Raw genomic sequence first — 114,404 nt, forward strand, 5'->3', positions numbered from 1 at the left:
AGCAGGACTTTCGATCTCGCTCTCGGGCATACTGCCACCATAGGCGCGGTTGTGGGAGTCGGCTGGCAACCAATCGCGCTCAGTGCTCCGCGGCCGGCGCCGGGCGCTGGATGGAGCGCAGCAGCCGGTAGCGGGTGAACCCGCGGAAGGTCACGCCGCCGAACTGCCGGACCCGCTCCCACTGCTCGGTGGTGCGGGTGGACAGGTTGCCCTCGGCGAGGGCCTGCTCGTGGGCGGCGGCCGACTCCCATTCGGCGTAGTTGACCAGCGCGGTGCCGTCGAGGTTCCGGTGGAAATGTGCCGAGATGTTCTGCGAACCGGCACCGTCGGAGCCGAACGCGTCGAAAACCTGGTCTACCCAACGTTTTCCGGACTCGGCCGTCTCCGGCTCGATGTCGACGAGCACCATGCAGCCGGGCGTGCGGGTCTCGCCGGGCCGCACCCCGCTGCGCAGCAGCCGGAACCAGTCGTGGTGGAACTCGACGTCCGGGTTGGCCTCCCGGAACGCGTGCGCGCCGCCGAAACCCCGCACGGCGAGGTAGGCATCGTAGGCGTCCTTGGAGGTCCACTGCTTGTAGGCCATCAGGCTCCGGCCGTCCTCGCTCTCGTACAGGCTGAACGACAGTTCGCCGTCGGTGAGCTCGGCGGGCCACACCCCGTCGACCATGTCGTCGGTGAATCGCCGCATGCGCTCCGGGGTGGCGCCACGCCAGACGTTGATCAGCACCGCCCCGGCGTCCGTGCGATCGGGTGCGGGCCACTGTCCGAAGAGGTATTCGCTGCTCATGGCGCTCACGCTAGGGCGGGCGGAGATGCCGTCGCCTCTGTCGAACGACCGGGTTTCCGGCCGGGGGTCAGCCGTGTCCGGCTCCGATGCTGTGCAGCACCTCGTGGATGATCGGATCGTCGAGCTGGTTGGCGACCGCGCGGCCGACGCGCGTCGAGGTGACGTACTGCCCCTGGCGCAGCACCCGCAGCGCCTGGGACACGGAGTTCTCGGTGCGGCCGGTGGCGGCGGCGAGCTCGCTCACGGTGATGCCGGGGGAGCAGTGCAGGCAGAGCAGGATCTCCAGGCGGTTCGGGTCGGAGAGCAGGTCGAAACGCCGCGCCCAGGCGCCGATATCGACGTCGCGGAGTGCGGACCGACCGCGCCCGACCGGTGACCCCTCCGTGGACTTAGGTTCACCCATGGTCAACAAGTTAGCCGGATCCCGTCCCCGGCTCTATGATCTGTCCACCTGAACAGATGAACAGTTAGAAGGCTTTCGATGAGGGGTAGTTCCCGGCCGCTGCGGGTCGCCGGTGTCCTGGTCGCGCTCGCCGCGGCCGTGTCGGCGTGCGGCGCCCCGAGCACGACCACGGACGGGTCGCTGGTACTGGCCGACGGCTTCGAACTCGGCGGATACAACCCGATCGCCGGATACGGCGCCGCCGGCGAGGCGAAGATGTACGACGGGCTGCTGAAACTGCACGGTGGTGCCGGATTGCCCACCTTCGATCCCGCGCTCGCCGCCGCGGCCCCGGCCGCCGACCCCGAGGCCACCGAGTGGACGGTCCCGCTGCGTGCGGGCGTGAAGTTCAGCGACGGTTCGGATTTCGACGCCGCCGACGTGGTGGCGACCTATCGGGCGATACTCGATCCCGTCTCGGCGTCGGAGGTGCGCTCGTCCTACGAGATGATCGACCGCGTGGAGGCCGTCGATCCGGCCACGGTGAAATTCACCCTGCGGTATCCGTATGCGGCGTTCCCGACCAAACTGCTGATCGGCATCGTGCCGTCGGAGGCGGTCGCGACGCCGGGCCGCGCCGCCGAATCTCCGCTCAACTCCGCGCCGATCGGTACCGGGCCGTACCGGCTGACCCGGCTGACCCCCGACCGGGCGATCTTCGAGGCGAACGAGAACTACTGGGGCGGCGCGCCTGCGGTGAAGAAGATGACCCTGGTCTACGTTCCCGACGACAACACCCGCGCGCAGCGCATGGCCGCGGGCGAGCTCGACGGCACCACCCTGCCGCCGCTGCTGGCGCGCACCTTCGCCGCCACCGAGGGAATGACGGTGTCGTCCAACACGTCCGCGGACTGGCGCGGGGTGTCGCTGCCGTCCGGACATCCGGTGACCGGTGACGCCGCGGTGCGGCGAGCGCTCAATCTCGCGGTCGATCGACGCGCGACCATCGACAACGTCCTCGGCGGCTACGGGCGGCCCGCGTACACGCCGGTGCCGGAGGTGTACGGGGCCGCATACGATCCGCGGGCCGTATTCGCCTTCGACCGCACCCAGGCCCTGCGGATCCTGGACGAGGCGGGGTGGCGCGAGGGCACGGACGGGATCCGGGCCAGGAACGGACAGCGCGCGACGTTCACGATCGTGTACAAGTCGACCGATACGCTGCGCCGGGATCTGGCGCAGGCCTTCGCCTCCGACGCCCGGCGCATCGGCATCGAGGTGAACCTCGAGGCGCTGTCCTCGGACCGGATCGCACCGCGCGTGGACCACGACGCCGTCCTGCTCGGCGGCGGTGACGAACCCTACGATCCGGACACCCAGACCTACAAGACCCTGCACTCGTCGTATCTGGATCCGGCCGTCGGCAGCGCGTACGACAATGCCAGCCGCTACGCGAATCCGGCCTTCGACGCGGCCCTCGATCGCGGCCGCCGGGGCACCGATCCGGCCGCCCGCGCGGCCGCGTACCGCGATCTGCAGACGGCCTACATCGGCGATCCGAGCTATGTGTTCCTGGCCTTCCTCGACCACACCTATGTCACCCGGAACTCCGGCTGGCAGATGTCGGGCCCCGTGCTGGAACCCCATACGCACGGCGTGGCCTGGGGTCCGTGGTGGTCGCTGCAGACCTGGACCCGCAAGCCGTGACCGCGCCGGTCACCCTGCGACGCAGCCGGTTCCGCGACCGCGGCCTGCCGGGCATGGTCGGCTTCCGGCTGCTCACCCTGATCCCGGTGCTCGGTCTGGTGTCCGCGGGCCTGTTCGCGGCCGCCGCGGTGTCGCCGTTCGATCCGCTGGTGGGCTACCTCGGCAATCGGTACGAGACCACCAGCCAGGCCGACAAGGCGTTGCTGGCCGAGCAATTGGGCTTCGACAGCCCGTGGTACCGGCTGCTGGGCCGGTGGCTGCGCGGGTTGTTCACCGGTGACCTCGGAATGTCGCGCACCTACGGCCAGCCCGTGAGTCAGGTGGTGGCCGAACGGATTCCGTGGACCGTGCTGCTGGTCGGGGTCTCGCTCGCGGCGGCCGTGCTGATCGCGGTGGCGCTGGGCGCGTGGACCGGGATGCGGCGCGGGGGAGTGGTGGATCGGCTGGTGTCCACGGCCTGCGTCGTGGTGCAGGGGCTGCCGCCGTTCGTGCTGGCGCTGGCGACCATCGCGGTCTTCGCGGTGGGCCTGCGCTGGCTGCCCCCGGCCGGGCTCACCGACGCCGGAGCCGATCCCGATGCCGCCCAGGTGCTCCGGCATCTGGTGCTGCCCGCGGCGGCCCTGGCGCTGTCGCAGCTGCCCTGGCTGTTGCTGGCGGTGCGGGAATCGGTGTCGCAGAACAGAAGCGAGGATTTCGTCGCCGGGGCCCTGGCTCGCGGCATCGACACCGGGACCATCGCCCGCCGCCACATCCTGCCCATGTCCCTCGCGCCGTTCGTGACCATCCTGGGTGTGCGGCTGCCGGAGATCGTGGTCGGCGCGGTCCTGGTCGAGGAGATCTTCTCCTGGCCCGGTATCGCCGGTGCCTTCGTACGATCGGCGACCGATCTGGATATGCCGCTGCTGGCGCTGCTGACCGTCGGCACGACCTGCGCGGTGATGTTCGGCTCCCTGATCGCCGATATCGCCTGTGTGCTCCTGGATCCGAGGGTGCGTGCCGATGGCTGAGCGGCGATGGTGGATCGCGGTCGCGGTCCTCGCGGTGGTGGCGGCGTACGCGCTGTTCGTGCCGTGGTTCACCGATATCGACGACCGCCTCACCGATTTCGCGGTGGCCCGGCAGGCGCCGTCGGGGCAGCACTGGTTCGGCACCGATGCCGCGGGCCGGGACCTGTTCGTGCGCATCGCCGCGGCCATCCGCGTCTCGCTGCTGGTCGCGATCGGATCCGCGCTGCTGGCAACGGTTCTCGGCACCCTGGTCGGCACGCTCGCCGCGCTGGCCGGTGGCTGGACGGACCGGCTGGTCATGCGGGTGGCCGACACCACCAATGCCCTCCCGCACCTGCTGCTGGGGATCGTCATCGTGGCCCTGTTCCGCGGCAGCGTCCCCGCCGTGGTGTTGTCCATCGGGCTCACCCACTGGGTGCAGGTGGCGCGGGTCGTGCGCGCGGAGGCGCTGAGCCTGCGCGAACGCGAATACCTCAGTGCCGCAAGGCTGGCCGGTGCGAGTCGGGGTCATCTGCTGCTGCGTCACCTGCTGCCCGCCGTCGCTCCGCAGGCCGTCATCGCGGTGGTGCTGCTGCTCCCGCACGCCGTGTGGCACGAATCGACGCTGTCGTTCCTCGGATTCGGCCTGCCGCCGCACGCTCCGAGCCTGGGCACCCTGCTCGCGGAGGCGCGCGGATCGCTGCTGCTCGGCGGCTGGTGGACGCTGGCGTTCCCCGCGGGAGTCCTCGTCGTCGCCACGGTGGCCGTGGCGGTCGCCGGATCGGCGTTGCGCGCCTTGCTGATACCGCCGAAACCGACGAAGGTGGTCTCGTGACCGTCACCGATGCGACCACCCGCAGCGGCCTCGGCATCGAGTCGCTGACGGTCCGAATTCCGGTGCATCGCAACAGGATCGTGCACGCCGCGACCGAGGTGGCGCTCGCGGCGCCGCGCGGCCGCGTGACCGCCCTGGTCGGCGAGTCCGGCTGCGGCAAGTCGATCGTCGCGAGTGCCGTGATGGGGTTGCTGCCACCCGGCGCGCTGGTCACCGGCTCGGTGGCGGTGTCCACCGGCGACGGCGCCGTCGATGCGCGCACCGCGGGCGAAGCCTATCGCGGTCGGCACGTGGGCCTCGTACCCCAGTCTCCGGCAACGTCTTTCACCCCGGTGCGCACCGTCGGCTCCCAGCTCGCCGAGACGATCGCGGCCCTGGGCTCGCCGCACTCCTGCGCCGAACTGGCAGAGTGCGCCGGATTTCCCGTCGAGGCACTGGACCGGTATCCGCACGAGCTGTCCGGCGGTATGGCGCAGCGCGCCGCCATCGCCGCGGCCCTGGCCGGTGACCCGGACACCCTGGTGGCCGACGAACCCACCTCCGGGCTCGACCGGGACCGCACCGACCGGGTGCTGCGGCTGCTGCGCGAGCGTGCCGATGCCGGGGCCGCCGTTCTGCTCATCACCCACGACCTGGCCGCGTTGATCCGCACCCGGATCGCCGACACCGTCGCCGTCATGTACGCCTCGTACATCATGGAGTGCGGTCCCGCGGACCAGGTGCTCGACGACCCCTGGCACGAGTACACGCGCGATCTGCTGGCGGCGCTGCCCGGCCGGGGGCTGCGACCGCTGCCGCATCCGACGCCGGAGCTGACCGATCTCGCGCCGGAGCGGTGTCCCTACCTCGGCGGACCCACGACCTCGGTGACACGGGGAGCCCGCACGATTCGCGAACGGAGCCGGTGATGCTCGCGGCGGAGGCGGTGACGGTCGGCTACGGACGCGGCGAAACCGTCATCGACACGGTCGATTTCGCGGTCGAGCCGGGCCGGCTGATCGGGCTGTCCGGTGAATCCGGTTCCGGGAAAACCACTCTCGTGCGGACCCTGGCGGGCCTGGTGACGCCGCGCGCGGGCACGGTCACCCTGGACGGTGCGCCGCTGGCACGCGCGCCGCGCGGCGCCGTGGCCGTGGTCTTCCAGTCGCCGCGGGCCGCCACCAATCCGCGCTTCACCCTGGCGCGGATCATCGGCGAGCCCGCCCGCATTCGCGGCGAGCGCGAGCCCGATATCGGATCCCTCTGTGCCGCAGTCGGTGTGACACCGGACCTGCTGGACCGCCGTCCGCACGAAGTGAGCGACGGGCAGCTGCAGCGGGCCTGCGTCGCCCGCGCGCTGGCGCAGCGCCCCCGCTATCTGCTGTGCGACGAGGCGACCGCCATGCTGGACGCGGCGACCACGGCGGCGATCATGCGGCTGATCATGAATCGCGCGGCCGACGAGGGGATCGGCGTCCTGGTCGTGGCCCACGATCAGGACCTGCTCGATGCCTGCTGTGACCGTGTCGTGCCCATGGTGCCGAACGCTTCCTGAAGCCGTCTTCAGGCTGGTTCAGGTTGGCTTCAGCCGCTTCTTGCGACCGTATCGGATGTCCGAGGCGTCACAGCCGACAACGAGAGGTGCGGTCAGGTTCATGTACCAGACAGTGCGTATCGATGGACATCCCTATCAAGTACTCGGCAGCGCTCGGCTATCGCTGATGTCGCGCGCCTGCTACGGCAAGTATCGCTTCACGCTCCGACGGGTATCGGACGGTTCGCTGTGGACGGCCTTCGGGGCCTGGGTCACCCCGGCATCCGAACTGGTGCGGTCCGGTAGCCCCGCCCGGTGATCCGGAGGGCGCCGGGCATTGACCTGTGAATCCGGATTCACGTAGGCTGTGAATCCGGATTCACAGCCTCGGCAGAGGAGATAACGATGCCCGTCACCACCGCCCTTCCGCCCGGACCGCGCCTGCCCGCCGCACTGCAATCCGCGCAGTGGCTGCTCGGCTCGACATCGCTGCTGGACCGATGTCACCGGCGGTACGGCGACATGTTCACGCTGAACCTGATCGCGAAGACGGCCGCCGGTCCCGGCGCCGACCCGAGCCACGGGCGGTGGGTCTTCCTCGCGAGGCCGGAGCACGTCAAGCAGGTGTTCACGGCCGATCCGGACGTGGTGCGGACCGGCGACACGAATCGGTTCCTGGAGCAGCTGGTCGGGCCGCGCTCGATCCTGGTGTCGGACGAGCCGGAGCATATGAGCGAGCGCAAGCTCCTGCTGCCGCCGTTGCACGGCGCCCACATCGACGGCTACGGTGCGCTGATGTCGGATATCGCCGCGGCGCAGATGCGGCGGTGGCCGACGGGGGAGCCCTTCGCGCTGTGGCCGCGCATGCAGGAGATCACGCTCGAGGTGATCGTCCGGGCCGTGTTCGGTATCTCGGAGCCGCGGCGACTCGACCACGTGACGCGCCTGCTGGCGCGGATGCTCAATCGCATGACGAATCCGCTCTGGCTCGCCCCGCACGCGGTGTTGGCGGCGTTGGTCGGCGGCCGTGGCCAGCAGCTGCCCGGATCGGCCCGGTCCCTCATCGACCCGGTCGACGACGTCATCCGGGAGGAGATCACCCACCGGCGCGGGGTCCGGGATATCGACCGCCGCAACGACATTCTGTCCCTGCTCATCCGATCCGAGTACTCCGACGGGACCCGGATGAGCGACGATCGACTGCGCGACGAGCTGATGACACTGCTCGTCGCCGGTCACGAGTCGACCGCCACCGCCCTGGCCTGGGCGTTCCAGCTGCTGCTGCACCATCCGGACAAGATCGCCCGCCTGCGTGCCGAATTCGACAGCGGTGCGGAGCAATACGCCGATGCCGTGGTCAAGGAGACGCTGCGCCTGCGGCCCGTGGTCCCGTTCGTGCTGCGCAATCTCGTCCGCCCGCTACAGATCGGCGATCGGGTATTGCCGGAGGGCACGTGGATCGCGCCGTGCGCCTACCTGATTCACCGGCGCGCCGACGTCTACCCGCAGCCGCTGAGCTTCCGCCCCGAGCGGTTCGAGGACCGGCCCGCCGGCGCCTACACCTGGACCCCGTTCGGCGGCGGCGTGCGCCGCTGCCTGGGGGCGAGTTTCGCCCAGCTCGAGATGCGCCGGGTGCTGCAGACCGTGCTGTCGCAGGCCGAACTCGAACCGGCGCGGCCCGATCCGGAGACGATCCGGGCGCGCTTCATCACCCTGGCACCCTCGCGCGGCGCGCGGGTGGTGCTGCGTCATCGCCGAACGACAGGAGTCGGAGCGAAGTGAATACCCGTGAGCGACTGTTGCGGTCGGCGGAGGAACTCATCGCCGAGGGCGGATACGCGACCGCGTCGGTCGGGGCGATAGCCGCGCGTTCGGGGTTGGCCGCCGGCGCGCTCTATCGCCACTTCCCTTCCAAGGCGGAGCTTTTCGTCGAGGTATTCCGCGGCATCGCCGAGCGCGAGCTGGCCGAGATGGAGTCCGCGGCACAACGGCATTCGGACTTCGGAGACCGCCTCGAGGCCGTCATACGCACCTATGCGACGAGCGCGTTCGATAATCGGCCGCTCGCGTGGGCGCTGGTCTACGAGCCGGTGGATCCCCTGGTCGACGCCGAACGGCTCGCCTACCGCCGCCGCTACCGCGACGGCATGGCCGAACTCCTGCGCGAGGGCATCGGCACCGGCGCGATTCGAGAACAGAACGCCGATCTCGCCGCGGCGGCTGTCGTCGGCGCGATCGCGGAGGCGCTGGTCGGGCCGCTCTCACCGATCTCCGGCGGCACCCCGGCGCAGGACGAGGTCGTGGCGGCGATTGTCGACATCTGCCGCGGCTCAGTCGGATTGGCGCCCAGCGTCGATGGCTCGCTCACAGTGGCGCGGCCCGATCGATGATCGCCTTCGCCGCGATGCCCTTCGGGAGTGTCCCGTAGGCGAGTCCGCGGTCCGCGCCCAGCCGCCCCGCGCAGTAGGCGTCGGCGACGGCGGGCACCGAAAAACGCACCAGCAGGGAGGCACTGAAGGCCGTGGCCAGATCCTCCACAACCTTTCTCGACGAGAACGCGGCGTCCTCGACCGACATCGATATCACCGCGCGGAGAAGGCTTTTCGTGCGGTCGAGGTGAGCGTCGAGGCGCGCGTCGCCGCCCCGGGCCAGTTCGCATTCGGCCAGGAACGCCTCGACCGCCTCCGGCTCGTCGGCCAGCACCCGGAGGATGTCCAGCGCGATGACGTTGCCCGAGCCCTCCCAGATCGGGTGCACCGCGGCATCGCGAACCAACCGTGGGAGGCCGGAGGATTCGCTGTAGCCGTTGCCGCCGAGGCACTGCATGGCCTCGGCGACGTGGCCGGTGACGCGCCCGCATCCGGCATATTCCTGGACCGTGGTGGCGAGGCGGCGCAGCGGCGAATCGTAGTCCTCGTAGGCCGCCGCCAGCCGCAGCGAAGTCGCTGTGGCGGACTCGGATTCGATCGCGAGGTCGGCCAGGACATTTTTCATCAGCGGCTGGTCGGCCAGCCGCGCACCGAACGCGCGGCGGTGCCGACAGTGGTGAATCGCGGCCACCACGGCGGCGCGCATCTCCGGCGCGACGGCCGGGCCGAGCCGGGCGTGACCGACATTGCGGACGAGCGCCGCCATGCCACGGCCGGGGCTGCCGACGAGTCGCCCACGGACACCGTGGAATTCGACCTCGGCGGTCGGCAGGGCGCGGGTGCCGAGCTTGTCCTTGAGGCGGAGTATCCGGAAGCCCGGCCCGCGTTCGACGAGGAAGCACGACAGCCCCGCATCGGTCCGGGCGAGGGTGAGGAACACGTCGGCCATGGGTGCGGAGACGAACCACTTGTGGCCCCACAGCTCATGGGTGCCGTCACCGGCGTCGACGGCACGCGTGGTCGTGCCGCGCAGATCGGAGCCGCCCTGCTTTTCGGTGAATGCCTGCCCGGCTACCGCGCCGCCCACGGGAGCGGTCAACCGCGGCACCCATTCGGCGGCCAGCTCGGGCGCGTAGGTCCGCAGCACGGGCACGGCGGCGAAGGTCATGATGAGCGGGCACATCACGCCCGTGTTCAGCTGCCCCCAGAGGTAGCCGAGCGCGTATCGCTCGGCGTGCGCCCCCGGGCCGGGATCGCGCCAGGCCAGCGATGAGACCCCGTGCGCCAGACCGGTTCTCAGCAGCCAGTGGAACGAGGGATCGCATTCGACCTCGTCGATACGCCGGCCGGAACCGTCGTGGGTGTGCAGGCGGGGCAAGTTCTGCTCGGCGCGGCGCGCATGCTGGCGGGCCTCGCCGGAACCCGCGATCCGCCCCAGTTCCGACACGCGCCCCGGATCCCGGCCGGGGGCGTGGCGCGCCAGGCCTTCCTGGAGCGCGAGGTCGGCCTCGAAGAGGTTGAACTCGGGCAGCGGCGGCGCCTGATTGCGCACCTCGTCGCCGGCGGGGTTCCTGATGATCATCGTCATGGTGGTCGCCACCTCGTCCCGTCACACCTGGTGAACTCAGCGTAGAAACCCACAGAAGTGATGTCAATTCAATTTTACTGCCAGTACTCGAGCTACTGGCAGATGGAATCCCTTTAGCTCCAGCGCTAGTTGCCTCCAAGTGGTGCAAAAAGTGAAGTAGGGTCAATTATTGCTATCCTTGCCGCATGACAGCACCGGCTCCCCCGAGCACCGCCAAGGGCAAGGCCACCTGGGCGCGTCTGGTCGCCTGCGCCCGCGCCGAGGCGATCAGAACCGGCGGCACCGTGGAGATCGCCCCCGTCGCCGAGGCCGCCGGTGTGGTGCCGAGCCTGGTCAACCGCTACTTCGGCAGCAAGGCGGGATTGGTGAGCGCCGTCGTCGACGACTTCTTCGACCGCCTGCACGCGCAGGTGCTGAACATCGACCTGGACAGCGCGGGCGACTGGGCCACCCACGAACGCCTGCGCCTGGAACAGGGCGTGCAGTTCCACTACGCGGACCCCTTCGCCGTGGTGCTCTACACGCAGCTGAGCCGCGACCCGCTGGTCGCCCGCACCGAGACCGAGCGCATCGAGATCGTCATCCAGCATGCCGCGCACAACATCCGGCGCGGCCAGCAACGTGGCGAGCTTCCGGCGCACATCGATCCGGAGTTCGCCGGTGCGGCGATGTTCGGAGCGATGCGCCAGGTCATGGTGGCCGCCATGCGCCGCCGGCGCCGCCCCCGCCCCGAACAACTGGTCGGCATGCTGTGGCCGCAGGTCGCCGCCGCGGTGGGGCTGAAACCCGAGATATGAACGGAGAGAACAGATGCCGGATCCGAACTACCGAGACCTGCGCTACGAACGCCGGGGCCCGGTCACGATCATCACCATCGACCGCCCGGAACGGATGAACGCCATCGGCCCGGACACCCACCGCGAGCTGATCGACGCCTGGACGCGATTCCGATTCGACGACGAGGCGCTCGTGGGCGTCCTCACGGGCGCGGGCGACCGGGCCTTCTGTGCGGGCGGCGACCTCCGGGCGGCGTATTCGGGGGAGCTGCTGGACACCTCGGATGCCGAACTGGCCGCGCACGACCGGGGCGAACGCCCGGGCGTGCTGGGCCCCAGCCGCTGGACCGATCTCTACAAGCCGACCATCGCCGCGATCAACGGCGTCGCCTACGCGGGCGGGCTGGAGTGGGCCTGCTGGACGGATCTGGCGATCGCCGACGCGCACGCGAGCTTCGGCGTCACCTGCCGCCGCTGGAACGTGGGCCTGGCCGACGGGGGCACCCAGCGCCTGACCCGGATCATCGGGTATCGGCGGGCCATGGACATGATCATCACCGGGCGCGTCGTCGACGCCCGGGAGGCGCTGAATTTCGGCCTCGTCAACGAGGTCGTCCCCACCGGAACCTGCCTGGAGCGGGCCGTCGAACTCGCCCACCGCATCGCCGAACTTCCGCAGCCCGCCCTGCGCAGCGACAAGGAGGCGGCCGCCCGCGGCTACGGCCGCCCCTTGGACGAGGGGCTGCGGATCGAAGCCCAATGCTTCAACCGCTCCCTGCGCTCCCCGGAAACCGAAGAGGGACTTCGCCGTTTCACCGAGCGCGACCACCCCGACCGGATTCCCGGAGCCCGCCCGCGCACGCCCGGCCTCGTCCGCTCCGCGGACTAGATCCCGCGCGGTCGGAACTGCTGCCGAAGACCCACGATCAGCGGGTTGTCGAGATACGGTCGGCTTATTCGTCATTCTCTACAGCCGACGGGTGAGTGGAGGACCTTGTGCAGTACATGTTGCTGATCTACAACTGCGAGCGGCCCGAACCGGACGATCCGGGTTTCGCCGAGGCGCTGGCGCGGGTGAACGCGTTCGCCGACGAGTGCCGTCGCCGCGGCGTCTTCGTCTCCGGGCACCCGCTGCAGGGGGAGCACACGGCCACGACGGTCAGCGTCCGGGGCGGCCGGACGCTGATCACCGACGGACCGTTCGCCGAGACGCACGAACATCTCGGCGGCGCCTACGTCCTCGACTGCCGCAGCCTGGACGAGGCGTTGGAGCTGGCCGCGCTGTGCCCGCTGGCGGAGGTGGGGTCGATCGAGGTGCGGCCCGTCGCCGGGGTGCCCGGGCTGGACCACCGTCCGGCGGATGTGGCGGCCGAGGGCGAATGACCGTCGCGCCGGTGCTGCAGCGGGTGTACGGCGAGCATCGGGTGCGGATGCTCGCCGCCCTGATCCGCGCGCTCGGTGACTTCGAACTCGCCGAGGATGCGCTGCAGGACGCCTGCGCGCTCGCGCTGCGCAAATGGGACACGGTGCCGGACGATCCGGTGGCGTGGCTGCTCACCGCGGCCCGCAGCAGCGCGATCGACCGGCTGCGGCGGGCCCGGCGCGGCCGGGAGAAACTGGTCGCGGCCGGTGACCGGTCCGAGGCGGTGACGACGATGGCCGACGTCGAGGACGACAGCCTGCTCCGTGCGGGTGACGAGCGGTTGAGCCTGATCTTCACCTGCTGCCATCCCGCGCTGTCCGAGGACGCCCGGATCGCCCTGACCCTGCAGGCGGTGGCCGGTCTGACCGCCGCGCAGATCGCCCGCATGTTCCTGGTCGGCGAACCGGCCCTGGCGCAGCGCCTGGTCCGCGCGAAACGCAAGATCCGCGACGCGGGCATCAGCCTGGAAGTCCCCGCCGACCACCTGCTGCCCGATCGGCTGTCCGGGGTGCTCACGGTCGTGTATCTGATCTTCACGCAGGGCTACACCTCCGCCCCCGAGCACGGTGCGCTGTGCGGCGAGGCGATCCGGCTCGCCGAACTGATCGCCACGCTGATGCCCGACGAACCCGAGACACTCGGACTGGTCGCACTGCTGCTGTTGCACGATTCGCGCCGGGCCGCCCGCTTCGATTCCGCCGGAGACGTTGTGCTGCTGGAGGATCAGGATCGCTCGCGCTGGGACGGCGCCGAGATCGCCGAGGCGGTCGGGGTGCTGGACCGGGCGCTGCGGCTGGGCCGGCCGGGGCCGTATCAGCTGCAGGCGGCGATCGCCGTCCTGCACGCGCAGGCGCCCGCGGCGGATCGGACGGACTGGGCGGGCATCGCCGCCCTCTACGCCCAGTTGCTCACGCTCGATCCTTCGCCCGTCGTGGCTCTGAATCACGCTGTGGCCGTGGCGATGTCGACCACTCCGGAGGAGGGGCTGGCACTGATCGACGGCATCGACGGCCTGGATCGCTACCACCTGCTGCACGCGGCGCGTGCCGACCTCCTGCGCCGTCTCGGCCGCACCGCGGCGGCGGCGACCGAATACCGGCGGGCGCACGAACTCGCCGCCGGTCCGGCGGACCGGCGGTTTCTCGCCCGGCGCCTGCTCGAACTCGACAGCGTGGAGAAGTACCGCGATCACGACGACCTTGTTTGAAGGTTTTCGACGGTAGTTCTCGGATACAGCGGTCGAAGTCTCACTCGAATCTTCAAGGATACGATTCAGGTACATGAGCCGAGATATTCGAGACTTCGCGACCCCTCCCTGCGCGCTGCTGGCACTGGGTGAGCCAGCGCACCCGACACAGGAACCGGCCTTCGGGCCGATACGAAACGAACTGTTCGCATCGCTTGCGGGACAAGGCTTTCGGTCCATCGCGCTGGAGACCGATCGGATCGCGGCGCTCGCGGTGAACGACTTCGTCCAGGGCGGCGCGGGCACCCTCGACGCGGCGATGAGCGAGGGTTTCTCGCACGGTTTCGGGGACCTGGAGGCCAACCGGGGGCTGGTCGCCTGGATGCGTGAGCACAACGAGGGCCGCCCCGCCGCGGAACGGCTGGCATTCCACGGCTTCGACGCTCCGACCGAGAACACCAGCGCGCCCAGCCCGCGGCGCTACCTCGAATTCGCCTGCGGCTACCTGGAACTCGGCCTCGATCTGGAGAGCCTGCTCGGCAGCGACGAACGGTGGAGCCGCGACGAGGCGATCCTGAATCCGGCGATGTCGATCGGCGACAGCCCCGAGGCGGCGCAACTGCGGGCGATCGCCGACGATCTGCTGACCTCGCTCTACATGCGCGCCCCCGAACTGATCGCGGCGACCTCGCGCGCCGACTGGCACCGGGCTCGCACCCATCTCACCGCCGCTCTCGGCCTGCTCGGGTACCACAGGCAGGCCGCCCAGCCGATCGAGGAGAGCGCCCGGGTATCCGGCCTCATGGGCACCCGGGACGCGCTGATGGCCCGGAACCTGCTGGACATCCGGGCCATCGAGGAGTGCCGCGGCCCGACGCTGGCCTTCGCGAATATCGCTCACCTGCACCGCAATCCGAGCAGTATGCGGATGGCGGGAATGGACGTCCGCTGGACGTCCGCGGGCGCCATCCTCGGCGCCCTGCTGGGTCGGCGATACACCGTCGTCGTGGGCAGCCTGGGCCGCAGCGAAGCCCTCGGACTCGGCGAGCCGGAACCCGGCACCTACGAGGGTTTCCTGCAGCGTCGCGGCGGCGCTTGGGGTCTGACGACAACCGCCGCGATCCCCGATGCGCGCACGCGAACCGACACCGGCCCGGGGCGGCCCTACGCCCCGCTGACCCCGGAAATCATCGGCGCTGCCGACGCCGTGCTGCACCTCCCCACGGCGGGGTGACGTTGCCGCGGAGTCGGTCCCGCTAGCTGATCGGCAGTGCGCCGAGGATCGGGCCGTAGCCCCAGTCCAGCAGGCGTCGGGCGTCGGCCGCGGTCGCGGTGTCGTCGTCCGGCGAGCTGTGCAGGACGACCCCGATCAGCGGGACCCCCGCGCGGACCGCCGCGAACAGCAGGCAGGTCCCCGCGGCGTCGGTGGATCCGGTCTTGATGCCCGTGGTGCCCCGGTAGTCCTGCAGCAGCAGGTTCGTCGTCTCCCAGACGTGGTCCCGATTGCCCGCGCCCGCGGGCACGTGGTAGCTCGGCAGCTTCACGATGTCGCGGAACACCGGATGGCTCATCGCGCGCATGCCGAGGGTCACCAGATCTGCCGCGGTGGAGTACGTGGAATGGCCGGTCGGGTAGGGCAGCCCACTGGCATCGCTGAAATGCGTTCCCGCCATACCCAACCGGCGCGCGGTGTCGTTCATCTTGGCGATGAACCCGTCCTGCCCGGGACCGTACGACTCGGCGAGAGCGTAGGCGGCATCGCAGCCGGACGGGAGCAGCATCGCATACAGCAACTGCCGCGCGGTGAGCACTTCGCCGGGGACCAGATCCGCCGTGCTGGCCCCGAATTTGTTGTCGTAGGCGATGATTCCCTGCGGCACCGTGACGGGCCGTTCGAGGTCCCCGGCGTCGAGCACGACCAGCGCCGTCATCACCTTCGCGATGCTCGCTATCGGCACCGGTGTATTCAACTCCCGCGACCACCGCACCGTCCCGGTGACCCCGTCCGCCAGGGCCGCGGCCGTCGCCTGCACCCCCTCCGGCTCGGAGAACGGCCACGGGGCCGACTGGCTGTGCGAGCCGACCGGTGCGGGGGCGGCCACGGCGGCATGACCGGCCGTCACTGTCAGCACCCCGGCAATAACCGATTGCAACAATCGGGCAAATGTCCGCATCGCCACATTGTGCCGCTATATCCGGCATATCAGCCGGATTTCGACGCCGCAAAACTGGCGATCGGCTATTACTGGGCGTATTGGGCGGGTGAAATGCTACCCACCCCTCGCCGGGGCGGGGGCTGCGCCGTCGGTCGGCAGCCGGGGTCGTGTGGCGGTGGCCAGTTGAAAGCCCTTGCCGGAGCGCGTGACCCGGGTGCCGGTGAAGCCGGCCGCGTCGAGGAGGGACCGGAGTTCTTCGTCGGTGTGCAGGTGCATGCGACGGGCTACCGGAGGTGGGGCGAGGGATGCGGGCGGGTTCGGGGCGAGGGTGTGGACGACGAGGCGACCGGACGGGGCCAGCACGCGGTGCAGTTCGGCGAGGGCTGCCCCCGCGTCGAGGAAGAACAGCGCGTTCATCAGCGCCGCCGCGGTGAAGGTGCCGTCGGGCAGCGGCAGGTGTTCGGCAGGGGACCGCACCACGGTCAGGGTGCCGGTGCGCACCGCGTCGGCGTTGTTGCGTTCGGTCAAGGTGACCATGTCGGCACTGTGGTCCACGGCGGTCGCGCGGCAGCCGGAGGCGAGCGCCCAGTTGACGAAAGTGCCGCCTCCGCAGCCTATTTCGAGCAGGTTGTCTTCGGGTCGCAGCTCCAGTGCCCCGAGTGTCTCGCGGAAGATGTCGTGGTGGGCCTTCATATCGCGCCACCAGAACCGGGCGATGGGCCCGCGAGGCTGCTTCAGCAGATGTTCGGTGAACAGGTCGGCGATGCCTGTCATCGCCCACTTCCTTTCTGTCATGGCTCAGCGCAGGATCCGGGTATCGCCGAATACCGCGCTGCGGGCCGCCGGGCGGTCGAGGAAGTCGTGCGGGTAGCCGAGGTCCACCGCCGAGGCGTCGTGCAGCCGGCGCAGGTGGTCGTCGTCGAATTCCAGGTCGAGGGCGCCCAGGTTGTCCTCGAGTTGCCCGAGTGTCCGGGCGCCGAGAAGCGGGGCGGTCACCGCCGGATTCCGGAGCGTCCACGCGAGCGCGACCTGCGCCGGGGTGCGGCCGAGTTGGTCGGCGACATCGGTCACCACGTCGGCGATGGCGAGGCCGCGGTCGGTCAGCGAATCGTTGGCGATGGCGAGGTTGCGCCGCGACCCGACCCGGCAGGCATCGGTGTCGCCGGTGAGGTCGGCACGACCGTACTTGCCGGTGAGTACGCCGCTCGCGAGTGGTGACCAGGGGATCACGCCGAGGCCGAGTTCGCTTGCCATGGGGACGAGTTCGCGCTCGGCGGTGCGTTCCAGCAGGTTGTATTCGATCTGCAGGGCCACCAGGGGAGACCAGCCGCGCAGGTCGGCGATCGTCTGCATGCGGGCGATCTGCCAGGCGGGGGTGTTCGAGATCCCCACGTACAGCACCTTGCCCGCGCGCACCAGGTCGTCGAGGCCCCGCAGGATCTCCTCGACCGGGGTCAGGCCGTCCCACATGTGCACGTAGAGCAGATCCAGATAGTCGGTGCGCAGCCGACGCAGGCTCGATTCGACCGATGCGACCAGGCTCTTGCGGTGGTTGCCTCCGGAGTTCGGATCGGTCAGGCGCTGTGTTCCGGTGTATTTCGTTGCCAGGACCAGGCTTTCGCGGATCGGCGCCGCGAACTCACCCAGCCATTCCTCGGAGGTGCCCGCTGTGTAGCGGTTCGCGGTGTCGAAGAAGTTGCCGCCGCGGGTGACGTAGGCATCGAAGACCGCCCGCGCCTCCTCCTTGTCCGAACCCCAGCCCCATTCGGTGCCGAAGGTCATCGTGCCCAGCGCCAGCGGCGATACCCGCAGCCCGGACCGGCCGAGCAGCCGGTAGCTGTCGAGCGCGCCCCCTTGCCACGTCGACGGCCGTGATCGCTGTTCTGCCAACATCTTTCGCCCTCTCCGGCAGTGCGTCAGGTGGCTCGCATCGCCACCCGTGGGAAATTGCTAATGAAAGTCGTTTTCATTAATGTAGCCGTGTCGGTTTCCCCTAGCAAGGGCTGGAGATAGTGGCAGCAACGGCAGACGAGGTGCGTCGATGTATCGGGACGGTCCTCGGTGTACAGGCAGACGATATCGATCCCGATCGCCGCTTACAGGAAATGGGAATGGACTCGTTCCTCGCGGTGCGGCTGCATCTGCGGCTGGCCGAGCGCACCGGGGTGCGAGTGCCGCTGGAGGCATTCGTGGGCGCCACTCTCGACTCGCTGATCGCCGAGGTCGACGAGCGTGCCGAGGGTCGTGCCGACGAGAAGCCGACCGGTACGGCAGCGGTCACCTCGGACGCGGCCGTGGTCGTCGAGGCGGAGCTGACGCCCATCCAGGCCTCGTACTGGGTCGGGCGTGATCCGGACCTGCCGCTGGGTGGCGTCTCGACCCACTACTACTTCGAATTCGACCGCGGCCCAGCGGTATTCGTGACCGATGATCCGGTGGCGGAGGTGGCCGCGCTGGAGACGGCATGGAACCGGCTGGTCGACCACCACGACATGCTGCGCGCGACCATCACCGCGGACGGCAGACAGCGGGTCGAACCGCCGGGCCCGCGTTACCGTCTCGGCGTCACGGACCTGCGCGACCGGCCCGCGGATGTCGAACCGGTACTGGGGGAATTGCGCGGGGAGAAGTCGCATCAGGTGCGCGACACCACGGTCTGGCCGCTGTTCGATATCCACGTCGCGCTGCTGCCGTCCGGCGACCTGCGGGTGTTCGTGGGATTCGACATCATCGTGCTGGACATGGCGGGCTGGATCCTGTTGATGCGGCAGTGGGGCGCGCTCGTCGCCGATCCGGGTCGGCAGCTGCCTCCGGTGACGTCGTCTTTCCTGCGAATTCTCGACGAGCGCAGGGACTCGGACTCCCGGCGGCGCGACCGCGACTACTGGCGGAGCCGGGCCGCCGCCCTGCCACCCGGGCCCGCCCTTCCCTACGCCGTGGCGCCGGAACGGGTGCACCGCCCGCACTTCCGCAGGCATTCGGCGCGGCTCGAGCCCGCCGAGTGGGCGGCGCTCACCGGCCGGGCCGCGGAGCGCGGCCTGAGCCCGACGGCGGTCCTGCTGGCCGCGTTCTCGCTGACCCTGAACCGGTGGGGCGCGACCGCACCGTTCTGCCTGAACACGACGCTGTTCGATCGTCCCGGCGCCGGTGAGAACGACGGTGTCGTAGGCGATTTCAGCACCACGGCACTGGTGGAGCTGCCCGTCGTGGACCTGCGGTCATGGCAGGGATTCACCGATTTCGCGACGCGGGTCAACGCCCGGTTCTGGGCCGATCTCGAGCATCGCTCCTACAGCGGTGTGGAGGTGCAGCGGATGCAGACCGCCGATCTGACGCCGCGGTATCCGGTGGTGTTCACCAGCGGAGTGGGCCTGGGTCAGGCCGCGGGCGCGGCGGCGGGCTGGCTGGGCGACGAGGTGTTCGGTGTATCGCAGACCCCGCAGGTGGTGCTCGACCACATCGTGTGGGACGAGGACGGCGCCCTGCGGATCGCCTGGGACGCGGTCGAGGAGGTGCTCCCGGATGCGCTGGTCGAGGAGATGCTGACGGCCTATGCGCGGGTCTTGCGGCGTCTCGCGGCGAGCGATACCGCCTGGGAGGCTGTCGATCTCGGGTGGAACCCGGCATTCGAGGAAGTGTCGCAGCTAGCGGGGGACACCGCGTGCGGGCCTTTGCTCACCGATCCGCAGCGGCGGGCCGCGCGGTCGTTTCCGGACCGGCAGGCCGTATTCGGGACCGCGGGCGGTTACACCCATGCGGAGTTGCTGACTCGATCGAGAGCGGTTGCCGCGCAGCTGGTCTCGGCTGGTGTGGCCGCCGGGGACCGGGTGGCGGTGGTGGCGCCGAAGTCGCCGGAGCAGATAGCCGCCGTCTACGCCGTGATCTGTGCGGGTGCGTCGTTCGTGCCGATCGAGCCGGACTGGCCGCCGCAGCGAATCGCGTCGGTGTGTGCCCGCGCGGAGATCACGCATGCGCTCGTCTCGCGTGACGTTCCGGATCGGTTGCCGCACAGCGTCGCCGCACTTCCTCTCGACGACGACTCGACCGGTTCCGCCGCAGCGGACGCGGTCACCGATCCGGCGGCCGACGATCTGGCCTACATAATCTTCACCTCCGGCTCGACGGGGGAGCCGAAAGGCGTGGCCATAGAACACCGCGCCGCGCGCACCACGATCGACGACATCAACGATCGGTTCGGCATCGGTCCGGACGACCGGGTGCTGGCATTGTCGGCGCTGAGCTTCGACCTGTCGGTGTACGACATCTTCGGCGTTCTCGGTGTCGGGGGTGCGCTGGTACTGCCCGATGCCGAGCGACTGCGCGATCCGGGACACTGGTGCGAGCTGATCGCCGAACACGGTGTGACGGTGTGGAATACGGCGCCCGCGGTGGCGGAAATGCTGGTCGAATACGCCGAGGCCGACCCCGCCGCCGCGGCCGGGCTGCGATCGCTGCGGGTGATGCTGCTGTCCGGGGACTGGATTCCGATCTCCCTGCCGGGCCGCCTGCGCGCCGTAATCGGCGACGACGTCCGGGTGATCAGCCTCGGCGGTGCGACCGAGGCGGCCATCTGGTCGATCTGCCATCCGATCGATCGGGTGCCGCCGGACTGGACGAGCATTCCGTACGGGCGGGCGCTGCGTGACCAGTTCTTCCTGATCCTCGATGACGACGGGCGACCGTGCCCGGTCGGGACCCCCGGCGAACTGCATATCGGTGGCGCGGGGCTGGCCCGCGGCTACGTCGGCGACGCGGCGCAGACCGCGCAGCGGTTCGTGCACGACGACGTGATCGGCGAACGGCTGTATCGCACGGGCGATCTGGGCCGGTGGCGGCCCGATGGAACCATCGAGTTCCTCGGCCGAGTCGACCGTCAGGTGAAGATCCGAGGGCACCGGATCGAACTCGGCGAGATCGACGCGGTGATGACCCGGCTGCCGGGCGTGCGCCGGTGCGTGGCCGCCGCGGTACCCGGTGCCGACGACCGTCCGCAGCTGGTCGCGTACCTCGTTTCGGACGCCGACGAGCCGGATCCGAACACCTTGGCGGCCCACGCGGCCCGGCATCTCCCGCACTACATGGTGCCCGCGCACTGGGTCGGAATGGACGCCATACCGCTGACCGCCAATGGCAAGGTGAACCTGTCCGAATTGCCGAACCCGCTGCGCCGCAGTGGGATCGGGCGGTCGACGCCTGTAGCGCCCGCGACAATCGAGGCCGAGAAGGTCGCCGATGCGCCGACCGTCGACGATGTGGAACCACCGGCCGACCTCGAGCAGGCCGTCGCCGCGGTCTTCACCGAACTGCTCGGCCCCGGCGCGGATCCGGCCACACCCTTTCACGACCTGGGCGCGACCTCGCTGACGCTGGTTCGTGCGCACCGCCGGCTGCGGCACCTGGCGCCGGACCTCACCGTCCCGGATATGTTCCGGCACGGGTCGATTCGCCGGGTGGCCGCCTGGATAGCGGTGCAGACCGGCCGATCCCGCCCCATGGACGCGGCTGTGATGCGGCATCGGATCGATCTCGCCGCGGCCACCGAGCGCGGCCGGCAGCGCCGCATGCAGAAGGCGGGGCAGCATGTCGTTCGGTGACATCGTGCAGCAGATCGCGGCGACGCTGCGGCGCCGGACCGACAGCACGCAGCGCTTCGCGGCGCATGCCGAGCACCGTGCGGGAACGCCCACCGAGATGACGGTTCGGATCAACGGGCACACCCTGGTGGTCGACGAGCCGGTCACGGCGGGCGGCGGTGATGGCGGACCGGACCCGATCGGGCTCGCCCTCGCGGCCCTCGGCGCCTGTCAACTGGCGACGTATCGGTTCCACGCCGCCCGGCTGGGTGTCGAGATGACCTCTCTGACAGTGGATGTCGAAGCGTCGTTGGATATGGGCCCGGTCTTCGGCATCGATCGACCGGCACAGCCGGGCGCGGTCCGCATGCGTGTGCGCGTGGGTGGCCCGCAGGATCCGGACCGCTATCGGGAACTGCAGCGGCTGGTCGAGTCCTCGTGTCCCGTGCTGGGGCTCATGCAGGAAAAGACCTCGGTAGCAACAGAATTGGAGATCACCGCATGAGTCGGCAGCCTGAGGACGAGAACGCCGTCGCGATCGTGGGCATGGCATGCCGGTTTCCGGGGGCGCCGGACCTGGCCGCGTTCTGGGAACTGGTCGCCTCCGGCCGTGAGGGACTGACCCGGTTCACCGACGACGAGCTTGCCGCGCGCGGCGTTCCGGAGTCGTTGCGCCGCAAGCGCAACTACGTGCCCGTCGGCGCATTCATCGACGGTCAGGATCGCTTCGACCCCGGCCATTTCGGGATCACCCCGCAGGACGCGGCGCTGCTCGATCCGCAGCTGCGACTGCTGCTGGAATGCGCGTGGAACGCTCTGGGCGATTCCGGACACGGCGGCGGCGCCGAGCTGGGCCAGGTCGGTGTGTTCACCGGGGCGTCGCACAGCGGGTACTACGACACCAATCTCGCGGCATATCGGCAAGCCGCCGACCGCGATCCGATGGGCCTGCTCCAGGCACAGCTGGGCGCGTTCACCGACTACTTCCCCCAGCAACTCGCCTACCGGCTCGACCTCACCGGCCCGGCGGTGGCCGTGCAGGCCACGTGTGCCACCTCGCTGGTCGCCGTGCACACCGCCGCGCAGTCGCTGCTGTCGGGCGAATGCGATGCGGCGCTCGCGGGCGGGGTGTCGCTGATCGTGCCGCAGGGCCGTGGCTACCTGCATATTCCCGACTCGATCTTTTCCGCAGACGGGCACACCCGCGCATTCGGTGCGCACGCCTCGGGCATGGTGCACAGCCAGGGCGTGGGGGTGGTGGTGCTGCGCCGCCTGGCGGAGGCCGTCGCCGACGGCGACCCGATCTACGCGGTCGTACGAGGCAGCGCCGTGAACCACGACGGCGCCGGGAAGGCCGGATTCACCGCGCCGTCGGCAACGGGGCAGGCGCGGGTCGTCGCCGAGGCCCTGGCCGCCGCCGGTGTGGATGCCGACGCGGTCGATCTGGTCGAGGCACACGGCACCGCGACGGCCCTGGGCGATCAGATCGAACTGTCCGCGCTGGCTGCGGTATTCGCCGATCGGACGGTCGCGGAACCGATCGCGATCGGTTCGGTGAAGAGCAATATCGGCCACACCAATTCCGCCGCCGGTATCGCCGCCTTGATCAAAACCGCGCTGGCACTGCATCATCGGCGAATTCCCGCGACGCTGCACGCCGACCCCTTGCACCCCGAACTGGCCGACTACAGCGGCCTTTTCGAGATCTCGGGCAGGACACGGAGCTGGCCCGAGCGCGGGGGAGCGCGTATCGCCGGGGTCAGCTCGTTCGGAATCGGCGGAACGAACTGCCATGTGGTCGTTCAGCAGGCGCCCGACGCCGTGCCGCCCGGCGAGCCTGACGGTCGCGCACAATTGCTGCTGGTCTCCGGGGCCGCCGAGCGCAGCTGTAAGGCGCAGCTCGATCACCTGACGATCGACGACCGCACGCGCGCCGACCACGCCGCCACGGTGTTGCGCGGCAGACATCGTGAGTCCGGCTGGCGGAGCGCGGCGGTGCTTGCGGAGAACTCCGCGTCGCCGCGCCCGGTGGCGTCGCGGCAGGTGCCCTCGCGTCGCCCGGATATCGTCTTCGCGTTTCCCGGTGCGGGCGCGCAGTATTCGCGCATGGGCGCCGGTCTGTACCGCGACGAACCGCGGTTCACCGCCGTGGTCGACGACTGCGCAACGGCGCTGAAACCCCTGCTGAACTACGACATTCGTGACATCGTCACCGGCGCGGCGGCGGACCGCGACGCCGACGACGTGCGCTTCGGCCAACCGGCCCTGTTCGCGGTGTCGGTGGCCACCGCGATGACCCTGCGCCACATGGGAATCGAGCCGGACGGGGTGCTGGGGCACAGTCTCGGTGAGTACGGCGCCGCCGTACTCGCGGGCATGCTGAGCCTCGGCGACGCGGCGCGACTGGTCGCCGTGCGCTCCCTCGCGCTCGCCGAGGCGGCACCCGGCGCCATGCTCGCCGTGGCGCTCGGCGAGCCCGAACTCACCGACCTGCTGTCCGCTCACCCGGAGGTGACGATCGCCGCGGTGAACGCGCCCGATGCCTGCGTCGCCTCCGGTCCCGCGCCGGCCATCGGCGACCTCGCGGCCACCCTCGCCCGCACGGGAATTCACGCCACGCGATTGCGAATCGAAGCGGCCCTGCATTCTCCGGCCGTCGAGACAGCCGCGCCGCATCTGGTCGAGGCCACCGCGGGGGTGACGCACGGACCGGCCACGATGCCGCTGTTCAGCACGCTCACCGGCCGGGAGACACGGTCGCTCGAACCGGATCACTGGGTGCGGCACCTGCGCGAGCCCGTGCGGTACGCCGCCGCGGTCCGCGCCGCCGCCGGGTCTCGCCCGACCATCATCGTGCAGGTAGGGCCCGGCACCGAGCTTGCGGCGCTGGCTCGCCGCAACGCACCGGCGGGACTGACCGCCGCGTTGACCACCCTGCCCGAGGCCGACGAGATCATGGCGCTGCCCATCGAGTCGCCGGTGCCCGACCGGGCCGTCCTGCTGACGGCCGTGGGCGAACTGTGGTGCGCGGGTGCGACCGTGGACCCCACGGCGTTGCACCGCGCCCGCCGCCGGGTCCGGCTGCCGAACTATCCCTTCCAGCGACGTCGCCTGTGGATCGATCCGCCGATCGGCTCGGACACGGAAAGCCCTGCGCCCCAGCGCTTCGCATCCGGGACGTCGCCGGACGACCGTGCGGCCGATGGACAGCTCGGTGACGAGCAGATCGTGGCGAGGTTGTGGACGGACCTGCTGGGGCTCGAGGTGGCCGACGGCGAGGCGGACTTCTTCGCGCTCGGCGGCAATTCGATGCTCGCGACGCGGATGCTGGATCTGCTCAACGACCGGTACGGCGCCGAGATCCGGCTGCGGGAGCTGCTGGCCGACTCCACGGTGTCGGCCTTCGCCCGGCTGCTGTCGGAACGCCGCGGCCCGGCACCGGGTCCGTCGACAGTCGCGATCGAACCGGCTGCCGCGACCCGCGATCCCTCGGACACGGCGCGATCCGACAACGCCGCCGCCGACCCGTTCCCGCTGACCCGCGTGCAGCACGCGTATTGGGTGGGGCGCTCCGGTGCGTTCGGGCTCAGCGACGTGTCGTGCCATATCTATCTCGAATACGACTGCGACAGTCTCGATCTCGACCGCTACCAGAACGCGTGGAATCGGGTGATCGATCGGCACGACATGCTGCGGGCGGTGATCACCGACGACGGCCGCAACCAGGTTCTGGCCGAGGTGCCGGAGTATCGGATCCGCCGTCACGATCTGGCGGGGATCCCGGAACAGGAACGGGAGGAGAAGCTGACCGACCTGCGCCGCCGGCTTTCCCACCGGGTGCACCGGCCGGATCGGTGGCCGCTGTTCGATGTGCGCGTCGCGACGCTCGACGACACGACCACCCGGGTGTTCTTCGGCATCGATGCGCTGATCTGCGACGCCGCCAGCTTCCTGATCCTCGACCGCGATCTGCGCCGGTTCTACCGCGACCCCGGCGCCGAGCTCCCGCGGATCGACACGGGATTCGCCGACTATGTCGGCCACCTCGCCACCCGTGCCGACACACCGGAAAGGCAACGGGCCGTCGACTATTGGCGGCAGCGCCTCGACACCATCCCCGGTCCTCCGGCCCTGCCGACGCGCACCCGCACCCAGACGCGCCCGTGGTTCGGCCGCCGCAGCGACCGCCTGTCGCCCGAGGAGTGGTCGGCACTTCGGCGCGCGTGCGCCGCGCACGGGGTGACGCCCTCGGCGGTACTGCTGACCGCCTATGCCGACGTGCTCGCGGCCTGGTCGGGGGACGAGCGATTCTCGGTCATGCTCACCCTGGTCGACAGGCCGGTCGCCCTGCCCGGAATATCGGACGTGGTCGGGGATTTCACCACCCTGCTGGCTCATGAGGTGGACCAGGCCGGAGGCTCCTTCGCCGAGCGCGTGGTCCGAACGCAGCAGCGACTGTTCGACGACATCGATCACCGCGGCTACTCGGCGCTGGAGATGCTGGCCGAGAAGTCCACCGAAACCGGTGAGCGGCAACTGCTTCCGGTGGTGTTCACCAGCGCGCTCGACGTCGGTGGGCTGGTAGCCGACGATACCGACCTGGAGTGGGCGGGCCCGATCGTGCACGGCGTCAGCCAGACCCCGCAGGTCTGGCTGGACCACCAGGCGTTCGTGCACGCCGGAGCGCTGCAATTGCAGTGGGACGTACTGGAAACCGTGCTCGATCCCGACGACGCCGATACGGCCTTCGCCGCCTACCTGTCGTGGCTGCGTCTGCTCGTCGACGATCCGGAGGTCTGGACGGCGCCGGAGGCCCGGCCGCGCCTGGCGGACGGCGGCGCGGATATCGCCGCGACGGTGACCGCGATCTGGACTCAGGTCCTCGGCGTCGAATCGAGGGCCGTGCGGGGGGATTCGACATTCGTCGGGCTCGGCGGCGACTCGGTGCTGGCCGTCCGGATGGCGACCATGGTGCGCGGGCGGCTCGGCGTCGCGGTGCCCGTGGTCGACCTGGTCGGCGACCAGACCCTGGCGCAGCTGGTGGCGTTCATCACCGAGCGACGGTCCGAAGGCGCCACGGCCGGAATCGAACTCGCGCACCAGGACGATCCGGCGGCGCCGTTCGCGCTCACGCCGCTACAGCAGGCGTACTGGGTCGGACAGCAGCACGGCTGGGCGCTGAGCTACGACTCCGCCCACATGTATGTCGATTTCCGGCTGGCCGGGGTCGATCCGGAGGATGTCGCGGACGCGATCCGCTGGCAGGTGCGGCGGCAGCCCATGCTGCGCGCGATCTTCCTGCCCGACGGCTCCCAGCAGGTCCTGCCGGACGACGATCCGCGCCTGGCCACGCTGCCGCTGACCGAAATCGACCTGCGCGCCGCGAGTGTCGACGAGATCGCGGCGGCGCGTGCCGAAACCCGCACGCGGATGCAGCATTCCGGGCCCGACATGAATCCGTGGCCGTTCCGAATCACCGCCCTGCGCCTGCCGGGCGACGAACTGAGCCTGCACATCGTCAGCAGCCTGCTGGTCGCCGACGGCTGGTCGGTGCAGCTGATGTTCACCGAGCTGTTCACCCGGCTCGACGACCCGAACGTCGTCTTACCGCCGCTCACGGCGCATTTCGGCGACTACGTCGAAACCGTGCAGCGGCAACGGCGGGAACCGGAGTGGCAGGCTCAGCGCGACTGGTGGTGGGAGCGGCTCGACGAGCTGCCCACCGCCCCCAGGCTGCCGTTCACCATGCCGGTCGAACAGGCCCGCCCGGACGACCTGGAGCGACGAGAACTGTGGGTCACGGGCGAGCAGATGGCGGTGCTGCGCGAGCGCTGCACCCAGTACGGCATCACGCCGACGACCGCCTTCGCCACGTGCTATGCCATCGCCTTGGCGAGGCTGGCCGGGCACCGCCGATTCCTGCTGAATGTGCTGTATCTCAACCGATTGCACCTGCCCCGCGACCTGGACCACGCGATCGGCCCCTACGCCGGAACGGTGTTGCTCGACGTCGACCTGCCCGCCGGGGCGAGTTTCGCCGCGGCGGCTCGGCAGATGCAGGACGCCACCGCCCGCATGCTCGACCACGGGCAGGTCACGGGCGTGGAGATCGTGCGAGAGCTCGGGCGTCGGCGCCGCGACACCGCGCCGCAGGCGCCGGTCGTCTTCCACAGCACCCTGGGGCTGCACCCGCCGGGCGGTACCCCCGAATCGGTGCGGGTGCGCGACTTCTATCAGCGCGTGCGCACGCCGCAGGTGGCGCTGGATATGCAGGTGTTCCAATGGGATTGGGACGACGCGGTCGTGGTGAACCTGGACGCGGTGGCGGAGCTGTTCGCTACCGGTGTTCTCGACGAACTGTTCGGCGCCATCGGCGCCGAGATCACCGCGCTCGTCGAACATGCCGAAGCCTGGTCGGCCACAGTGGAACTGCCGTCCGCGGGACGAGCGGCCGCGGACCCGGGGGAACGGCGGGCCGAGTCGGTGCCCAGCGGGCCACCGGCAGACGACACCGAGCTCGGTATTGCCGAGATGTGGGTGCGACTGCTCGACTTGGATTGTGACGCAGCGGGTATCGACCGCGCTGCCGACTTCTTCGCCCTCGGCGGTGATTCGGTGCTGGCCATCCGCATGCTCAACCGGCTGCGCGCGGATCTCGGGCTGGCCGTCACGCCGCGCGACTTCCTGGCCGACCCGACGCTCGCGGCCACCGCCGCGGTCGCGCGCACGGTCGCCGCGCCGCCACCCGCGGACTGCGCGGTGCCCCTGCGCGACGGCACCGGGCTGCCACTGTTCCTGGTGCATCCCACCGGCGGCGACGTGCTCTGCTACGTCGATCTGGCCAGGAAGCTGGATACGGGGCGCCCGGTGATCGGCCTGCAGGACCCTGCCCTGGCCGGCGCGGCCGGACCGGAGACCGTCGCGGAGCTGGCGCGGACCTACGAGGCCGTGCTGCGGGCGCACCAGCCCGCGGGTCCGTATCTGCTGGGCGGCTGGTCGATGGGCGGCATCATCGCCCACGAGCTGGCCCGTCGGCTCCGCGCGGCTGGAGACGTGGTGTCGCTGCTCGTCCTCGTCGACGCCAATATCGCGGACCGGATTCGGCACTCCGAGACGGGCTTCTGGTCGCGGTATCTCGGTTCGCTGGAGGCATTTCTCGACATCGATCTCGCGTCCACGAGCCTGGCCGAGGGCCTCGAGCAGCGATCCGAGTCCGAGCAGCACGCCGAGATCGACCGCCGCCTCGCCACGGCGGGACTGGCGGGCCGCGACGGCACGGCACAGCGGTTGCGGGAGAGCATCTTCCGGCGTCACCTGCGGGCGCTCGGCGACCACGTCACCGGCGTCCTCGACGGGGACGGGCTCGAAACCCTCGTCGTGCGCGCCGAATTCCCCGCGCCACGGAACTCCGGTGTCGGGATGGGCGTCGACGACTGCGCCGATCTGCCGGATCTCGGCTGGGGCACCCACACCAAAGGCCACCTCGACCTGCATACCGCCGCGGGCCACCATTACGCGCTGCTCCGGGAACCGGCCGTCGACACCGTCGCCGATCTGGTGTCACAGGCACTGGCGCGCGCGGAGAACGGGGGGCGCGATGACTGACGGTTCCGGTGCGGATTCCTACGCGGCGGCCGCGGAATTCTACGATCTGATGGCGACACCCTATGTGGCGCAGCTCGATCCGATCCTGTCGGCGATGCTGGCCCAGACCGACACCACCGCCGGTCCCGTTGTCGACATCGGCGCGGGTACCGGGTTGTCGACCATGCTGATCGCCGACGCCCTCCCGGACGCGGAGATCGTCGCGGTCGAACCGGCCCCGGCCATGCGCGCGGTGCTGGTCTCGCGGCTCGCCGCGCGCCGCGATCTGCGGGATCGAATCACCGTGCTGCCCACCGGATTTCTCGACACCGAGCTGCCGTCGCGGTGTGCGTCGGTGGTGGCGCTGGGCGTGATCGGGCATTTCGATCCGCGCTCGCGGCCGCGCGTGTGGACGACCATCGCGGGCGCGCTCGCGCCCGGGGCCGATGCCGTCGTCGAGGTCCAGCGACCCGGACGGGTCACCGCGGACCCCGAGCGCCGCTACACCCGCACCCGGGCGGGGGCACTGCAGTACGAGGGCTGGAGCCGCGCGGACCCGGTCGACGACGAGTCGCTGGTGTGGCGGATGACCTATCGCAGCTATCGAGACGATCGGCTGCTGCAGGAGGCGATCACCGAGCACCGCGTCTGGCCCGTCGGCGCCGATCGGCTCGACGCCGAAGCACGGGCCGCCGGTCTGCGATTGGCCGCCACGGACGCCGGGACGGGCCTGCTGCGGTTCACCAAACAAGAGCTCCGACGATGACCGCGATGCACCGCAAGGAAACGGGGATTGAGATGAGCGACACCAACACCGCCGATGCCGTGCTGCCGGCGATCGCCGATCTGCGGCCCGCCCTGCGGGAGCGGGCCGCGGATGCCGAACTCGCACGAAGGATTCCGGTCGAGTCGATCAAGGCGCTGCAGGAGATCGGATTCTTCAAACTGTTGCAGCCCAGGCGTTTCGGTGGTTTCGAGGCGGATCCGGCCATCTTCTACACCGCCGCGCGGGAGCTGGCGGCGGCCTGCGGTTCCACCGGGTGGGTGGCGTCGACGCTCGGCGTCCCGCCGTGGAACGTCGCACTGTTCGACGCGCGCGCCCAGGACGACGTGTGGGGCGGCGATCCCGACACCCGGATCTGCTCGTCCTATGCCCTCACCGGGACGGCGACCCCGGTCGACGGCGGCTATCGGCTGACCGGGCGGTGGGGTTTCGCCTCCGGCTGCGACCATGCCGCCTGGGCGTTGCTCGGCGCCCGCGTGGTCGTGGACGGCGAGGCCGTCGAATCCGCCACCTTCCTGGTGCCGCTCGGCGAGTACACGATCGAGGACGTGTGGGACGCCATGGGTCTGCGCGGCACCGGGAGCAACGATCTCGTAGTCGACGACGCCTTCGTGCCCGCGCACCGCGTGCTCGGGGCCGAAGCCGTCGGCAAGTGTGTTGCGCCGGGGCAGGAGGTCAATGATGCTGCGCTGTACCGGATTCCGTTCGGCGCGATCCATCCCAGCGCGATCACCGCCCCGATCATCGGCATGGCACAGGGGGCCTACGACGCCCATCTCGCTCATCAGCGGAAACGAGTGCGGGTGGCACTTCCGGGCGATGCCCGCAAGGAGACCGGCTTCACCGGTACGCCGTTCGCCGAGGATCCGGCCACCCTGGTGCGTATCGCCGAGGCCGCCAGCGAGATCGACGCCGCCTGGCTGCAGCTGACCCGCAACATCACCACACTGCGCGCACTCGCCGAGGCGCGCCGCCCGATCCCGATGATCGAACGGCTGCGCACCCGCCGCGACCAGGTACGCGGCACCGAACGCGCGATCAACGCGGTGGACCGGCTGTTCGAGAACTCCGGCGGCCGCGCACTCGGCGCCGGATCGGTGATCCAGCGGTTCTGGCGCGACGCCCATGCCGGTCGCGCCCATGCCGCCAACGATCCCGAGCGTGCCTACCGCCTGTTCGGATCGGCCGAATTATCAACGGGTTCCGCGCCTCTCGAAGGACAGCGTTCGTGAGCGCTGTGCTCGGGACGCGGGGGCCATTCGAGCACGCACATGCCCGGGAGGTGCGGCCGTGACATCGGTAGTGGATGCCCTGCGACAACACCCGTGGGTGGGCTCTGCGAGCTGGAACACGGACCGGACCGCGATCGTCGTGCGCCCGGACGCGGCCGCGACCGCCGTGCGGCCCGTGCCGGGGGCGCTGCTGCGCGAGCATCTGGCGCACTGGCAGCATGTCTACGAGTTCGTGTACGCCGCCGCGGCCGACCGGCACGGTGACGATCTGGATCTGTCCGGGTGGCGGGCCTCCGACACGGGGGCGCCGTTCCCCCGGGAGCACATGCTCGAGTGGATCGAGCACGCGGTCGGCCTGGTGCTCCGGTCGGATCCGGGCATCGTGCTCGAAATCGGCTGCGGCAGTGGCCTACTCGCACACCGCGTGCACACTCGCACGCGCGGTTACGTGGGCCTCGATGTCGCCGAGCCGGTGGTTGCCCGCCTGCGTGAGCAGCGGCTGCCCGGAGTGCGGGTCCTGCGCGCGGCGGCGCACGAGATCACCTCCGAGGCGGTCGCGGCGGCGGTGCGCGATATCGACGCGGGCCCGGCGGCGCCGGACTGCGTGGTGTTGAACAGCGTCACCCAGTGCTTTCCCGATGAGCGGTACCTGTCCGCCGTGATATCCGACGCGCTGGATCTGGTCGCCGCCGGTGGCACCGTCGTGGTGGGTGATATCCGGAACCTCGGCACCGCACCGGATTACGCGCGATGGCTGGAGTCGGCTCGTGCGCCCGGCCGCACCGACGCCGAGGTGGCACGCCGGGCGCACGACCGCCTGGCCGCGGAGGAGGAACTGCTCTGCGATCCGAGGGTCTTCGCGCGGATCGCCCGGCAGCATCGCCGCGAAGTCCGAACGACCGCTTACGCCAAGCCGTTCCGCGCCGACACCGAACTCACCCGATATCGCTACGACATCGTGTACACCGTCGACACACCCGCGCCGCCCCCGGCCGAGGCCGTGGACTGGGCGGACCTGTCCGGCCCTCCCGCCGAGCGGCTGCGCGAACTGGGCGACGAACGCCACACGCTCGTCACCGGCATCCCGAATGCGCTGCTGGACGGGCAGGCACGCGGTGCCGTGACCCCGGCGGACCTTGCCGCCGCGGCGCCTCGGGGCTGGGCGGTACTGCTCGACTCGGCGGACGCCCGACGCCTGGCGGTGGGCCTACCGGACCGGCAGGCGAATTCGGCGGCACTGGACGGCAGCACATCGCGCCCGGTCTGCAACGACCCGTTCGACCGCTTCGTACGGCAGCGGCTGCCCGAGGTGCTCATCGACCACCTCGACACGCGCGCCGCGACACCGATTCCCCGCATCGTGGTAGTAGAGGAGCCCACAACCCCATGACGACAACTCCGGCACCCGCCCATCTGGACGAGCTCGCCGCGGCATGCCGCGGCACCGTATTGCGGCCCGCCGACGACGGCTACGACCAGGCCCGGCACTCCTGGAACGCGGCCGTCGACAACCGCCCGGCCGTGCTCGTCCGCTGCGCCGACACCGCCGATATAGCCACCGGGGTGGACTTCGCGCGACGGCACGGCCTCGCGGTGTCGGTGCGGGCGGGCGGTCACGATGTCGCCGGGCATCCGGAAGTCGCCGATTCGCTCATGCTCGACCTGTCCCGCTTGCAGGGCCTCACCGTCGACGCCACGGCACGTCGGGCCACCGTCGGCCCCGGCGTGACCTGGGTTCAGTTCGACCGTGCCTGCGTGGCAAAGGGTTTGGCCGTCACCGGTGCCGACGTCTCGACCGTCGGCGTGGTCGGCACCGCGCTGTCCGGCGGCACCGGCTGGCTGCAACGCGCTTTCGGATTCACCTGCGACAACGTGCGCTCCGCACAGGTGGTCCTGGCCGACGGCCGCACCGTGACCGCCGATGCCGAGCGGCACCCCGAACTGCTCTGGGCGCTGCGCGGCGGTGGCGGAAACTTCGGCGTCGTCACCGCGCTCGAGCTGGAATTGCATCCCGTCCCCACCGTGTACGCGGGGACCCTGCTCTACCCCTACCGCAAGGCCCGCGACGTGCTCGCAGGGTTCCGGGAATTCGCCGACTCCGCCCCGCCGGAACTGTCGTTGCGCGCCACCCTCATTCATTGGCCGCCCGGGGCGCCCGAAGGCCCACCGCGGGCCGCCGTCACCGCGTCCTACCTGGGTTCCGCCGATCGCGCCCGCACGGTGCTCGAGCAGTTGCGTCGTATCGGCGAACCCGAGCTCGACCTGATGCGGCCCGTCACCTACCCGGAGCTGCAACGCAATACCGAGCAGGCGTTCGCCACCGGTCACGCCACCGCCACCGGCACCGAATGGCTGCGCACCCTCGACGATGTCACCCTCGACTCCCTCGTCGACCTCGGGGCCCGGATGCCCACCCGGCATTCGCTGCTCTCGATCCACCAGCTCGGCGGCGCGATACGCAGGATGCCCAGTGCGGCAACGTCGTTCGGCTTCCATGAGGCGGCCTACCATCTGGTGGCGTTTTCCGGTGGCCCGGCGGGTATCGACCTCGGCCGGTCGCGCGAGTGGATCGCCGAGACCACCACCGCGGTCGCCGCCTGCTCGGCGGGCGGTCCCTACATCGGGATACTCGACGGCACAGCCACATCCGACCGGGTGCGCAGCGCGTACAATCCCGACACCTACCGGCGGCTCGCCCGGATCAAGGCCACCTACGACGCGGACAACCTCTTCCGCTGCAATCACAATATTCCGCCCGAGCACGACGACACCCCGGCGGAGCGGTGATGACGACCGTGACTGCGGATGTGGCCCGGCGCGCGGACGAGGCGGTCACCGACGTGGATACCCGGCACTGCCGTTCCGCACTCGACGACCTCGACCTGTTCGGCCTGCACGCCATGCTCGGCGTGCTTCGAAAAGCATTGCCGGACAACGTCACTCGCAACGAGGAGCAGATCGCCACGCGACTGGGCGTCGCGGCCCGGCATCGCTGGCTGCTGCGTCGCTGGCTGCGTGAACTCACCGACCGCGGCCAACTGTCGCACTGCACCGGCCGCGGCTACGATCTCGCCCGCCCGGCGGCCGCGCCGCAGCGAACGCACCTGCGCCAGGCATGCGCGGATCTGGGGCTCGCACCGGAACTCGCCCAGTTCTTCGACCGCGCGAACCGGCAACTGGCCGCGCTGCTTCAGGAGCGCGTCCTCCCGCAGGAGCTGCTGTTTCCCGACGGGGACTTTCTGACCGCCGAGGCGGCATATCGCACCAACCCGGTCAACCGCTATCTGAATGTCGCTGCCCGCGAGGTGGTTTCGCGTGTCGTCGCTGAGCTGCGGCAACGGCGATCACCGGTGCGGATCCTGGAGCTGGGGGCGGGCGTGGGTGGTACGACCGCCGATATCGTCGGCGCACTGGGTGATTCGCCCGTCGACTACCACTTCACCGACCTGTCCGCCTTCTTCCTGACGGCCGCGCGCGCACGGTTCGCCGACCACCCGTGGATGCGCTACGGCATTCTCGACCTGAACGCCGACCTGCCCGGCCAGCCGCCGTGCGACATCGTGCTGGCGGCCAACGTGCTGCACAACGCCCGGCACACCGGGCAGACCCTGCGGCACCTCGCACGTCTGCTGGCCCCCGGCGGGCAACTGGTCTTCGTCGAATCCTGCCGCGAGCATTGCCAATTGCTCACGTCCATGCATTTCCTGATGTCCCCCCGGACGGGCGGCGTCCCGCCCGGGCAGGACGATGTCCGTGCCGGGACCGATCGCATCTTCCTGCGCGTCGACGAGTGGCTGGACGCTCTCACCGCCGTCGGGCTGGAGCCGTGGCTGGTGCTTCCCGAGGCCGACCACCCCCTGGCCGCGCACGGTCAGCGCATCTTCGTCGCCCGCAAGCCGGGCTCCGCCGACGGCGAGCGGTCATGAACCCTCCGCACCGTTTGCAGAGCGTCGACCACTACGAGGTCGGCCGCGAGAAGATCCGCGAATTCGCCCGTGCCGTCCAGGATCTCCACCCCGCGCACTGGAACGACGACGCGGCCCGCGCCCTCGGCCATCCCGCCCTGGCGGCACCGGCGACCTTCCTGTCCTCGATCGCCATGCCCGGTCAGCGCGCCATGTTCGACCGCGCCCTGGCCGCCTACCCGCACAGCAGACTCCTGCACCTGGAACAGGAGATACACCTGCATCGGCCGGTCTACGCCGGGGACCGGCTCACCTGTGAACTCGCCGTCGATTCCGTACACCCCACCGCGAACGGCGATCTCATCACCGTCACCACGGCCGTCCGCGATTCCGGCGACAGCCTGGTCCAGGCCGTGCACACCACCCTGCTCGGTGTCGACGGCACGAGCCCGGCCGCCGAATCGGTTGGCATGCAGAACCTTTCGATTCCGCTTCCGCAACCTCGCGAGGTGCCGGGTGCGCCGAACCTGTTCCCGGCGACCGGAAGGCGTGGTATCGCCGGTCCGGAACTGGCTGCCGGGCAGCGATTTCCGCCTCGCACCTACCGGCTGTCACGGGGCGATCTGGTCAACTACGCCGGTGTCTGCGGCGACAACAACCCGATCCATTGGAACGATACCGTGGCCCGCGACGCGGGGCTGTCCACCGTCGTCGCGCACGGCATGCTCACCATGGGCCTCGGCGCCGCTTACCTCACCGAATGCCTCGGTGTCCCGGTCGACCTGGCCGACTACGCGGTGAACTTCGCCAATCCGGTCTACATCGGCCCCGATCGTCCGGCCGAAGTGGAATTCACCGCCGCCGTCCGGTGCGTCGACGAACGCGACCGCCATGCCACGCTGGCGCTCACGGCCCGGTCCGCCGGGCAGCCGGTGTTCAGCCGGGCCACGGCGAGGATTCCCCTGGGATCGCGGCCGGAGGCGGAGGCGAAGCGATGAACGGCCGTTTCGAGACCTGTTCGCCGCCAACGCTGTTCTGCGCGTCGGCGGCGAACTCGACCGGCTGACCGCTACTTTCCGGTGATCAGGTTGAAGAAGGTCGCGTTGATCTCGGCGCCGTTGGGGCTGCCGACCGCCCCGCCGATGGCCGCGCCGATGATGCAGCCGGGGATGACGAAGAGCCACGCACCGAGCAGGCACCCGATCACGGCACCCACGGCGCCGCCGTTCTGCACACCCCAAACCCACTGGTTGACAAGGAGGTTGGCGGTGTCGGTGAACGCGACCTGCTTCAGGGTCAGCTCGCGTCCGTCCTCGCTGACGGTGCTCGCGACCGGCACGGCGGTGCCGTCCACGGCGAGCGGAATGGATCCGATGCTCTCCCCCTCGGCGCCGCGCACATCGATGACCTGGGCGACGGGGTCGACCGCGAAGTTGCCCGAGGCGAGCGTGAAGGTCGCCGTGTGCGCGGCCTGGTCGACCGTGGAGGAGGCGAGCTGCTGCATCGCCGGAGCGGGCTGAGCGGCAGACGGCGCATCGGCACCCGCGGTGCTGGCACCGACTGCCACCGCGGCCGCGGTAAGGACGGCAACGGTCGTACTCCGGAAGACCGAGCGTTTCGAGACGGACATGAAGACCTCGCGTTCATCAACAATAAGTTGGATAGATCGCCGCGAAAATACGCCTATTTCGGACCCGATGCCAACCGAGTTACGAATCACCCCACTGAAAGTGTGTGTTCCCGGTCACACTGCCGCGCCGGGATCGAACTCGTCCTGCCGTCGGCCACCGAGGGTGTCGGCGAGGCACTGCCCCCGCCGGTGCGCACCACATCGCTGTCGCTGGAATCGGCGGTGAAATCGGCCGACCCGCACCGGCGCGACGCCGAACGGTCCGGTCTGGAGGCGATGCCCTCCGGTCCCGGCCCGTCCCTGGTGCTGACAAATTGCCGATATGTCGGAGCTTGTCCGGATCGTCACGGAGTACGAATTGCCTTGCGGCGGTGATGGTTTCGGATTGCTGTGTGAATTAGAATTTCCTTTGCGAAGAGTTCCCGCGGGTCTGCGGATTTATGCTGCAACCCAGCGGGGGACATCCGTGTGATTTAAATCGATTTAACTTCGAGTTGTATCACGTTAAGGTCATCCTATTATCACGTTTAGATAACGCCGGTAGGAGTGGTGGGGCGGCGCGCAGGGCGTCGCAGGTTCGAACACGAATGGAGTGACAATGGGTTCAGTGGACCTGGGCAGCCTCGGAGACCTTCTGAGTGCATTCGGTGACATCTTCAGCGGCTTCGGTGGGCTCTCGAGCTTCTCCGCTGAGTAACGCGCAGGTCCGATGAGGGGCCATTCTGTCGACAGCCCGCCGGGTCTCCCCGGCGGGCTGTCTTCATATGTCCCCGGTGCGACGAGGGTCGTGTGTAAACCTTCAGCGCGGGCTCTGCCGACTCCGGTAAGCCGCGACGCTGGCCCGGTGCGCGCAGGTTCGGGTGCAGTACTGTTTCGAGCCGTTGCGCGAGAGGTCCACGTAGGTGGCCCGGCAGTGCGGCCCGGCGCATGCGCCGAGGCGGGCCGGGCCGAGCGTGGCGATCACGGCGGCCAGTGCGCTGAGCGTGGTCGCGGCCAGGTGTGCCGAGCAGCGATCGGTGTCGGAGGTGACCTCGGTCCACCAGCGATCCCTGTCGTGACACAGCACGGGCCTGGCGCGGCTGTCGCGTAGACCGTTATTGATCAGGGCCGCGGCTGCTTCCGCGTCGGTGCTCGCTCGTTCGAGGACGGCGCGCACCGTCTCGCGCACCGCGCGGACCTCGGCCAGGTCGGTACGAGTGAGACGCTGCGGGACGGTCCTTCGGCCCGCGTCCGGCGAATGGTCGTCGAGGAAGTTCCGGAGCTGCTCCACGGTCTCGAGCGCGTCCTCACCCCTGATCGGCTTCAGGGTGTTGGCGAGATCGACGGCCGTCGCGACCGCCGATGAGCTGTAACACGCATCGAGCATTTGACGTGTCTCCTCACGGTTCCGTAGCGTGACACCCATAGTAGCTTTTACGTGTCACATCAAGCTGAGGGGAAGGCGACGATGGTCGCAGAGCCGTTCGAGGTCAGCATCACCGAAGCCGAGATCGCGGATCTGCGGGAACGGTTGCGACGGACGCGGTGGCCCGAGCCCGAGCCGGTGGACGACTGGTCGCAGGGGTTGCCGCTGGCGTATGCGCAGGAGCTGTGCCGCAGCTGGGCCGAGGACTACGACTTCGGGTTCGCCGCGCGGCTGAACGCCTTCCCGCAGTACCGCGACACAATCGACGGGCTGGGCATCCACTTCCTGCACGTCCGCTCGCCGGAGCCGGATGCGTTCCCGCTGGTGCTCACGCACGGGTGGCCGGGGTCGGTGCTCGAGTTCCTGGAGGTCCTCGGTCCGCTGACCGACCCGCGCGCCCACGGCGGGGACCCGGCGGACGCGTTCCACGTGGTCGCGCCGTCGTTGCCCGGGTACGGCTGGAGTGACAAGCCGTCGACGACCGGGTGGGGCGTCACTCGCATCGCGCGCGCCTGGGACACGTTGATGGTTTCGCTGGGGTACGAGCGATACGGCGCGCAGGGCGGTGACTGGGGTTCGGCGGTGTCCGGCGCGCTGGGCGAGGTGGCACCCGAGCGGGTCGCCGGTGTGCACCTGAACATGGGGTCCGTGGCGGCGGGCACGTTCGACGACCCGACGCCCGCCGAGCTGGCGAACCTCGAGGTCGCAAAGGAGTTCCAGCGGACCGGCCGAGGGTACTCGGCGATCCAGGCGACCCGGCCGCAGACGCTCGGCTACGGCCTCACCGACTCCCCGGCGGGCCAGGCCGCCTGGATCGCCGAGAAGTTCTGGGCCTGGACGGACAACGACGGCCGTCCCGAGGACGCCGTGTCGCGGCAGCAGATCCTCGATGAGATCTCGGTCTATTGGTTCACCGCGTCGGCCACGTCGTCGGCGCGCCTGTACCGGGAGAGCTTCGCCGGCTTCCGGGACAAGGTCACCGCGCCGTCCGGACTGTCGGTCTACCCGCGCGACATCACCCGCCCATCGCGGCGGGAGGCCGAGTTGCGGTTCACCGATCTGCGCTGGTTCGAGGAAATGCCGCGGGGCGGCCACTTCGCCGCGCTGGAGCAGCCGCAGTCGCTGGTCGAGCAGGTCCGCGGGTTCTTCCGCCTCGTCCGCTGACTGCCGCTCGAGCAGCTATATGGTCGGCGGCAGGGAGCTGGCGAGGATGCCGACTGTTCGGATCAGCTCATCGCACAGCTCGGTTCGTGACCGCCCTTCCTCCTGCCATATCTGGAACCTGAGTGTTCTGCCTCCGTAGTCGGACCGATCGACCTTCTCCCGCAGTTCGAATGCCAGGTTGCAATACTCTTCGAGATCATCCTGGTGCACCTGGAGCGCATAGCGGTCGCCGATTACCACCGGCTTCGGACGCGCGTATTCGGGGCTGTTATAGATCGAAGATTCGAATGTCGAGTCGTCGGAGTAGGCACTGAGTTCATACCCGTCGCCATGCCACCGGCATGTGGCGGAGCCCGGCGTGCGCTGACGAAATGACGATCCCGAATCGAGCAGGAGTCCGGCGGCGGTCAGGTTTTGCTGCGAGATCTGGCAGGGATCCCACACCGGCGTAGCGACCTGCGTCGTGGTGGGTGTGCCGGTACTCGACGAGCCGGTGAGCGTTACCGCCGACAAGGGTTGTCGGGCAACGGCTTTGGCGATCGATTCGGCGCCTGTGCGCAGATCCGCGCGGAGTTCGGGCGAGTCGGTGACCGGGGGCGTCTCGGGAACGCCGGACCAGTCCTTGCCCGAGGTCTCGACCGTCACCATCAGGCGGCCGGTCCGGAATTTCACTCTGACCTTTCGCGCTTCGCCCTCGGGGGCGTCCACGATCGAGATGGTCGCGTCCCCTCCGATCCCGGGGGAGGGTGTCACCGTCGGGATGGTGCCGGGGCTCGTCTGGAGACTGCTGGTGGTCGCCCCGGCAGTGGTGTGGTGTCGGGCCTCGGAGTAGGAGATCGAAACCCTGCGCCACATCGGTGTCCGGTGGTTCTCGACCGGCTCACGAGGAATCGAGGCACCGAACTTCTTCGCACAGTTCAGCTCCTGGCTGCCGTAGTCAGCACCACGGCTGCCTGTCTCGAATTCGGTGGACGCGTCATATGCCTCGCCCGCAAACGCCTGAATACTCTGCTCCACCGGTTTCCACGCGTCGGAACAGTCTGCGGGTACCTCTGTGACTACCGCTTCGTCGTCCGGCGGCACTGTGCCGCAAGCGCTGCCGACGAACCCCACTACCCCGACCATGAGCACGACGGACAACGCGGACCACCGACGGCCATGACGAAAATGCACCAGCGAACCCTCCCCGAGCACGCCCGCCGTGGGCGTGGGTCCACGTTACGGCTCGCACTGCCTTACAACAAGGCAAGCTGACGCCGTCGGACCTGGCCGGACCTCAGGATATTGAGACGTGGATGGCCGAATGCTGTTGCACCCCAGTGGCGGCGGCTTCTGATCGTCGCGCCGTGCGGGGCGGTCGGCCGGTACATTTTGAGGTGTGGAACTCAGCTTCGAGGGCTACCAGCGGTTCGCCGATCACGCCAAGACTGCCGAGCCGTACCTCACGAAGGCTCCGTCCGATGTCGTATATGCCCTTGCCGTGCTGGCGGGTGATCACGACGTCGAGGCAGGTTATGTCCGGTATGGGTCCGAGGGCCGGGAAACGCACTGGTTCGGGCTGTGGCTTGTTCCGGCTGGGCTGATCCATGTGTCGGCTGTCTACGGCGAGCCGAACTGGACCGGAATTCGGGAGAGCAACATGGGTCATCGCCCGCCCTCCGCGTTCACCAGCTGGTACCGCCGTGTCACGGATGTGAAGTCGATCGGTGTCGGCTCGATCGACGGCAGTGGCTTCGGCGATGAGGTCATGGTGCACGGCGAGGCCATCCTCGAACTGGACGGTCTTCCGCAGAGACTGACTTTCAGATTCGGTGGCACCGGGTCGGGCGCTTCCACGCTGTTGGCCGAACTTCGAGATCGGTGTCAGTCGGCTCTCGCTGATGGATCGCCGGCGGGTCGTCGCGGGGACTGAGATTGGTTGTTGGGGTTGGTGTTTGCCGGTGGTCGGGATTGGTTGGTGGTGTAGGTGCGGGCGATGAGTGCGGAGCGCAGGTACCACAGCCCGGAGGCGGTCATGGGGTCGCAGCCGGTGAGGTGGCCGATGCGTTTGAGCCGGTAGTCGATGGTGTTGGTGTGCACGTGCAGATTGTGGGCGCTGCGCTGGCGGTTGAGGTTGTTGGCGAGGTGGACCCGCAGGGTTTCCAGGAGTTCGGGGTGGCCGTCGAGCGGGGTGAGTACGGCGCCGAGGGCATCGCGGCCGGGTCCGGGCCGGGTGATCTGGTATTCGGCGGCGAAGGTGTCCATCCGGTGCAGGCCGGGCCGGGCTCGCAGGTGCTGCACGGTGTCGAGCAGTTGGTGGGCCTGGCTGACGGCGTCGGGAATTGCGTGTGGCGCGGCGTGCACGATGGTCGCGGTGACGGGGACCAGGGCGGCCGCCGACAGGTCTTCGACGACGCCCTCGATGTCGGTGGATGTGGTGGCGGGGATGAGCACGGTGCCGCCGTCGACGCTCAACAGCGACAGGGGGTTCTCGCCGAGACAGGCGGCGAGTGCGGCTTGGACGCGGCGGAGTTTGCGGCGGGCGACGACCTTGCCGTCCATGGCCGGGTTGTGTTCGTCGGGGTGCGGCGAAATCGACAGGGCCACAACGTGATAGGAGTCGACAAGGTCGATGCCGCATTCGCGGGCCATGGTCGAGGTGGGGTGACCGGACATCAGCGCGGTGGTGAGGGTGTGGACGGCGTGATGATGCTCGCCCGCCACGGCACGCAGCTCTTTGACGTAGGCGTCGGAAATGGCGACGGTGATGGTCTCCAGCACGTCGAATACGCGGCGGGCGGCATTCTTCACGCCGTCGAAATCGGCTGCGGTGGCGTGGGCGTGGACGAGGTCGGTGCCGAGGCGGAAGCCCTCGTGCACGGCGCGGTGGATGGTGCCCAGCGGGATTCCTTCCCGGGCCCATCCCGCGGCGGCGTCTTCGAGGCGCCGGATCTTCTCGGGCACATCGCTGCCTTCGTACATGGCGACGGCCAGTTCCAGGCACAGGCGGGTGGCGGAGGTGAAGTCGCCGGACACGACATCGGTCGGCATCGTGCGGCACGGCAGGACGGTTTCGACGAAGTGCCCCACCATCTTCCGCGACAGGTTGCGGACATCCTTCAACGGGGTGGCGAACGGTCTCCCGGCCACCAGCATCGGCTGCTCGACGGTATGGGCTTCGGCCATCAGCGACACTCCCTTCCAGCATCCCGTGTCATCCCGCCACGGGGCACCCACGGTAACAACGCCGTGACCTGCCCGATTAGGGATCTCGACAGGAACTAGGACTACATGGAAACGATCGCCTGGGCGGTTGGGGCGGATCACAAGAACCCGGCAACCGGAATGGGCGACTGACCAGTAATCCTTACGGTGAGGGCACAGGGGCACGACCGGGAGAGCACGTACCCGTCGTCGACCGAGCGTGGCGGTGTCACGCGATCTCCCTCAAGGCGGCGACGGGGCAGGAGTCGATGGCCGCCCGTGCTGCGGCAACGTGTTCCGGCGGAACGGTGCCGCCCTCGAAGTGGTAGACGAGTTCGGCGTCGTCGTCCAACTCGAAGAGGGCTGGGACCCGTTCGGCGCACAGACCGTGGCCTTCACAACGGTCGTTGTCGACGGAAATCTTCATCGGTCGTTCCCTTCAGGCCGGGACGAGTTCGAGTGGCAGCCTCTCGAGGCGGTGGATGATGTTGTTCTGGGCCCACACGGGTTCGCCGGCGGGCACGATCTTCTCGATTCGGGCGACGAGTTCGCGCAGCATCGCCTGGGTCTCCAGGCGGGCGAGGCCCTGCCCGGCGCAGCCGTGCGTTCCGTGGCCGAAACCGAGTTGGCGCCCCGCCTCCCGGCGGATGTCGAAGGTGTCCGGGTTCGCCCATTCCAGCGCGTCGCGGTTGGCCGAGGCGTAGAGGACGAGCACGCGTGAACCCGCGGGCAGTTCGGTGCCGGCCACCTCGGCGTCGCGGACGACCTTGCGGCTGAACGCTCGCAGCGGGGACTCGAACCGGACGATCTCATTGACTGCGTTGGGGATCAGGCCCGGCTCTTCCCTGAGCCGCTGCCACTGTCCCGGGTGCGTCGCGAACAGGTGTAGGGCACTCGCGATCGCGCTGAGCGTGGTGTCCAAGGACGGTGCCAGGTAGTCGATCATCAGGGCCGGGCATTCGGCGTGGCCGAGCCTGCCCTCGTCGGCGGCGCGCAGCAGATCGTCGCCCATGCTTCCCGGCAGCACCGATCGCTGCCGGACGACGCTGCGGGCGAAGCGCATCATTCCCAGCCCGGCGGGCACGGCCTTCAGCGCCTGCCCGTTCAGCGGGCCCAGGGAGTCGAAGGTTGCCGCGCCCCAGCGGAGGAGGTTTTCCCGTCCCTGCTGTGGCCACCCGACGAGGTCCGGAACCACGGCCGCAGGCAGGGCCGCCGCAACGTCGACGCCATCGACGATCCGCTGCGTGACCGCGGCATCGACCACCCGCGCGGCCTGCTCTTCGACGACGTCTTTCATCCCGCGCAGCGCCCGGGGGGTGAGCCGGTGGGCGACCAGGACACGGCGGCGAGCGTGGTCCTCGCCGTCGCTGTTGAGCGTCGTGCCACGCGAAAGCCGGTTCGTCACGGGGTTCAGCGCGACCCCGTCGCCGGAGATGAACGTCTCGTCGTCCAGCAGCACGGCTTTGCATTCCGCGTACCGGGGCAGGGCGTAGACCCTGTGCTTCGGCAGCCACACGACCGGGCCCAGCTCACGCAGGTTCGCGTAGTGCGGGTACGGGTCGAGGATGGCCTGCGGCGAGTAGATGTCCGGCCGGTACACGGGAACATCGGGACGCGGGGGCATCATTGCTCCTTTTCGGTGAAGGCTCGGCAGAGGCGTGAGACGTCCCGGCCCGCGCTCAGCACCGTTCCGTCAGGACGGACGACGGCTGTCGTCGCGCGTCCTGCCCGGAGCCAGCGGCGCAGCTCGCCGTCCGGCGGGGCGACGACGAGGACCGCGCCGCGCCGTTCGACGGCCGCTCGGTCCGCGGCCGACGGGACGGCAGCGGTGACGACGGCGAAACGGCCCGCGGCCATGTCATCGACACGTTTGCCGTCATGGACGACGGCGTTGACGCACAGCCGGCCCGCCAGTGATCGCCCGAAGCGTGGCCTCCGCACCAAGCCCGACCGGCGCAGCGCGGGGGTCCCGCTGTCGAGCACCCGGGCGGAAACACCGGGCACGAGGGCCAGCCGAGGGACCAGCACCCGGCGGATCAGGTCACCGGCCCGGCCGCCTTCGGTCATGGCCTTGCCGACCAGCACGGCGCGGCGGATCATGGCACGGGCGTGGGGCTCGCGTTCTTCCTGGTAGGTGCCGAGCACCCGCTCCGGCAGATGTCCGTCGACAACACCGGCGAGCTTCCAGGTGAGGTTGGCCGCGTCTCGCAGGCCCGCACCCATGCCCTGGCCGATGAACGGCGGGGTGAGGTGGGCCGCGTCGCCGAGCAGGAACACCCGGCTGTGCCGCCAGCGGTCGGCCACCTGCGCGCGGAAGGTGTATTCGGCGACCCGGACGATCTCCAGTTCGTCCGCCGGGACATCTTTCGTCCACGGCGCGACCAAACGGTGCAGCCGGTCCCGATCGTGGAAGTCTTCGCCGGATTCCCCGGCCAGCAACCGGAATTCCCAGCGGTAGCGGGTCCGGCCGATGCGCATGTAGGTCGCGGCCCTGACCGGGTCGCAGACCTGGTGCACGCCCTCCCACTCGCCGAGGTCGGCGCTGGTCGCGATGTCGGCCACGAGCCAGCGCTGCTCGAATTTCAGGTCCGCCATCCTCGCGCCGATCGCAGTCCTGGTGAGGCTGTTGCCGCCGTCGCACCCCAGCACGTATTCCGCATGGATCGTCTCGCGCCGACCGGTGACGCGGTCGGTCACCTCGACCTGCACACCGGCCTCGTTCTGCGCGATGCCGGTGACCTCGGCGTTGCCGCGCACAGTCACCACGCCGGAGGCCGCCGCACCGGCTCGGAGCAGGCGTTCGAGATCGGGCTGGTCGAACATGCTCGCTTCCGGGTAGCCGTGGCGACCGGAGCCCGCGGCGCGCCGGAACTCGGCCAGCACCCGCCGGTCCGGGGCCAGCAGCCGCAGGCCGTGACAGGGTCGGGAGAGGGCGGCGAACTCGTTCCCCAGCCCGAGCCGCGCGAGGATGCGGTATACCTCGTCGTCGAGGTGCACCGCCCGCGGCTGCGGATAGACCGACTCCCACCGCTCGAGCACGAGACATTCGATGCCGTACTGGGCCAGCAGTGCTGCGGCGGTGAGCCCGGTCGGGCCGGCACCGATGACCACGATCCGAAGCTTCACGACGCCGTCCCCAGCACAAGAAGGTAGGCACCGACGAGCAGCGTGCACACCACCGCGGGGGCGAGTTCGCGCAGTCCGTCCCGTTTGCGGATGTGCGTGACCAGCGCGCCGGTGAGCAGGAGCAGCAGGCCGGTGCCTGCCAGCCCACCGAGGATCGGCACGACGAGCCCGAGCAGGATCCCGGCGGCACCCGCGACTTCGAGCGCGCCGATACCCCGGTAGGACCGGACGGAAAACCCGGCGGCCGCCGCCAGCTTGCGCATGGGCACCAGCGCGAGCAACTTGGCCACGCCGAGCCCCAGGAAAAGGGCGGTAAGCAGCACGGACAGCACGATCATGACGTGGACAGATCGTCGGGCCCGGCGTAGCGCGGCCCCAGCAGATCGCCGGTCATCGCGCCCACCTCACGACCGTCCGCTGGGCGCCGAGGTCGATCGCACCGTCGTCGGTGGCGACGGACGCTTCGACGACGTCGCCGTCACCGAGGTACTTCGGGTTTCTGGCCTGCCCCTTGAAGAACAGCTTCCATTTCGTCGCCGGGGGCAGCAGCGCTGCCAGCTTCTCCACGACTTTCGGCGGCGCGGACAGCGCGGTACCGGCCGGGGTTCCGGTCAGCACCAGGTCGCCGGGATCCAGGCGCTGGAACCGGGTCAGCGCACGCAGGGCGTCGAGCGGGCGGTGGATCATGTCACCGCCGACGACCGCGTCCTGGCGGCGCTCGCCGTTGACCGACAATGTCAGCCGCAGGTCGGCGAACCGCTGGAACTCCTCGGTGTCGAGTAGCACCAGTGCGGGCCCGACCGGCGTGAAGGTCGGATAGGACTTCGCTTCGTAGAACTGGGTCTTGGGGAGCTGGATGTCGCGGGCGGAGACGTCGTTGGTGACCACCAGGCCCGCGACGTACCCGGGCAGGGCAGTGATCTGGGTGCCGACCGGGATCTCGCGGCCGATGACCAACCCGATTTCGACCTCGTAGTCGAGCAGCCGGACGTGCGACGGACGGACAACGTCGTCGAACGGGCCGCTGATCGAGCCGGACGTCTTGCGGAAGAACGTGAGCGGCACGGTCTCCGGGTCCATCCCGGCGTCCGTCACGTGGGAGGCGAAGTTGGTCATCTGCGCGACCACGCGGCAGGGTGCAGTGACCGGCGAGACCAGCGCGAGCGACGACACCGGCACGGTGTCCGCCGACCCGGATGCGGCGGTGATCGCCGCACGGTCGAGCAGCAACTCGGCGGTGGTCTTCGCCGCCGTGGCGATCTTCGCCGCTCCGGCCGGGGTGGCGACATACCAGGCTTCGGGGGTACGCAGGACGGTCAGGCTCATGAGCGGGCCACTTTCAGCAGGCCCAGCAAGCGCTGGGTATCGAATTCGTTGTCTTCACGCAGTGCCGACAGCACTGCGCACAGTTCGCGCAGGGATTCCTTGCCCGGCTCGAGGCCGAGGAAGTCGGCGGTGGCGGGCGGCCCCCACTGGGCGAGGCCGGAGGCCTTCATCGGGGCCCACCCGGGCTCGAGGGTGTTGTCGAACAGGTCGCCGTCGCTGAAGTGCTCGACCATGAACCCGTCGGGATCGCGCCAGTAGTCGAAAAGCTGGCTGCCCTGGATGTGCCGCCCGATGCCCCATGAGTGGTGGTAGCCATGCTCGCGCAGGTACTGCCCGCCCGCGGCCAGCGCGTCGAGGTCGGCGACCTGGTAGGCCGAATGCACATACCGGTTCGTCGGGCCGAGGGTGAGCGCCAGCGTGTGGTGGTCGGTGGGTGTGGCACCCCGGTCGCACCGGATGAAGCTCATCACCGGCCCGCTCTCGCGCTGCCCCGGGTAGTACAGGAAGTCGCTGACGATCAGCCCCAGATGCCGCAGGTACCAGTCCAACACCTCGCGATAGCGCGTCGTCTGCAGCACCACGTGCCCGAGCCGCTGCGCCAGCGCCGGTGTCCGAGGGGGTCGCTGTACCGCATTGACGCGCCGGACCTCGCGGCCGAAGTTGACCGTCCGCGGTTCCTGCGGCGTCAGCGCGGGGAGCTGGTGCGTGCCCGAGACGACGCGGACGGGCAGGCCGCTCGGGTCGGCCAGGTCGACGCCGACGCCGCCCAACACCTCCGGCAACGGGGTAACCCGTCGCCCGGTGGTCGTGGCCAGCCGCAGCACATCGTGCGCATCGGCCGCGAGGAAAGCCAGGCCCAGGAACTTCGACCGACGGCCGCGGCGAACGACCACGCACGGCCCGCCGGGATCAGTGCCGCGAAGGTACAGCTCGTGCTCGGTGCGCAGCGCCGTCGTGAAGCCGAACGCGCCGGCGAAGACCTCGGCCCGCCGGAGGTCGGGTTTGGCGAACTCCAGCCAGGCCAGATCGTGCACTTTGATCACCGGATCTGCGGCCCGTCCCGGATGCTCTCCCGCGAGCGCACCGTGCTCGCTGTGCAGGCCGGCGTGCGGATCGCGGTGCTGGATACGAGCGGACACGGGCCACCTCTTCTTCGTGATGACGATATCGTCAGTCATGACTAGTGCGGCAGTCAAGACCGACTGCTGAAATCGTCAGGATTGACGCGCTCGGCTATCCTGTGATCCGACCGGCCGGGAGGATGAAGCACCCATGTCAGAGCAGGTTTCGAGCCGCTTGGAGCGGCGCAAGGCCCAAACCCGCGCGGCACTGGTCCGGGCGGCGCAGACCCTCATCGCGGCGGGGCGGACGAACGTCCCGGTCCTGGAGATCACCCAGGCCGCCGACGTCGGGATGGGGTCGTTCTACAACCACTTCGAAACGAAGGAGCAGCTGTATCAAGCGGCAGTCGAAGCCGCCCTCGAAGCCCAGGGCGCGCTACTCGACGAACTGACCGCCGACCTGACCGACCCGGCGCAGATGTTCGCCCAGAGCTTCCGCCTCACCGGGCGCCTGCACCGCCGCCAGCCCGAACTCAGCAAGGTGCTCCTGCACTACGGGCTCGAACTTGCCACCGCCGACCACGGCTTGGCCCCCCGCGCCCGCCGCGACATCGAAGCCGGCGTCCGAGCCGGCCGCTTCACCGTCCGCGACACCGAATTGGCCATGCTGACGGTTGCCGGCACCGCACTCGGCCTCGGCCGCCTGCTCCACAGCCACCCCGACCGCGACGACGCCGAAACCACCGATCAGGTGACCGAGGACGTCCTGCGGATGCTCGGCCTCTCCGCCGCCGAAGCCCACGACATGTGCGCTGGACCCCTACCCGACCTCGACACCGTCTTCAAACGGCCGAACCCCGCCGCCTGACGGTTGCAGCGCTGAGCCTTGCGTGTCCAAAAGCTGTCTGTGGGCCTTGGGGGAGCAGGTGGATGAAGCCATCCGGCTGTACGGCACGGGCTGGTCCCTGGCACGAGTTGGCCAGCATCTGGGTGTTGATTGCATGACTGTTCTGAATCGGCTCCGTGAACGCGGGATCGCTACGAGGGACAGCCAAGGGCGACCGCGGGTGTAATTCCGGCCGCCGTAGATTCGTGCCCCCGGCAGGGCACGCAAAACATGGGCAACTGGAAAACGCCTGGTTGTTGTGGATGTTTACCGAATCTGAGGATTGCGGCGGCGGCCGTGCCCGTCCGGCTGATCGTTCCCATGTTCACAAAGCCTCCGGTGGGGCGCTGCGACATGGGAACGGGTCTGAACTGCGAGTTGCCTTCGGGCAGTTGGTGATTGAATTCCGCCGTTTCGGCTGGCCTATTTCGCGTCGGCCGCCGAGTCGAAGCTTGCGCCCATTCCGATGCTCGCTCCGCCGTCGACGGGGATCACCGCGCCGGTCACGAATCTCAGGTTCGGTGCGACGAGCGCGCCGACCAGGTCGGCGAATTCGCGGGGTTGCCCGATGCGGCCCATCGGCAGGCCGCTGCCGAGACGGGTTTTGGAGAGTTCGGGTTGTCTGTCGATGGTCTTGTCGATGAGGGGGGTGTCGAAGTATCCGGTCAGCAGGGTGTTGACGTTGATGTTGTGCGGCCCGGCCTCCAGCGCGAGGGTTTGGGCGTAGCCGATGACGGCCGACCAGACGGTGGCCGGTGCTGCCATTCCGACGGCTGGGCGGTGCGCGACTCCGGAGACCACGTTGAGGATGCTGCCGCCTTCGGTTGTCATGTGCGGCAGCGTCGTTCGCACGGATCGGACCACGTAGAAGAAGTGACGTTCGAAGGCTGTCAGCCATACGTCGTCGGTGAGCTCGGAGATGCGGCGGATCGGCGGCCCGCCGTCATTGGTGACCAGGACGTGGACGGCCGGACCGAACCGCTGCAGCGTTTCTGCCGTGACGTGCTCGATGTCGGCGTCGACCGAGCAATCGGCGGCGACCCCGAGGATCCGTTCTCGGCCGTACTTGTCGGCAAGCTGTGCTGCGGCGGCCGCGACCTTCTCCGCACGACGCGCGAAGATCGTGACGCAGGCGCCTTCCCGCAGCAGGCGATCCGCGATCGCGAACCCGAGGCCATCGCTGCCACCGCCGACGATCGCCACCTTCCCGGTCAGTCCCAGGTCCATCACTCGGCTCCGATCGATGTCAGGAATGTTTCGGCATTGCCCGCGAACACGTCGTCCAGGACGTCCGGGGAGAAACCCTGGTCACGCCATTCCTGCACCAGCCGTTCGTGGCTGAGCATCGGGTAGTCGGCTCCGAAGAACACCCGCTTGCGCAGGCGCTTGCCGATCTCACGCCGCAGTTCGTCGGAAAAGTAGCGCGGAGACCAGCCGTGCAACTCCATCCAGACGTTCGCCTTGTGGAGTGCGATGGCGATCATCTCCGATTGCCAGGGCCAGGCCACCCGAGCCGCGATCACGTTCAGGTCGGGGTGTTTCGCTGCGATGCGGTCGACGTAGCGGGGGTGACAGCCCTCGAGTGTGATGCCCATGCCGCCGCGCGTTCCGGCGCCGGTGGCAGACATGCCGACATGCACCAGCACTGGACGGTTGGCCTCGATGCACAGGTTCAGGCACTTCGCCCACCCCGGCTGGTCCGGTGTGCCGGCGGGGGTGAACGAATGAACGGTCAGCCCGATCAGTCCCGGTCCCTCGCTGAGGCAGCGTTCGAATTCCCTGACATGCTTCGGCTGTGTCGGATCGATGCCGATCCAGTTGCCGAGCACGACGTCGGGGTGCGTGCGGGCGAAGTCGAACGCGTAGTCGTGCTGGTCGCGTAGCGCACCGGCATCCATCTTGTAGGTGAAGGCGAAGTCGAGCATCACTCTGGCGTTGGCCCGGCGAAACTGGGCCGCTTGTTGTTCATCGCTGACGAAGTTCATGCCCCACTTGAAATAACCCTGCAGGGCAGCACGGTCCTCGGCGGTCTCGTACGGACTGCCCTTCCAGCCCTGCTCGGTGCCCCAGTGGGAGTGGAAGTCGAGCAGGCGGGGTGGCGATGCGTTCAACGCTGAATACCTTTCGCGAGTGGGAGTTGTCAGTGGACATTGCGGGTCGAGTCGCGCCAATAGGGCGCGCGTAACGCCTTCTTGTCGACCTTGCCGACCGCCGTCTGCGGCAGCGCATCGACGACAACGACCTGTTTGGGCGCATACATCGAGCCCTTGACCTGCTTCACGAAGCCCTGGAGCGCGCGGATGTCGACCTGCTGCCCGGGGCGCGCGACCACGAACGCGGTGACGCTCTCGCCCCATCTGTCGTCGGGTACGCCGATCACCGCCGCCGAGCCGACCGAAGGGTGCCCGGTCAGGGCGGCCTCGACTTCGCTCGCGTAGATGTTGAAACCCCCGGAGATGATCATGTCCTTCTTGCGGTCGACGATGTACAGCAGGCCCTCGTCGTCCTGACGGGCCAGGTCTCCGGTGTGCAGCCAGCCGCCTTCGAGCGCCGCTGCGGTCTCCTCTGGAAGGTTCCGGTAGCCCAGCATGACTCCGCGGTTGCGCATGACGATCTCGCCCACCTCGCCCGGGCGAACGTCGTGCCCGTCGTCGTCGATGAGCCGGATGCGGTTCCCGACCACGGGACGGCCGCAGGAGGCGAGTCGCTCCAGGTTCGTGGTCCGGTGTGCGGCCTTTGGCAGGATCGTCCCGATGCCAGTCGACTCCGTCTGCCCGTATATCTGGGCGAAGACCGGTCCGATCCGCTCCCGCGCTTCGGCCAGGCGCACCGGAGACATCGGCCCGGTGGCATACCAGATCACCTCGAGGCTGGACAGGTCTCTGGTCTCCGGGCGCTCGTGGTCCAGCAGCGTGTAGATCATCGTCGGCAGGCCGCTGAGGCAGTTGATGCGCTCGGTATCGATGATGTCCAGGAATCGGCCGGGGTCGAAGCCCTGCTCGATCACGACGGTGCCGCCGCGCAGCAATGTAGGGAGGACGCCGAGCCCGGCGGCATGGGTGAGCGGGGCCGAGGCCAGATATCGCGGCAGATGCGGCTGTTCGAAGTCGGCCAGCTGCGCATACACCATCTGCACCATCGACCGGTGCGGCTGCATCACACCCTTGGGCCGGCCGGTCGTCCCCCCGGTGTATTGCAGCCATGCGACGTCGGTCTCGGTGGCCGGGCCGGGGTCGAGTGGCCGAGCCGCGTGCGACTCGCCTTCGGGTAGGCCCCCCGCGGCGGGGACGACCAGCAGGTGTCTCAGCGAGCCGACTGCTGCGAGGAGGTGGCGCCCGTGCTCCTCGAGCGCATCGGTAACGACCAGGACCGTGGCCTGTGCGTCCTCGCAGACGACGATGTGGTCCTCGACCGACGCCAGCGCCTGCAGGCCGGTGAAGCGCCCGCCGGTCAGGTATGTCGCGGCCTGGATAATCCATGATTCGGGCGTGTTCGGGCCGAGCATCGCGACGCCCACCCCGCGCCCCACGCCCCGGCGGGCCAGCGCGGCCGTGTACAGCGAGACGAGATCTCCGACTTGCGTGTAGGTCAGTCGCCGATCACCGGCGACGAATGCCTCGGAGGCGCTGTGCCGGGTGAGGGCCTGCACGATCAGATCGCCCAGCGTCACTCCGGAGGAGGCGGCCGCGGCGGGAGCGCTGGGCACGTCGACATGAGACATACCTCAACGATGGGCCTCCACACCATGGGCGCACCACCGATGTTCCGCCTGGAATTACGGATAACCCGCCAAGGTGTGGCGCGCCGTAGCGCGGTAGCGACCGGGTGTCTGGCCGACGAGGTTGGTGAAGGCATCGATGAAGCTGCTCGGGTTCGCCCAGCCCAGCCGTATCGCGGTGTCGGTGACCGAGGTGCCTTCGGAGAGTTCGATCACTGCCCGCTGAATCCGCAGCAGCGTGCGCCAGTGCTGGAAGGTCATCGATAGCTCGCTGCTGAACAGCCGGCTGAGAGTGCGTTCGCTCGAACCGGTTCGGTGCCCCAACTCCGCCAGCGTCGCCGGGCTGCCCGGGTCGGCGTGCAGCAGATCGGTTACTGCCTTGAGGCGCGTGTCGCGCGGTTCCGGAAGGCGTAGTGGTTCTTTCGCGGCGCGAGCGAGTTCCGTGACGACGACCTCGAGCAGCAGTCGGGTGCGGGGGCTGTCGGCGGGTTCGCGGTCGCCGGTCATAGCCAGGTATGCCTCGCGTACGAGCGCGCTGGCCACGAACACCGACGGTTCCCTCGGTAGCTGCTCGGTCAGGGCCGCCGGGACCCCGAGCACTCGGATATCGGTCTGGCCGTGCGAGCGACTGCTGTGTACGGAGAATGGCGGCACCCAGGTCATGCGGTTCGCCGGCGCCACCCAGGTGCCGACCTCGGTCGTAGTGACCAGCGCTCCGGAAGCGGCATACCTGAGCTGCCCGAAGTCATGGAAGTGCGGGGCGACCTCCGCGCCGTGGGCCAAGGGCTCGCAGACCGGCGAGTCGTCGGTCCAAAACACCGGCTCGGGCGCAAGTTCGGTCATCAACACACACTGTAAGCGGCGTTCGGAGGGCTGGCGGGTTATCAGGATATTCTGGCGTGAGACCGGTGGTACGCCTATCTGTCGGCGATCATCGTTGAAAGATGCGAGTAATCACCCAGCACACACTCGGAGGGCCGGAGGTCCTCACCATCGCCGAAGTGCCCCCGCCCCGGCCCCTGCCGACCGAGGTCCTCGTCCGGGTCGAGGCGATCGGGCTGAACCCGCTCGAACCGCGTCTGCGCGCCGGTGAGTTCCCGCTGCTCGGCAGGCCGCCGTTCATCCTCGGCTGGGATATCAGCGGCGTGGTCGAGACGGCGCAGACGTGGCGGTTGCGGCCCGGTGACGAGGTGTTCGGGATGCCGCTGTTCCCGCGTGCCGCCAACGCGTACGCCGAACTGGTGGCGGCACCGGCTCTGCACCTGGTGCGCAAGCCCGCATCGCTCTCGCACGTCGAGGCGGCGGCGTTGCCGGTCGTCGGGCTGACCGCGTGGCAGGGCCTGGTCGATCTCGGCGGCGTGCGCGAGGGCACCCGCGTCCTGATCCACGCCGGTGGTGGCGGGGTCGGTCACGTCGCGATCCAGATCGCGAAATCACTGGGCGCACACGTGATCACCACCGTCAGTGCGAGCAAGCGGGAGTTCGTCGAGGAACTCGGTGCCGACGAGGTCATCGATTACACGGCGGTCGACTTCGCCGAAGTCGTCGGCGACATCGATGTGGCGCTCGACACGCTCGGCGGCGATACCGCCGCACGTTCACTCGACGTGCTCCGACCAGGGGGACACCTCGTGACCGCGGTCGCCGACGAGGATACGGAGCTCATCGCGAAGTTCGACGCGGCGGGCAAGCGATTCAGCGGCGTCGCGGTCGACCCCGATCCGGCCGCCCTGCAAGGGCTCGTCGACCTCGTCGACCACGGCAAGCTCCGAGTCCACGTCCAGGCGACCTTCCCGTTCGAGCGGATCGCCGACGCACACCGGCTGATCGAGAGCGGCCACCTCCAGGGCAAGGTCGTCCTCACCGTCTGATCCCCACGGTAATTATTGTTGGCGCTCATGATATTCCGTGATATCGCCCAACCCGATTGGCTGCCAATGGGTTTGGTGTATTGCGGCGCGGAGCTGGTTGCAACGTTGAAGCTCCAATGGACCGAGAGTCCCGGTTAATGCGTGGTGGCCGCTGCAGCGGTGGGCTTTGCTGGCAGGTAGTTTGACCCGGACTTGCCTGGGGGAGAGACAGTGGAGGCATGACGATACCGATCGAGACTGCTACCCGCTGGGGCAAGCTCGGAGTTCGCGGCGTCCGCCGGGATCGCCCGGACATCGGCAAGATTGCGGAGGTGCTTGTCGAGCTGGCGCGAGAACAGCTGGGCGACAGGCGAAGTCGTTGTGAAAACCGCACTGGCAGCGGTGGCGGGAGTTCACCATCGCCGTCTCTGTCTGCCCATCGGTCTCCGCCGAGTCGGAAGCGGCGACTCGGTCAGGACCAAGTTCGGATGCTGGTGCGCGACTATGTGGCTGGTGCTACGACCTCCGAGCTGGGCGACCGGTTCGGGGTCGATCGCCGTACCGTCAGTGCCATCCTGCATCGGCACGATGTGCCGATGCGTCGCCGTGGTTTGTCTGCGGACCAGATCGATGAGGCGATCCGCCTCTACGGTCTCGGTTGGTCCTTGGCACGGGTCGGAAGACATCTTGCCGTCGATTCGACCACGGTGTTGAACCGTCTGCGCGAGCGTGGCGTCCGCACCCGCGACACGCACGGGCGGACTCGGTCCTGACATCGATCCATGAGGACCAGGTGAGGCCGCATTCGTGGCGAGCACGGCTTGCGGTCGTGGTATCGACAGTGTGCCTACGACGGAATCAACACCGATGACCACACACCTTGCGGCGCTTACTAGAACACGAAAAATGGCTCTGACCAGGTGGCATGCGGTACTCGCGCGGAGGTGGTCTCAAGCCTGGAATGCGGAAAAAGCCCTGATCAAGGGCGGTTTCCGGGTCAACTTGTGGAGCTAAGGGGAATCGAACCCCTGACCTTCTCGATGCGAACGAGACGCGCTACCAACTGCGCCATAGCCCCGTGTGACTCGTTGCCGAACCACGCTGGAGAACTTTAGCAGGTGGGTGGCTGTGGTTCCGAATCGGCTGGTGGGGGTGGTGTGGCCGGGGTGGGGTGGATTGAGGGGTAGTCGAGGTGGGGGTGGGTTCGATACAGTGATGTATCGAAAAGTCGGGGAGTGTGCGGAGGTCTCGCATGGCCGGATATGACGTCGTCGTACGCGGGGGAACGGTCTACGACGGGACGGGGGCGCCGCCGGTCAGGGCCGACGTCGGGATCAGGGCTGGAATGGTCGCGGCGATCGGCATCGACCTCGGCGAGGGCGCGCGGACGATCGACGCGGCCGGTAAGTGGGTGACGCCGGGGCTGATCGACGTGCACACCCACTACGACGCCGAGGTGCTGTTCGCGCCGGGGCTGGGGGAGTCGGCCCGGCACGGCGTCACCTCCGTCGTATTCGGCAACTGCTCGCTGTCCACGGTCTACTCCGAGGCCGAGGACTGCGCGGATATGTTCGCGCGGGTGGAGGCGCTGCCGTGGGATGTGGTGCACGCTGCGGTGAAGGAGCATCGGGACTGGCGGGATCCGAAAAGCTATGTCGCGGCGCTGGAATCGCGGCCGCTCGGGGTGAATGTGGCCGCGTTCCTGGGGCATTCGGATATCCGGGTGGCGGCCATGGGCCTGGCCCGGGCCTCCGACGGCAAGGCGCAGGCTACGCGGGCCGAGCGGCGGCAGATGGCGCAGATGCTCACCGAGGCATTGGACGCGGGCTTCGTGGGACTGTCCACGATCCGCAGCTCCTTCTCCAAGCTCGAGGGGAAGCGCTATCCGGGTCGGCAACTGCCGTCCACCTACGCCTCCTGGTCGGAGTATCGGGAGCTCAACGACCTACTGCGGGAACGCAATCGGATTCACCAGAGCACGCCGAACCTCACCAGCAGGCTGGAGATGGCGCACTTCTTCCTGCAGAGCGCGCGCCGTCGCGGCAAGCCGTTGAAGACCACGCTGATCTCCGCCGCCGACATCAAGGCCGACCGCGCCGTGGTGCGGCTGGCCACAACCGTTGCGGCGCTGGCGAACCGGGCACTGGGCGCCGAATTCCGCTGGCAGCATCTGCCGGTCCCGTTCGAGGTCTACGCCGACGGTGTCGATCTCGTGGTGTTCGAGGAGTTCGGCTCCGGCGTGGCCGCGCTCAATATCCGAGACCTGTTGCAGCGCCACGAATTTCTCGACGACCCGGAGTTCCGCCGCGCATTCCGCAAGGATATGGCCAAGAAGTTCGGCTCCCGCGTGTGGCATCGCGACCTGCACGACGCCGAGATCGTCGCCTGCCCGGACGGCTCGGTGATCGGCCGCTCCTTCGGCGAGATCGCCGACGAGCGTGGGATATTGCCGCCCGACGCGCTGCTGGACCTGGTGGTGCAGCACGGCTCGCAGCTGCGCTGGCACACCACCATCGCCAACGACCGCGACGCCGAGTTGAATCGGCTGGCGCGCTCGCCGCACGTGCAGATGGGGTTCGCGGATTCCGGTGCGCACCTACGTAATATGGCCTTCTACAACATGGGCGTCCGGTTCCTCGAGCGCGTGCACCGCGACGGATTCCTGCCCGTCGAACGGGCCGTGCACCGGCTCACCGGCGAACTGGCGCAGTGGTACGGCCTGGACACCGGCCGCATCGCCCCCGGCGCCCGCGCCGACATCGCGATCTTCGACCCGGCCGGATTCGACGGCTCCAGCGCGGCCTATCGCGAGGCGCCGATGCCGGGCGCACCCGGCGTGCAGCGCATGGTCAACCGCAACGACGGCGCGGTGACGGCAACGATCGTGAACGGGGTACCGGTCTACGAAAAGGGTGAATTCGCAGACGGTTTCGGCGAAACCCTGCGAGCGGGCACCTTCTTGCGCGCCGTCGGATAAGGCTACCGCGGTCTCGGCCGCGCATGCCGCCGGTGGAGTTCGCGCACACGCTCGGCGAGTTCGTCGTCCGGCCCGTCGACGGGGAGGCCGGGTGCGATCTCGGTGATCGGCAGCGGCCGGACCGGGCCGGCCGGCAGGCCGAGTTCGGCGCGCCAGCCGGTCAGCTGGGCGGTCGAGCTGGCGTAGACGATGCGGCCGAGGCCCGCCCAGGCGTGCGCTGCCGAGCACATCGGGCAGTGCTCGCCGGAGGTGTAGACGGTCGCGCGAGCGCGCCGATCCGCGGGGAGATGGGTGGCCGCCCAGCGCGCCAGCTCGAACTCGGGGTGCCGGGTGTGGTCGCCGCCGCCGACCTGGTTGACCGCCTCGGCGACGACCGCGCCGTCGTCGACCAGGATCGAGCCGAACGGCTCGTTGCCACGCTCGAGGGTCTGCTCCGCGAGTTCGACGCAACGTGCGAGGTAGGCGCGGTCGGCAGCATCGATCATGAGCGCAATCCTACGAGCGGTCGGCACCAGCGCCGAGGCCCGTCCGCGCCCGCTGCCCGCAGGACTGGCACACGTGGCATGAGAGGTCTGTCACTCCCACTGCCGCCGAGATGTGTACGATGCACATCGCATGTAGTGTGCATAATGCACACGAAGCGGCAATGAGGGAGAAGACCGGCGTGCAGAAGACCGAAGCCAAGCGTCCGGCCGCGATCCTGGCGGTGATGGCGTTCGCCGGGATCGTCGCGTCGTTGACGCAGACCCTGGTGGTGCCGCTGCTCGGGCAGATGCCGCAGTTGCTGCACACCAGCGCGTCCAACGCCACCTGGGTGGTGACCGCGAGCCTGCTGGCCGGTGCCGTGACCACGCCGGTGGCGGGGCGACTCGGCGATCTGATCGGCAAGCGCAAGGTGCTGCTGGCGTCGATCGTGCCGCTGGTCGTCGGTTCGGTGATCTGCGCCGTGGCGACGTCGCTGTGGCCGATGGTCATCGGGCGTGTGCTGCAGGGGATGTGCGTGGGCCTGATCCCCGTCGGCATCGCGGCGCTGCGCGATCTGCTGCCGCCGGAGCGGCTCGGGTCGGGTATCGCGCTGATCAGCTCGTCGCTGGGAATCGGCGGTGCGCTCGGCCTGCCGCTGGCCGCCGCCGTCATCGAATACAGCAGCTGGCGGGTGCTGTTCTGGGGTGTCGCCGTACTCGCCGCGCTGGTGGGTCTGCTGATCTTCGCCGTCATCCCCGCGACCCCGCCCAGCGGTGCCGGAGGGCGCTTCGATGTGCTCGGTGCGCTCGGCCTCGGTGCCGGGCTGGTCTGTCTGCTGCTTGCGGTGTCCAAGGGAGCGACCTGGGGGTGGACCAGCGGCCTCACCATCGGCTTGTTCGTCGCCGCCGTCGTGGTGCTGCTGCTGTGGGGCTGGTGGGAGCTGCGGCTGCGCGATCCGCTGGTCGATCTGCGGGTGACGGCGCGGCCGCAGGTGCTGCTGACCAATGCCGCGTCGATCGTGGTCGGAATGGCCATGTACGCGCAGTCGCTGATCGTGCCGCAACTGTTGCAGCTGCCGGAGTCCACCGGGTACGGCCTGGGTCAGTCGATGATGGCGATGGGGCTGTGGATGGCGCCCGCCGGTCTGATGATGATGGCGGTGTCCCCGATCGGCGCCAAGCTGTCGGCGCTGAGCGGGCCCAAGGTCACCCTGATCGTCGGGTGTGTCGTCATCGCCGGCGGTTACGGCTCGTCGATCGGCCTGATGAGCACCACCTGGGGACTGCTGGTGGTCACCCTCATCATCAATGTCGGTGTCGGATTCGCCTACGGCGCCATGCCCGCCCTGGTGATGGGGGCGGTGCCGCAGTCGGAAACGGCGGCGGCCAACAGCTTCAACACGCTGATGCGCTCGATCGGAACGTCGACGGCCGCGGCGGTGATCGGCGCGGTACTGGCGCAGTTGAGCACGACGCTCGGCGGTCATTCCATCCCGACCGAGAACGGTTTCCGGGTCGGCCTGCTGATCGGCTGCGGCGTGGCCGCCCTCGGCGCGGTGGTCGCGGTCTTCATCCCCGGGCGGCGGGCCGCCGCGACGCACACCCCCCGTCATGCGGCCGATACCGACCGCGCGCCGGAGCCGGATGATGCTGCCGTGCAGTCCATTCCGGCACAGACATTGGTGAGCAGCCCCGCGGAGCGGTCGATGCCGGTGGTGGCGGCCGCGGGCGCGAACGGCACGGCGCGCAACGGTTCCGGTGAACCCTCGATGGCGGGCGGGCCGGTCCTGCACGGCCGGGTGCACGATACCCGGGGCGCGGCGGTCACCGGTGCGACACTGACGTTGATCTCACCCTCCGGGCAGCAGCTGGGCAGGGCGCTGTCGCGGTCCGACGGATACTACGAACTGGCCGCACCGACATCCGGGTCCTACGTGCTCATCGCCTCCGCCGAGGGCCGCCGCCCCGACGCGTCGACGGTCTCACTCGGTGACCGCCCGGTGTCCTGCGATGTCACCCTGTCCGCGATGGCCGGGCTGGCGGGCACGGTGACGCGGGCCGGTGATCGGACTCCGGTCCCGAACGCACACGTGTCGGCGCTCGATCTGCGCGGCGAGGTATTGGCTTCCGCGGAAACCGATCTCGACGGCCGGTTCGGGGTCGACGAGTTGCCGGAGGGCGAGTTCACGGTCGCGGTCAGCGCATTCGGATTTCATCCGACGGCCGTTCCCGTGCGGGTCTCGGGCAGCGACACCACCCGGATCGAGGTGGCGTTGCGGCCGGGTGTGCGGCTGCGCGGCGTGGTGCGGGCGGCCGACGGGCGACCCGTGGCGGATGCCTATGTGACGCTGGCGGATTCGCTGGGCAATGTGGTCGACACCCTCACCACGGGATCCGACGGCACCTACGGCTTCGGCAACCTCGACGAGGGCAGCTACACGGTGGTCGCCAGCGGCTACGCCCCGGTGACCACGCGAGTGAGCGTCCGCGGCGGAGACGTCGGCTCCGTCGATATGGAGCTGAGTCATGAATCGTCGACGCTGCCGGTGGTGAGTGTCGTCGACCGCAACGGCTTCCCGGAAGACCGGCGATAACCTCGGTCGCAGTGGGTTCCGGCCGAGAGCGCGCCGGAACGACGGCGAGTGCCGTTGCGCAGCTACAGCCCGGCGGCCGACTTCGCCTGGGACAGCACCGCTTCGAGCATGGCCGGGGTGAGTCTGCCGGTGAAGGTGTTCTGCTGGCTGACGTGGTAGGAGCCGAACAGTTCCAGCGGGTTCCGGTCGTCGCGGGCCGGGGCGATCGAATATCGCACCCCGTGACCGAATTTCGGGCGCGGTCGCGGCACCTCCCACCCCGCCTCGGTCAGCGCGGGCATGAGCGCCTGCCAGCCCCACCCGCCGAGCACCACGATCGAGCGCACGGTGGGCGCGAGCAGTCCCAGTTCGGTGATCAGCCAGTGTCGGCACCGATCGCGTTCGTCCGGGGTCGGCTTGTTGTCCGGCGGCGCGCAGTGGACGGGCGCGGTGACCCGCGCGCCGAGCAGTTCGAATCCGTCGCCGCGGTGGGTGGCGGTCGGCTGATTGGCCAGGCCGACCTCGTACATGGCGGCATAGAGCACATCGCCGCTGCGGTCTCCGGTGAACATCCGCCCGGTCCGGTTCCCGCCGTGCGCCGCGGGCGCCAGCCCGACGACCAGCAGCCGGGCATCGGCGGGCCCATACCCTGTCACGGGGCGGCCCCAGTAGGTCTCGTCGCGGAAGGACGCGCGTTTCTCTCGCGCCACGCGCTCGCGCCAGGCCACCAGCCGCGGGCAGGCGCGGCAGTCGGCGAGCGCCGCGTCCATCGCGGCCAGATTCCGGTACACCATCCGGGCGGACCTCCAGATCTACGATGTATGGATAACTACGAGTTTGCATTGCTGCGGTCGGCTGCCGGGCCGATTGCGCCCGGCCGCCACGGAAACCGCCTTGACCACGCCCGGAGGACCGCGACACGGCGTCCGGCCGGGTCATGCCGGGCGGCGAAGTCGTGTCGCCGATCTCTCACGGGGTGGGTTGATAGCATGACGTTCCTGGCCGGACGGTATGCGCGGCAGCCACCGCGTTGCGCGCAGCCCACGCGATCACCTCGAGAGAGTTTCTTCCATGCAGTTTGAGATCGTCGAGCGGGACGAGACGTGGGTCGCCGGGCTCCCGGTGCGGAGTCCCAAACGCCCGCTCGGAGAGCTGCGTGACCACGATCTGGAGGCGGCCTGGGCCACGGTCCTGCACCAGGACCTCGGCGGTCCGCTGGCGTCGGCGTACACCGACTTCTCGCACGAGCTGAACACCTTCAACACCCAGATCGTCGGTTACGAGTGCAAGTCGTTCGACGAGGTCACCCGCGGTCACATCATCGCGCGGCTACCGCGCGGTCCCTACGCGCGATTCTCCTCGGTGGGCAACTTCCCCCAGATCATGACCGATCTATGGACCCAGATCGCCTACGCCGAGGAACACAAGCAGATCAAACGGACCTACACGGGGGACTTCGAGTGCTATCCGCACGCCTACAAGATCGATCTGTACCTGGCGGTCGAGGTGCAGGCATGACCTATTCGATCGTGGTGCGCGAGGCGGGGATCTACGGCGGCCTGGTGGTGCCGCGGGTGCGCCCGAGTTTCAAGGTGAGCAACAGCGAGCTGATCGAGTTCCTGCGCGATCGGCTGCGCGACCGCGACGGCGCCGACCACCCGCTGTACACGGTGTACGTGCCCGACCCGTCCGGCAATTACAACGTGCTGGTCAGCTACGACTACCCGGCCGTCGACGCGGTGCCGGTCGGCGATGTGCTGATCCGGGTCCCCAAGGGCGTGTACGCCCGCTTCGAGCCCAACGGCGACTATCACGACCCGGTCGAGGACGTCTGGGCGCAGGTCGACGACGCGACGGCCTCGGCCGAGATCACCCGGGCCTACCGTGAGGAGATCGAGATCTGGCGCGGATCGGCCGAGGTGGAGCTGCTCATCTCCATCCTCGTTTAGGTAGCCGTTCAGTAGCTACTCTGGTACCAACCGGTCTTTAGATTCTGTCCGGTTATCAACCTACTCCCTCTGACCTGGGCAGATTTCGAACCGTCCGCTCAGGTTTCGGAAGATTTGCCGGACGTCTGGTCAATTCCGGTCGGATGACGGATACTGCCTAGGCGGCCACACCCCGGATACCGGACACGGTCCGGCCGGTGCGGGGAGGGCCGGATGGTCGCGCGGCACCGCGCAGCAAACGGAGTAGGAACTGTATGACTGTCCCAGCGAGCGCGGTCGGCCCGACGACAGCCGCGGATGCGAGCGCGCACGAGAGTCTTCGGAGTGTGCCGATTCGGTGGGATACTCGGACTTACGAGGCAAATGCTGCGAAGTTGCGAGATGCACTGTTACGTGCCGAGCCGGATGCGCCCGGGACGGAAGCCCGTTGCTGGTATGCGGTGTTTGCCGACGCGCGGAGAGCAAGGATGCTGCGCCGGTATGGAAATTGAGATCGACTACTTGCGGCGCTCCCGCGAACTCGCCGCGATTTCATCGGAATCCGCCTATACACTAGCGTCACTTCAGGGCGGATTCATCGACCTGCTGGGGGTGCCGGTACGACACAGTAAGGCGTTGGTACTTAGTCCGAGTCACGAGCCGGGTGCGACTGTCGGCGACGGATGGCTTCCGGCCCATGACGCGGATGCCCGCGGATAGCACGATCGGAGACAAGGTGCCTCGGCGAACGCTCGACTCACTGGTGACTCAGGTTGCCGCGGAGTTGATGGGTGTCGACGCCACGACGATGGTGGCGGCGACCGAACGCGTGCTGGCCAAGCTGGTCGAGTACTTCGACGTCGACTTCAGTTTCGTCCGTCATACCGACCGGGAGCGGCGCGCGACGGTGCTGGTGGCCGAATGGCCGCGGCGCCCGTCCGTTCCCGATCCGGACCCGCTCGAGGTCGTCTACTTCGATCAGGCCGACTCCGTCTTCCGCGCGATGGAGTACGCGACCGAGCCGATGATCGTCCGCCCCACACCGGAATTCGCCGACTACCAGGAGACGATCCGGAAGTCGTCGGGCATCTCCGGGGTCACCTCGGCGACCGTGCCGCTGATGTCTCGCGGCGAGCCGACCGGTCTGCTCGGCTTCATGAAGCTGAGCGACCGGGAGTGGAGCACCCGGGAAATCAACGTGCTCAAGGCGATTGCGGCACTGCTGGGGCAATTGCAGGCCCGCGTGGTCGCCGAGGAGCGGCTGCGCTACATCGCCCTGCACGACGATCTCACCGGCCTGGCGAATCGGCGCGCCCTGCTCGAGCACATGGAGGAGCGGCTGCGCCCGGGCAGCCCCGGGCCGGTGGCCGCGTTCTTCCTCGATCTCGATCGTTTGAAGGCGCTCAACGATTTTCTCGGTCATACCGCCGGAGACAATTTCATTCGGACCCTTTCCATTCGGCTGCAGGAGCATCTCGACCCGAACGATATGATCGCCCGCCTCGGCGGTGACGAGTTCGTGATCGTGCCCGCCAAACCGATGGATGCGGTGGCCGCGGAATTGGAAGCCACCCGGATTCACCAATTGATCATCAGGCGTGTCTCCGTCGGCGGGGAATCCGTCAGCCGCGGTGCGAGTGTCGGTGTGGCATTGGGGATTCCGGGTGAGACGACGGTCGCCGATGTGTTGCGGAGAGCCGATCACGCACTGCTGTCGGCGAAATCCGGTGGTGGCGACGGGGTTGCTGTCTTCACCGATGCCATGCGCGCGCAATTCGAATTGCAGGACGATGTCGAGCTGAACCTGCGCGGCGCGGTGTCCGACGGTTCGCTGCTGCTGCACTATCAGCCGGAGGTCGACCTGCGCACGGGCCGCATCGTCGCGCTGGAGGCGCTGGTGCGCTGGCAGCACCCGACGCGCGGGCTGCTGCCGCCGGGCGCGTTCGTCGGGGTGGCCGAGGCGACGAATCTGGCGGGCGAGCTCGGCCGCTGGGTGATCCGGTCGGCCTGCGCCCAGTTCGCGGAGTGGCGGCGGCGCGGGCTGGCCTCGAATGTGGTGATCCGGATCAACGTGTCGCCGGTGCAACTGGTCAGCCTCGACTTCGTGGAGCGCGTCGAAGATGAGCTGCGCCGCTTCGGAATCGACGGCAGCTCGGTATGCCTGGAGATCACCGAGCACGTGGTGGTGCAGGATCTCGCGCGGACCCAGGTCACGCTGCGCGGGCTCAAGCGGATGGGCGTGCAGATCGCCATCGACGATTTCGGGACGGGCTACAGTTCGCTGTCGCATCTGAAGGCGCTGCCGGTGGACGCGGTCAAGATCGATCGTGGTTTCGTGCAGCGGCTGGGGGTCAGCACCGACGATCTCGCCATCGTGAAATCCATTGTCGGCCTGGCCGGTTCGTTCGGGCTCGGCGTCGTGGGCGAGGGTGTGGAGACAGCCGTCGCGGCCCGCACGCTGGTCGGCCTGGGCTGCTACCGGGCACAGGGCTTCCTGATCGCCCGGCCGATGCCGGGCGACGAGGTCGAGACCCACCTGACGCTGGGGCGGATCCCGCTCGACCTCGAGCTACCCAGGGTGTCCCGGGGCGCCAACCGGATCTGACCGCGGCACCGCCGGGGCTGCCGACCCGGCCCGTGGGGGTTCTGCCATGCTTTCCGCCATGACCGGCAACGACTGGCTCCTGGTGGAGACGCTCGGCTCGGAGCCGACGGTCGTCGCCGACGGCCGCCGGGCCCGGGAGTGGACGAGCGTGTCCCGGTCGCGGCGCACGGTCGGCCCGAAGGCCGCCGATCTGATGACCACGCTCGTCGATCGCCTCCGACACGGTTCGGATCCGGAGGTCCGGATCGCCGCCGATGGGCTGTGTGGGGTGGTCCTTCCGGTCCGCTGTGCGTTCGGCTCCGTGCACGGCGTGCAGCTGTGGGTAGGGGAGTCCGGCGACCGCCCGCCGCCGCGACCGGCGGTGGCGGCCTGGGACTGGATGTCGGAAACCGAACTGGCACACCACGGTCCGGGCCTGGAGGAGCTGGTCTTCGGCAGGGCGCCGCAGGACGTCCGGGCGGTGCGGACGCCGCCGGAGGTATTCGGCCGGATGGTGCGTTTCGACGGCCGGATGGAGTACATGGCGATCGTCGCGGGGACCGATCCCACGGGTTTCTGGCAGGGCGAGGCGGACTTTCGCGGTGACGACGGGCGGGTACGGGTCATCCGCATGGTGGTGCGCGTGCACCGCGGCGAGAAGCACGTGACGCGGGCGCTGGTCTACGAGGCCACCGATACCAGCTCACAGCCCGCCGCGGACCTGGCGATGACCCGTGCCGTCGCACGGGCCGCCGGTGTCGGCGTCGGCTTCGTGGAACTCGTGATGGGGCTCGTCTACGAGTGGACCAACGAGCCGCCGCCCCCGCTGCAGCGCTGGCTGACCGAGCGGCCGCAACTGCATCCCGACGACGTGGCGGCCTACCGCGAGGCATGCCGGGAGGTTTCGTCGGCCGGGCGCATTCGTGAGCTGGTCTACAGGATACGTTTCAGCGGCACCGACTGGATCGCGGTGCAGGCGGAACTGTCGCGGCTGGGCGACGAGCCCGCGGCGGGCCTGATTCGCGTCGCCCCCGCGTCGCCCGATTAGCCGATCCTTCCGCTCCCGTTCACGCTCTGTTGGCCGTCCCGGCGTGGGGCCTGGGAAATATCGCCCATGTGCGCATCGTCCAGCTGGCGAATTTCTACGGTCCGCGCTCCGGCGGGCTGCGCACCGCCCTGCATCACCTCGGCGCGGGATACGCGACGGCCGGGCACGAGGTGGTGCTCGTCGTGCCGGGATCACATTGGGCCGAGGACACCCTCGATACGGGGGTGCAGCGAATCACCGTGCCCGCCTTGGCAATTCCGTGGACAGGGGGATACCGCGCCGCCGACCCCCGGCGGGTGGCCGACGTGCTGACCGCGCTGCGACCGGACGTCCTCGAGGTGTCGGACCGGTTGACGCTGCGCGGATTCGGGCGCTGGGCGAGCCGGCGCGACATCGCCGGGGTGATGATCTCGCACGAGCGGCTGGACCGGCTGATCGGACAGGTGCTGCCCGGGCCGATGGCGCGGCGCGCTGCCGACGCGGCCAACCGGCGCACCGCCGACGAATACGACATCGTGGTCTGCACAACGGAATTCGCGCGGGCCGAGTTCGGGCGGATCGCCGCGCCGAATGTGGCGCTGGTGCCGCTGGGCGTGGATCTGGAGATGTTCAGTCCCCGCCGCCGCGACCGTGCCTTGCGGCAGCGGTTCGGGGCGCGGCACCTGCTGGTGCACTGCGGACGGCTGTCGGTGGAGAAGCGGGTCGATCGCAGCATCGAGGCCGTCGACGCGCTGCGCCGCGACGGTGTCGACGCGCGGCTGGTGGTGGCCGGTGACGGACCCCGGCGCGAATCGCTGCAGCGGCGGGCGCGCGGCCTGGCACCCCTGCCCGACGGCCGCCCGGCCGTCCACTTCACCGGATTCATCGACGACCGCGACCGCCTGGCGACGCTCCTGGCCAGCGCGGACGTCTCACTGGCCCCGGGCCCGCACGAGACCTTCGGCCTCGCGGCGCTGGAGGCGCTGGCGGCCGGCACGCCCGTGGTGGCCAGCCGCTCCTCGGCCCTCGCCGACATCGTCACCGCCGAGTGCGGCGCCGTCGCCGCCGACCACCCCTCCGCCTTCGCCCACGCGGTCACCGACGTCCTCGCCCTGCCCCCGACCCACCGCCGCCGCGCCGCCCGCACCCGAGCCGAACAGTTCACCTGGCCCGCCGCGGTAGCGGGGATGCTCGAGGTGCTCGGGGGTCGTGAGGGCTGACCAGCCGCATTGGGTTTCGGATTCAGGAATTGGTGCGGGCCACGAGGACGGCGTCGTAGAGTTCGCGGCGGGAGGCGCCGACGGCCGAGGCGACCTGGGCGCAGGCGTCCTTGAGCCGGATGCCGTCGGCGACCAGGGCCTCTACCTCGTCGACGAGATCGGCGGGGTCGGCCGAAACCGGTTGGGCGCCTTCGAGAACGACGGTGATCTCGCCGCGGGCACCCTCGACGGCCCAGGCGGCCAGCTCGGCGAGGGGGCCGCGCACGACCTCCTCGTAGGTCTTGGTCAATTCGCGGCAGACGGCCGCGCGGCGGGTGGGGCCCAGCACCTCGACGGCGTCGGCGAGGCAGTCGGCCAGGCGGTGCGGGGCCTCGAAGAAGACGACGGCGCGCGGTTCGGTGCGCAGGGTGCGCAGCCACTGCTTGCGCTGACCCGATTTGCGGGGCGCGAACCCGTCGAAGCAGAACCGTTCCATCGGCAGCCCGGACAGCGCCAGCGCGGTCGTCACCGCCGACGGGCCCGGCAGGCAGGTCACCGGCAGGTCCCGCTCCACGCACGCGGCCACCATGCGATAGCCGGGGTCGCTCACCGACGGCATTCCGGCATCGGTCACCAGCAGCACGACCCGCCCGGCCTCGATCTCCTCCAGCAGCTGCGGAATCCGCGCCGTCTCGACGTGGTCGTAGAAGCTCACCACCCGCCCGGCGATCTCCACCTCGAGCGCCTTGGCCAGCGCCCGCGTGCGCCGAGTGTCCTCGGCCGCAACCACATCCGCCGACCCCAGCATCTCCCGCAACCGCCGCGAGGCGTCCCCGACGTCCCCCATCGGCGTCGCCGCCAGCACCAGCCGCCCGGCCTGCTCGCCCGCGACCACAGCCCGCTCGCTCATCCCACTCCTGTCCGCCGGTCGCGTCTGCCCGAAACCATCACACAACACGACCAATGATCGCCGTCGTGCAGCGGGTATCCCGCCCACGGCTGTGACGTGGGGATCGGGGTGCGCGGGCTCACCGCTGCGCGGCACCCGACAGCCCACCACATACGATCGACCGCGTGACCCAGCTGACCGACGCACGACCGGCGATCGGCGCGGGCCCGGCCTTGTCGAGTCCGGCGCCGCTGCGCCCCACCCCCGACTTCGGCCCTACCGATTGGGCGCGGGGATGGCTGGTCACCCTGGTTCTCACCGCGATCGCCGCGATCACCCGGTTTCTGAACCTGAACTATCCGACCGATGCCGGGACCCCGGTCTTCGACGAGAAGCACTACGCGCCCCAGGCCTGGCAGATGGTCACCGGCGGCGGGGTCGAGGACAATCCGGCGTACGGGCTGGTCGTGCATCCGCCGGTCGGCAAGCAGATGATCGCGCTGGGCGAACTGCTGTTCGGCTACACCAGCTGGGGCTGGCGGTTCTCGGCGGCGATATTCGGCTGCCTGCTGATCCTGCTGGTCATCCGCATCACCCGGCGGCTCACCCGCTCCACCATGCTCGGTGCCCTGGCCGGAATCCTGCTGATCGCCGACGGCGTGACGTTCGTGTCCTCGCGCATCGGCATGCTCGACATCTTCCAGGCGCTGTTCGTGACCGCCGCCTTCGGCTGCCTGATCGTCGACCGGGATGTGGTGCGGGAGCGGCTGGCCCGTGCCGATGCCGAGGGTCGCATCGCGATCAGCCGGTTCGGTCCGCGACTAGGCGTGCGCTGGTGGCGCTTCGGCGCGGGACTGCTGCTCGGCCTGTCCTGCGGAACCAAATGGTCCGGGCTGTATTTCATCGCCGCGTTCGGCCTGATGTCGGTGTGTTTCGACGTCGCCGCGCGCCGCACCTACGGGGTGCCGCGGCCCTGGGTGGGCGCCGCGGTGCGCGATATCGGCCCCGCGCTCTACGCCCTCGTCGCCCTTCCCCTGCTCGTCTATCTGGCCACCTATTGGGGCTGGTTCGCCAGCGAGGACGGCTACGACCGCTACTCGGTCGGCAATGCGATCGGCGCCGGCGGCACCTGGTCCTGGCTGCCCGACGCGCTGCGTTCGCTCTGGCACTACCAGGGCGAATCGCTGAAATTCCATGAGAGCCTGACCAATTCGGCAGGCAACCACCATCCCTGGGAATCCAAGCCGTGGTCGTGGCCGATGGGGCTGCGGCCGATGCTGTACTACTACGCCGACAGCGGCGTCACCGGCTGCGGCCAGTCGGTGTGCGTGAAGGCGGTCATGCTGATCGGCACGCCCGCGCTGTGGTGGGTGTCGCTGCCGGTGCTGGGCTGGGCGATCTGGCGCACCGCGACCCGCCGCGACTGGCGCTACGCCGCCGTCCTGGTCGGCTACGGCGCCGCCCTGCTGCCGTGGTTCGCGACCCTGGACCGGCAGATGTACTTCTTCTACGCGGTGCCGATGGCGCCGTTCCTGGTCATGGCCGTGGCGCTGGTGCTGGGCGATATCCTCGGTCCCGCGCCGTTCACCCGCGGCACCGGTCAGCGGTTCCTGCTATGGAGCGAGCGGCAGCGGCTGAACCTGCTGCTGGTGTGCCTGTACGTCGGCCTGGTGGTCGCCAACTTCATCTGGCTGTGGCCGATCATGACCGCATTGCCGATCACCGTCGGCAACTGGCACGACCACCTCTGGCTGCCCAGCTGGAAATGATCACTCGCTCAGCGCGGCGCGCACGTAGTGGACCGCCGACTCGTCGTCGAGCCCCAGCCGCCGGATGACCGCGACGTACTCGGTGGCGGCCCGTCCGGCCAGGTCGCGCGTCGGATCGCCGGAGGAGGCGATGAAAGAGCCGAGCCGCCCGCGGGTTTCGAGCACACCGTCCTGTTCCAGTTCGCGGTAGGCCCGCGCGACCGTATTGGGCGCCAGTCCCAGATGCGCCGCGAGGGCTCGCACGGTGGGGATCTTGGTCCCGGCCGTCAGCTCACCGGAACGCACGCGGGCGATGATGCCCTGCCGCAGCTGCTCGTACGGGGGGACCGTGGAATGGTGGTCGACCGGGATATCCAGCATCGGGCCTCACACTTCGTCCCGCGACAGCGGGCAGGACAGGCAGCGCGGACCGCCCCGGCCGGAACCGAGTTCCGACCCGGGGATGGTCAGCACCTCGATGCCCGCATCCGCCAGCCGCGCGTTCGTGTTCTCGTTGCGCTCGTAGGCGACGACGACCCCCGGTGCCAGCGCCAGGGTGTTGTTCCCGTCGTCCCACTGCTCCCGTTCGGCGGTGACGCCGTCCAGGCCGGTGTCGATGACGCGCAGCTTGTCGATGCTCATCGCGTCGGCCGCCGCCGGGAGGAACGGCTCCGGCCCGCGCATGTGCACCGTGCCGTCGTCGCGCTTGCCGATGGTGAAGGCGCACAGCGAATCCTGCACCGCCGGGTACATCACGACCGCATCCGTGTCGACCATCGTGCACACGGTGTCCAGGTGCATGGTCGCGCGGTTCTGCGCTATCGGGACCACCAGTACGGTGTGCGCGAGATTGTCCTCGAACAGGCTGCGCGCCAACGCTTCCGCACCGGCGGGCGTGGTGCGCTCGCCCACCCCGATCGCCACCACGCCGGGCGCGAGCAGCAGCACATCGCCGCCCTCCATCGGCGCGGTATGCGATTCGTAGGCTCGCCGCACGCCGAGAAAGCGGGGGTGGAAGGCGTAGATGAGGTCGGTGAGCGAGGTTTCGCGCGCCCGGGCGGGCAGCGCCAGCGAGGTGATCGCCACCTTCGGCCCCACCCAGAACGACGAGTCGCGGGTGAACAGCAGGTTCGGCAGCGGGTCGATGACGAAATCGGTGCCGTGGTGCATGCGCCGCACCAGCGAGGTGCCCGGATCGAACGGCAGCTCGTCGAAGGTCATGCCCGCCATCAGGATCGCGGCGAGTTCCTCGGCGTGGGAGATGCCGAACAGGTAGGACTTCAGCTCCTCGGCGAGCGCGTAGCCGATGCGGCGCGCGTCCACCGCGGCGGTGATGCCCATGCTGCGGCCCGGGCCGCTCCGCGCCAGGGTCTCGGTCAGGAGATCCTGCAGCAGCAGCACCTCGACGCCGCGCCGGGCCAGCACGTCGGCGAAGGTGTCGTGCTCCTGCTGTGCCCGCTCCACCCAGGGGATGGCGTCGAACAGCAGCTGATCGTTGTTGCGCGGGGTGAGGCGGCGCAACTCGTCGCCGGGCCGGTGCAGCAGCACCGTGCGTAGCGTGCCGACCTCACTTGTCACGGAAAACGGTCGCGCCGTCGGCACAGCCTCTGTTTCCATAACCCGACCGTAGTCATCCGCCGCCGCATTGGCACGGAATTCGCTGGCCGTGCCTGGGAGGGAGGACCCCGGTCGCGCGGGCGCGACCGGGGCAGGGAATGATGCGGACGCGGAGGCGTGCGGGGGATGATGCGGACGCGGAGGCGTGCGGGGAATGATGGAGGCCGGTCGCGCGTTCTCCCTCGAAACTCCCCGACCATCGGTTTACCTAAAGTATTGTTCAGGTATGCAGCACACGACCTGGAACACGAAGGAACTCACCCCGGGACAACTGTCCGAGCGCAGCGGGGTCGCCGTGTCGGCGCTGCATTTCTACGAGCGCGAGGGGCTGATCAGCAGCCGCCGCACCAGCGGCAACCAGCGCCGATATTCGCGCGAGACGCTACGGCGGGTGGCGTTCATCCGGATCTCACAGCGCGTCGGCATACCGCTCAGCGAGATCCGCAAGGCCCTGGGCACCCTCCCCGAGGGCCGCACCCCCAACCGCAAGGACTGGGAGCGCCTGTCCACCATCTGGCAGGTAGATCTCGATCAGCGCATCGAACAGCTGACCCGGCTGCGCGACAGCCTCACCGGCTGCATCGGCTGCGGCTGCCTGTCCCTGGCCAGCTGCCGCATCGTCAACTTCCACGACAAACTCGGCGACGAGGGCCCCGGCGCCCGAGTCCTCGACGTCAACCTCAACTGCGAGGCAACCCCCGACGCGCCCGGCTGCGAAAAGCAAACAGAGACAGCGGAAGTCGCCGCAACAGAATGCTGACCCGCCCGCTCCGGCCGAAGCATCTCCGTACGCCCGGGAGTGGGCCGCGACCGCTCAGTTCCGCAAGAAACTGTTGAACAAGTCATTGGCCCGCCGCATCACAATCTCGTAGGGCAGTGCGAACTTTCGTGCCCACCAGTACCCGAAGCGGATGTCGAAGGAGGTGTAGACCATGAAGCGCCCCTTCTCGATGCCGCGCAGGATCTGCCCCGCCACCTGCTCGGGCGGGGCGGCATGGCGCTGGAATCGCTTGACGTAGCGCTGGACTCGCGGATCCTCCCGGTCCACCCCGGCGATCTCGACGGTCTGCACCAGATGCGTGTTGACCGCGCCGGGAACCACCAGGTGCACGGTGATCCCGTGCCGCGCCAGGTCGAATCGAAGCACCTCCGACAGCCCGCGCAGCCCGAACTTGCTGGCGCTGTAGGCCGCGTGCCACGGGAACGCCAGCAGTCCGGCGGCCGAGGACACGTTCACCAGCGCCCCGCCGCGCCCCGCCCGCACCATCGGCGGCACGAAGCTCTCGATCACGTGGATCGGGCCCATCAGGTTGACGTCCACCATCGACCGCCAGTGCCGATGCTCGAGGTTCTCCACCGTGCCCCACGCCGAGACCCCGGCGACGTTCATCACCACGTCGAGGCTGCCGTGCGCGGCGTGCACCTCCTCGGCGAAGGCGGTGACCGCGTCGTAGTCGCTGATGTCGAGGGCCCGAGACATCAGCACCTTCCCGCCCTCGCCGCCGATGATCTCCACGGTCTCGGCCAGCCCGTCGGCGTCTATATCGGTCAGCACCAGTTCGGCGCCGGACCGAGCGGCGGCGAGCGCGGTCGCCCGCCCGATGCCACTGGCCGCGCCGGTGACGAGGGTCTTCTTGCCGCTCACGGACTTCAAGCGATCGCGCACGCCGTTCCTCGAATGCTCTGTGGGCGGCGCCGTGCCGACCTCTGATCCCCTGGACCCGGCGCCTGATGTTTTCAGTGCTGCCGAGAGCATACGGGCTGGGGCGGGGCGGGGTTCGCCAGGCGTCGACGCACGCTTCAGCCGTCCGCCTGTTCTTGCTCGATTCGCTCCCGAATCGACCGCACAGTCCGGTCCTTCGATGCCCGCTCAGGCCAGAACACAGCGGCCACGAACACGGCCAACGGCAGAACGACCACGGCCAACAGACCGAACTGCCAGCTCATGACGCCTCCGGCTCGGCCTGACCGCCCCGCTCCGACTCGGACTCGTCCGGCAGATAGAACTCCATGTACACCCCCGGCCCGTCCTCCGGGTCATCCCCATACTCCTCGACCTCCAGGAACCCACCTGGAAATTCGAAGATCCTCGATCGCCGTTCCATGCCGACTCCTCGTAGCCGTTGGTATGGCGACCCGAGGCCGGGACAACTCCGCCGATCCCGGGTGCCAGCTACGAAGCTAGGAAGCCAGTAGGGGCCGAGTCTACGATTATGCTCCAGTATGCTCATATCTCTCATTCCGAGGACATAGCTGCAGCTGACGAGAGATCATGGAAATTGCGCAGGCATATCTGCGCATACAACGAGGGGAGAATGATCATGCGGTTGCAGTTCCTCGGCAAGGGCGGCACCACAGGTGGTGGATGTCCGAGCCTCTATGTCACAGACAGGGGCACCTACGTGGTTCAGGGGTGGAAGACGGGTACGCCGGAGGTCGTCGAGATACCACATCTGTTGCTCGGATATGCCGACCCGGACACCTTCATCGGCACGACGATGACCGATACAGGTCGCGGAACGTTTATTTTGTCGGGCACTCCGGTTGAGGATGTCGAGACCCTTGCGCAAATGGATATCTACTTGGATGAATCTGCCGTAGAGGTAAGTAAAGAGGAAAGGAAATTCTACGGTGCTGCTAGTGCAGGATAGAGAATTCTTGGATCTCTTCTACAGCTCGAAGCGTGAAGCGTTCCATTTGGAGACATTGGACACCTACGAGACGCCGGATGAAACGGAGCCGTTTCGAAAGTTCATTGAGAAAGAACCTGACGACTACGAATGGTTTCAGCCATGGCTCGACCATGTTCGGTATGTAACGAGCCGGGGAATATCTATTAAACGTGCTCGTGTAACTACAGTGCCTCATACCGACTACACACGATTCGCGAAAGCTGTAGCCCGGTTCAACGCAGAGGCGGGTGAGGATGTTAGATACTTGCCTCGCCATCTAATCGAGCCCGATGCCCTCACTGCTGACGATTGGTGGTTATTCGATGATTCGGTTCTAGGCTTCACCCTGTTTGAGTCGTCTGGACGGTGGGCAGGCGCTGCTGTTACCACGGACCGGAATATTGTCGAATACGCCAAGCGGGTGAAAGACCGCGTTTGGTCACAGGCGACACCGTTAGGAGAATATCCCCACCAGTGACTAGCGCAATTTATGAGGCAAAGGAAGCTCTCGGGTCGAGGCTCCGAGAGCTTCGTCTCAATGCCGGACTGACGGGAAGTGAGCTCGCCCGTCTCGCTGGCTGGCATCAAACCAAAGTGTCGAAAATCGAATACGGTAAGACCAAGCCAACCGAAGCAGATGTCAGGGCCTGGTGTACACACACGGGTGCCGAGAATCAGCTACCGGACCTGATCGCAACGGTGCGCAATATCGAAGCCGCCTATCTGGAGTGGCGACGCTTACTCGGAACAGGAACTAAGCGTAGGCAGCAAGTATCGGTGAAATTGGAATCGGAAACGCAGTTCATGCGATGGTTCGAACCGGTGCTGATACCAGGCCTGCTGCAAACTGCCGAGTATGCCGAAGAAATCATCCGCAACGTCATTGATTTTTACGGAGTAACTGATGATCTGGATGAAGGTGTATCCAAGCGCTTGGAACGCCAGCGAATCCTGTACCAAAAGAATCACAAGTTCCATTTCATCATCTCTGAACAGGCGTTGTACACGACCGTAGGCAGCGATCATGTAATGGTCGGACAGTTGGATCGGTTGCACTCCATATTCGGCATGCCCCGGATACTCCTGGGGGTCATTCCGGTGATGACTCGATACCGTGTCCCCATTTCGAATTTCATCATGTTCGACAACCGGCGCGTCATGGTCGAGAATGTAACAGCGGAACTCACAATCACACAGCCGCGAGAGATTTCGCTGTACGGTCGAGCCTTCGAGGCGCTTGCCGGGCAGTCGGTAACCGGAGAGAGAGCGCGACAGCTGATCAGGAAGGCGCTCGAAGCCAGGTCTTGAATGCCGCCGAGCCTGTGAACATGGCTGCTCGCGGTAGTATTCGGGTGGGATTGGGGTCGAGACTCGGGGGTGATGCATTGGGGGATCGGGGGTCATAGGTTCGGGTTGTGGATGTGACGGTTGTGGATAAGTCTGGCGGGCGGGTGTGGGGGATTGGGGCCTGGGTCGGGGGATATGTGGCGTTGACGTTTCTTGCGTCTGCGGGATTTCTTGTGGTGCAAGGGTATTCGGGGGTCGATCCGGCGGCGTTGAGCTTGGGGCAGTTCGGTCCGGCGGTGGCGGTGGTGTGCCTGTACGCGGGGATTCGGTTGTGGCGGAGCGGGTTCGCCTCGCGGTCGCGAGCTGTGCCGGGGCGGAAAGGGTTCGTCCCTCTGCCGCGAGCTGTGCCGGGGCGGCGAGTGGTGGTGAATCTGGTCGTGCTGGTCGGTGGGTGTGTGGTGCTCGGGGCGATGGTGATGGTGGGAATGCGGTGGCACGGAACGGGTCTCGTCGGCCCGAGCCCGGTGGGTGGCGTGCCGTTCGTGGTGTTTCTGGTGCTGCAGCTGTTCGGTGCCGTCGGTGAGGAGATCGGCTGGCGTGGGTTCATGCAGCCGGTGCTGGAGTCGCGGTTCGGCCGCCTCGCAGCGGTCCTGACCACCGGAACCGTTTGGGCGCTGTGGCATACGCCCGCCTACACCCACGGCCCGGTGGTGGCCGTGTCGTTCTTCGTCTCCGTCGTGGCATTCGCCGTACTGCTCGGCTACCTCGCCGAAGGCAGTGTGCGGCAACGCATTGCGGTCGCCTCGATCGGCCACTGGCTGATCAACATCGCCCTCTACCTAGCCGTCGGCGATGACACCCTGGTACGACCGCAGGTGACCTTCACCGCCGTTGCCGCCGCCGTCGTCGCCGCGACTGCTGTCGGCGCTCAGGCCTGGACCACGCGGGCGGGCACCGCTTCCGCGCAGCCACACCGTTCGGCAATCTGACGCCCGAGCCTGCCGTGCGCGCTCGGGGTCGACCCACTGCGGCGGGCGAGCCGGACGCGGGAGACCGATCCCCGGCACTCACGCACCCCTTACGTGTTCCCGCACTACCTGCAATGCTCTGCAACCGGTGCGGGAACCAGCAGGGGGTGCGTGAACCAGCGGGGTGCGGCCTCAGGCCTTGGGTTCGACGTACTTGGGGAAGACGGGTTCGGGGGCGGGGAGGGGGAGGCCCGCCTCGATCGGGGTGGGGATGTCGGCGAAGGTGCGGCCGGTCTGGGCGAGCTGGTCGAGGATGCGGCCCGCCGAGCCGGGGATCACCGGCTGCACCAGGATCGAGACGATGCGCAGCACCTCGAGGGTCACGTACAGCACCGTGCCCTCGCGCTCGGTATCGCCCGACTTGGCCAGCGCCCACGGCTGCTGTGCGGAGAAGTACTTGTTCGTCTCGCCCAGCGTCAGCCAGATCGCCTCCAGCGCGAGATGCATCTGCTGCTGGTCGAATTCGGCGCGGCAGCGCTCCAGCAGCCCGTTCGCGCGGTCGAGCAGGGCACGGTCCTCGGCGGTGAACTCGCCGGGAGTCGGTACGGCGGAAGCGAAGTCGCGCGCCACCATCTTCAGGCTGCGCTGCACCAGGTTGCCGTACTCGTTGGCGAGGTCGGTGTTGATCCGCCCCACGATCGCCTCGTGGCTGTAGGAACCGTCCTGGCCGTAGGAGATCTCGCGCAGCAGGAAGAACCGCACCGCGTCCAGGCCGTAGGTCTCCACCAGCGCCATCGGGTCGACCACGTTGCCGACCGACTTCGACATCTTCTCGCCCTTGTTGTACAGAAACCCGTGCACGAACACGCGTTTCGGCAATTCGATCCCGGCCGACAGCAGGAACGCGGGCCAGTACACGGTGTGGAAGCGGGTGATGTCCTTGCCGATGATGTGCACGTCGGCGGGCCAGAACTTTTGGAACGCAGCCGATTCCGTATTCGGGAAGCCGACGCCGGTGATGTAGTTGGTGAGGGCGTCCACCCACACGTACATCACATGGTCGGGATGGCCGGGCACGGGCACACCCCAGTCGAAGGTGGTGCGCGAGATGGACAGGTCCCGCAGCCCGGCCTTCACGTAGCTCACGATCTCGTTGCGGCGCGTGGCGGGCAGGATGAACTCGGGGTGCTGCTCGTACCACGCCAGCAGCTGGTCCTGGTACTTCGACAGCCGGAAGAAGTAGTTCGACTCCTCGGTCCACTCGACCGGTGTGTTCGTCTCGGTGGCGACCCGGATGCCGTCGTCACCGACGGTGGTCTCCTCCTCGGTGTAGAACGCCTCGTCGCGCACCGAATACCACCCCGAATACGTGTCGAGGTAGATGTCGTCGTTGGCCCGCATCCGCTCCCAGATCGCGATGCTGGAGGCGACGTGGTCCTCGTCGGTGGTGCGGATGAACCGGTCGTAGGAGACGTCGAGGGCCTTGTCGAGCTGCTCGAACACGTCGGAGTTGCGCGACGCGTACTCCTCCACCGGGATGCCCTCGGCGCGCGCGGCCTGCTGCACCTTCTGCCCGTGCTCGTCGGTGCCGGTCATGAAGAACACGTCGTAACCGTCCAGGCGCTTGAAGCGCGCCAGGGAGTCGGTCGAGATGTACTCGTAGGCATGGCCGATGTGCGGCGCACCGTTCGGGTAGGCGATGGCCGTGGTGATGTAGAAGGCGGGGCGTCCCTGTTCGCTCATGGTGTGTCTACTGTAATCGGCGTGCCTGTAACCGCTCGCGCCAATATCCCCGGTGACCATGCCTAGCAACCGACCCGCACCCGAACCGCCCGAGCCGCTGTCCCCGCTGGTGGACGCGCACACCCATATGGACGCCTGCGGCGCCACCGATGCGGAATCGGTTACGGCCCTGGTGGACCGGGCCGCCGCGGTCGGCGTCGGGCGGGTGGTGACGGTGGCCGACGACCTGGCCGCCGCGCGGTTCGCGGTCCGGGCCGCGCACTGGGACCAGCGGGTATACGCCGCCGTCGCGCTGCATCCGACCCGGGCGAACGCCCTCGACGAGCCGGCGCGGACCGAGATCGAGAAGCTGGCGGGGGACCCGCGCGTGGTCGCCGTCGGCGAGACCGGCCTGGACTACTACTGGCCCGGCAAGCTCGACGGCTGCGCGGAGATCGAGGACCAGGTCGAGGGCTTCCGCTGGCATATCGATCTGGCGAAACGTCTCGGCAAACCGCTGATGATCCACAATCGCGAGGCCGATCACGACGTGCTGGCCGTGCTGCTGGACGAGGGCGCCCCCGACACCGTGATCTTCCACTGCTTCTCCTCCGACGCGAATATGGCCCTGGCCTGCGTCGCGGAGGGATACGTGCTCAGCTTCTCCGGCACGGTGAGCTTCAAGAACGCGCACGAGCTGCGCGAGGCCGCGAAGATGGTGCCCGACCAGCAGATTTTGGTCGAAACCGATGCGCCGTTCCTGACCCCGCACCCGTTCCGCGGCGCCCCCAACGAGCCGTACTGCCTGCCCTATACCGTCCGCGCCCTCGCCGAACTGCGGGACCAGGATCCGGTCGAGCTGGCGAAGATCACGACGGCCAATGCCGCCCGCGTCTACGGATGGCTGTAGCCGTACCGCGCGAAATCTGTTGTCACGTCAGCTAACTGCGCGAATCGGTACCGGTATGCGTTCGAGGTGCGAGGTGTGGTGCACTTCACTATCATGGCCCGGGTCGTTATCTACCTGCGGCGTCTATATCGCCCTGTGATGTGGAAATCCCCTGTTCCACGGCTTGCGGTTGTCAGGCCCTGACCCCCTCGTTATCGTATTGTGACCATGCCGGACTTTGGGATCCCCGCCCTGCAGCGGATCAACACGTCACGGTCGCCGATGCTGTACGCGGCGATCGCGGCGATGCTGGTCACGCTGATTGTGGGCGCGGCCCTGGCGATCGTGAACAAGAAGACGGTCACCGTCGTCATCGACGGCCAGAAGTCCAGCTTCAGCACCATGTCCGGGGATGTGCGCGGCGTGATCAAGGCCGCCGGGTTCAGCATCGAGAACCGGGACAAGGTCTCGCCGTCCGCCGACGACACCGTCCTCGACGGATCCATCGTCACCCTGAACCGGGCCAGGCAGATCGCGCTCACCTTCGACGGCCGGTCCCAGCAGGTGTGGACCACCGGGAGCACCGTCGCCGACGCGCTCGCGCAGTTGAACATTCCCTCCGATGTGTTCGTATCGCCCGCGCGCCCGACCCCGCTGCCGATCGAGGGCGCAGCGCTGGCTGTGACCAGTCCGCGCACCGTGCTGTTCTCGGACAACGGCGATGCGCCCGGATACGTGCGGCTGGCCGCGCCGACCGTCGGCGAACTGCTGAAGGAGCGCGGCGTCCCGCTGGCCGACCAGGACGAGGTCGAGCCCTCCGCCGGTACCAAGCTCGTCGAGGGTATGAAGATCACCGTCACCCGCAAGCGGGTGGAGAACCGGGTCGAGCGGGTCGCGCTGGATCCGGAGGAGAACGTCATCGAAGACCCGTCGATGAATATGAGCCGCACCGTCGTCGAGAATCCGGGCAAGCCCGGGGTGCAGGACGTCACGTTCGCGGTGTCGATCGTCAACGGCGCGGAGGCGAACAAGGACCCGATCAAGAACGCCGTCATCACGCCCGCGCAGCCGAAGACGGTGCGCAAGGGCGCCAAGCCGGGCACCGAGGTGCCGCCGGTGCGCGACGGGGCGGTCTGGGATGCGCTGGCCAAGTGCGAATCCGGCGGCAACTGGGCGGTCAACACCGGCAACGGCTACTACGGCGGCATCCAGTTCGACGAGAGCACCTGGGCGCGTCAGGGCGGCACGAAGTACGCGCCGCGCGCCGACCTCGCCACCCGCGAGGAGCAGATCGCGATCGCCGAGGTGACTCGTGCCCGCCAGGGCTGGGGCGCCTGGCCCGCCTGCACGAGCCGCCTCGGCATCAGCTAGCGGGCTACATCAAAGCGCCGCCGTCGACGCGGATTTCGCTGCCGGTGATGTAGCGGCCCTCCTCGCACGCGACCATGGCGACCGCCCCCGCCACATCCTCGGGGTGGCCGAGGGCGCCGTTGTCGAGCCAGCCGGTGAGGCGGGCCATCAGGCTCCAGTCGGTGTCCTCGGGCACCTCCAGGTTGGAGGTGATGCCGGTGGTGATGCCGCCGGGGACGATGTTGACCGCGCGCAGGCCCTGCTTGGCGTACTCCAGCGCGATCGCGTGGGTCATGGCGTTGACGCCGCCCTTGGACGCCGAATACGCGGCCATGTACGGGTGCGCGCCGAATGCCGAGGTGGAGGAGAAGTTCACGATTACCGGGTGTTCGCCCTGCAGCAGGGCGGGCAGCGCGGCCTGGACCATCAGGAAGGTGCCGGTCAGGTTCACCCCGATCACCTGATTCCAGGACTCGAACGGCATCTCGTGGGTGTGCGCGGTCCGCATGATGCCCGCCGCGTTCACGAGCACGTCGAGACCGCCCAGGAATTCGACGCCGTCGGCGACCGCCTCGCGGACCGAGTCCGGGTTCGACACATCGACACGCACGGTCTGCAGCCGGTCGCGGTGGTCGGCGGCCGCCTCGACGGTCTCCTTCAGGCCCTCCTCGGCGATATCGGCGGCCACCAGCGTGGCGCCCTCGGCCAGCAGGCGCAGGGCGATGCCCCGGCCGATACCGGATCCGGCCCCGGTGACCAGCACCCGTCGTCCGTCGTATCTGCGCTGCATGCGTGTGTCCTTTCGACCTGTGAAGAGAAAACTAGAACGAGTACTAGTTTGCGTCAATGCGGCGTCGCGGCCCGTTCGAATTCACAAATGCTTCTCAGAAACGGTGGCTACGATTGCCCGGTTTTTGCTGCCGAGACGATGAGGTGTTCGATGCGATTGCCGGGTGGATGGGTTCGGGCGATTCTCGTGGGGGCGGTGGCGGCGAGCGCGGCGCTGACCGTCGCCGCGGTACCGGCCTCGGCGGCGACGCCCGGAACGACCATCTCGGTCGAGCCGCAAGCCGACGGATGGCACGGAATGTCCGGCGGTTCGGTGGTCGAGTACTGGATGACCGGCTCGGACGGCACCCCGCGGCCCGCCAGCGGAGCGCTGTTCGTGCCGCCGGGACCCGCGCCCGCGGGCGGATGGCCGATCATGGCCTACGACCACGGCACCAGCGGGCTCGGGCCTGGCTGCGGCGGCCTGTCCGATCCGGGCAGCGCGCCGTATCCGGACAGTCAGGGTAAGCAGGACGGGTTGCTGCGGTACTTCGTGTCCAAGGGATTCGCCGTAGTGGCGCCCGACTACCTCGGCCTCGGCCGATTCGATACCGGACCGCATCCGTACCTGGAGCTGAAGTCCGAGGCCACCGCGACGATCGATCTGGTGCGGGCCGCGCGGTCGACCCATCCGGAGCTGTCGCGGAGCTGGGCGGTCATGGGCGGTTCGCAGGGTGGACAGGCCGCGCTGGGCACCGCGCACCTGCAGCAGACCTATGCGCCCGATCTCGACTTCCTCGGCACCATCGCGCTCGATCCCGAATCGGATGTCGAGCAGTTGCTGCCCGCGGCCGGTCCCTGGGTGCCGGACGTGCCGGGCGTCAGCGGTAACGGCATGACCTCGTTCATCGCCAGCATTCTGGTCGGATTGCGGGAGACCCACCCCGAGGCGAACGTGGACAGTTATCTCAGCCCCCGGGGCCGCGAGATACTCGACAGCATCGGCGGCATGTGCCTGGATCGCATCGTCGACCGGGTCGACGGCGCCACGATCGGCGATCTGCTGTCCCGCCCGCTGACCGACACCACCTTCCGCACCGCCCTCGCCGACTACATGGGCGTGCCGACCACGGGCTACGACGCCCCGATCCTGTTGCTGCTCAACGCCACCGACACGACCGTGCCCTCCCCGCTGCACGCCGCCCTGGCGGCCCAACTCGCCGCGGGCGGGGTGGATTACAGCACCGTCATAGGCCGCGGCCAGCACTGTGAACTCAACCCGCAGATGTGGTCGGCCATAGACGCCTTCACCGCCCGGATCCTGTCCACCCCACCGGCTTGGTAGGTTGTCCGGCGTGTCCGAACCCGCTTTCGTCGCCCGTGGTCAGGCCGAGTTGCTCGGTCCTGCCGAGGTGCGGGTGCTGGCGGAGCGGTTCGGGGTGCGGCCGACCAAGCAGCTCGGGCAGAACTTCGTGCACGACGCCAATACGGTGCGGCGGATCGTCGGTGCGGCGGGAGTCGGGCGCGAGGACGCGGTGCTCGAGGTCGGGCCCGGGCTCGGGTCGCTGACGCTGGCGCTGCTGGATGTGGTGGACCGGGTGGTCGCGGTCGAGATCGATCCGGTTCTCGCACACGGGCTTCCGGGGACTGTCGCCGATCGCGCACCGGGCCTCGCCGACCGGCTCGCGGTGGTGGAGGCCGACGCGCTGCGGGTCACTCCCGACGAGTTGCCGGTCGCGCCCACCGCCCTGGTGGCGAACCTGCCCTACAACGTCGCAGTCCCGGTGCTCCTGCACCTGCTGGCCGAATTGCCGAGCATCGCAACGGCTCTGGTGATGGTGCAGGCCGAGGTGGCGGACCGGCTGTCGGCGGCGCCGGGCTCCCGCGTCTACGGCGTGCCGAGCGTGAAGGCCGGATTCTTCGGGACCGTGCGCCGCGCGGGATCCGTTGGGCGCCAGGTATTCTGGCCGGTACCCCAGGTCGAGAGCGGACTGGTCCGGATCGACCGCTACGCCGAATCCCCGTGGCCTCGGGACGCCGACTTCCGCCGCCGCGTCTTCCAGGTGATCGACGCCGCATTCGCCCAGCGCCGCAAGACCTTACGAGCCGCCCTCGCCTCCTGGGCAGGCTCCCCGGCCACCGCCGAACAACACCTGCTAGCCGCCGGAATCGACCCCACGGCCCGAGGCGAAACCCTCGACACCGCAGCCTTCGTCCGCCTAGCCCACCAAACCTAACCCGCCGCAAGCCCCCCACACCCCCTACTGGTCGGCAGAGCCAGGGTTCCCGCACCATCTCTTGGTTCCCGCACCGTCTACACAGGCCTGTACATGGTGCGGGAACGAGTACATGGTGCGGGAACTGACGCTCTGGCGACCAGTAGGCCCGGGTTATCGGGTTGCGTTGTGGCCGTTGTCTGGTAGCGAGACTGTGGGTGGTGGTGCCTGCGGGGTTGTGGCGGTGATCGCTAGACCGGCGACTATGGCGGCGGCGTCGGAGCCGTTGTGGTCTGCGCGGGTGGTGATCGTCAGTTGGATCAGGAACTGGGTGTCGGCGCTGTCGATGATGACGTAGCGGTTGTAGGCCCAGAGAGTCAGGGGCGCAACGGCGTACGTGCCCGTGATGGCGGCCGAGGGGTGGCCGTCGAACTTTCCGCTGTGGGTGTCCAGCTCCCGCCACTGCGGCAGTCGGCGCGCATCGGCGAATCCGCACGCCAGCAGGGCGGCCGGATCCAGCGGCTCGGACAGCCGCACCATCAGCACCACCACGTTGTCGGCCCAGCCGTCCTCCGGCTCCTGCGCCCACACGCCGTAGGTTCCCGCGAAGTTCTCCGCGGGCATCTGCCGCCACCCGTCCGGAACCGTGATCGAGACCACCGGCGCCCCGGCGGTGTCCGGCGTGATCGGCGTGGGCTCCACGCCCGCGGCGGCGAGGTATTCGGCGACGGTGGGTGGTTCGTCGGGTCCGGTAGGGGAAGTCACGAGAGTCCTCTCGGCGCGGTGGCGAACGGCGATCGCACGTGAGTCTGCCATGCGGGCCGCATCGGAGCGTCGACCCGTCGGCAGATGCCGAACGGACCGCCCGGCCGGGCGGCCGAACGGTCCGTTCGAGTCGGTGCACTCAGCGGAACGAGCGCAGGCGCAGGCTGTTGCTGACCACGAAGACGCTGGACAGTGCCATGGCGGCACCGGCGAGCATCGGATTCAGCAGCCCGGCGGCGGCCAGCGGGATGGCCGCCACGTTGTAGCCGAACGCCCAGAACAGATTCCCCTTGATGGTGCGCAGGGTAGCCCGCGACAGGCGGATGGCCGCGGCGACGGTGCGCAGATCGCCGCGCACCAGGGTGATGTCGCTGGCCTCGATCGCCACGTCGGTGCCGGTGCCCATCGCCAGGCCGAGGTCGGCCTGGGCCAGGGCGGCCGCGTCGTTGACGCCGTCGCCGACCATGGCGACCACCTTGCCCTCGTCCTGCAGCCGCTTGACCACGTCCAGCTTGTCGCTGGGCAGCACCTGCGCGATCACCTCGTCGATGCCGACCCGGTCGGCGACGGTGCGGGCGGCCGCCGCGTTGTCGCCGGTCAGCAGGACCGGGGTGAGGCCCAGGGCCCGCAGGTCCGAGATCGCCTCGGCGCTGGTCGGTTTGATCGCATCCGCGATCACCAGCACGCCGCGGGCGATGCCGTCCCAGGCCACCAGGATGGCGGTGTGCCCGGCCTGCTCGGCCCGCGCCTTGGCCTCGGCCAGCGGTTCGGGCAGCGCGACCGACCAGTCCTCGAGCAGCTCGGTGCGTCCGATCACGACCGCGCGCTCGGCGACCATGCCCTGCACGCCCTTGCCGCCGTGGCTGACGAACTGCTCGACCGGATCGATCGACAGCCCGCGATCCTCGGCGCCATCGACCACCGCCTTGGCGACGGGGTGCTCCGAGCCGTGCTCCACCGCCGCGGCGACGCCCAGCAGCTCGTCGGCGTCGACGCCCGGCGCCGGAATCACCTCGGCCAGAGACATTTTCCCGGTGGTGACGGTGCCGGTCTTGTCCAGCACGACGGTATCGATGCGCCGGGTCGACTCCAGCACCTGCGGGCCCTTGATCAGGATGCCCAGCTGGGCCCCGCGGCCGGTGCCCACCAGCAGTGCGGTCGGCGTGGCCAGGCCCAGGGCGCACGGGCAGGCGATGATCAGCACCGCCACCGCGGCGCCGAACGCGGTCGACACCGCGGCGCCGCTTCCGAGCCAGAAGCCCAGTGCCGCAACGGAGATCGCGATGACGATCGGGACGAAGGTCCCCGACACCTGATCGGCGAGCCGCTGCACGGGTGCCTTGCCGCTCTGCGCGTCCTCCACCAGCTTGGCCATCTGGGCCAGCTGGGTGTCGGAGCCCACGCGGGTGGCGCGCACGGTCAGCATGCCGCCCGCGTTCACCGTCGCACCGACGACCTGATCCCCGGGCCCCACCTCCACGGGTACGGGCTCGCCGGTCAGCATGCTCATGTCGAGCGCCGAATTGCCGCTCACCACAACGCCGTCGGTGGCGACCTTCTCGCCGGGCCGCACCAGGAACTCCGTGCCGACCCGCAATTCGCCTACCGGAATACGGGTTTCGACGCCGTCGCGCAGTACCGCCACATCCTTGGCGCCGAGCTCGAGCAGTGCCCGCAGCGCCGAACCGGCCTTGTCCTTGGATCGCGTCTCGAAGTAGCGCCCGGCCAGGATGGCGACGATTACCACGGCCGTGACCTCGAAGTACAGCGCGGACGCGGAGTCGGTGCGCGCAATGGCGAGGCTGAAAGCGTGCTTCATTCCGGGCATTCCGGCGTCGCCGAAGAACAGCGCGTACACCGACCAGGCGAAGGCCGACAGGCTGCCCAGCGAGATCAGGGTGTCCATGGTCGCGGCGCCGTGCTTGGCGTTGACCCACGCGGCACGGTGGAAGCTCGCCCCGCCCCACACCACGATGGGCGCCGTGAGCGTCAGCGACAGCCACTGCCAGTTGTCGAATTGCAGCGCCGGGATCATGCCCATGGCGACCACCGGGATCGCCAGGGCCAGGCTGACCAGCAGCCGGTGCCGCAGTTGTGCGATCGGGCCCGGTGTCGAATCCTGTTCCGGCGCAGCGCTATCGGCCGTCGGGGCTACCGGCGCGGTCTCGTGCACCTGCGCGCTGTAGCCGGTATCGACCACCGTGTCGATCAGCTGGGCCGAGGTCACCGATTCCGGGAAGTTGACCTTCGCCTTCTCGGTGGCGTAGTTCACGGTGGCGCTCACGCCGTCGATCCTGTTGAGCTTCTTCTCGATTCGCGCCGCGCAGGAGGCGCACGTCATGCCGCCGATATCCAGCTCGATCGACTGCGCGGTGGCAGGGATGCTCATGAGTGCCCTCCTTCGTGATGTCCGGCGCCCGAGGTGGGGGCGGATGTGGGTGTCGCTTCGGTGAATTCCGCGGTGTGTACCGAACCTCCGTGCTGGAAGTCCAGATACAGACGGTACGTGCCCGCGGTGGGTGCCTGGGCGTGGAATGCCACGTCGGGCCCGGCAGGGGTCTTGCCGACCTCGCCCTGCGGGTGTACGTGCAGGTAGGCGAGGTCGCTCGTGCGCAGTGCCACCAGGTGCCCGTAGGCGCCCAGGTAGGGCTGCAGATCGGTGACCGGCTTGCCGTCGCGGGTGACGGTGAATTTCAGCTCGCCGCCCGCGGTGGTCAGGTCGCCGGTGCGGGTGACTCGATAGCCGTCCACCTCCGCGGTGCGTGACACGGGCGGCAGCGGCTTGTCGGCCGCCGGGCCCGCCACCCGCACCGTGCGGCTCAGGGTGAGATCCGGCCCACCGGCGGGGACGAAGTCGGCGAAGACCCGGTAGGTCCCGGGCTCGGCCCACTTCCAATCGATGGACCAGGTGCCGTCGGCCGCCATGACCGGATGTACGTGCCGGTACTGGCTCGCGTCGGACCGCACCACGATCAGGTGCAGGTCCTTGTCGTGCTGCGGGTCGAAGGCGGTGACCGCCGCGCCGTCCGGCCGCGTGACCCGGAACCGCAGGGCGCCAGGCTGATTCGGCTCGGTCGGGGCGGAGATCTCGGTGAGGGCGTAGCCGTCGCGGGCGGCGTCCAGGCCGGTCTCGGCGGTCGGGGTGGAGTGCGTGTCGCCGTGCCCGGGGGCCGGCCCGGACGGATCGCCCACCAGGGCTCCGATGCCGAGCGCGGCCCCGAACAGCACGACCAGGCCGCCGCCGAAGGCGGCGAACCTCAGCCTGTCGTTCATCAGCTCGCCACCTGATATCCCGCCTCGTCGACGGCGGCGACGACGTCGGCGTCCGCGACCGGCGCGGCGGACTCCACCTGGACCCGACCGCTCGCGAGGTCCACGTCGACGCTGGTGACTCCGTCGATCTTGCCGATCTCCTTCTGCACCGATCCGACGCAGTGGCCGCAGGTCATGCCGGTGACGGTGTAGGTGCTGGTCGCCATGATCGACTCCTTCGATGTCATCTAATACGGTGTGGGGGTATCGCCCCAACAAGAAAGAACATACCCCCCATGGGTACCTTGCGCAAGTGATCCGGGCCACCGGATCGTGTCGGCCGCCTCCGTGGCGACAGTTGTCACCCCGGCGCATTACGCTTGGAGCTCGTGCTTTCAGTTGTGCCCAGTCCCGTGGTCGTGCGGGCGCCCTCGAAGGTGAATCTGCACCTCGGGGTGGGAGATCTGCGTGAAGACGGGTACCACGAGCTGACCACGGTATTCCAGGCCCTGTCGCTGAGCGACGACGTGGAGATCGCGCCGTCGGCCTCGCTGACGGTACGGGTCAGTGGCGAGGGCGCCGCGGAGGTGCCGACCGATCGGACGAATCTGGTGTCCAAGGCCGCGGTGCGGCTGGCGCACCTGGCCGGGCGGGCGCCGCTGGTCGAGATCTCGATCCGCAAGGGGATCCCGGTGGCGGGCGGGATGGCCGGCGGCAGTGCCGACGCGGCGGCGGCGCTGGTCGGGCTGAACGAGCTGTGGGATCTGCGCCTGTCGCGCGACGAGCTGGCGGCGATAGCCGCCGAACTCGGCAGCGACGTGCCGTTCTCGCTGTTCGGCGGCACCGCCCTCGGGCGCGGCCGCGGCGAGAAGCTGCTGCCGGTGTTGTCCCGCAACAGCTTTCACTGGGTGCTGGCGCTGGCGAAGGGCGGCCTGTCCACCCCCGGGGTGTACCGGGAGCTGGACCGCCTGCGCGAGCAGGGCGACCCGCCGCGCCTGGGCGAACCGCAGCAGCTGCTGCAGGCACTGGCCTCCGGAGACCCTCAGCTGCTGGCCCCGCTGCTGGGCAACGACCTGCAGGCGGCGGCGCTGTCGCTGAAGCCGGAGCTGCGCCGCACCCTGCGCGCAGGGGTCACCGCGGGCGCACTCGCCGGAATCGTCTCGGGCTCCGGGCCCACCTGCGCGTTCCTGTGCGAGGGCGAGGAGTCCGCGGTCGCGGTCGCCGCGGAACTGTCCGGGGCGGGCGTCAGCCGCAGCGTGCGCACCGCCGCGGGCCCGGTCCCCGGCGCCCGCATCATCGGCGATACCCCGTCCCACGCCTGACGCCGCTCGGTAGAGCATGACCTCGTCGGCACCGAGATCCTGATCGGTACGCTTGCCTTCGGTAATCACCGGCGCAGCACACAGAAGGATTCATGGCCAACCTGATCAATCTCGAACAAGTCCACAAGAGCTTCGGCATCACGCCGCTGCTGGACGACGTTTCCCTCGGTGTGCAGGAGGGGGAGCGGATCGGGGTGGTGGGCCTCAACGGCGGTGGCAAGACCACGCTGCTGGAGGTGCTGACCGGAATCGAGCAACCGGACGGAGGCCGCGTGAGCCGCCGCGGCGATCTGCGTATGGCGGTGGTGACCCAGCGCGGCGTGCTCCCCGAGGGCGCGAAGGTCGGCGAGGTGGTGCTGGCCGGGCTGGCCGACGACGCGCGCACCGACGGCGTCGCCGAACACGAGTGGGCCGCCAACCCGCGCATTCGCACCGTGCTCGAGGGTATCGGCATCGCCGACCTGGGCATGGACGCGCCGGTGGCGAACCTCTCCGGCGGCGAGCGGCGCCGGGTGGCGCTGGCCGCGGCCCTGGTCCGCGAGCTGGACGTGCTGGTGCTGGACGAGCCGACGAACCACCTGGACGTCGAGGGCGTGCAGTGGCTGGCCGACCATCTGCTGTCCCGCCGCAGCGCGCTGGTGGTGGTGACCCACGATCGCTGGTTCCTCGATACCGTCGCGACCCGCACCTGGGAGGTCGTGGGCGGCAAGGTCGAGAGCTACGAGGGCGGCTACAACGACTGGATCTTCGCCCGCGCCGAGCGCGGGCGGCAGGCCGATGCCAGCGAGGCCCGCCGCCGCAATCTGGCCCGCAAGGAGCTGGCCTGGCTGCGCCGCGGCCCGCAGGCACGCACCTCGAAACCGCGCTACCGGGTGGAGGCCGCCGAGGCACTGATCGCCGACGTCCCCGCGCCGCGCGACACCGTGCAACTGGCATCGTTCGCGCGAAAGCGGTTGGGCCGCGTGGTGATCGAGCTGGAGGACGTCACCCTGACGGCCGGGCCCCGCGAATTGGCGCGCGACCTCACCTGGCGGCTGGCGCCCGGCGAGCGCGTCGGCCTGGTCGGCGTGAACGGCTCCGGCAAGACCACCCTGTTGCGTGCGCTGGCGGGTGAGGTGGAACCGGCCTCCGGCAAGCGGATTCAGGGCCAGACCGTGCGGATCGGCTGGCTGCGCCAGGAACTCGACGACCTGCCCACGGATATGCGTGTGCTGGAGGCGGTTTCCGATATCGCCGAGCGAACCATGCTGGGCGACAAGGAGATCTCCGCCGGTCAGCTGGCCGAGCGGCTCGGCTTCACGCCCGCCAAACAGCGCACGCCGGTGCGGGACCTGTCCGGTGGCGAGCGCCGCCGCCTGCAGCTGACCCGCATCCTGATGAGCGAGCCGAACGTGCTGCTGCTCGACGAGCCCACCAACGACCTCGACATCGACACCCTGCAGCAGCTCGAGGATCTGCTCGACGGCTGGCCCGGCACCCTCGTGGTGATCAGCCACGACCGCTACCTGATCGAGCGCATCTGCGATTCCACCTGGGCGCTGTTCGGCGACGGCAAGCTCACCAACCTGCCCGGCGGCATCGAGGAATACCTGCGCAAGCGCGCCGCGCTCAGCGCCTCGGCCCAGCGTCCCGCCACGAACGGATCGGCGAATCAGGCCGCCCCCGCGACGGATTCGGCCGCCTACCGCGCCGCCCGCAAGGAGTTCGGCCGACTCGAACGGGCCCTGGAGAAGCTGACCGACCGCGAGGCCAAGCTGCACGCGGCCCTCGCCGAGGCCGCCACCGACCCCGACAGACTGGTAACCCTCGGCGCCGAGCTGAAACAGGTCCAGGCGGAGAAGGAGTCGACCGAGGAGCGCTGGATGGAGCTGGCCGACGAGGTCGGATAGCTCACAGCGCCTGGTCCAGATGCGGCACCGGCAGGCAGGTGCGGACGAAATCCGTGCCGAACCTGGTCAGGGCGATGCTGCGGTAGATGATCTTGGTGCCGAAGCTCGAGCGCTTCAGTAGTCGGCGCACCTCGGGCTGGGACTCGAGGAGCTGATAGCGGGCCGGATTGTCGAGCGGGTCGCGGATCGACTCGACCAGGCCCAGCCTCCGCAGGTTGGTGAGGTAGGAGTCGACCCGGTCCGGGAAGCGCACCGCGGCATCCTCGCCGATCATGTTGAGCCCCGGCTCGATTCGCTGCGCCCCCGGGCTCAGCGGGCGTCCGGTGCGGACGTCCAGCGCCGGTTGCGCACCGTCCAGGTACAGGAATCGCAGGATGCGCGCCTCGTCGGGTGCGAGATCGGAGAGTATGCGCGCGAAGGCCGGATGATCGCCGTCGCCCTCGTGCACGCTCGCCGACATCCGCAGCAGCTCGGCGCCGCGTTCGCGCAGACTCGGCGCGGATTCGGCGACCGGGCTGCCGCCCGGCGGCGGGGGAATGCCGAGGGCGCGCCGCACCGAATCCCGCACCTGCTCACCGGCTTCCGACAGCACGTGGTGGGGCGGCCGCCCGGCCATGCTGCCCCGCACGACCGTGTCGGCGACGCCGAGCGCGGTGCCGACACCCCACGCCGTCGCCTCGGTGACCGCCGACAGCGCCACCCGCATCACGCCGGTCGCGGTGCGCACCGTGGAATGCCCTCGCGGGGTAGGGGTCTCGGCGGTGACGGCCAGCTCGGCGGCCGGACGTGGCACCAGTTCGGTGGTGGAATACTCGGCATCGTCGCCGGAGTCCGGTTCCGTCATATCCATTGCGTCGCAATCGCCGTTCCGAAGATCAGGATATGAGCGTAACCGGCGAACAGGCCCAGCACACCGCCGTGCAGGAACAAAAGCCACTCGTCCTGTTTGATCGCGGAACGCAGCATGTCCACGAAGTCCGGCGGCGGCAGCGCCGCCATCTGCTTGGCGATGTACTGGCTGACATTCTTGCTCTGCTGCGCGTTGAACGCCGGATCGGCGAACGCGACCGGCGCCAGGCTCTTGGCCTCGTCGGCGAAGCGGGTCTGCAGCGTCTCGTAATCGCGGCTGCCGATCATGAACTTCAACGCCCCGCGCGCCGGACCCAATGCCCGATCGGTCGCCGGGCGCAGCGTGTCCTCGAGGATCTGCATGGTGCGATCCGATCGCGGCCCGTTGAGCAACTCGTCCCCGACGTTGGCGACGGTCATGACCTGGCTCGCCACCAGATCCGCGTACCCCTCGGTGATCTCCGGCTGCCGTTTGATCAGCAGGCCCTGCCGCCAGGGGCACCACCACTTCGGATAGGCCGGAGCGAAGATCAGATTGATGCCGATCCAGTTCACCACCCAGCCGATGATCACCCCGCCCACCGGCAGCACCACCATCGTCGGCCAATGCGTCAGATGCAGGATGGCGACCAGCACCGCGCCCATCGGCGCGCCGAAGTAGAAGCCGAAGTTCTGCATGAACCGCAGCTCCTTGGCGCCCAGCACCTGGAACACCATGTTCAGCAGCTGCGGCCGCGACTGGAAATAGCGGATCACCATCGACTTGACGTCGATCAGCTGCTCGATGTTGTTGCCGAGCTCCTGGGTCAGTTCGCGCAGGACGTCGGGCAGCTGCTGGCGGACCCGCTCGTGCACCATCTCCCGGATCTGCGTGGGCAGGTTGTACCAGAGCTGCGGGTGCTCGCGGATCGCGATGTCCTCGACGATGTCGCGAATCTGCTCCTCGGCGAGGGCGGTGAGATGTTCGGCGAGCGCGTCGGGCTCCAGCTCCCGATAGAAGTCGGCGACGCTGCCCAGCTTGGACAGGCCCTTGTCGACGGCGATCGACGCCATCTTGTCCGCGCGCGAGGGCACGATGCCCTGCCAGCCGGTCCGGCCGTCGTACTGCAGCAGCGGCAGCACCTGAATTCGCTTGGGCAGGTAGGGAAACAGCCAGCGCAGGCCCGGCACCCGGAAACCGTGGAAATGAATCGGCTTGAACAGCATCAGTACGCCGGTCCAGTTGGTGATGTAGCCGATGATGCCGGTGAACAGGGGGATGGTGATCAGTTCGAGCAATAAGGTCGGGTGGATATGAAAAACACTGTCAAGCACGACACCCTCCTGCCGACCCCAAACCGGTGACCGCCGCCTCAACGTACCCGTCGGCTGGGGGGACCTTACTGTGGATTCAGGAATTGGGTCCAATTCGAGGGGGATCTGGTCCACAGCGGCCGGAGGTGGGAGACTTCGGTCACATAGGCTGCCCGGAATGTCGCATCGGACATCGGGTACCTGAAGAATGACCACCACCACAGCGGCGGCAATAATATGAACGGACTCCCGCTCACCTAGGCATATTCGGAGAAGCACGTGGCAGACGACAGGACCGGACAGGATGTGGTCCGACCCGGTTCCCGCGCCGTGGAACGCAGCTCGGATGTGGAGCAGCGGCAGATCAGCAACGAGGCCCGCCTGATCCGAGGCGTCTTCCGCGCGGCCGGGCTGGCCGCCGGCACCGCCGTGCGCGGCGGGCAGTGGGCGGTCGGCACCACCTACGAGGTCACCAAGGAGATCACGCAGGCCGCCATCAACGGCGAGTCTTCCGCGGATATCGCGGAGCGGGCGGGCGCGGCCCTGCAGTCGGTGGCCCGCAATATCCTCGGCGTCACCGAGGGTTCGGTCCGCGAGATCGTCAGCTATGTGCCGACCAACAACGGCCACGCCCCGCAGCCCATCCCCGGCGGATACGTCCGGTCCGCCAGCCTCGACGACCTGCGCCGCCGCGGCGAGGCGCTGCTGGCCCGGTCGGCGGACGTCTACTTCACCGAGGACGTGCACCCGGCCTACGACCGCATCCTCGATCAGATCGCCCCGGACGAGGCCCGCATCCTGCGCTTCATGGCGCTCAACGGCCCGCAGCCTTCGGTGGATGTGCGCACCAACCGGCCGCTGGGCATCGGCTCGGAGCTGGTGTCGGGCGACCTGACCTCGGTGCCGGAGCAGTCGGGCGTGCGCTACCCCGACCGCGCCCGGCTGTACCTGATCAACCTCAACCGGCTCGGGCTGCTGGTGACCTCCGACGATCCGGTGGTGCTGAGCCGCTACATGGTGCTCGAGGTGCAGCCGGTGGTGGAATCGGCGCTCAAACAGGCCGGTCGGGTGCCCAAGATCGTGCGAAAGAGCCTGCGCCTGACCGAGTTCGGCGAGGACTTCTGCAAGACCTGCTTCAGTATCAACGGGTCGTAACGCTTCCGATAGCAATCCGATACAAATTTCCCGATCCGCGCAGTTCCGGCACAACGGATGGGATTGTGGAGGTATGGACACCGATGCCGTCTCCGCGATCAGCCGGCTGAAGTTCCGCTATCTGCGGGCACTCGACACCAAGTCCTGGGACGACTTCGCAGACACCTTGATTCCCGAGGCGACGGCGACCTACAGCGAGTACCTGCAGTTCGAATCGCGCGACGCGTTCCTGGCGTTCATGCGCAACACGCTCGGCCCGCACGTGATCACCGAACACCGCTGTGACCATCCCGAGATCGACGTCGACGGCGACAGCGCGACCGGCACCTGGTACCTGGCCGACACCGTGCTCATCCCCGCCCACAACATGCTGCTGCGCGGGGCCGCGTTCTACAACGACCAGTACGTGAAGTGCGACGACGGCAATTGGCGCATCGCCCACACCGGCTACGAACGCACCTACGAGGTGGTGCTGTCGCTGTCGGATCTCCCCAGCCTGCGGTTGACCTCGAGCCGCTGGGGATTGATCGCTCGCGAGCCGGGCATGGCACCGGATTCCGAAGGCCCGCCTCCGGACGCCGCCGAAACCATGGGCTGAATTCAGTCGGTGGCCGCGACCAAAGGCTCCAATGTCAGCTCCGACATCTCCTTCTGGATGTACTGGAACCGCCACTTGTCGCTGAACAGGGCCAGGATCGCGCCGTCGGTGCGGGTGAAGACCTCGACTCCGCGCTGGCGGTCCAGCTCGGGCGCCGACGCGGCGTCGGTGCGGCGGGCCAACTGGTACGGCAGGAAGTCGAGCTGGGTCTCGACGTTGAACTCCGCCTGCATGCGGGCGGTGACCACCTCGAACTGCATCGGACCGACCGCGGCCAGCACGGGGGAGGCGTCACCGCGGGTGTCGTTGCGCAGCACCTGCACCACGCCCTCCGAGTCCAGCTGGTCGATCGCCTTGCGGAACTGCTTGTACTTGCCGGCGCTGCGGGCGCGCAGCGTGGCGAAATGCTCGGGCGCGAACGACGGGATCGGCGGGAACTGCACCTTCTTGTCCACGAACAGGGTGTGGCCCGGCGCGAGCGCGGTCGCGTTCACCAGGCCGACCACATCGCCCGGGTAGGCGGTGTCGACGGTGGCGCGTTCGCGGCCGAACACGGTCAGCGCGTACTTGGTCGCGAAGGGCCGCCCGGTCTGCGCGTGGGTGACGACCATGCCGCGCTCGAATTCGCCGGACACGATCCGCATGAAGGCCAGCCGGTCGCGATGGGCGGTGTCCATGCCCGCCTGCACCTTGAACACGACCGCGCTGAACGGGTCGCCCGGTTCGCGCGGGGTGCCGTCGACGTCGGCGCGCGGGCCGGGTGCGGGCGCCAGCGCGACCAGGGTGTCCAGCAGCTGGCGCACGCCGAAGTTCAGCATGGCCGAGGCGTAGATGACCGGCGAGGTCTGCCCGGCCAGGAACATCTCTTGATCGTGGTCCTGGCCGGTGGCCGAGAGCAGTTCGCTCTCCTCGGCGGCGGTGGTCCACACCTCGCCCTCGCGCTCGGCGGCCTGCTCGGGGCCGTAGGACTCCTCGGGTGCGATGGTGGCACCGCCCGCGGTGCGGGTGAAGTGCACGTATTCGGTGGCCGCCCCCTCGTCGCCGCGGCGCAGCAGGCCGCGGAAGTCGCCCGCGATCCCGACGGGCAGGAACAGCGGGGTGGGGATGAGGCCGATCCGCTCGTTGATCTCGTCGAGCAGCTCCAGCGGCGCGCGGCCCGGGCGGTCCCACTTGTTGATCACGGTGATGACCGGGATGCCGCGGTGGCGGCACACCTGGAACAGCTTCAGCGTCTGCGGCTCGAGGCCCTTGGCGGCGTCGATGAGCATGACCGCGGCGTCGACGGCGGTCAGCACCCGGTAGGTGTCCTCGGAGAAGTCCGAGTGGCCGGGGGTGTCGACGAGATTGATCACGCACCCGTCGTATTCGAACTGCAGCGCGGTCGAACTCACCGAGATGCCGCGGGCCTTCTCCATCTCCATCCAGTCCGAGACCGTCGAGCGGCGGCCGGACTTGCCGTGGATGGCGCCCGCCTCGGCGATCTTCTTGGCATGCAGCGCCAGGGCCTCGGTGAGCGTGGATTTACCCGCGTCGGGGTGCGAGATCACCGCGAATGTGCGCCGCCGCGCCACCTCTTCGGCCAACCCGGACGCGGGCGCACTGGCAGCAGGGGAATTCACGGGGGAGAGCTCCTCTTGGCAGGACGGGGCAACCGTTCCAGGGTACTCGACCGGCTTCCGGGCCCCTCGATGCTCCCTTCCTTCGTAAATCCGGCGCGCCGGAAATGCCAGGGGGAGGCCCGATGCGGAGGCGTGTCGCCTGCGTGCTAATCTCTTCGGGTTGTCTCGGCGAGGGTGAGTCCTTGTGCACACCGTGATCGACGTGGCCCGGCTTCCGGCCGTCCTCGTTCGGTCTTCGCCCGACGAGCAGACCTCAGCCAGGATCAGCCCCTGGCAGCACGTAGACCGCCCGGAGAGCCGTAGGAGTTCATCAGTCATGTCCGACGCCAGCCTTCTCGAAGCCACCGTCCGCACCGAGTTCGGCAAGGGCGCCGCGCGCCGCACCCGCCGGGCCGGCAATGTGCCCGCCGTGCTGTACGGCCACGGCGCGGCCCCGCAGCACCTCTCGGTCGACGCGCAGGCGTTCGCCGCCATCCTTCGCCAGCACGGCGCCAACGCGGTGCTGAGCCTGGAGATCGACGGCAAGAAGCAGCTCGCGCTGACCAAGTCCGTTGTGGTGCACCCGATCCGCCGCTACATCGAGCATGCCGACCTGCTGACCATCAAGAAGGGCGAGAAGGTCGTCGCCGACGTGCACGTCGTGCTGACCGGCGACGCCGCCGCGGGCACCCTGGTCACCCAGGACGCCACCACGCTGTCCATCGAGGCCGACGCGCTGAACATCCCCGAGGAGATCGAGGTTTCGGTCGAGGGCATCGAGGCCGGTACCCAGATCACCGCGGGTGAGATCGCGCTGCCGAAGGGCGTCACCCTGTCCGGCGATCCGGAGACCTTGATCGTCAACATCATCACCGCCCCGGCCGCCGAGGCCGAGGGTGAGGGTGAGGGCGAGGAAGAGGCCGCCGCCGAGGGCGAGAGCGCCGAATAAGACAGTCACCCAACGGTTTTCGATGACCGAGCCGAATCAGCCGGCGCTCGTGGTCGGGCTGGGTAACCCCGGTGCCGAATACGAGCGCACCCGGCACAATGTCGGTTTCATGGTCGCCGATGTGCTCGCCGCGCGCATCGGCGGCCGGTTCACCGTGCACAAGAAGTCGGGCGCCGATCTGCTGGAGGCCCGGCTGGACGGGCGCAAGGTGCTGATCGCCAAGCCGCGCTCGTATATGAACGTCTCCGGCCGTCCGGTCGCGGCCCTGGCCCGGTTCTTCTCGGTGCCGCCCACCGAGGTGATCGCCATCCACGACGAGCTCGATCTGCCGTTCGGCACGATCCGCCTCAAGCGCGGCGGCGGCGAGGGCGGCCACAACGGATTGCGTTCCGTCTCCAGCTCCCTGACCACCAAGGACTATCTGCGGGTGCGGTTCGGCATCGGCCGCCCGCCCGGCCGCCAGGACCCGGCCGACTTCGTGCTGAAGCCGTTCTCCTCGGTGGAACGCAAGGAACTCCCGGTGTGCGTCGAACAGGCCGCCGACGCGGTCGAACTCCTCCTGCGCGTCGGCCTGGAACCGGCGCAGAACCAGTTGCACTGAACGACTTTCAGGGTCGTACGGCGGTGGCCGAGCGCCGCAGCTTGCCGGACGACGTCTTCGGGAGGGCGCCCGGGCCGAGGACGGTCACGCTGCGGGGCCGGGCGCCGACCTCCGAGAACACCGCGTGCACGATGTCGTGTTCGATGCGGTGGACCTCGGCTGGATTCTGGTGGTCGTTGCTCTCCACCACGACCGCGAAGCTTTCGCGCTGCTGCCCGGCGTCGAGACGGACCGCGACGGCATTGCCCGGGCGAACTCCCTTGACGCGCAAGGCGGCTCGCTCGATATCGGTGGGGAAGATATTGCGGCCGCCCATGATGATGACGTCCTTGATGCGACCGCACACCACGATCAGTCCCTCGTCGGTGAAGTAGCCGATGTCTCCGGTGTCGAACCAGCCCGCCTCGTCCAGGGCGGGCCGGAAGCCCTCGACGGTCACATATCCGGAGGTGACCGCGCGACCGCGGACCTCGATCACCCCGACGCTCCGGGTCGGCAGCGGCGTCCGTTCGCCGTCGACCACCCGGCCCTCGAGCTCGTCCACCAGGTAGCCGAGCGTGGGCAGCCGCCGCACCGCCCCGCGATGGGCGCGCGGATCGTGGACGGGTACGGCCTTGCCCAGCGCCTCCAGCAGGTCGGCGTCCACGATGTCGAGCACCATGCCGTGGCCGGGATCCGGAATCGACACCGCCAGTGTGGTTTCCGCCATGCCGTACACGGGGGTGACGGCCGTCGCGGCGAGGCCGAAGCGCTGTCCGGCCGCGGCGAGCGTATCCATGGTGTCGGGGTCGACCGGTTCCGCGCCGTTCCACATGTAGCGCACGCTGCGCAGGTCGACCGCCCCGTCGTCGGCCTGGTTCAGTCTGCGGGCCAGCAGCGCGTAGGCGAAATTCGGTGCGGCGGTGACCGTTCCGCGGTACTTGGTGATCAGCTCGGCCCACAGCAGCGGGCGGTGCAGGAAGTCCAGCGGGGTCACGCACACCACCTCGGCGCCGAATTGCATGGGCACGCTGAGGAATCCGACCATGCCCATATCGTGGAACAGCGGCAGCCAGCTCACCATCACGTCATGGTCGAGCTGGAACTTCACCCGATCGAACATGGCGTAGGCGTTGGTGCGGAAGTTCTCGTGCGTGATCCGCACCGCCTTGGGGGAGCCGGTGGATCCGGAGGTCAACTGCTGCAACGCGATATCGGATTCGGTGGTCGGCAGCGGATCGGTGTCTGGGCCGCCGTGCAGGTCGCCGACGGGCACGACGGTGATGCCGCGCTCGACCAGCAGCGGTGCGGCCGCGTCGAACGGTGCGCCCAGCACGACCGCCCGGGCGCGGATCATGTGCAGCACGGTCTCGGTGTCCTGCGCCCACCGCATCAGGTCGGTGCGCGGCGTGGGCTGATGCAGCATGGTGATCGATGCGCCGCGCATCCAGATCGCCTGGCAGGCGGGCGCGATGTCGACCGGCATCCCGGCCAGCACCCCGACCGCGTCGCCGTGGCCGATACCGGCCCGCGCCAGCCCGCCCGCCATGCGCCGGGCGATCCGGTGCACCTCGCCCCAGCCCTGCCGCCGCGGCGCGTCCGGCTCTCCGGTGACCAGTCCGCGGGCGGTGCGCCGCGCGGTCGCGTACATCTCGTCGGTGAACAGGCTCACGATCGACTCCCCTCGGACGCAATACCCGCGAGCGGAGCCGAGCGGGAGCGTGGGCGGGCCCCACTCGACCCCACACTGCGACTACGGCCCGCGCGGCCCCGGGGTTCACGACACGGGTCAATCCTCGGGGATCGCGGGCATGGGGAGGCCGTCGAGGAAGTCGGGTTGGCGGGCGGCGTCCACCAGTTCGATGCGGGCGCCGATGCTGTCGACCCGGTGGTAGGCGAACGACCGGCCGTAGGGGCAGCCGGAGAAGTCGACCGGGAAGCCCTGCCGCTCGAGTCGCCCGGAACCGGCGGTGATCGACGTGGTCCAGAATCCCAGGTGATGGAAGTGCGGCCCGGCGGACGGATCCCACGGGCTGCCCGGCCCGGCCTCGATGAGCTCGACATACGGTGGGTCGCCCGCGGAGAACACGATGCGGAAGTCCCACTCCCCGACGCGATCTCGACGAATCTCCCGCCAGCCCATGCCGACGCTCGCCGTCATGTCGGCCATCGCCCGCTCGAGCTCGGGCACGGCGAAACACACGTGGTAGAGGCCGGTCATGAGCGGTGGCCGGGGCTCAGGGCGGCGACGGCGTCGACGAAGCGGTCCAGTTCGTCGGTGGTGACGAAGCAGTGCGGCGAGGCGCGGACCACCGCGTCGAGACCGCGCGAGGTCATGTCGAGCAGGGTGGAGCCGCGGTGGCTGACCGTGACGGTGATGTCCTGGTCGCGCAGGCGATCTCGGACCTCGGTCGGCGGCACGTCGTCCACGGTGAACGACACGATGCCGCTGTGCAGGGTGCCGATGTCCCGCACGGTCACGCCGGGCACCTGCGGCAGCGTCTTGCGCAGGTGCCCGGCATTGGCCGCGACCCCGGCGTAGACATTCGCGGGGCCCAGCTCGAGCAGATATCGCACGGCGGCGCCGAGGCCCAGGCGTGCGGCGACATCGTGCTCCCAGAACTCGAAGCGGGTGGCGTCGGGCGTCAGGCGGTATTCCTGCGGCCCGGTCCATTGCGCACTGTGCAGATCCAGGCGCGCGGGCTCCATCGTCGCGGCCAATTCCGGTCGCACATAAAGGAATCCGGTGCCGCGCGGCCCGCGCAGCCACTTGCGGCCGGTCGCCGACAGCGCGTCGACGTCGAGCGCGGCGACATCGATCGGAATCTGTCCCACCGACTGGCAGGCGTCCAGCAGCACCATCGCGCCCACGCGGTGTGCGATCCGGGTGGCCTCGGCGACCGGGTTGACCAGGCCGCCGTTGGTCGGCGCGTGCAGCAGCGACACCAACTTCACCCGCTCGTCGACCAGTCCGGCGAGGGCGTCGAGATCGATCTGCCCGGTCCCGTCGCTGGGGATGGCCTCCACCACCGCTCCCGTGGCGCGGGCGCGCTGCAGCGCGGCGATGGCATTGCTGGCGTAATCCGCGCCCGACACCAGGATGCGGTCACCGGCGGACAGCGGAATCGAATAGAAGAAGTCGGCCCAGGACCGGGTTGCGCTGTCGCTCAAGGCGATCCCCGACGGGTCGGCGTTGACGAGGGAACCGATCGCGGACTTGACGGCGTGCAGATCGTCCAGTCGTTCGGCGGCCGCCCGGTAGCCGCCGATCTCGGCCTCGCGGCGCAGGTGATCGACCACCGTGTCGACCACGATCCGGGGCGGCAGCGACGATCCGGCACTGTCGAGGAATACCGGTGACGGCCGGGCGGCGTCGTCGTAGGCGGGGATGTCGGCGCGGAGGCGAGTCTGGTCCAGCACCTCACCGACGATAGAAGACGCCGCGGAGGGATTGATGTTTGCCCTGGTAGGGGGTGGTGGTAGGGGGACCGTCACAAATTTTTCAGACTACTTGTCGGTAGCCCCCATTATTCTGGTTCGGGTCGGCGGAAGGCGGTTGGCATGGCAGTCATGGCGGTAAGAGCCCCGATCGGCGCGGGCGCCGGCTTCTCGTCCCGGGCGGTGGCCGAGGCCTACGTCGGTGGTGTCTGCTTCAAACAGGGCCCACCGACGCTGATCGGCGCCGAACTGGAGTGGCTCACCGCGCAGGGTGGGTCTTCGGCGCCGGGCGCGCGTCCCGAGCTATCGGTGCTCGCGGATGCCCTCGGACCGTACGCGCCGCGGTCCGTCGCCCCCGATTCTCCGGCTCTGCCGCTGCCAGGGGGCAGCCGGGTCACCGTCGAACCCGGTGGTCAGATCGAACTTTCCAGCGCCCCGTTCGGGGCCGCTTCCGAATTGTGTGAGCACCTGCGCGACGATGCGCGGCACCTGGAGAAGTTGCTCCACACCCATTCCATTCGCACCGTCTCGGCCGCCGCCGATGCCGCTCGACGTCCGTCGCGCGTGCTGCAGCTGCCGCGCTACCAGGCCATGGAGCGCTGTTTCGACGGCATCGGGCCGTTCGGCCGACTCATGATGTGCAATACCGCCGCGACGCAGGTGAGTGTCGACGCGGGCGCCGACCGGGCCGAGGTGGCGGCCCGCTGGACCGCGCTCTACGCCATCGGCCCGGCGCTGCTGGCGGCCTTCGCCTGTTCGCCGGACCTGCACGGTGCGCCCACCGGCGCGTGGGCCTCGCAGCGCATGCGGGCCTGGCTGCGGCTCGATCACGCGCGCACCCGCCCATCGGTGCAGCACTGGTCCGATCCGGTGACCGAATACTCGCGCTGGGCGCTGGACGTGCCGCTGCTGTGCGTGCGCCGGACCGACGGCGAGGGCGACTGGGCCGCACCGCCCGGCGCCACCTTCGCCGACTGGCTGTGCGGCGCCCTCGACGAGGAGGTCGGGCGCCGCCCCGAGGAGGCCGATCTCGACTACCACCTCAGCACGATGTTCCCGCCGGTGCGGGCCTCGGGGCATCTCGAGGTGCGCTATCTCGACGCGCAGCCTGGCGAGAGCTGGAGCGTGCCGATTCACGCCCTCGACGCGTTGATGTCGACACCGGCCGTGGTCGCCGAGGCCACCCGGGTGACGGCCCCGGTCGCGGGGCAGTGGCTGGAGGCGGCACGCGGCGGCCTGGCCGATCCGCAGATCCGTTCGGCCGCAGTCGATCTCCTCACGCTGGCCGCCGCGCACGCCGCGACGCCGGAGGCGGCCGACGAACTGCACGCGGCCGCGGACCGATGTCGCAAGGGGTGCATGCCCACGGGCGAAGCCGCCGCCTGCGGCGATTGATGCGGCCCAGGCACTACACAGTACGGCTCGACGAATTCGGAGCTCTCTCATGACTGTTCAACTCACCGGCACCGACCGCGCCGAAACCGAGCGGCTGCGCGAGCAGATCGCGGAGGTGCTCATGCGGTCGCGGGCGCGCACGGCCGCGCTGACCGACTGCATCGACGAGGCGGAGCTGGTGGCGCAGCATTCGCGACTGATGAGCCCGCTGGTGTGGGATCTGGCGCATATCGGCAACCAGGAGGAGCTGTGGCTGGTGCGCGATGTCGGCGGCCGGGAACCGGTGCGCGCCGATATCGATCACCTCTACGACGCGTTCCGGCATCCCCGGGCGGATCGGCCCGCGCTCCCGCTCCTGACCCCCGACGAGGCGCGTGGATATGTGGGCTCCGTGCGGTTGAAGGTGTGGGATGTGCTGTCGCACAGCGCATTGCGGGGCGCACGGCTGGTCGACGGCGGCTTCGCGTTCGGAATGATCGCCCAGCACGAGCAGCAACACGACGAGACCATGCTGGCCACCCATCAGCTGCGGACCGGTGCGGCGGTGCTGTCCGCGGCGCCGACGCCGACGGCACCGATCGCCGTGTCCGGCGAAGTCGTGATTCCCGCAGGCGAATTCACGATGGGGACGTCGACCGATCCGTGGGCGCTGGACAACGAGCGCCCCGCGCATCCGGTGCATGTGCCCGGATTCGCGATCGATGCCGCACCGGTGACGAATGCGCGGTATCAGGAGTTCATCGAGGACGGCGGCTACGAGCGGCCCGAGCTGTGGTCCGAGCGCGGGTGGGCGCATCGGCGCGAGGCGGATCTCGGCGCGCCGCAGTTCTGGCAGCGAGATGGTGGAAATCGGTGGTGGCGACGGGTTTTCGGGACGATGGAACCGGTCCGGCCGCAGCAGCCCGTGGTGCACGTGTGCTGGTTCGAGGCCGAGGCCTTCGCCGCCTGGGCCGGTAAGCGCCTGCCCACCGAGGCCGAATGGGAGAAGGCGGCGCGGTTCGATCCGGAGGCCGGGCGGACCCGTCGCTACCCCTGGGGCGACGCCGATCCCACCGAGGCCACGGCGAATCTCGGCCAGCGACATCTGGAACCGGCCGATGTCGGCGCGTATCCGGCGGGTGCGTCCCCGGCGGGCGTGCATCAGCTGATCGGCGACGTCTGGGAGTGGACCGCTTCCGGTTTCGAGGCCTACCCGGGTTTCGAGGCGTTCCCGTACCGCGAGTACTCCGAGGTGTTCTTCGGCGGCGACTACAAGATGCTGCGCGGCGGCTCCTTCGGCACGGATCCGGTCGCGTGCCGCGGCACCTTCCGCAATTGGGACCATCCGATCCGCCGCCAGATCTTCTCCGGTTTCCGCCTGGCCCGCGACCTCCGCCCGGACGAGCGCTGATGTGCCGCCATCTCGGCTACCTCGGCCCGCCCGTCCCCGTCGGCGATATCCTCACCCGCGGAACACATTCCTTGCGCGCCCAGTCCTGGGCGCCCCGGGAGATGCGCGGGGGCGGGACGATCAACGCCGACGGATTCGGCGTCGCGTGGTGGGTGCCGGTGGCGGTTCCAGCGGATGCCGTTCGCGACCCGGGGGCACGCGACCGCCGGGGGGAACTGTCCGGAACCAACGGCGCGACTCACACGACCGGGCGTACTGGTGTGATGGCCTCTCGATACCGGAATCCGGCACCGATCTGGACCGACCCGGCCGTCGAGGAGGTGCTGCCGCAGCTGCGGTCCACGGCCGTGCTGGGTGCGGTGCGATCGGCGACAGTCGGTATGCCCGTGGAGCGCACCGCGTGCGCCCCGTTCACCCACGGCCGCTGGGCATTCAGCCACAACGGCGTCGTCCCGGACTGGAAGCGCGTGCTCACCGACGTGGCCGCCGAATTCGGAACACCCACACTGCTGGACGCCGAATCCGCCACCGATTCCGCCGTGTTGTGGGAGATCCTGCGCGGACTACTCGAATCACCGGGTTTGCCGACCGATTCTGGCGACGTGGTCGAAAGTGACGTTGGCCCTGCGAGGTGGAGCCAGCCGACGTGGGCGCAGCGGAAGACAGACGATTCGGCGAGCAGTGCTACGGCTGCCTGGCGTAGCTCGAGTTCTTCGGCGGTCGACGATGTCGCACTCACGCCAGAAGCGCTTGTGCGACAGGCAGATCCCGCGACCGCCTTACGCCTGCTGGCGCGCGCCGTGCTGACCCGCGCGCCCCGGGCACGCCTGAACCTGCTGCTCGGCGATGGCGAAACCCTGTGGGCCACAATCGTTTACCACTCGTTGTCGGTGCTGGTCACCGACGACGTGGCGGTGGTGGCCTCCGAACCCTACGACGACGATCCGCGCTGGCAGGCCATCGCGGACCGGCAGCTGGTGACCGCGCGACCCGGTCACCTGGCCGTCGATTCTCTGCAATCCGATGAATCCGAAAGGGCGCGTTCATGACCGCACCGACGCTGGAGATCCACCTGACCGACGACGACCTCACCGCGGCGCTGCGGTCGGACGCCCGGCTCGGCCTGTCCTCGACACCGAAGTGGCTGCCGCCCAAGTGGTTCTACGACGCCCGGGGCAGCGAGCTGTTCGAAGCCATCACGCAGCTGCCCGAGTACTACCCGACCCGGACCGAGCGCGCCCTACTGGAGCGGGTGGTCGGCGAGATCGCCCGCATCGCCCAGGCCGAGGTGCTGGTCGAGCTGGGGGCGGGCTCGGCCGCCAAGACCAGGCTGCTGCTCGACGCGCTGAGCAGTGGAGGCCCGCTGAAAACCTATGTTCCGCAGGATGTCTCGGTTTCGGCGCTGCGCGGCGCCGCCGAACAGGTCGGCGTGGAGTTCCCCGGACTGGCCGTGCACGGCGTGGTCAGCGACTTCACCGACACCCTGCACAACCTGCCCCGCGGCGGCCGCCGCATGATCGCCTTCCTGGGCGGCACGCTCGGCAATCTGGTCCCGGCCGAGCGCGCCGAGTTCCTGTCCGGCATCCAGGAGGTGCTCGAACCGGGGGAGCAGTTGCTGCTCGGCGCGGGCCTGGTGATCTCTCCCGACGTGCTGGTGCCGGCCTACGACGACGCCGCCGGAGTGACCGCCGAGTTCAACCGGAATGTGCTGCACGTGTTGAACTCCCGGCTGCGCGCCGACTTCGATCCGGACGGCTTCCGGCACGTGGCGCTGTGGGACGCGGAGAACGAGTGGATCGAAATGCGTCTGGAGGCCACCCGCGGGATGACCGCCACGGTCGCCGATCTCGATCTCACGGTGCATTTCGACGCCGGTGAGCAGATGCGCACGGAGATCTCCGCCAAGTTCCGGATCGACGGCCTCACAGCGGAACTGAACGCCGCCGGGTTCGACACCGAACAGGTGTGGACCGATCCCGACGACCGCTTCGCCCTGGTCCTGGCAGCCCGTCGCTGAATCCGTCAGCGACTGAGTTCTCCCACCACCGCGCCCAGCCACTCGACGATCGGGCGCATGGTCTCCCAGGACTTGCGGATCTCCTTCGCCGCGCGCGGCGTCTCCAGCCAGTCGGGGGCGCCGAACTCCTTGCTGACCACCAGCGATTTGTGCCGGAGCAGGTCGATGCGCGGGTGGTCGGCGGGGTAGCCCTTGGGGCGGGTCTTGAGCTTCTCGCCACCGAGGGTGTAGCCCGACCTCGTCACCTTGGCGAGGATCTTCTCCAGCTCCACCCCGCGCACCTCGTCATCGATGGTGCTGCGCAGGCGCGCAAGCTGTTCCGGGGAACCTCCGTACAGCCCACCGGCGACGAACAGACCCGGCGCGCCGATCTGGACGTACCAGCCCGCACCCTGCGCGGTGTGCACGACCGCACCCTGGTGGTTCTTGTACGGCGTCTTGTCCTTGGAGAATCGCACGTCACGGTACGGCCGGAAGATCTTGGCCGGGCCGAAGTCGGCCTCCAGCTCGGCCACCAGCGCCGCCATGGGCTCCTTCACGGCCTGCTCGTAGACATGCTTGTTGGCGCTCCAGAACGCCTTCGAATTATCGGCCTCGAGATCCTCGTAGAAGTCCAGCCCCGCAACCGGGAACCCCGCGAACGTGCTCATGGGTCAAACCTAACCCTGCGTCCCCTTCTCTTCATGTCCCGGCGTGCTTTTTGCCGGGCCACTCAGTCCTTGGGCTCGTTGCGGACCTCGATGGCGGCCACCTCGGCCGGGCGCTCGTCCTCCGCGCGCTCCTCGTCGCGGTGGCGGCGGCGCGTCCACTCCTGGTCGAGCTCGCTGGCGATGCCCAGGCGGCCGGTGTCCTCGTTCTCGTGGTAGCGGATGACCAGGTCGTCGGGCGGGTCGGTGATGTAGCGCTCGTACTCGCGAACCTCGTCGGCCTGGTCGTCCTCGCCCATGTCGTAGTCCAGGTTCTCGCGCTCGTCGTCGCCCATCTCGAACACCTCGTCCATCAACCGGTTGTCGTCGTCGGGTCCGTCGGCCATGGTGCCCACCTCTCTCGCAGGCCAGCTCACCGGTAGCAAACCACCGTGAACTACCTACAACGCTACCGCCGATCGCGCAGGAAGTGGAGGGCAGACGCTCCGGACCGGCGGCGATCGGGCTCACGAGCAAACGGCAGCGCCCCGTCGGTCCCGAACTCAGGGACCAACGGGGCGCTGTCGGTGAAAATCTAGGCGGAGCCGTTGAACAGGCCGGTCACCGACCCGTTTTCGAAGACCTCGCGGATGGTGCGGGCCAGCAGCGGGGCGATCGTCAGCACCGTCAGCGAGGGGAACTTCTTGTCCTCGGTGATCGGCAGGGTGTTGGTGACGATCACTTCCCGGGCGCCGCACGCCGACAGCCGCTCGGCCGCCGGGTTGGACAGCACGCCGTGGGTGGCGGCGATGACGACGTCACCGGCGCCGGCCTCGCGCAGCACGCGCACGGCCTCGGCGATGGTGCCGCCGGTGTCGATCATGTCGTCGATCAGGATGCAGGTGCGGCCGTCCACGTCACCGACGGGGCGATGCGACTTGACCTGGTTGGGCACCAGCGGGTCGCGGGTCTTGTGGATGAACGCCACCGGGGCGCCGCCCAGCGAGTCGGCCCACTTCTCGGCGACCTTCACGCGGCCCGCGTCCGGCGAGACGACGGTGATGTTGTCGAGCGTGTAGTGCTGGCGCACGTACTCCGACAGCTGCACCAGCGCGTGCATGTGATCGACCGGGCCGTCGAAGAAGCCCTGGATCTGGTCGGTGTGCAGATCGACGGTGATGATCCGATCCGCGCCCGCGGTCTTGAGCAGGTCGGCGACCAGGCGGGCGGAGATGGGCTCGCGGCCGCGGTGCTTCTTGTCCTGCCGGGCATAGGGATAGAACGGCAGCACCGACGTGATGCGCTTGGCGGAGCCGCGCTTGAGCGCGTCGAGCATGATGAGATGCTCCATCAGCCATTCGTTCAGCGGGGCTGGGAAGCTCTGCAGCACAAAGGCGTCCGAGCCGCGCACCGATTCCTCGAACCGGACGAACGTCTCTCCGTTGGCAAAATCGCGGGCGGTTTGCGGGGTGATGGGAACGTCGAGTTCCTTCGCAACCTGCTCGGACAACTCGGGGTGGGCGCGCCCCGAGAACAGCATCAGGTTCTTGTGGTTATCGGTCGAGAACGCGGTCACTCTTTGTTGCCATCCTTTTGCTCGATTGCTTGACTCGCCGTGTCATTGGCCGCGTTTGCGTCCGCCGCCGCCTGCGCCGCAGCGGTCCCGGGTCGGTTCCGCTGCACCCAGCCCTCGATATTGCGCTGTGCCCCGCCCGACACCGCCAGTGCGCCCGGGGGGACGTTTCTACGCAGCACAGTACCTGCTCCGGTATAGGCTCCGTCACCGACCGTCACAGGTGCGACGAACATATTGTCGCTGCCCGTCTTCACGTGCGAGCCGATGACCGTATGGTGCTTGTTCACCCCGTCGTAATTGACGAAAACGCTCGACGCGCCGATGTTGCTGTGCTCACCGATGGTCGCGTCGCCGACGTAGGTCAGGTGCGGGACCTTCGTGTGCGCGCCGACGGTGGCGTTCTTGGTTTCGACGAAGGCTCCGAGCTTGCCGGACGTGCCGACGATGGTCCCCGGCCGCAGATAGGCGAAGGGGCCGATGTTCGCGCCCGGGCCGATGGTCGCGCCCTGGCCGTGCGTGCGCACCACGGCCGCCCCGTCGCCGACCACCACATCGGTGAGCGTGGAATCGGGGCCGATCTCGGCGTCCTCGCCGATAACCGTGTTCCCCAGCAGCTGCACTCCCGGGCGCAGTGTGGCGTCGCGGCCGATCCGCACCCCGGCGTCCACCCAGGTGGTGGCCGGATCGATGACGGTGACCCCGGCTCGCATGTGCCGTTCCAGGATGTAGCGATTGAAGATCCGGGCCGCGTCGGCCATCTGCACCCGGTCGTTGACCCCGGTCACCTTGGCGGAGTCGACCAGCCGCGCGCCGTGCACCGGGTTCCCGGCCTGGCGCGCCAGCTTCAGCACGTCGGTCAGGTACAGCTCGTGCTGGGCGTTGGCCGTGGTGAGGCGGCCGATCATGGTGCGCAGCACGGTCGCGTCGAATACATAGACGCCGGAATTGACCTCGGTGAGGGCCGCCTGCTCGGGCGTCGCGTCGGCGTGTTCGACGATCTCGAGCATGCGGCCGTCGGCGTCGCGGACGATGCGGCCGTAGCCGTTCGGGTCGTCGGGTTCGAAGGTCAGCACGGTCACCGCGGAGGGTTCCGGATAGCTGCGATGCTCGGCGAGCAGCGCGGACAGCGTGTCGCCGTCCAGCAGCGGGACATCGGCGGAGGTGACCAGCAGATCCCCGGCGAATCCCTCCGGCAGCGCTCCCAGCGCGCACTGCACCGCGTGCCCGGTGCCCAGCTGCTGCTCCTGCACCGCCGGCGTGATCTCGCGACCGAGTTCCGCCGCAACGGAATTCATCGCCGCGCCCACCTGCTCGCGATCGTGTCCGATCACGGTGATCAGGTAGGAGGGGTCGATCTCGTTCGCCGCATGCAACGCGTGTGCGAGCATGCTGCGTCCGGCCAGCGAATGCAGCACCTTCGGGGTCTTCGACCGCATTCGAGTTCCGGCACCGGCGGCGAGAACGACGACGGCGGTCTGCTGTGGCATGGATCTCCCTCGGCTGCCTGTCCTCGTGTGGGCTGTCCTCGGTCCTGTCGGACACTGGTCCTTTCGGACGCTGCCGACCGACCATAGTCGCCGGGTCGGCCTGTCTCGATCACCGCGCCCCCGAGCTCCGCCGCCAGGACTCGAACCTGGACTAACTGAACCAAAATCAGTGGTGCTGCCATTACACTACGGCGGATTATCGCACCGGCGGACCCCTCGGATCCATCGCTGCGCCACGGCACGCGGGAATGATCCTCGCATGCCGAGGCCGTTACGTCGAACCGCTCCACTCCGCCCGATGGCCGGGAACCGCCACCCGGAGTTGCGGCGGGCGAGACGTCTGGAAGAGTTATCGGTCGATCGGGACGGGATTCGCAGGGAGGCGGCGGGATGAGCGAGGCGAGTCGGGCACCGCGCCCCCGCATGACCGGAACCCAGCGCCGCCAGCAGCTGATCGAGATCGGCCGCGCGCTGTTCGCCGAGCGCGGCTACGACGCCACCTCCATCGAGGAGATCGCCCAGCGCGCCCAGGTCTCCAAACCCGTTGTGTACGAACACTTCGGGGGCAAGGAGGGCCTGTACGCCGTGGTCGTCGACCGGGAGATGTCGACGCTGCTGGACATGATCACCTCCTCGCTCACGCAGAACCGCTCCCGGGTGCGTCTGGAACAGGTGGCACTGGCGTTGCTGACCTACATGGAGGAGCGCACGGACGGCTTCCGCATCCTGATGCGCGACCAACCGGTCTCGGCCGCCGTGGGCACCTACTCGAGCCTGTTGAACGAGGCGGTCAATCAGGTGGCCCATATTCTCGGCGGTGATTTCGAACGGCGCGGCTTCGACACGAGCCTCGCCACGCTCTACGCGCAGGCGCTGGTCGGGATGGTGGCGACGGCCGCGACCTGGTGGCTGGACGAGCGGCAGCCCTCCAAGGAGGTGGTCGCCGCGCACCTGGTGAACCTGTGCTGGAACGGTCTCACCCACCTGGAGGCCGAACCGCAACTGGCCTCCGAATGGCCCAGCGGGACAGCGACCTAGGCGCGCGCCGCGGCCTCGGGCGGGCGACGCGGCCTCGGGCGGGCGACGCGCCGACTCGGGGGGAAGAACTGGACGGTTAACCCAAAATTTGCGAAGGAGGCTGGTCCGAATGCTCGATTCCACAGACTCGGGCCGGTCGGGTGGTACGGTTCACCCATCCTTCGAGTGCTGTTCGAGCTGTGTTGTCGGTCTACTTCGGGATGTCGGTCTACTTCAGGATGGCTGGTTTGATGACAGGCGGATCTGATGGCTAGGCAAGCGCGTGCGGAGATCACTCGCGATTCCGTTCTTGCGGGCGCGGCCGATGTCTTCCTGCGGCTCGGTTATGCGAATGCGAGCCTGAGCGAGATTATCGCGCAGTCCAATGTGACCAAGGGCGCCTTGTACTTTCACTTCGGCTCCAAGGAGGAGCTGGCGCGCGCCGTGGTGGATCAGGGCAACGAGCGGCTGGTGAGCGCCTGCCAGGGATTCTTCGATCCCCGGGTGCCCGCGCTCGAGGCGAGCATCGGCATCACCTACGTGGTCGCCGACCTCACCATGAACGATCCGATGGTGGGCGCCATGCTCAAGCTCACCCACCAGATCGGCGACTACCGCGGGGCGAGCGGCGAGAACATCGCCAAGACCTGGGGTGAGACGCACCGGTTGCTGGCCGAGCGGGCCATCGCGCAGGGCGACCTGAAGCCGGATCTGGAGCCCGACACCATCGGCCTGCTGCTGCAGGAGATGTCCTCCGGCGTGCACATCACCGCCGTCGGCACCGACTCCATCGATCAGATGGCCACCCGCATGGAACGCGTGTGGTACTTCCTGCTGCCGTCGATCGTCCCGGACGAGAAGGTGGCGTACTTCCGGGAGTTCGCGGCGCGCCGATTACGCCGCTACGTGCCGTGATTTGCTGAGCTTCTGGCCGCACTGCCAGCGGGAGTGACCGGGTCGGGAGGGTTGTCGGAGGGGATGGCTAGACTCGGTTGGCCGCCCTACTTCGCTGATCTGCGCCAGGAGTCTGCCTCATGCCCACCCATCGCCCACCTCTTGCGGGACTGGCCGCGGTGGCCGGTGCCGACGTCGCACTGTCGCAGGTCGAGGACCTGATCGGGCGGTCGCCCGTGCAGTTGGTGGCGCCGTCGGCGGTGCGGCCGTTCGTGGCCGCGACGATCGCCGGGCAGCGGCCGCTGGTGGTGGTGACGGCGACGGGGCGCGAGGCCGATGATCTGACCGTCGAGCTGAGCGAGATCCTCGGCGACGGCGTGGCGCTGTTCCCGTCGTGGGAGACGCTGCCGCACGAGCGGCTGTCGCCGAGCGCGGATACGGTCGGCCGCCGGTTGCAGGTGCTGCGCAGGCTGGCGCATCCGGAAGATCCGGTGCAGCCGGAGCCGCTGCGCGTGGTGGTGACCACGGTGCGCTCGCTGATGCAGCCGATGGCGGCCGGGCTCGGCGATATCGAGCCGATCGCGCTGCAGGTCGGCTCGGACCCCGGCCAAATGCGTGCCGGGGAAAGCTTTGAGGACATCATTACGCGCCTGGTGGAATTCGCCTACGAGCGGGTCGACATGGTCGGCAAGCGCGGCGAATTCGCCGTGCGCGGCGGCATTCTCGACCTCTTCCCGCCGACCGCCGACCACCCGGTGCGCGTGGAGTTCTGGGGCGACGAGGTCACCGAGCTGCGCCCGTTCTCGGTGGCCGACCAGCGGTCGCTGCCCGAGGTCGAGGTGGATGTCGTTGTGGCGCAACCGTGCCGGGAGCTGCTGCTGACCGACGACCTGCGGTTGCGGGCCTCCGAGGTGGCCGCGGAGAACCCGGCCGACGCGGCGCTGGTCGAGATGCTGGAGAAGCTCTCCCAGGGCATTCCGGTCGAGGGCATGGAGGCGCTGCTGCCGGTGCTGCGGCCGGAGGGCCTGCAGCTGCTCACCGAGGTGCTGCCGCCGCAAACCCATGTGCTGCTGTGTGATCCGGAGAAGGTCCGCACCCGCGCCGCCGACCTGGTCCGCACCGGGCAGGAGTTCCTGGAGGCGTCGTGGACCGCGGCCTCGTTCGGCGGCGCGGCGCCGCTGGGAGCGCACGGCCTGGACCTGGCGGCCTCGTCCTACCGAGGGCTGGACGTGATCCACGCGAGCGCGGACGCCCGCGACCTGCCGTGGTGGACACTGAGCCCGCTGGCCGCCGACGATCCCGCCGAGGTGGTGCTGCCGGTGCTCGCCGCGCCCGCCGCCCGCGGCTCGGAGGAGCTGGTGGCGACGGTATTCGCCTCGCTGCGCGCCCACGTGTCCACCGGCGGCCGCGCCGTGATCGTCGTCGCCGGACACGGTACGGCGCAGCGCATCCAGGAGCGTCTCGCCGACGCCGAGGTGCCCGCGGCCGCGCTGGATCCGGGCGCCGAGCCGGTGCCCGGGCTGGTCGGGGTGCTGTGCGGATCGCTGCACGACGGCATCGTGTTCGACGACGCCAAGCTCGTCGTCGTCGCCGAATCCGACCTCACCGGCAACCGGGTCACCGCACCCGCCGAGGGCAAGAAGCTGCCCGCGCGCCGCCGCAACCAGGTGGACCCGCTGGCGCTGTCCGCGGGCGATCTGGTGGTGCACGATCAGCACGGCATCGGCCGGTTCGTGGAGATGATCGAGCGCACCGTCGGCGGGGCGCGCCGCGAGTACCTGGTGATCGAGTACGCGCCCGGTAAGCGCGGGCAGCCGGGGGACCGGCTGTACGTGCCGATGGACTCGCTGGATCAACTGTCGCGGTACGTGGGCGGCGAGATGCCCGGCCTCTCGAAGCTGGGCGGCTCCGACTGGGCGAATACGAAACGCAAGGCGCGCAAAGCGGTTCGGGAGATCGCCACCGAGCTGGTGCAGCTGTACGCGGCCCGGCAGGCCGCCCCCGGCCACGCCTTCGGCCCCGACACGCCGTGGCAGCAGGAGATGGAGGACGCGTTCGCCTTCACCGAGACCGTCGACCAGCTGACCGCCATCGCCGAGGTGAAGTCCGATATGGAGAAGGCGGTCCCGATGGACCGCGTCATCTGCGGCGACGTCGGCTACGGCAAGACCGAGATCGCGGTGCGGGCGGCGTTCAAGGCGGTGCAGGACGGTAAGCAGGTCGCGGTCCTGGTGCCGACGACGCTGCTGGCGCAGCAGCATCTGCAGACCTTCCTCGAACGGGTCGGCGGATTCCCGGTGACGGTGAAGGGCCTGTCGCGCTTCACCGATCCGGGCGAATCGCGAGAGGTGCTGGAGGGCATGGCCTCCGGCGACGTCGACATCGTCGTCGGCACGCACCGCCTGCTGCAGACCGGGATCCGGTGGAAGGAGCTCGGCCTGGTCATCATCGACGAGGAGCAGCGGTTCGGCGTCGAGCACAAGGAGCACATCAAGGCGCTGCGCACCCACGTCGACGTGCTGACCATGTCGGCCACCCCGATTCCGCGCACCCTGGAGATGAGCCTGGCGGGCATCCGCGAGATGTCGACCATCCTCACCCCGCCCGAGGAGCGCCATCCGGTGCTCACCTACGTCGGCTCCTACAACGACAAGCAGGTCGCCGCCGCGATCCGCCGCGAGCTGCTGCGCGACGGCCAGGTGTTCTACGTGCACAATCGGGTGTCGTCGATCGACAAGGCCGCCAGGCACATTCGTGAGCTGGTGCCCGAGGCCCGGGTGGTGGTCGCGCACGGCCAGATGAACGAGGACCGGCTGGAGAAGACGGTGCAGGGCTTCTGGGAGCGCGAATACGACGTGCTGGTGTGTACCACCATCATCGAGACGGGGCTGGACATCTCCAACGCCAACACGCTGATCGTGGAGCGCGCCGACGCGCTGGGCCTGTCGCAACTGCACCAGCTGCGCGGGCGGGTGGGCCGCAGTCGCGAGCGCGGATACTCCTACTTCCTGTACCCGCCGGAGAAGCCGCTCACCGAAACCGCCTACGACCGCCTGGCGACCATCTCCCAGAACTCCGATCTGGGCGCCGGTATGGCGGTGGCGATGAAGGACCTCGAGATCCGCGGCGCGGGCAACGTGCTCGGTGCCGAACAGTCCGGACATGTGGCCGGGGTCGGTTTCGACCTCTACGTCCGGCTGGTCGGGGAGGCCGTGGAGGCGTACCGCGCCGCCGCCGACGGCCGGCCGATCACCACCGACGAGGAGATCAAGGAGGTGCGCATCGACCTGCCGGTGGACGC

Annotated in this window: 102 protein-coding genes, 2 tRNA genes and 1 pseudogene (2 of these 105 only partly in view); 58 read left to right on the forward strand and 47 right to left on the reverse strand. The window is 69.0% G+C overall.

Translation table 11 applies throughout. The annotated features are described in order from the left end of the window. The 3 genes from NM1_RS17305 to NM1_RS17315 form a co-directional block, all read right to left on the reverse strand. On the reverse strand, positions 1-30 hold the 5' end (the start) of the coding sequence (locus NM1_RS17305) for an ABC-2 transporter permease (RefSeq protein WP_246010862.1). Its footprint begins 1,047 nt before the window's first position; only the first 30 of its 1,077 coding nucleotides appear in the window; the start codon lies at positions 28-30; its stop codon lies beyond the left edge, outside the window. 49 nt (positions 31-79) lie between these two features. Continuing rightward, positions 80-787 (reverse strand): antibiotic biosynthesis monooxygenase, encoded by a 708-nt coding sequence (locus NM1_RS17310; RefSeq protein ID WP_147288901.1) that lies wholly within the window; start codon positions 785-787, stop codon positions 80-82. Between the two features lie 67 nt (positions 788-854). Continuing rightward, a complete protein-coding gene (locus tag NM1_RS17315; protein WP_068020747.1) occupies positions 855-1,190 on the reverse strand; it encodes an ArsR/SmtB family transcription factor in 336 nt (111 codons plus the stop codon). A 78-nt stretch (positions 1,191-1,268) separates the two neighbouring features. Here NM1_RS17315 and NM1_RS17320 point away from each other — a divergent pair, with 78 nt between their 5' ends. The 8 genes from NM1_RS17320 to NM1_RS17350 all read left to right on the forward strand — a co-directional run bounded on the left by NM1_RS17320 (position 1,269) and on the right by NM1_RS17350 (position 8,600). Next, a complete protein-coding gene (locus NM1_RS17320) occupies positions 1,269-2,876 on the forward strand; it encodes an ABC transporter substrate-binding protein (protein ID WP_068020748.1) in 1,608 nt (535 codons plus the stop codon). Next, positions 2,840-3,883 carry an ABC transporter permease gene (locus NM1_RS17325; RefSeq protein WP_373864050.1) on the forward strand — a complete coding sequence of 348 codons (1,044 nt, stop codon included), beginning with the start codon at positions 2,840-2,842 and terminating at the stop codon, positions 3,881-3,883. The genes NM1_RS17320 and NM1_RS17325 overlap by 37 nt, the downstream gene beginning before the upstream one ends. Then, positions 3,876-4,697: an ABC transporter permease gene (locus NM1_RS17330; protein WP_068020920.1), complete on the forward strand. Its 822-nt coding sequence runs from the start codon at positions 3,876-3,878 to the stop codon at positions 4,695-4,697. Before NM1_RS17325 ends, NM1_RS17330 begins: the two co-directional genes overlap by 8 nt. Further along, complete coding sequence (locus NM1_RS17335; RefSeq protein ID WP_068020750.1) at positions 4,694-5,605, forward strand: ATP-binding cassette domain-containing protein; 912 nt, start codon at positions 4,694-4,696, stop codon at positions 5,603-5,605. Before NM1_RS17330 ends, NM1_RS17335 begins: the two co-directional genes overlap by 4 nt. Beyond that, positions 5,605-6,231, forward strand: a complete 627-nt coding sequence (locus tag NM1_RS17340; RefSeq protein ID WP_068020751.1) for an ABC transporter ATP-binding protein — start codon at positions 5,605-5,607, stop codon at positions 6,229-6,231. Before NM1_RS17335 ends, NM1_RS17340 begins: the two co-directional genes overlap by 1 nt. 100 nt (positions 6,232-6,331) lie before the next feature. Further along, positions 6,332-6,529, forward strand: coding sequence for a hypothetical protein (locus tag NM1_RS42330; RefSeq protein ID WP_147288902.1), 198 nt, complete (start codon positions 6,332-6,334; stop codon positions 6,527-6,529). An 86-nt stretch (positions 6,530-6,615) separates the two neighbouring features. Next, entirely contained in the window at positions 6,616-7,992 is a 1,377-nt protein-coding gene (locus NM1_RS17345; protein WP_084519726.1) for a cytochrome P450, read from the forward strand. Beyond that, positions 7,989-8,600 (forward strand): TetR/AcrR family transcriptional regulator, encoded by a 612-nt coding sequence (locus NM1_RS17350; protein WP_068020752.1) that lies wholly within the window; start codon positions 7,989-7,991, stop codon positions 8,598-8,600. The genes NM1_RS17345 and NM1_RS17350 overlap by 4 nt, the downstream gene beginning before the upstream one ends. On the opposite strand, the gene NM1_RS17355 is transcribed toward NM1_RS17350, so the two are convergent. Continuing rightward, entirely contained in the window at positions 8,575-10,167 is a 1,593-nt protein-coding gene (locus tag NM1_RS17355; RefSeq protein ID WP_068020924.1) for an acyl-CoA dehydrogenase family protein, read from the reverse strand. The two genes, NM1_RS17350 and NM1_RS17355, sit on opposite strands and share 26 nt — an antisense overlap. A gap of 185 nt (positions 10,168-10,352) precedes the next feature. Here NM1_RS17355 and NM1_RS17360 point away from each other — a divergent pair, with 185 nt between their 5' ends. From NM1_RS17360 to NM1_RS17380, 5 genes are all read left to right on the forward strand, one after another. Beyond that, positions 10,353-10,964, forward strand: coding sequence for a TetR/AcrR family transcriptional regulator (locus NM1_RS17360; RefSeq protein ID WP_068020753.1), 612 nt, complete (start codon positions 10,353-10,355; stop codon positions 10,962-10,964). Between the two features lie 13 nt (positions 10,965-10,977). After that, on the forward strand, positions 10,978-11,832 hold the full coding sequence (locus NM1_RS17365; RefSeq protein ID WP_068020754.1) for an enoyl-CoA hydratase/isomerase family protein: 855 nt from the start codon (positions 10,978-10,980) through the stop codon (positions 11,830-11,832). 116 nt (positions 11,833-11,948) lie between these two features. Next, on the forward strand, positions 11,949-12,326 hold the full coding sequence (locus tag NM1_RS17370; RefSeq protein ID WP_246011010.1) for a YciI family protein: 378 nt from the start codon (positions 11,949-11,951) through the stop codon (positions 12,324-12,326). Further along, a complete protein-coding gene (locus NM1_RS17375) occupies positions 12,323-13,573 on the forward strand; it encodes an RNA polymerase sigma factor (RefSeq protein ID WP_068020757.1) in 1,251 nt (416 codons plus the stop codon). Before NM1_RS17370 ends, NM1_RS17375 begins: the two co-directional genes overlap by 4 nt. Before the next feature lie 73 nt (positions 13,574-13,646). Next, the gene (locus NM1_RS17380; protein WP_068020758.1) at positions 13,647-14,786 is read left to right on the forward strand and encodes an erythromycin esterase family protein; all 1,140 of its coding nucleotides are present in this window, start codon (positions 13,647-13,649) and stop codon (positions 14,784-14,786) included. Positions 14,787-14,808: 22 nt separating this feature from the next. On the opposite strand, the gene NM1_RS17385 is transcribed toward NM1_RS17380, so the two are convergent. From NM1_RS17385 to NM1_RS17395, 3 genes are all read right to left on the reverse strand, one after another. Continuing rightward, on the reverse strand, positions 14,809-15,726 hold the full coding sequence (locus NM1_RS17385) for a D-alanyl-D-alanine carboxypeptidase family protein (protein WP_068020926.1): 918 nt from the start codon (positions 15,724-15,726) through the stop codon (positions 14,809-14,811). A gap of 96 nt (positions 15,727-15,822) precedes the next feature. Next, on the reverse strand, positions 15,823-16,482 hold the full coding sequence (locus NM1_RS17390; RefSeq protein ID WP_068020759.1) for a class I SAM-dependent methyltransferase: 660 nt from the start codon (positions 16,480-16,482) through the stop codon (positions 15,823-15,825). A gap of 24 nt (positions 16,483-16,506) precedes the next feature. Continuing rightward, positions 16,507-17,601, reverse strand: a complete 1,095-nt coding sequence (locus NM1_RS17395) for an aldo/keto reductase (protein ID WP_068020760.1) — start codon at positions 17,599-17,601, stop codon at positions 16,507-16,509. A gap of 140 nt (positions 17,602-17,741) precedes the next feature. Here NM1_RS17395 and NM1_RS17400 point away from each other — a divergent pair, with 140 nt between their 5' ends. Genes NM1_RS17400 through NM1_RS17440 form a run of 9 tightly spaced genes read left to right on the forward strand, consistent with a single transcriptional unit; the run spans position 17,742 to position 35,784 of the window. Beyond that, positions 17,742-21,302 carry a non-ribosomal peptide synthetase gene (locus NM1_RS17400; RefSeq protein WP_246011012.1) on the forward strand — a complete coding sequence of 1,187 codons (3,561 nt, stop codon included), beginning with the start codon at positions 17,742-17,744 and terminating at the stop codon, positions 21,300-21,302. Continuing rightward, positions 21,289-21,786, forward strand: coding sequence for an OsmC family protein (locus NM1_RS17405; RefSeq protein ID WP_068020763.1), 498 nt, complete (start codon positions 21,289-21,291; stop codon positions 21,784-21,786). The genes NM1_RS17400 and NM1_RS17405 overlap by 14 nt, the downstream gene beginning before the upstream one ends. Then, the gene (locus tag NM1_RS17410) at positions 21,783-28,886 is read left to right on the forward strand and encodes a type I polyketide synthase (protein ID WP_068020765.1); all 7,104 of its coding nucleotides are present in this window, start codon (positions 21,783-21,785) and stop codon (positions 28,884-28,886) included. Before NM1_RS17405 ends, NM1_RS17410 begins: the two co-directional genes overlap by 4 nt. Further along, positions 28,879-29,631 carry a class I SAM-dependent methyltransferase gene (locus NM1_RS17415; RefSeq protein ID WP_068020766.1) on the forward strand — a complete coding sequence of 251 codons (753 nt, stop codon included), beginning with the start codon at positions 28,879-28,881 and terminating at the stop codon, positions 29,629-29,631. The genes NM1_RS17410 and NM1_RS17415 overlap by 8 nt, the downstream gene beginning before the upstream one ends. A gap of 5 nt (positions 29,632-29,636) precedes the next feature. Then, entirely contained in the window at positions 29,637-30,881 is a 1,245-nt protein-coding gene (gene hsaA, locus NM1_RS17420; protein ID WP_373864051.1) for a 3-hydroxy-9,10-secoandrosta-1,3,5(10)-triene-9,17-dione monooxygenase oxygenase subunit, read from the forward strand. Positions 30,882-30,939: 58 nt separating this feature from the next. Beyond that, positions 30,940-32,271, forward strand: a complete 1,332-nt coding sequence (locus NM1_RS17425) for a methyltransferase (protein WP_068020767.1) — start codon at positions 30,940-30,942, stop codon at positions 32,269-32,271. Continuing rightward, on the forward strand, positions 32,268-33,668 hold the full coding sequence (locus tag NM1_RS17430; RefSeq protein WP_068020768.1) for an FAD-binding oxidoreductase: 1,401 nt from the start codon (positions 32,268-32,270) through the stop codon (positions 33,666-33,668). Before NM1_RS17425 ends, NM1_RS17430 begins: the two co-directional genes overlap by 4 nt. Beyond that, positions 33,668-34,807, forward strand: coding sequence for a class I SAM-dependent methyltransferase (locus NM1_RS17435; protein ID WP_068020769.1), 1,140 nt, complete (start codon positions 33,668-33,670; stop codon positions 34,805-34,807). Before NM1_RS17430 ends, NM1_RS17435 begins: the two co-directional genes overlap by 1 nt. Continuing rightward, complete coding sequence (locus NM1_RS17440) at positions 34,804-35,784, forward strand: fused (3R)-hydroxyacyl-ACP dehydratase subunits HadA/HadB (protein WP_068020770.1); 981 nt, start codon at positions 34,804-34,806, stop codon at positions 35,782-35,784. Before NM1_RS17435 ends, NM1_RS17440 begins: the two co-directional genes overlap by 4 nt. A gap of 71 nt (positions 35,785-35,855) precedes the next feature. Here the strand turns inward: NM1_RS17440 and NM1_RS17445 are convergent, their stop codons facing one another. Further along, positions 35,856-36,353, reverse strand: a complete 498-nt coding sequence (locus NM1_RS17445; protein WP_147288904.1) for a DUF8020 domain-containing protein — start codon at positions 36,351-36,353, stop codon at positions 35,856-35,858. Between the two features lie 862 nt (positions 36,354-37,215). Beyond that, positions 37,216-37,782, reverse strand: coding sequence for a CGNR zinc finger domain-containing protein (locus NM1_RS17455; protein ID WP_068020773.1), 567 nt, complete (start codon positions 37,780-37,782; stop codon positions 37,216-37,218). An 81-nt stretch (positions 37,783-37,863) separates the two neighbouring features. On the opposite strand from NM1_RS17455, the gene NM1_RS17460 reads away from it, so the two are divergent. Further along, the gene (locus NM1_RS17460) at positions 37,864-38,985 is read left to right on the forward strand and encodes an epoxide hydrolase family protein (protein ID WP_068020775.1); all 1,122 of its coding nucleotides are present in this window, start codon (positions 37,864-37,866) and stop codon (positions 38,983-38,985) included. A 15-nt stretch (positions 38,986-39,000) separates the two neighbouring features. On the opposite strand, the gene NM1_RS17465 is transcribed toward NM1_RS17460, so the two are convergent. Further along, complete coding sequence (locus NM1_RS17465) at positions 39,001-40,116, reverse strand: DUF3558 family protein (protein WP_246011014.1); 1,116 nt, start codon at positions 40,114-40,116, stop codon at positions 39,001-39,003. A gap of 247 nt (positions 40,117-40,363) precedes the next feature. Between NM1_RS17465 and NM1_RS17470 the strand changes: the two genes are divergently transcribed. Beyond that, the gene (locus tag NM1_RS17470) at positions 40,364-40,897 is read left to right on the forward strand and encodes a hypothetical protein (RefSeq protein ID WP_068020778.1); all 534 of its coding nucleotides are present in this window, start codon (positions 40,364-40,366) and stop codon (positions 40,895-40,897) included. Here the strand turns inward: NM1_RS17470 and NM1_RS17475 are convergent. The 7 genes from NM1_RS17475 to NM1_RS17505 all read right to left on the reverse strand — a co-directional run bounded on the left by NM1_RS17475 (position 40,849) and on the right by NM1_RS17505 (position 47,759). Further along, the gene (locus NM1_RS17475; RefSeq protein ID WP_068020781.1) at positions 40,849-42,150 is read right to left on the reverse strand and encodes a PucR family transcriptional regulator; all 1,302 of its coding nucleotides are present in this window, start codon (positions 42,148-42,150) and stop codon (positions 40,849-40,851) included. The two genes, NM1_RS17470 and NM1_RS17475, sit on opposite strands and share 49 nt — an antisense overlap. Positions 42,151-42,397: 247 nt before the next feature. Continuing rightward, a complete protein-coding gene (locus NM1_RS17480; RefSeq protein ID WP_068020783.1) occupies positions 42,398-42,595 on the reverse strand; it encodes a ferredoxin in 198 nt (65 codons plus the stop codon). Positions 42,596-42,607: 12 nt separating this feature from the next. Then, positions 42,608-43,795, reverse strand: a complete 1,188-nt coding sequence (locus tag NM1_RS17485) for a cytochrome P450 (protein WP_211339352.1) — start codon at positions 43,793-43,795, stop codon at positions 42,608-42,610. Beyond that, entirely contained in the window at positions 43,792-45,294 is a 1,503-nt protein-coding gene (mhpA, locus tag NM1_RS17490) for a bifunctional 3-(3-hydroxy-phenyl)propionate/3-hydroxycinnamic acid hydroxylase MhpA (protein WP_114699463.1), read from the reverse strand. The genes NM1_RS17485 and mhpA overlap by 4 nt, the downstream gene beginning before the upstream one ends. Next, entirely contained in the window at positions 45,291-45,632 is a 342-nt protein-coding gene (locus NM1_RS17495; RefSeq protein WP_068020788.1) for a DoxX family protein, read from the reverse strand. Before NM1_RS17495 ends, mhpA begins: the two co-directional genes overlap by 4 nt. A 52-nt stretch (positions 45,633-45,684) precedes the next feature. Then, on the reverse strand, positions 45,685-46,620 hold the full coding sequence (locus NM1_RS17500; protein ID WP_068020790.1) for a fumarylacetoacetate hydrolase family protein: 936 nt from the start codon (positions 46,618-46,620) through the stop codon (positions 45,685-45,687). Further along, positions 46,617-47,759: a VOC family protein gene (locus NM1_RS17505; RefSeq protein ID WP_246010864.1), complete on the reverse strand. Its 1,143-nt coding sequence runs from the start codon at positions 47,757-47,759 to the stop codon at positions 46,617-46,619. Before NM1_RS17505 ends, NM1_RS17500 begins: the two co-directional genes overlap by 4 nt. Positions 47,760-47,892: 133 nt before the next feature. Here NM1_RS17505 and NM1_RS17510 point away from each other — a divergent pair, with 133 nt between their 5' ends. Next, a complete protein-coding gene (locus tag NM1_RS17510; RefSeq protein ID WP_068020794.1) occupies positions 47,893-48,549 on the forward strand; it encodes a TetR/AcrR family transcriptional regulator in 657 nt (218 codons plus the stop codon). A 441-nt stretch (positions 48,550-48,990) separates the two neighbouring features. On the opposite strand, the gene NM1_RS17515 is transcribed toward NM1_RS17510, so the two are convergent. Genes NM1_RS17515 through NM1_RS17530 form a run of 4 tightly spaced genes read right to left on the reverse strand, consistent with a single transcriptional unit; the run spans position 48,991 to position 53,128 of the window. After that, a complete protein-coding gene (locus NM1_RS17515) occupies positions 48,991-49,794 on the reverse strand; it encodes an SDR family NAD(P)-dependent oxidoreductase (RefSeq protein WP_068020796.1) in 804 nt (267 codons plus the stop codon). Continuing rightward, positions 49,794-50,678 carry an amidohydrolase family protein gene (locus tag NM1_RS17520; RefSeq protein WP_068020798.1) on the reverse strand — a complete coding sequence of 295 codons (885 nt, stop codon included), beginning with the start codon at positions 50,676-50,678 and terminating at the stop codon, positions 49,794-49,796. Before NM1_RS17520 ends, NM1_RS17515 begins: the two co-directional genes overlap by 1 nt. Before the next feature lie 29 nt (positions 50,679-50,707). Then, positions 50,708-52,288 (reverse strand): AMP-binding protein, encoded by a 1,581-nt coding sequence (locus NM1_RS17525; protein WP_068020800.1) that lies wholly within the window; start codon positions 52,286-52,288, stop codon positions 50,708-50,710. 54 nt (positions 52,289-52,342) lie between these two features. Continuing rightward, positions 52,343-53,128: an AraC family transcriptional regulator gene (locus NM1_RS17530; RefSeq protein ID WP_068020802.1), complete on the reverse strand. Its 786-nt coding sequence runs from the start codon at positions 53,126-53,128 to the stop codon at positions 52,343-52,345. Positions 53,129-53,229: 101 nt separating this feature from the next. On the opposite strand from NM1_RS17530, the gene NM1_RS17535 reads away from it, so the two are divergent. After that, positions 53,230-54,156 (forward strand): NADP-dependent oxidoreductase, encoded by a 927-nt coding sequence (locus NM1_RS17535; protein ID WP_068020805.1) that lies wholly within the window; start codon positions 53,230-53,232, stop codon positions 54,154-54,156. Between the two features lie 218 nt (positions 54,157-54,374). After that, entirely contained in the window at positions 54,375-54,908 is a 534-nt protein-coding gene (locus NM1_RS43560; protein WP_211339353.1) for a hypothetical protein, read from the forward strand. A gap of 232 nt (positions 54,909-55,140) precedes the next feature. On the opposite strand, the gene NM1_RS17545 is transcribed toward NM1_RS43560, so the two are convergent. Next, positions 55,141-55,213, reverse strand: a tRNA-Ala gene (locus NM1_RS17545). 174 nt (positions 55,214-55,387) lie between these two features. On the opposite strand from NM1_RS17545, the gene NM1_RS17550 reads away from it, so the two are divergent. After that, positions 55,388-57,112 (forward strand): N-acyl-D-amino-acid deacylase family protein, encoded by a 1,725-nt coding sequence (locus tag NM1_RS17550; protein WP_068020808.1) that lies wholly within the window; start codon positions 55,388-55,390, stop codon positions 57,110-57,112. 2 nt (positions 57,113-57,114) lie between these two features. Here the strand turns inward: NM1_RS17550 and NM1_RS17555 are convergent, their stop codons facing one another. Further along, the gene (locus tag NM1_RS17555; RefSeq protein ID WP_068020810.1) at positions 57,115-57,597 is read right to left on the reverse strand and encodes a nucleoside deaminase; all 483 of its coding nucleotides are present in this window, start codon (positions 57,595-57,597) and stop codon (positions 57,115-57,117) included. Positions 57,598-57,758: 161 nt separating this feature from the next. Here NM1_RS17555 and NM1_RS44035 point away from each other — a divergent pair. Both NM1_RS44035 and NM1_RS44040 read left to right on the forward strand, forming a co-directional pair. Beyond that, positions 57,759-59,168: pseudogene (locus NM1_RS44035) on the forward strand (MFS transporter); the annotation flags it as partial. A gap of 177 nt (positions 59,169-59,345) precedes the next feature. After that, a complete protein-coding gene (locus NM1_RS44040; RefSeq protein WP_246011015.1) occupies positions 59,346-60,170 on the forward strand; it encodes an MSCRAMM family protein in 825 nt (274 codons plus the stop codon). 62 nt (positions 60,171-60,232) lie between these two features. Here the strand turns inward: NM1_RS44040 and NM1_RS17565 are convergent, their stop codons facing one another. Further along, positions 60,233-60,943, reverse strand: coding sequence for a uracil-DNA glycosylase (locus NM1_RS17565; protein WP_068020814.1), 711 nt, complete (start codon positions 60,941-60,943; stop codon positions 60,233-60,235). Between the two features lie 277 nt (positions 60,944-61,220). On the opposite strand from NM1_RS17565, the gene NM1_RS17570 reads away from it, so the two are divergent. From NM1_RS17570 to NM1_RS17590, 5 genes are all read left to right on the forward strand, one after another. After that, on the forward strand, positions 61,221-61,667 hold the full coding sequence (locus NM1_RS17570) for a GyrI-like domain-containing protein (protein WP_068020817.1): 447 nt from the start codon (positions 61,221-61,223) through the stop codon (positions 61,665-61,667). Beyond that, positions 61,664-62,098 (forward strand): effector binding domain-containing protein, encoded by a 435-nt coding sequence (locus NM1_RS17575; protein ID WP_068020819.1) that lies wholly within the window; start codon positions 61,664-61,666, stop codon positions 62,096-62,098. The genes NM1_RS17570 and NM1_RS17575 overlap by 4 nt, the downstream gene beginning before the upstream one ends. A gap of 685 nt (positions 62,099-62,783) precedes the next feature. Further along, complete coding sequence (locus tag NM1_RS17580) at positions 62,784-64,682, forward strand: putative bifunctional diguanylate cyclase/phosphodiesterase (RefSeq protein ID WP_068020930.1); 1,899 nt, start codon at positions 62,784-62,786, stop codon at positions 64,680-64,682. Positions 64,683-64,740: 58 nt separating this feature from the next. Next, positions 64,741-65,709 (forward strand): GAF domain-containing protein, encoded by a 969-nt coding sequence (locus NM1_RS17585; RefSeq protein WP_068020820.1) that lies wholly within the window; start codon positions 64,741-64,743, stop codon positions 65,707-65,709. A gap of 68 nt (positions 65,710-65,777) precedes the next feature. After that, positions 65,778-66,908: a glycosyltransferase gene (locus NM1_RS17590; protein ID WP_068020932.1), complete on the forward strand. Its 1,131-nt coding sequence runs from the start codon at positions 65,778-65,780 to the stop codon at positions 66,906-66,908. A gap of 22 nt (positions 66,909-66,930) precedes the next feature. Here the strand turns inward: NM1_RS17590 and rsmI are convergent, their stop codons facing one another. Next, positions 66,931-67,797, reverse strand: a complete 867-nt coding sequence (rsmI, locus tag NM1_RS17595; protein WP_068020822.1) for a 16S rRNA (cytidine(1402)-2'-O)-methyltransferase — start codon at positions 67,795-67,797, stop codon at positions 66,931-66,933. 164 nt (positions 67,798-67,961) lie between these two features. On the opposite strand from rsmI, the gene NM1_RS17600 reads away from it, so the two are divergent. Then, entirely contained in the window at positions 67,962-69,545 is a 1,584-nt protein-coding gene (locus NM1_RS17600) for a dolichyl-phosphate-mannose--protein mannosyltransferase (protein ID WP_068020823.1), read from the forward strand. Here the strand turns inward: NM1_RS17600 and NM1_RS17605 are convergent, their stop codons facing one another. Together NM1_RS17605 and arcA are read right to left on the reverse strand one after the other, a co-directional pair. Further along, on the reverse strand, positions 69,546-69,905 hold the full coding sequence (locus NM1_RS17605) for a GntR family transcriptional regulator (protein ID WP_068020826.1): 360 nt from the start codon (positions 69,903-69,905) through the stop codon (positions 69,546-69,548). A 6-nt stretch (positions 69,906-69,911) separates the two neighbouring features. Further along, the gene (gene arcA, locus NM1_RS17610; protein ID WP_068020828.1) at positions 69,912-71,141 is read right to left on the reverse strand and encodes an arginine deiminase; all 1,230 of its coding nucleotides are present in this window, start codon (positions 71,139-71,141) and stop codon (positions 69,912-69,914) included. 226 nt (positions 71,142-71,367) lie between these two features. Between arcA and soxR the strand changes: the two genes are divergently transcribed. Further along, positions 71,368-71,901: a redox-sensitive transcriptional activator SoxR gene (gene soxR / locus NM1_RS17615; RefSeq protein WP_068020829.1), complete on the forward strand. Its 534-nt coding sequence runs from the start codon at positions 71,368-71,370 to the stop codon at positions 71,899-71,901. 54 nt (positions 71,902-71,955) lie between these two features. Here the strand turns inward: soxR and NM1_RS17620 are convergent, their stop codons facing one another. The 3 genes from NM1_RS17620 to NM1_RS42340 form a co-directional block, all read right to left on the reverse strand. After that, positions 71,956-72,807 carry an SDR family oxidoreductase gene (locus NM1_RS17620; protein WP_068020832.1) on the reverse strand — a complete coding sequence of 284 codons (852 nt, stop codon included), beginning with the start codon at positions 72,805-72,807 and terminating at the stop codon, positions 71,956-71,958. A gap of 134 nt (positions 72,808-72,941) precedes the next feature. Further along, entirely contained in the window at positions 72,942-73,088 is a 147-nt protein-coding gene (locus NM1_RS42335) for a hypothetical protein (RefSeq protein ID WP_157123948.1), read from the reverse strand. Then, a complete protein-coding gene (locus NM1_RS42340) occupies positions 73,085-73,246 on the reverse strand; it encodes a hypothetical protein (RefSeq protein WP_157123951.1) in 162 nt (53 codons plus the stop codon). Before NM1_RS42340 ends, NM1_RS42335 begins: the two co-directional genes overlap by 4 nt. 216 nt (positions 73,247-73,462) lie before the next feature. Between NM1_RS42340 and NM1_RS17625 the strand changes: the two genes are divergently transcribed. The 4 genes from NM1_RS17625 to NM1_RS17635 all read left to right on the forward strand — a co-directional run bounded on the left by NM1_RS17625 (position 73,463) and on the right by NM1_RS17635 (position 76,089). Then, positions 73,463-73,792, forward strand: coding sequence for a hypothetical protein (locus NM1_RS17625; RefSeq protein ID WP_068020933.1), 330 nt, complete (start codon positions 73,463-73,465; stop codon positions 73,790-73,792). Then, complete coding sequence (locus tag NM1_RS41220; protein ID WP_084519733.1) at positions 73,773-74,291, forward strand: DUF6879 family protein; 519 nt, start codon at positions 73,773-73,775, stop codon at positions 74,289-74,291. The genes NM1_RS17625 and NM1_RS41220 overlap by 20 nt, the downstream gene beginning before the upstream one ends. Continuing rightward, a complete protein-coding gene (locus NM1_RS17630) occupies positions 74,288-75,121 on the forward strand; it encodes a helix-turn-helix domain-containing protein (protein ID WP_084519734.1) in 834 nt (277 codons plus the stop codon). Before NM1_RS41220 ends, NM1_RS17630 begins: the two co-directional genes overlap by 4 nt. 404 nt (positions 75,122-75,525) lie before the next feature. Next, positions 75,526-76,089 carry a CPBP family intramembrane glutamic endopeptidase gene (locus tag NM1_RS17635; protein ID WP_147288906.1) on the forward strand — a complete coding sequence of 188 codons (564 nt, stop codon included), beginning with the start codon at positions 75,526-75,528 and terminating at the stop codon, positions 76,087-76,089. A gap of 171 nt (positions 76,090-76,260) precedes the next feature. Here NM1_RS17635 and metG read toward each other — a convergent pair whose 3' ends face one another. Then, positions 76,261-77,871 carry a methionine--tRNA ligase gene (metG, locus tag NM1_RS17640; RefSeq protein WP_255286197.1) on the reverse strand — a complete coding sequence of 537 codons (1,611 nt, stop codon included), beginning with the start codon at positions 77,869-77,871 and terminating at the stop codon, positions 76,261-76,263. Here metG and NM1_RS17645 point away from each other — a divergent pair. Next, entirely contained in the window at positions 77,870-78,700 is an 831-nt protein-coding gene (locus NM1_RS17645) for a TatD family hydrolase (RefSeq protein WP_068020937.1), read from the forward strand. The two genes, metG and NM1_RS17645, sit on opposite strands and share 2 nt — an antisense overlap. Positions 78,701-78,922: 222 nt before the next feature. After that, positions 78,923-80,050 carry a resuscitation-promoting factor gene (locus tag NM1_RS17650; RefSeq protein WP_114699496.1) on the forward strand — a complete coding sequence of 376 codons (1,128 nt, stop codon included), beginning with the start codon at positions 78,923-78,925 and terminating at the stop codon, positions 80,048-80,050. A gap of 4 nt (positions 80,051-80,054) precedes the next feature. Here the strand turns inward: NM1_RS17650 and NM1_RS17655 are convergent, their stop codons facing one another. Further along, positions 80,055-80,819 (reverse strand): SDR family NAD(P)-dependent oxidoreductase, encoded by a 765-nt coding sequence (locus NM1_RS17655; protein ID WP_068020837.1) that lies wholly within the window; start codon positions 80,817-80,819, stop codon positions 80,055-80,057. A gap of 150 nt (positions 80,820-80,969) precedes the next feature. Between NM1_RS17655 and NM1_RS17660 the strand changes: the two genes are divergently transcribed. Next, positions 80,970-82,142 carry a lipase family protein gene (locus NM1_RS17660; protein ID WP_068020839.1) on the forward strand — a complete coding sequence of 391 codons (1,173 nt, stop codon included), beginning with the start codon at positions 80,970-80,972 and terminating at the stop codon, positions 82,140-82,142. 10 nt (positions 82,143-82,152) lie between these two features. Continuing rightward, positions 82,153-83,034, forward strand: coding sequence for a 16S rRNA (adenine(1518)-N(6)/adenine(1519)-N(6))-dimethyltransferase RsmA (gene rsmA, locus NM1_RS17665; protein ID WP_068020941.1), 882 nt, complete (start codon positions 82,153-82,155; stop codon positions 83,032-83,034). A 153-nt stretch (positions 83,035-83,187) separates the two neighbouring features. Here the strand turns inward: rsmA and NM1_RS17670 are convergent, their stop codons facing one another. From NM1_RS17670 to NM1_RS17685, 4 genes are all read right to left on the reverse strand, one after another. Further along, positions 83,188-83,778, reverse strand: a complete 591-nt coding sequence (locus tag NM1_RS17670) for an LpqN/LpqT family lipoprotein (protein ID WP_068020841.1) — start codon at positions 83,776-83,778, stop codon at positions 83,188-83,190. Positions 83,779-83,917: 139 nt separating this feature from the next. Further along, positions 83,918-86,167 carry a heavy metal translocating P-type ATPase gene (locus NM1_RS17675; protein WP_068020843.1) on the reverse strand — a complete coding sequence of 750 codons (2,250 nt, stop codon included), beginning with the start codon at positions 86,165-86,167 and terminating at the stop codon, positions 83,918-83,920. Next, positions 86,164-87,051, reverse strand: coding sequence for a DUF8832 domain-containing protein (locus NM1_RS17680; RefSeq protein ID WP_068020845.1), 888 nt, complete (start codon positions 87,049-87,051; stop codon positions 86,164-86,166). Before NM1_RS17680 ends, NM1_RS17675 begins: the two co-directional genes overlap by 4 nt. Next, positions 87,051-87,257, reverse strand: a complete 207-nt coding sequence (locus NM1_RS17685) for a heavy-metal-associated domain-containing protein (RefSeq protein ID WP_068020846.1) — start codon at positions 87,255-87,257, stop codon at positions 87,051-87,053. Before NM1_RS17685 ends, NM1_RS17680 begins: the two co-directional genes overlap by 1 nt. 162 nt (positions 87,258-87,419) lie before the next feature. Here NM1_RS17685 and NM1_RS17690 point away from each other — a divergent pair, with 162 nt between their 5' ends. Together NM1_RS17690 and NM1_RS17695 are read left to right on the forward strand one after the other, a co-directional pair. Then, a complete protein-coding gene (locus NM1_RS17690; protein WP_068020943.1) occupies positions 87,420-88,352 on the forward strand; it encodes a 4-(cytidine 5'-diphospho)-2-C-methyl-D-erythritol kinase in 933 nt (310 codons plus the stop codon). Between the two features lie 92 nt (positions 88,353-88,444). Beyond that, positions 88,445-90,241, forward strand: coding sequence for an ABC-F family ATP-binding cassette domain-containing protein (locus NM1_RS17695; protein ID WP_068020849.1), 1,797 nt, complete (start codon positions 88,445-88,447; stop codon positions 90,239-90,241). Position 90,242: 1 nt separating this feature from the next. Here the strand turns inward: NM1_RS17695 and NM1_RS17700 are convergent, their stop codons facing one another. Together NM1_RS17700 and NM1_RS17705 are read right to left on the reverse strand one after the other, a co-directional pair. Further along, the gene (locus NM1_RS17700; RefSeq protein WP_246010867.1) at positions 90,243-91,085 is read right to left on the reverse strand and encodes an Abi-alpha family protein; all 843 of its coding nucleotides are present in this window, start codon (positions 91,083-91,085) and stop codon (positions 90,243-90,245) included. Then, positions 91,082-92,404: a DUF445 domain-containing protein gene (locus NM1_RS17705; protein WP_084519736.1), complete on the reverse strand. Its 1,323-nt coding sequence runs from the start codon at positions 92,402-92,404 to the stop codon at positions 91,082-91,084. Before NM1_RS17705 ends, NM1_RS17700 begins: the two co-directional genes overlap by 4 nt. Before the next feature lie 258 nt (positions 92,405-92,662). On the opposite strand from NM1_RS17705, the gene NM1_RS44045 reads away from it, so the two are divergent. Both NM1_RS44045 and NM1_RS17715 read left to right on the forward strand, forming a co-directional pair. Next, positions 92,663-93,538 (forward strand): Abi-alpha family protein, encoded by an 876-nt coding sequence (locus tag NM1_RS44045; RefSeq protein WP_084519737.1) that lies wholly within the window; start codon positions 92,663-92,665, stop codon positions 93,536-93,538. A 73-nt stretch (positions 93,539-93,611) separates the two neighbouring features. Beyond that, positions 93,612-94,136, forward strand: a complete 525-nt coding sequence (locus NM1_RS17715; RefSeq protein WP_068020853.1) for a nuclear transport factor 2 family protein — start codon at positions 93,612-93,614, stop codon at positions 94,134-94,136. A gap of 2 nt (positions 94,137-94,138) precedes the next feature. Here the strand turns inward: NM1_RS17715 and NM1_RS17720 are convergent, their stop codons facing one another. Beyond that, positions 94,139-95,755, reverse strand: a complete 1,617-nt coding sequence (locus NM1_RS17720; protein ID WP_068020855.1) for a peptide chain release factor 3 — start codon at positions 95,753-95,755, stop codon at positions 94,139-94,141. A gap of 316 nt (positions 95,756-96,071) precedes the next feature. Between NM1_RS17720 and NM1_RS17725 the strand changes: the two genes are divergently transcribed. Then, positions 96,072-96,683, forward strand: coding sequence for a 50S ribosomal protein L25/general stress protein Ctc (locus tag NM1_RS17725; RefSeq protein WP_068020857.1), 612 nt, complete (start codon positions 96,072-96,074; stop codon positions 96,681-96,683). Positions 96,684-96,705: 22 nt separating this feature from the next. After that, positions 96,706-97,284 (forward strand): aminoacyl-tRNA hydrolase, encoded by a 579-nt coding sequence (pth, locus tag NM1_RS17730; protein ID WP_068020860.1) that lies wholly within the window; start codon positions 96,706-96,708, stop codon positions 97,282-97,284. Between the two features lie 7 nt (positions 97,285-97,291). Here pth and NM1_RS17735 read toward each other — a convergent pair whose 3' ends face one another. The 3 genes from NM1_RS17735 to NM1_RS17745 all read right to left on the reverse strand — a co-directional run bounded on the left by NM1_RS17735 (position 97,292) and on the right by NM1_RS17745 (position 100,683). Further along, positions 97,292-98,935 (reverse strand): fatty acyl-AMP ligase, encoded by a 1,644-nt coding sequence (locus NM1_RS17735; protein WP_068020862.1) that lies wholly within the window; start codon positions 98,933-98,935, stop codon positions 97,292-97,294. 117 nt (positions 98,936-99,052) lie between these two features. Next, positions 99,053-99,484 (reverse strand): VOC family protein, encoded by a 432-nt coding sequence (locus NM1_RS17740; protein WP_068020864.1) that lies wholly within the window; start codon positions 99,482-99,484, stop codon positions 99,053-99,055. After that, positions 99,481-100,683, reverse strand: coding sequence for an aminotransferase class V-fold PLP-dependent enzyme (locus tag NM1_RS17745; RefSeq protein ID WP_084519738.1), 1,203 nt, complete (start codon positions 100,681-100,683; stop codon positions 99,481-99,483). The genes NM1_RS17740 and NM1_RS17745 overlap by 4 nt, the downstream gene beginning before the upstream one ends. Positions 100,684-100,833: 150 nt before the next feature. On the opposite strand from NM1_RS17745, the gene egtA reads away from it, so the two are divergent. The 4 genes from egtA to egtD are packed head-to-tail and all read left to right on the forward strand — an operon-like array spanning position 100,834 to position 105,503. Beyond that, a complete protein-coding gene (gene egtA, locus NM1_RS17750; protein WP_068020866.1) occupies positions 100,834-102,096 on the forward strand; it encodes an ergothioneine biosynthesis glutamate--cysteine ligase EgtA in 1,263 nt (420 codons plus the stop codon). Positions 102,097-102,145: 49 nt separating this feature from the next. Next, positions 102,146-103,486, forward strand: coding sequence for an ergothioneine biosynthesis protein EgtB (gene egtB / locus NM1_RS17755; RefSeq protein WP_068020868.1), 1,341 nt, complete (start codon positions 102,146-102,148; stop codon positions 103,484-103,486). Then, positions 103,486-104,535: a class II glutamine amidotransferase domain-containing protein gene (locus NM1_RS44660; RefSeq protein WP_068020870.1), complete on the forward strand. Its 1,050-nt coding sequence runs from the start codon at positions 103,486-103,488 to the stop codon at positions 104,533-104,535. Before egtB ends, NM1_RS44660 begins: the two co-directional genes overlap by 1 nt. Further along, positions 104,532-105,503, forward strand: a complete 972-nt coding sequence (gene egtD, locus NM1_RS17765) for an L-histidine N(alpha)-methyltransferase (protein WP_068020872.1) — start codon at positions 104,532-104,534, stop codon at positions 105,501-105,503. Before NM1_RS44660 ends, egtD begins: the two co-directional genes overlap by 4 nt. 5 nt (positions 105,504-105,508) lie before the next feature. Here egtD and NM1_RS17770 read toward each other — a convergent pair whose 3' ends face one another. The 5 genes from NM1_RS17770 to NM1_RS17790 form a co-directional block, all read right to left on the reverse strand. Then, entirely contained in the window at positions 105,509-106,153 is a 645-nt protein-coding gene (locus NM1_RS17770) for a DUF2461 domain-containing protein (protein ID WP_068020874.1), read from the reverse strand. A gap of 62 nt (positions 106,154-106,215) precedes the next feature. Continuing rightward, positions 106,216-106,536, reverse strand: coding sequence for a hypothetical protein (locus NM1_RS17775; protein ID WP_246010868.1), 321 nt, complete (start codon positions 106,534-106,536; stop codon positions 106,216-106,218). 188 nt (positions 106,537-106,724) lie between these two features. After that, positions 106,725-107,705 carry a ribose-phosphate diphosphokinase gene (locus NM1_RS17780; protein ID WP_068020876.1) on the reverse strand — a complete coding sequence of 327 codons (981 nt, stop codon included), beginning with the start codon at positions 107,703-107,705 and terminating at the stop codon, positions 106,725-106,727. Then, positions 107,702-109,192 (reverse strand): bifunctional UDP-N-acetylglucosamine diphosphorylase/glucosamine-1-phosphate N-acetyltransferase GlmU, encoded by a 1,491-nt coding sequence (glmU, locus tag NM1_RS17785; RefSeq protein WP_068020878.1) that lies wholly within the window; start codon positions 109,190-109,192, stop codon positions 107,702-107,704. The genes NM1_RS17780 and glmU overlap by 4 nt, the downstream gene beginning before the upstream one ends. Positions 109,193-109,317: 125 nt before the next feature. Beyond that, positions 109,318-109,388 (reverse strand) — tRNA-Gln (locus NM1_RS17790). A gap of 227 nt (positions 109,389-109,615) precedes the next feature. Between NM1_RS17790 and NM1_RS17795 the strand changes: the two genes are divergently transcribed. The 3 genes from NM1_RS17795 to mfd all read left to right on the forward strand — a co-directional run. After that, positions 109,616-110,230, forward strand: coding sequence for a TetR/AcrR family transcriptional regulator (locus NM1_RS17795; RefSeq protein WP_068020950.1), 615 nt, complete (start codon positions 109,616-109,618; stop codon positions 110,228-110,230). 246 nt (positions 110,231-110,476) lie between these two features. Beyond that, complete coding sequence (locus NM1_RS17800) at positions 110,477-111,124, forward strand: TetR family transcriptional regulator (protein WP_068020880.1); 648 nt, start codon at positions 110,477-110,479, stop codon at positions 111,122-111,124. Between the two features lie 119 nt (positions 111,125-111,243). After that, on the forward strand, positions 111,244-114,404 hold the 5' portion of the coding sequence (mfd, locus tag NM1_RS17805; RefSeq protein ID WP_068020882.1) for a transcription-repair coupling factor. 478 nt of this gene lie beyond the right edge of the window; only the first 3,161 of its 3,639 coding nucleotides appear in the window; the start codon lies at positions 111,244-111,246; its stop codon lies beyond the right edge, outside the window.

Origin of the sequence: Nocardia mexicana NBRC 108244, assembly GCF_001613165.1 — a bacterium.
Taxonomy (GTDB): Bacteria; Actinomycetota; Actinomycetes; order Mycobacteriales; family Mycobacteriaceae; genus Nocardia; species Nocardia mexicana.

Excerpts from the sequence above, each read along its gene's own strand:
- NM1_RS17310 (WP_147288901.1), bottom strand. The coding sequence starts at position 787 with ATGAGCAGCGAATACCTCTTCGGACAGTGGCCCGCACCCGATCGCACG.
- NM1_RS17315 (WP_068020747.1), bottom strand. The coding sequence starts at position 1,190 with ATGGGTGAACCTAAGTCCACGGAGGGGTCACCGGTCGGGCGCGGTCGG.
- NM1_RS17320 (WP_068020748.1), top strand. The coding sequence starts at position 1,269 with ATGAGGGGTAGTTCCCGGCCGCTGCGGGTCGCCGGTGTCCTGGTCGCG.
- NM1_RS17330 (WP_068020920.1), top strand. The coding sequence starts at position 3,876 with ATGGCTGAGCGGCGATGGTGGATCGCGGTCGCGGTCCTCGCGGTGGTG.
- NM1_RS17340 (WP_068020751.1), top strand. The coding sequence starts at position 5,605 with ATGCTCGCGGCGGAGGCGGTGACGGTCGGCTACGGACGCGGCGAAACC.
- NM1_RS42330 (WP_147288902.1), top strand. The coding sequence starts at position 6,332 with ATGTACCAGACAGTGCGTATCGATGGACATCCCTATCAAGTACTCGGC.
- NM1_RS17345 (WP_084519726.1), top strand. The coding sequence starts at position 6,616 with ATGCCCGTCACCACCGCCCTTCCGCCCGGACCGCGCCTGCCCGCCGCA.
- NM1_RS17355 (WP_068020924.1), bottom strand. The coding sequence starts at position 10,167 with ATGACGATGATCATCAGGAACCCCGCCGGCGACGAGGTGCGCAATCAG.
- NM1_RS17360 (WP_068020753.1), top strand. The coding sequence starts at position 10,353 with ATGACAGCACCGGCTCCCCCGAGCACCGCCAAGGGCAAGGCCACCTGG.
- NM1_RS17365 (WP_068020754.1), top strand. The coding sequence starts at position 10,978 with ATGCCGGATCCGAACTACCGAGACCTGCGCTACGAACGCCGGGGCCCG.
- NM1_RS17370 (WP_246011010.1), top strand. The coding sequence starts at position 11,949 with ATGTTGCTGATCTACAACTGCGAGCGGCCCGAACCGGACGATCCGGGT.
- NM1_RS17375 (WP_068020757.1), top strand. The coding sequence starts at position 12,323 with ATGACCGTCGCGCCGGTGCTGCAGCGGGTGTACGGCGAGCATCGGGTG.
- NM1_RS17380 (WP_068020758.1), top strand. The coding sequence starts at position 13,647 with ATGAGCCGAGATATTCGAGACTTCGCGACCCCTCCCTGCGCGCTGCTG.
- NM1_RS17385 (WP_068020926.1), bottom strand. The coding sequence starts at position 15,726 with ATGCGGACATTTGCCCGATTGTTGCAATCGGTTATTGCCGGGGTGCTG.
- NM1_RS17390 (WP_068020759.1), bottom strand. The coding sequence starts at position 16,482 with ATGACAGGCATCGCCGACCTGTTCACCGAACATCTGCTGAAGCAGCCT.
- NM1_RS17395 (WP_068020760.1), bottom strand. The coding sequence starts at position 17,601 with ATGTTGGCAGAACAGCGATCACGGCCGTCGACGTGGCAAGGGGGCGCG.
- NM1_RS17405 (WP_068020763.1), top strand. The coding sequence starts at position 21,289 with ATGTCGTTCGGTGACATCGTGCAGCAGATCGCGGCGACGCTGCGGCGC.
- NM1_RS17410 (WP_068020765.1), top strand. The coding sequence starts at position 21,783 with ATGAGTCGGCAGCCTGAGGACGAGAACGCCGTCGCGATCGTGGGCATG.
- NM1_RS17415 (WP_068020766.1), top strand. The coding sequence starts at position 28,879 with ATGACTGACGGTTCCGGTGCGGATTCCTACGCGGCGGCCGCGGAATTC.
- hsaA (WP_373864051.1), top strand. The coding sequence starts at position 29,637 with ATGCACCGCAAGGAAACGGGGATTGAGATGAGCGACACCAACACCGCC.
- NM1_RS17430 (WP_068020768.1), top strand. The coding sequence starts at position 32,268 with ATGACGACAACTCCGGCACCCGCCCATCTGGACGAGCTCGCCGCGGCA.
- NM1_RS17435 (WP_068020769.1), top strand. The coding sequence starts at position 33,668 with ATGACGACCGTGACTGCGGATGTGGCCCGGCGCGCGGACGAGGCGGTC.
- NM1_RS17440 (WP_068020770.1), top strand. The coding sequence starts at position 34,804 with ATGAACCCTCCGCACCGTTTGCAGAGCGTCGACCACTACGAGGTCGGC.
- NM1_RS17455 (WP_068020773.1), bottom strand. The coding sequence starts at position 37,782 with ATGCTCGATGCGTGTTACAGCTCATCGGCGGTCGCGACGGCCGTCGAT.
- NM1_RS17460 (WP_068020775.1), top strand. The coding sequence starts at position 37,864 with ATGGTCGCAGAGCCGTTCGAGGTCAGCATCACCGAAGCCGAGATCGCG.
- NM1_RS17475 (WP_068020781.1), bottom strand. The coding sequence starts at position 42,150 with ATGGCCGAAGCCCATACCGTCGAGCAGCCGATGCTGGTGGCCGGGAGA.
- NM1_RS17480 (WP_068020783.1), bottom strand. The coding sequence starts at position 42,595 with ATGAAGATTTCCGTCGACAACGACCGTTGTGAAGGCCACGGTCTGTGC.
- NM1_RS17485 (WP_211339352.1), bottom strand. The coding sequence starts at position 43,795 with ATGATGCCCCCGCGTCCCGATGTTCCCGTGTACCGGCCGGACATCTAC.
- NM1_RS17495 (WP_068020788.1), bottom strand. The coding sequence starts at position 45,632 with ATGATCGTGCTGTCCGTGCTGCTTACCGCCCTTTTCCTGGGGCTCGGC.
- NM1_RS17500 (WP_068020790.1), bottom strand. The coding sequence starts at position 46,620 with ATGAGCCTGACCGTCCTGCGTACCCCCGAAGCCTGGTATGTCGCCACC.
- NM1_RS17510 (WP_068020794.1), top strand. The coding sequence starts at position 47,893 with ATGTCAGAGCAGGTTTCGAGCCGCTTGGAGCGGCGCAAGGCCCAAACC.
- NM1_RS17515 (WP_068020796.1), bottom strand. The coding sequence starts at position 49,794 with ATGGACCTGGGACTGACCGGGAAGGTGGCGATCGTCGGCGGTGGCAGC.
- NM1_RS17525 (WP_068020800.1), bottom strand. The coding sequence starts at position 52,288 with ATGTCTCATGTCGACGTGCCCAGCGCTCCCGCCGCGGCCGCCTCCTCC.
- NM1_RS17530 (WP_068020802.1), bottom strand. The coding sequence starts at position 53,128 with ATGACCGAACTTGCGCCCGAGCCGGTGTTTTGGACCGACGACTCGCCG.
- NM1_RS17535 (WP_068020805.1), top strand. The coding sequence starts at position 53,230 with ATGCGAGTAATCACCCAGCACACACTCGGAGGGCCGGAGGTCCTCACC.
- NM1_RS43560 (WP_211339353.1), top strand. The coding sequence starts at position 54,375 with ATGACGATACCGATCGAGACTGCTACCCGCTGGGGCAAGCTCGGAGTT.
- NM1_RS17550 (WP_068020808.1), top strand. The coding sequence starts at position 55,388 with ATGGCCGGATATGACGTCGTCGTACGCGGGGGAACGGTCTACGACGGG.
- NM1_RS17555 (WP_068020810.1), bottom strand. The coding sequence starts at position 57,597 with ATGATCGATGCTGCCGACCGCGCCTACCTCGCACGTTGCGTCGAACTC.
- NM1_RS44040 (WP_246011015.1), top strand. The coding sequence starts at position 59,346 with ATGGCGGGCGGGCCGGTCCTGCACGGCCGGGTGCACGATACCCGGGGC.
- NM1_RS17565 (WP_068020814.1), bottom strand. The coding sequence starts at position 60,943 with ATGGTGTACCGGAATCTGGCCGCGATGGACGCGGCGCTCGCCGACTGC.
- NM1_RS17570 (WP_068020817.1), top strand. The coding sequence starts at position 61,221 with ATGCAGTTTGAGATCGTCGAGCGGGACGAGACGTGGGTCGCCGGGCTC.
- NM1_RS17575 (WP_068020819.1), top strand. The coding sequence starts at position 61,664 with ATGACCTATTCGATCGTGGTGCGCGAGGCGGGGATCTACGGCGGCCTG.
- NM1_RS17580 (WP_068020930.1), top strand. The coding sequence starts at position 62,784 with ATGCCCGCGGATAGCACGATCGGAGACAAGGTGCCTCGGCGAACGCTC.
- NM1_RS17585 (WP_068020820.1), top strand. The coding sequence starts at position 64,741 with ATGACCGGCAACGACTGGCTCCTGGTGGAGACGCTCGGCTCGGAGCCG.
- rsmI (WP_068020822.1), bottom strand. The coding sequence starts at position 67,797 with ATGAGCGAGCGGGCTGTGGTCGCGGGCGAGCAGGCCGGGCGGCTGGTG.
- NM1_RS17605 (WP_068020826.1), bottom strand. The coding sequence starts at position 69,905 with ATGCTGGATATCCCGGTCGACCACCATTCCACGGTCCCCCCGTACGAG.
- arcA (WP_068020828.1), bottom strand. The coding sequence starts at position 71,141 with ATGGAAACAGAGGCTGTGCCGACGGCGCGACCGTTTTCCGTGACAAGT.
- soxR (WP_068020829.1), top strand. The coding sequence starts at position 71,368 with ATGCAGCACACGACCTGGAACACGAAGGAACTCACCCCGGGACAACTG.
- NM1_RS42335 (WP_157123948.1), bottom strand. The coding sequence starts at position 73,088 with ATGAGCTGGCAGTTCGGTCTGTTGGCCGTGGTCGTTCTGCCGTTGGCC.
- NM1_RS42340 (WP_157123951.1), bottom strand. The coding sequence starts at position 73,246 with ATGGAACGGCGATCGAGGATCTTCGAATTTCCAGGTGGGTTCCTGGAG.
- NM1_RS17625 (WP_068020933.1), top strand. The coding sequence starts at position 73,463 with ATGCGGTTGCAGTTCCTCGGCAAGGGCGGCACCACAGGTGGTGGATGT.
- NM1_RS17645 (WP_068020937.1), top strand. The coding sequence starts at position 77,870 with ATGCCTAGCAACCGACCCGCACCCGAACCGCCCGAGCCGCTGTCCCCG.
- metG (WP_255286197.1), bottom strand. The coding sequence starts at position 77,871 with ATGGTCACCGGGGATATTGGCGCGAGCGGTTACAGGCACGCCGATTAC.
- NM1_RS17655 (WP_068020837.1), bottom strand. The coding sequence starts at position 80,819 with ATGCAGCGCAGATACGACGGACGACGGGTGCTGGTCACCGGGGCCGGA.
- NM1_RS17660 (WP_068020839.1), top strand. The coding sequence starts at position 80,970 with ATGCGATTGCCGGGTGGATGGGTTCGGGCGATTCTCGTGGGGGCGGTG.
- NM1_RS17675 (WP_068020843.1), bottom strand. The coding sequence starts at position 86,167 with ATGAGCATCCCTGCCACCGCGCAGTCGATCGAGCTGGATATCGGCGGC.
- NM1_RS17680 (WP_068020845.1), bottom strand. The coding sequence starts at position 87,051 with ATGAACGACAGGCTGAGGTTCGCCGCCTTCGGCGGCGGCCTGGTCGTG.
- NM1_RS17685 (WP_068020846.1), bottom strand. The coding sequence starts at position 87,257 with ATGGCGACCAGCACCTACACCGTCACCGGCATGACCTGCGGCCACTGC.
- NM1_RS17695 (WP_068020849.1), top strand. The coding sequence starts at position 88,445 with ATGGCCAACCTGATCAATCTCGAACAAGTCCACAAGAGCTTCGGCATC.
- NM1_RS17700 (WP_246010867.1), bottom strand. The coding sequence starts at position 91,085 with ATGACGGAACCGGACTCCGGCGACGATGCCGAGTATTCCACCACCGAA.
- NM1_RS17715 (WP_068020853.1), top strand. The coding sequence starts at position 93,612 with ATGGACACCGATGCCGTCTCCGCGATCAGCCGGCTGAAGTTCCGCTAT.
- NM1_RS17725 (WP_068020857.1), top strand. The coding sequence starts at position 96,072 with ATGTCCGACGCCAGCCTTCTCGAAGCCACCGTCCGCACCGAGTTCGGC.
- pth (WP_068020860.1), top strand. The coding sequence starts at position 96,706 with ATGACCGAGCCGAATCAGCCGGCGCTCGTGGTCGGGCTGGGTAACCCC.
- NM1_RS17740 (WP_068020864.1), bottom strand. The coding sequence starts at position 99,484 with ATGACCGGCCTCTACCACGTGTGTTTCGCCGTGCCCGAGCTCGAGCGG.
- egtA (WP_068020866.1), top strand. The coding sequence starts at position 100,834 with ATGGCGGTAAGAGCCCCGATCGGCGCGGGCGCCGGCTTCTCGTCCCGG.
- egtB (WP_068020868.1), top strand. The coding sequence starts at position 102,146 with ATGACTGTTCAACTCACCGGCACCGACCGCGCCGAAACCGAGCGGCTG.
- NM1_RS44660 (WP_068020870.1), top strand. The coding sequence starts at position 103,486 with ATGTGCCGCCATCTCGGCTACCTCGGCCCGCCCGTCCCCGTCGGCGAT.
- egtD (WP_068020872.1), top strand. The coding sequence starts at position 104,532 with ATGACCGCACCGACGCTGGAGATCCACCTGACCGACGACGACCTCACC.
- NM1_RS17770 (WP_068020874.1), bottom strand. The coding sequence starts at position 106,153 with ATGAGCACGTTCGCGGGGTTCCCGGTTGCGGGGCTGGACTTCTACGAG.
- NM1_RS17775 (WP_246010868.1), bottom strand. The coding sequence starts at position 106,536 with ATGGCCGACGGACCCGACGACGACAACCGGTTGATGGACGAGGTGTTC.
- glmU (WP_068020878.1), bottom strand. The coding sequence starts at position 109,192 with ATGCCACAGCAGACCGCCGTCGTCGTTCTCGCCGCCGGTGCCGGAACT.
- NM1_RS17795 (WP_068020950.1), top strand. The coding sequence starts at position 109,616 with ATGACCGGAACCCAGCGCCGCCAGCAGCTGATCGAGATCGGCCGCGCG.
- NM1_RS17800 (WP_068020880.1), top strand. The coding sequence starts at position 110,477 with ATGGCTAGGCAAGCGCGTGCGGAGATCACTCGCGATTCCGTTCTTGCG.